We start from the raw sequence: 115,343 nt of genomic DNA, 5'->3' as shown, positions 1-115,343 counted from the left end.
CCTGCGTCAGCATGCTGAATTTTTGGGAAATCATTGGATCGAAGTCATTGAAATCTTCTGACACCGGCTGAAATTCTTCAATGCGAACAATGCCGTCAATACCCATGTTCTGTGTGATTTCTACAGCATTGGTACTCCAAGGAGTAACCATCGCAGCACGGGGTCCTACAAAGTAATGGTTAAGGTTTTGGTCGTCTAGTTTTTTGGCGTTGCCGAATAGCCAGTTGAGTTTAGTAATGTCTTCTTGTGATAAAGAGTTTACGCTTTGAACACCATATATAGTGTTCGATGGGTTCTCAAAGAAATGAATCATTATAAATGTTTGTTTTGAACGTTCTTCAAATTAAAGCACAAAGTTACATATTATTTTGGTGGAAATGATTGAATTTTGATTAAAAAATAGGTGTATATTTCCCCTGTTACGTCGGGTTATAAATTCGTTTAACGGTAAATTGACGTTGGATATAAACGCAAATTTATCTAAGTTTGTGGATCAAATCAAATTCGAGATGAATATTTCATATAATTGGTTAAAACAACATGTTAATATAGATTCAACTCCGGAAGAACTCTCTTTAATCTTGACAAATACAGGATTGGAAGTAGAGGCTTTGGACGTTGTACAGAGTATCCCCGGTGGATTAGATGGCTTGGTGGTTGGTGAAGTGAAAACTTGTGAACAGCATCCTAACGCAGATAAATTGCGCGTAACTACGGTTGATGTCGGTGGGCCGGACTTGTTGCACATTGTGTGTGGCGCTCCAAACTGCCGTACAGGCTTGAAAGTTATTGTTGCGACGGTAGGTACTACGTGTCATCCATTGACAGGGGAGCCTTTTAAAATAACTAAATCCAAAATTCGTGGCGAAGTTTCCGAAGGTATGTTGTGCGGGGAAGATGAAATTGGTTTAGGTACATCCCATGCAGGAATTGTGGAGTTGCCGGCTGAAGTGGCTGTAGGAACTTTGGTGAAAGAACACTTCAATGTTCAGGATGATTACCGTTACGAAATTGGTTTAACACCAAATCGTGCAGACGCAGCTTCGCATTTGGGGGTTGCCAGGGACATTGCTGCACATTTCCGTACGCAAGTTTTAAAGGCAGATGTTTCTGCATTCGAGGCCGGAGAGGCTGAGGGAACGACAGTCGTCGTGGCAGATGCGCAGGCCTGCCCGCGTTACAGCGGTATTAATATTACTGGTGTTCGCGTTGGCGAATCTCCAGATTGGTTGAAAGAGAAATTAAACGTGATCGGTGTACGTCCGATCAATACTATCGTCGACGTAACGAATTATATCCTGCACGACTTAGGGCAGCCACTTCACGCTTTTGATGCCGATAAAATTGCAGGGAATAAAGTTCTTGTTCGCCAGGCGACGGAAGGTGAAAAATTTGTTACGCTTGACGGTGTTGAACGGATCTTATCTGCTGAGGATTTAGTGATCGCGGATACGGAAAAACCGATGTGTATTGCCGGTGTTTTTGGCGGCGCATATTCGGGTGTGAGTGCAGAAACAACGACTATATTTTTGGAGTCTGCATATTTCAATGCTGTTTCTGTACGGAAGACCGCTAAAAGGCATGGCCTAAAGACAGATTCGTCGTTCCGTTTCGAACGCGGTACTGATCCGAATATTACGGTTGAGGCGTTGAAACGTGCGGCATTATTGATTCAGGAAATCGCGGGTGGAACAATTTCATCGACGCTCAAAGATGAGTACCCCGTCGAGATCAAACCGTTTTCGTTCCACGTCAGCTATGCAAACGTGATTCGTTTGATCGGACAGGAGATTCCAACGCAAGAAATTAAATCCATTATTGTTGCACTTGGCATTGAGGTAGCTGCTGAAACGGAAGAGGGCCTTGATGTGCTGGTACCTGCTTATCGTGTTGACGTAACACGTGAAGTGGATGTTGTCGAAGAGGTATTACGGATTTATGGCTATAATAATATTGCGTTGAAGCCGCAAATTAAGGCCTCTTTGAATACGGTTGAAAAGCCGGATAAGGAAGTTGTCTTAAATCAATTGGCCGATCTGCTCATCGCCAATGGATTTCGTGAGATCCTATCTAATTCATTGACGAAGCTAGATTATGTTGATGATAGCGATACAGCGGTTAAGTTGTATAATCCATTGAGTTCGGATTTGGACACGATGCGTCAAAATATGGTTTTTTCGATGTTGAATGCGATTGAATATAACCAGAAGCGCAGAAATTTTGATCTAAAATTCTTTGAGTTCGGTAAGACCTATGCATTGGATAGTGAAGGTTATAAAGAAACACAGCACCTTGTTTTTGCGATGGCAGGCAAAAATGAGCCAGAGCAATGGAATAGCAAGAAAGATGCGGTCAATTTCTATCATCTCAAAGCAGCCGTAGATACCCTTGTCAAACGGCTGAAAATAGAAGGTGTTCAAATGCAAGATACATCGAGTGCGCATTTTGCGTATGGCTTAAACTATATGAAAGGCCAGAAATGTCTGGTTTCTTTTGGTGCGGTAGCCCAGCGCGATTTGAAAAAAGCCGATGTAGAGGGGCAGGTGTTCTTTGCTGACTTTGATTGGGATGTTTTAATGAAAATAATCCGTAAAAATAGTATTCAATATAAGGAAGTTTCTAAATTCCCTGCTGTACGTCGAGATTTGTCACTTTTGATTGATGAGAATGTGAGTTTTGATAAGCTACAATTTGTTGCTCAGAAGACCGAACGCAAGCTTTTAAAGCATGTAAATGTGTTTGATGTGTATAAAGGTGACAAAATTCCGGAAGGGAAAAAGTCTTATGCTCTGAGCTTTATCTTACAGGATGAAGAAAAAACACTCAATGATAAGCAAATTGATGCGATAGTTCAAAAATTAATTGTTAATTTTGAGAAGGAACTAGGCGCGGAAGTGCGTGGTTAATGCGAGATACAACATTAATTGGTAATATTCAATTTATAATATGGCAACATTGTCTTCACAAATGAATCTGATCGTTGAGAAAACGAAAAATTTAATTCAATTGTGCGAAGTCTTGCAAGAAGAAAATGATTTGCTTAAATTAGAGGTACAATCTTTAAAAGTAGCTTTCGATGCGAGCAACGATAAGAGCAAGCAGTTGGAAGAGAAGGTTAAAGCACTGGCAGTGGCCCGTACTTTAGATTCAGAAACGGATAAAGATGCAATTAATGAAAAAATACTTGACACAAAACAAAAAATTAACGATTTTGTGCGGGAAATAGACAAGTGTATTAGTTTGCTGAAGTAGTAAGGATACGTGAAGTCGGATTCATTCAAACGAATACAACGTTAAAAAGCTCAAAGAAATGGGAGAGATTTCCATAAAAATAAATATCGCAGATCGTGTTTACCCGCTTCGTGTGGAGAGCGCGGAAGAGGAAGTAATTCGACATGCTGCGAAATTGATAAATGAAAAAGTAAAGGAATTGCAGGAAAACTATACTGTGCGAGATAAGCAGGATTTGTTGTCCATGTGTGTATTGCAATTTGCGACGCGTATGCTCAATGCCGAGCGACAGTCCCAAAATCACGAAGTGGGTTTGGAAAATTCAGTACAGGAACTTGATCAGTTGTTGACGGATTTCTTTAAAAAATAAATTTACGTTCTTTATATTTAGAGCTTAAACGACGAATTTGCCGCAATTAAATTCGGGTTGTCACTATTTTAAACTTAACGCTTCAATATTACAGGCGCAAAAAGATATAGGCCATTTTGCGAAAGCCATCTGGGTCACAATCTAAGCCTAATTATGTAATCTCGAAGTTTAATAATACATGATACCTGTTTAAATTTAATTGCGGTTTTTTTTTGTCATGAAATCCTCCGGAGCGCATGGAGCTCGTAGTCTATTGGCTACATCGACCTTACGGATTGAAAAGGGCAATTGACGATTTTAGGGGAATTGAAACACAAATTAGGATATAATTAATAAAAACAAACATAAATAATACAATTATACATACATGGACATCGCAATTTATAGCATAATTTCTCTGATTGTTGGTGTTGTTATAGGTCGTTATCTATTGGTTCTGTTGTTTAAAAAACAAGAACAGGAAGCCAAAGATAAGGTAAATAGCATACTGAAAGATGCAGAGCAGGAAGGGGAACTCATCAAAAAGAAACGCCTGTTGGAGGCTAAAGAGAAGTTCCTTCAATTAAAATCTGAACATGAAAAGGAGGTCAACCAACGTAACAATGCCATCAACCAAAAGGAAAATACGTTGAGACAAAAAGAGCAGTCAATTAACCAAAAACTGGAAAACATCAACCGCGATAAGCAAGAGGTGGATACAAAGAAAAAGCAATTGGATAAGTTGGTTGAGTTGAATGAAAAGAAATCCGAAGAAGTAGAGTCATTAAAATTACAACAGATTAAGCAACTGGAGAGCATCGCTGGCGTAACTGCCGACGAAGCAAGAAATCAATTGGTAGATTCTTTACGTGAAGAAGCACGTTCACAAGCAATGATTCAAATCAAGGATATAGTGGATGAGGCAAAACTGACGGCGACTAAAGAGGCTAAAAAGGTTGTAATCCAAACGATCCAACGGACCGCTACTGAATCGGCAATCGAAAATACCGTTTCAATTTTCAATATCGAAAACGACGAAATCAAAGGACGTATTATTGGTCGCGAGGGGCGTAATATTCGTGCGCTGGAAGCTGCAACAGGAGTTGAAATCATCGTAGATGATACCCCCGAAGCCATTATCCTCTCTGGTTTTGATCCGGTACGCCGCGAAATTGCGCGTCTGGCTTTACACCGTTTGGTAACCGACGGTCGTATTCACCCAGCCCGAATTGAAGAAGTGGTCGCAAAAACACGGACACAAATTGAAGATGAGATCGTCGAAATTGGCGAACGTACAGCGATTGATTTGGGAATACATGGTTTGCACCCCGAATTGATCCGTATGGTAGGACGTATGCGTTACCGTTCGTCTTACGGACAGAATCTTTTACAACACTCTCGTGAAGTGGCTAATTTTGCGGCAACAATGGCTGCAGAGCTTGGACTGAATGTTAAGCACGCAAAGCGCGCAGGTTTACTACATGATATCGGTAAAGTGCCTGATGATAATCCTGAGTTGCCACACGCTATTTTGGGGATGCAACTTGCTGAGAAATACAAAGAACATCCTGATGTATGTAATGCCATCGGCGCTCACCACGATGAGATCGAAATGACCGCCTTAATATCTCCGGTTGTTCAGGCCTGTGATGCGATTTCTGGGGCACGTCCGGGTGCACGCCGCGAGGTGGTAGAAAGCTATATTAAGCGGCTGAAAGAGCTGGAAGATCTGGCGCTATCTTACCCTGGTGTTGAAAAAACTTTTGCGATACAAGCTGGACGTGAGCTTCGTGTGATCGTGGAAAGTGAGAGAGTATCTGATGCGCAATCGGAAATATTGGCCGCGGATATTTCCAACCGTATCCAAACGGAAATGACTTATCCGGGACAAATTAAAGTAACTGTTATCCGCGAGACGAGATCGGTGTCTTACGCAAAATAGACCATTCAAGCGCAACACGAATAAAAAAGCTCCAATCAGCAGATTGGAGCTTTTTTATTATCCGAAAAATTCAATTAAATCTGCTACACTATGCAACAAGTAGGCGGGCGACTCCTGTTCGAGTTCGATCCGGCTACCATAGCCATACAGCACTCCGATCGCATCCATTCCCGTCTCACGGGCGCCAATCAGGTCATGTTTACGATCGCCGATCATGATGCAGTGCTGGGGATCGGAAAGCGCACTGTTTTCCATCACATATTGAATGACGCTGGTCTTTGTCGGTCTGGAATCATCCAAAGCACTTCCGCCTGCAAAATCAAAATATTGATCGATTGCAAAATGACTCAATATTTCTCGGGCGAATATTTCAGGTTTCGATGTGGCTAGGTAGACGTGGTAATCTTTTGATTTTAGCTTTTCCAAAAGTTCGGGTATCCGATCGAACAGTATATTCTCATATAATCCTATTGTTGAAAAGCGTTCCCGATATTTGTCGACACAGCTGATCGCTTCGTTTTCCTCAAACCCAAAAGTAAGCATAAAGGAATCTTTAAGCGGCGGGCCGATCAACGGTTTGAGACTGTTGAGGTCTGCTGTCTGGATTCCTTTCGATTCCAGCGCATAAGCAATACATTTGGTGATACCTTCTGCGGGGTCGGTGAGTGTTCCGTCAAGATCGAATAAGATATGTTTGTAAGACTTCATGCTGCAATATTACGGAATAGTATAGGAGTAAGCGAGTCTGTAGGGCACGAAAGTATTTAATGACTTATGGCAGACCTAAAAATAGCGAATATTATTAGGGTACAGGGCCAAGGCATGCGCAATATTTGTTAAATTTGCCGAATGAAACAAAAGAAGAAAGTGCAAGAAGCCGAACCTTTACGCCCCGTAGACAAGTATTTTGCGGAGCTGGATGCTAATTTTCAGGATCCGACCAACCGTCTGATTCAGGCCATCTTTTTACCGTTATTATTTTTTGGTATCATGGGTGCGATCTGGATGATTCCATTTCCGCAATTCGAGTTCCTGGTTAAACTTAATTGGCATACTTTTTTAAACTGGGGCTCTTTCTTCATTGCTATTGTCATTTATTATTATTTAAAGCTGTCGGCAACCTTATCGTATGCGATATTATTCACAATAGGGGCTATGAGCTACTTTATCGTACAATTGGAGCATGTGCAGCGGGATGGTGGCCCAGCGGTCATTTGGGTGTGTCTTGGCATCGCACTAATTTCTATTATAGCCTTATTTCTCGGAAAGGGGAAGGAGAAAAGGGATATAACCGGGCAGCAGTTTCTCCAATTTCTATTGGTTGGACCGATTTGGCTTTGGCATTTTGTATTTAAAAAATTGAAATTAAGATACTAGTTGAACGATCCTGAGGTGCTGATCTTGCGCAATAGGATTAAAACCTAATGCGCCAAAGCCCAAAAAAGCCANNTGGCTTTTTTGGGCTTTGGCGATGTCTGTATCGCATTTATCGCGATGTAGCTGCTGCTGTCCGCAGCTAACTTTTGTAATTAAACCATTTGATAATTTCCTTTAGATTTGCCTTCTTACCATAGATCAGGATGCCTACGCGGTAGATCCGTGCAGCAACCCAGGTGACCAATAGAAAGGTTACTATGAGGAGCGCCAATGAAGTGAGGATCTGCCACAAAGGGACACCGAAAGGTATGCGTACCAGCATGGCAATAGGTGAGGTGAACGGAATAAAGCTCAACCACGTTGCAATTGGACCATTGGGGTCATTGATAATAACGCCGAAAGAAAGGATGTAGGTTAATAACAACGGCATGGTAATGGGCATGGAGAATTGATTGGCTTCGGTTTCATTATCGACAGCAGAACCGGCGGCTGCGAAAATTGCACTGTACAATAGATAACCAGCGATAAAAAATAGAAAGAAGAAAATGATAACTTCGGTAAAGTTGAAGCTTTGTATTGAACTAAGGATAGCAGCTGATCCATTTTGCGCCATTGCTTTTGATACCGTGCTCATGTTACCTCCACCAGGCTGGCTCGCTGCTACTTCCTGCATGTCATGAGGATTGACGAATAAGATCGTTGCAGTAATAAATAGGCCACCCGTAAGCAACAGCCACATGACAAATTGTGTCAGGCCAACCATACCGATCCCGACAATTTTGCCCATCATGAGCTGAAAGGGTTTGACAGAGGAAATAATAACTTCGATGATGCGACTGCTTTTCTCTTCGATAATGCCCCGCATTACCTGCGCTCCATATAGAAATAATGATAGATAGACTAAGATGGCCAAAGCAACGCCCAGCCCCATTGCGATGGCGGTATTGCTGTTCTTTTCTTCACCGTCGGCTGTTATTTCTTTGGCATCAATGGCCACTTTGGGTTTAATCGATTGGATGATAGTTAGGTCGATACCCTTGGCTTTGTACTCCTTTTCGCGGATGATTTCTTCTAGTTGCTCAGTAATAATCTCCTGTGTGACAAAACTGGTCTTTCCGCTCGTAATAAGCTCCGCTTTTTGGCTGGATAAAATGTCTTTGGGAATATAAAGAATCGACTGTTTTGCTTCACTTTTGGCAAGCTGTGCTTTTTGTGCTTGGAGACCTAGTGTGCTAACTGTATAACTTACATTTTTATTACTTTGGAGTTTGCTTGCAAAGTCGCCTTGTTCATCTAAGACAAAGACTTCGGTATGCGAATCTTTAAAGCTCTTTTTGGTGAGATAAAACATGCCTGCATATAGGGCGAAGAAAAACAGTGGCACGGCAAAGGTCATGACAATAAAGGATTTTTTCTTGACTCTAGACAGGTACTCTCTTTGGATAATAAGTAATATTTTATGCATGACTGTTGGCTATAGGTGAGGCTTGTGTAACTTTTTGAATGAAAATATCGGCCATGGAGGGGACGATTTCTATCAGTTGATTGAGCTGTATTTGCGGTATTAAATGCATTAAGACTTCATTGATATGGATATTGTTATTTAGCTGAATTGTAGTGAAGTATGTTTTATCTATCATTTTTGTCTCGATGACTTCAAACTGGGTGTTATGGGATAGAAGAAAATTATCTTCGGTTGTTGTATATTCTAGTTTATAGGTTTGATTACGGTATTCTTTTTTAATGGCTTGTACAGCACCATCCAATATTTTCTTTGATCGGTTGATCAGCGCAATATTATCACAGAGTTCTTCAACGGTTTCCATTCGGTGGGTAGAGAAGATGATGGTTGCACCTTCTTGATTCAAACGGAGAATCTGCTCTTTTATGATATTGGCATTGACAGGGTCGAATCCGGAAAAGGGTTCATCCAGGATGATCAATTGCGGTTGATGAATGACTGTAGCAACAAATTGTACTTTTTGCTGCATTCCCTTACTAAGGTCTTCTATTTTTTTGTCCCACCAGGATGTGATGTCTAAGCGTTCGCACCAATCTTGAATGCGCTGTAGTGCTTCTTTCTTGGAAAGCCCTTTCAGCTGTGCCAAATACAGCATTTGATCGCCAATTTTCATTTTTTTGTATAACCCGCGCTCTTCTGGTAAATAGCCGATTTGAGCAATGTGCTTAGGTCCTAAAATCTCGCCATTAAACAAGATTTCGCCAGAATCGGGGGCTGTAATTTGGTTGATAATACGGATTAGGGACGTTTTTCCGGCACCGTTCGGCCCTAGTAATCCAAAAATTTTCCCCTTGGGAATTTGAATGGAAACATCGTCCAATGCCCGGTGATTGGCGTAATCTTTAGTAACATGATTGATTTCGAGTAACATCTATTGAAGGTTTAATTTTAATTTTTATGTTGAGTTTGTTAAAGCTATTCTATCGCTCAATGACTGCTGTCTATTGATAGGTTAGTATCATTTACCAGTGAATTGTTACAGCACCGCTGAAAAATTTCTTTTGAGTGCTATTTCAATCGTACTGTTGCAACGGCTTCTGGTATTGGTATGATGGCAAATATTCTACCAACGATAGGGCAGCTTCAGCGCTGGCGTACTCATTTTGACAGTTGCTAGAATGGAAAGTTAGAAATAATTGCGCACATTTTGATCCTCATCTTATATAATGGGACATAAAGCTTTTTTATGGAATAGAAGCTGCACAAATCTTGTCAAAGGGATTGATTTAACGTACCTTTGCTCCATGGAAGTGAAAAAAGCCGAATTCGTGTGTAGTAACACGAGAGTTGACAAATTACCAGCACCAACTTTGCCGGAGTATGCTTTTATCGGACGTTCGAATGTCGGTAAATCATCATTGATTAATGCGATGACCAACAAAAAAGGACTTGCCAAAACCTCTCAAAAGCCAGGTAAGACCCAGTTGATCAATCATTTTATCATCGACGACACGTGGTATCTGGTGGATTTGCCAGGATATGGTTTTGCCAAAGCCTCAAAGACAAGTCGTAATGAATGGGAAAAGTTCATCCGCAGATACCTTACTCACCGGGATAATTTGCAATGCGTTTTCGTGTTGGTGGATAGCCGGCTTGAACCACAAAAGATCGACCTGGATTTCTGCTATTGGCTCGGAGAATGCGGGTTGCCTTTTATGTTGGTTTTTACAAAAGCCGACAAGCAATCGGCTGTCAAATCTGATGCTAATGTTGCGAAGTTTAAAAAATCATTGCTACAATGGTTTGAAGAGGTACCACAGATTTTCCTTACCTCGGCGGAAAAGAAAATGGGGCATGAGCCTATTTTGGATACTATTGCTGAAGTTAACAGCCGATTTGTTCGCCCTGAGCTGGATGGAAACGAACAGTTTCAGCCTAGATTTTAAGTTCGGATGAAAAAATATTTGTCTTTAGTTTTATTTGCCCACAGTGTATTCGCATTGCCATTTGCCTTTATAGGTTTTTTTTTAGCTCTGCATACAACGGAGTATGCTTTTTCGTGGAAATTATTAGTGCTGATGCTTGTATGCATGGTAACGGCTCGTAATGCCGCTATGGCATTCAATCGCTATCTGGATAGAGATATTGATGCGATAAATCCAAGGACAGCCATGCGTGATATTCCTGCAGGAAAGATTTCAGCGAGTAATGCATTGGTTTTTACGATTGTAAATAGTCTCATTTTTATCGGCGCGACGTATTTTATCAATTCTCTTTGTTTTATGCTGTCGCCGGTAGCACTTTTTGTGGTACTTTTCTATTCTTATACGAAGCGTATAACACCCTTATGTCACCTTGTTTTGGGGGCTGGACTGGGATTGGCGCCAATAGGCGCCTATATGGTGATTACCGGGCAGTTTGCAACAGTACCCGTGCTTTACGGCTTTGCAGTGTTGACCTGGGTGAGTGGATTTGATATTATATATGCTTTGCAGGATGAAGCGTTTGATCGGGAAAATCAGCTCAATTCTATACCTGTTTGGTTAGGGACGAAAGGTGCCATGCGCGTTTCTGAATGCCTGCACGTATTGTCCTTTATCTTTATTTTAATACCGGCATTTTTGATGCCCGTAGGCTGGATTTATTGTTTAGGGGTGGTCTTTTACGCCGCACTGCTCATCTATCAGCATACCTTGTTTTCTTCAACAGATTTAAGCCGGGTCAACCGTGATTTTATGACCACTAACGGCTATGCCTCGGTAATCTTTGCTCTGTTTTACCTCTTGGATATTTGGCTGATTAAATAAACGTTTTAGCATAAAATAAGAAAGGCTTTAGGAATTCCTAAAGCCTTTCTTATTTTTGCATCTAAACCCATATAGATGAAATGAAGAAAAGTTTCCTTTTTGCCGCTATTTTAGGTGTATCATTAACCTCACGGGCACAAAAGCTGCCGGCCTATGTAATTCAATATAACCAAAGTTTCAATGGAAATGCAGCTGCTAATCAGAATGCCATTCTGGTTTATGCAAACGAGAAAGAGACGTTTGTAAGTTCAGAGAAAGAAATGAAGGGACAGTTGGCGGCACCCTACGAACGTGTTGTAGTGCAGCGTGATGCGGGCAATTCCCTACTTAAAATTGCTAAACTCAAAGACGGATCAATCATCCTGACAAAAGATGCTCTTGCACTTGGAAAACAGCAGTTTAATGCAACCAACGAGACTAAAACCATCTTAGGCTACCCCTGTAAAAAAGTGGAAACGAGTATCAACTCTAATAAAATAGAAGTTTGGTATACCGACAAATTGGGAATAAAGGCTGCGCCTACGGAACTGGGTCAGGATCTTGGTTTGGTACTTGAAGTGATCCGCAACGGGAACACGCGCACCTTTGCAACCAAGGTAGAAAAGGTAAAGGCTCTTCCTGAACAACTGAGGTTAACAGGAAATGAGCAACTTTATGATGAGCTCACCTATAAGGATCTCATCTGGAAGAATCGTTTTGTTCAAATACCGATTTTTAGAAAGGAACGCGTACGTTTCGCTGATGATGTCAGGTCGGATTCTATCTTGCGTTTTGCTCATGGGACAGTTATTGTTAAAAAAGTGAAAATCCCAAAAATAAAGAGCGGTGACAATGTATTTGTACAGCTGGTGGAACAATCCAAAGGTGACGCTTACGATCGCACCGGGTCAGTTTTTATTATCCCGACCAATAAAGCACAGCACTTTTTGGATGGGATGAAAAATGGCATGGGCACACTGCCGAAGTATGAGAATGGAAATGGTAAGACTTATCAAGGTGTTGTGAAAACAGCTTCCTTTGAACCTATTGTGGAATTGATGCGTTTCTTTACACCCTTTGGTGTTAAGCAATTTAACTACCTTCAGTTAAAGGATAAAGTTTGGCAGGACTCGGTGCTGTACCGTCAAGATGTTTCTGAATTAGCAGGCATGCTGAGCGGACAGGAGGTTTATGTGGGTACCTTTATTGGTAATTATGATAAAGAGGGTCATGAAGTGAGTGTTGAGTTGACGATACATCCCGGCTTCGATGCCGCCTCACAGGGCAATCTGAAAAAGGCGATGCCTTTATTTACGACGACCAATGTCATGGAAATGGGAGGGCAGGAGTATGGATCTATGTTTGACAAGGAGAAGGGTTTGAAGGTATCTTTTCATTTGGACCAAGACGCTAAAAATGTGCAATTACGTTACATTACCACAGGGCATGGCGGCTGGGGTAAAGGTGATGAATTTGTGCCTAAGGAAAACCGTATTTTCCTCAACGATTCATTACTCTTCAAATATACACCTTGGCGCAACGACTGCGGGTCTTATCGGTTGTTTAATCCAGCTTCAGGCAATTTTGCTACCGGTCTGTCTTCCTCTGATCTGAGCCGTTCCAATTGGTGTCCTGGTACTGTCACACCGCCCATCTACATCGACTTGGGTGATTTAAAAGCTGGTGACTATACGATGCAGGTACAGATTCCACAAGGAGCTCCTGAAGGAACAAGTTTTAGCAGCTGGAATGTAACGGGTACCTTGCTATTCGATTAATCATTTTTTCATCGCTGTCATGTGCAACCGTATGATGATACATGACAGCGATATTGCCTCATTTTTATTACGTGGGTTAAAGAGGATAAGCGGTCTCGCTTTTAGTTTCCGATAATACAAAGTAGGTCTGTACGGTGTTCACTTGAGGTAATACGGCCAGACGATGTCGCAAAAAAATATGATAGGCATCCATATCTTTGGTGGCAATACGCAACATAAAGTCGTAAGAACCCGCCATTTGGTAGCATTCCATCACCTCGGGAAATTTAGCTACTTCTTTTTCGAATTCATTCAACACTTCAAATGTATGTGCTTTAAGAAAGACCTGAGAAAATGAAATCAGCCCAATACCGATCTTATGACGGTCTAAAATAGCCACCGTTTTCTTAATATAGCCTAAACGCTTGAGCTTTCGAACGCGTTCGTGAACGGCTGCAATAGATTTATTGAGTTCAAAAGATAGCGCTTTGTTGCTTAGTGATGCATCCTGCTGTAGGAGACGTAATAATTTTACATCGATTTCATCTAATTCCATAATCTGAATATTTTCGGTACTGCTGTAAAAATACATTATTGTTCTGTATTATTTACTGTTTTTAATGTTGTTTCACTTAATTTTTATCGAAATTAAAGTTATATATTGAATATTATCTTGTCAATAGTCAATTTTGCAACAGAATAATCATTTATTAAAATGGCTGAACAAGAATTATTAAGCGCGTGTTTGTCGCCTACATTGGACAAGAGATTCAAACATCTGTGGAGATTGGTAGGAAATACGCCTATGCTGGAATTGCAGTATACTTATCGAGGTAAACCAGGGCGAATTTTCGTAAAATGTGAGAACTACAATCTAACGGGCAGCATAAAGGATAGGATGGCGCTGTATATTTTGTATAAAGCGTATATGAACTGTCAGATCCGCCCCAGTGATGTGGTGATTGAAGCGACAAGTGGAAACACCGGGATTGCGTTTTCAGCAATCGGTAAAGCGCTTGGTCATCAAGTAAAGATTATTATGCCAAACTGGCTGAGCAAGGAGCGTACTGATATTATCCGCAGTATGGGAGCCGATATTCAACTGATAAGCAAAGAAGAAGGCGGCTTTTTGGGTAGTATCCATTTAAGTGAGGAACTTGCTTCAAAAGGTGGGGTTTTTCTGCCAAGACAATTCGAAAATCAATATAATGCTGAGGCGCATGAGAAAACCACAGGCTACGAGATTGTGAAGCAGTTAGAAGAGCAAGGCTTGGTGGCGGATGCTTTCGTTGCTGGTGTCGGTACGGGTGGTACGGTCATGGGGGTAGGCCGAAGCTTGAGAAAGGTCAATCCAAATGTCCGCGTTCATCCATTGGAACCTGCAGAAAGTCCGACATTAACCACAGGGCATAAGGTGGGATCGCATCGTATCCAAGGAATTTCCGATGAGTTTATTCCAGCGATTGTGGATTTAAATGAACTTGATGCTGTTGTTTGTGCCAATGATGGCGATGCCATTATCATGGCACAGAAATTATCGCGGCAATTGGGACTGGCTGTTGGAATCTCTTCAGGTGCAAATGTTATCGGAGCGATTAAATTACAGCGTGAACTGGGCGATGACGCGGTTGTAGTGACCCTGCTATGTGATGACAATAAAAAATACCTAAGTACTGATTTAGTGAAAGAGGAGCCTGTAAAAGAAGGATACCTTTCTACGGACATAGATTTTTCAGGTTTTCAACCTATTTGCAGATTGCCAAACCCGGTATTTGGTGCTTAAAAAAAGATTTAGTTTCATATGTTTATAGTTAACTCGGGGAGTCTCTAGCTCCTCGGGTTTCAATGTTGAAAAACCAATTTAATACCTAAGAATAATACAACATGAAAGTCAATTTCAAACTATTTATCCTCTTGTTGTTACTGATTGCGCCGTTTGGTATGTTTGCCCAGTCTGACACAACAAATTCGATGGAAGGAATCGAATTTACGGACGGCAGCATAAGTCCCGACTCCTTATCTTTTGAAGAATCGCCGGATACTGCTTCGGTCAAGGCTGATGTAAATAAGCCGACCACAGTGGCCGCTGCAGCAGCGACCAAGCCTGCAGCCGAAGGGAAAAAGTCGTTGTGGAGTATTTTCATAGCGGGACTAGTAGGCGGTTTTGCGGCGTTATTGATGCCGTGTATTTTTCCGATGCTGCCTTTGACGGTGAGTTACTTTACCAAACAGTCGGGAAGTCGTGCAAATGGCATCAGTAAAGCCCTATTATATGGATTGTTTATTATAGTGATCTATGTGGCTTTGGGGATGCTCATCACGATCTCATTCGGCTCAGATGCCCTCAATGCGCTTTCGACCGACGGTATCTTCAATTTCATCTTCTTTTTGTTATTGGTCGGGTTTGCGGCTTCTTTTTTTGGCGCATTTGAAATTACATTACCAAGTTCGTTTGTCAATAAAATGGATGCAAAATCAGACAAAGGTGGTTTAGTGGGCTTATTCTTTATGGCTTTCAGCTTATCACTGGTCTCATTTTCCTGTACGGGACCGATTATAGGCACACTGCTGGTGGAGGCAGCCTCCAAAGGCGAAAGGCTAGGGCCAGCGATTGGTATGCTGGGATTCTCTATTGCCTTGGCGATTCCGTTTGGTTTGTTCGCCATGTTTCCTTCTATGCTTAAATCTTTACCTAAATCGGGTGGGTGGTTGAACAGTGTAAAAGTGGTACTGGGATTTTTGGAACTCGCTTTAGCGTTGAAATTTTTATCCAATGTCGATTTAGCTTACCACTGGAATTGGTTGGATAGAGAGGTGTTTCTATCGCTTTGGATTGCTATCTTTGCGCTAATGGGCTTATATTTAATTGGTAAGATCAAATTCTCCCATGATAGTGATTTGAAATTCCTATCGGTTCCCCGGACTATTTTGGCTATTGTTGTATTTTCTTTTGTGGTGTATATGGTTCCAGGGTTGTGGGGTGCGCCTTTAAAATCGATTTCTGCTTTTTTACCACCATCGGCAACACAAGACTTTGATTTATCTTCGGGTGTAAGTACTGGGGCTGCGCATTCGGACGGGAAAATTAAAAAATATGCTGAAATCTTCCATGAAAGGGGTACCCCGAAAGGATTTGATCCGTATTACGATTATGAACAGGCATTAGCGACGGCTAAAGAATTAAATAAGCCTGTATTAATTGATTTTACGGGTTGGAACTGTGTTAATTGTCGTAAAATGGAAGCGAATGTTTGGACGGACAAAGCGGTAGCCAAATTGTTGAAGGAAGAGTTTGTTATGGCCGAACTTTTCGTTGACGATAAAACAGCATTGGCTGCAAACGAACAATTTGTTTCGAAATACAGTGGTAAAAAGATTAATACAATCGGTAAGAAGAACAGCGATTTTCAAGCAGCTACATTCGATAGTAATTCGCAACCGCTGTATGTAATTGTCGACCCAACGGGCAAAAAACTGGTGCCTCAAAGTGGAGCCAACTATAATGTAGCGGAGTATAAAGCTTTCCTTCAAAGTGGTTTAGATGCCTTTAAACAAAAAAACTAACCCTCCTCATATTCTAATTTTATCCTCCTTGTTGTCATAGGCAAGGGGGATTTTTTGTTGTTAATATTGACTAAAAAGTGGCTGGTTAGGGGCTATTCGAATGTGAAAATGGGGCGGTTCTGCTGGGTTGCGGTGATGTAAGCTTTGTTCAAAAAAAGAAGCCTTGTCCATTTGCATGGACAAGGCTTCTTTGTATCCAATAGATTATGGAAACTATTAGAAGTCAAATCTGACACGGGCACGAATTCCCCAAGCTGGTGCATCGACGTGATCAAGATAATTCAGCCGTTTTACGTAGTCTACACGCAATATTTTGAAAATGTTGGAGAGACCGATACTGGCTTCCATATACGGTTGTGAGCCGAAGGTGTAAGAGCTTTGTACACCATCCGAATTGTGCTGCCAGGTAAATACCTTTGAACCATAATTAGGGTCGTCAGGATTGTTTTCTTTGCGCAGTCCACCGTATACACCCTTGAAACTAAATACCTCGCGTAATTTAAGCTTTTTGATCAAAGGAATCTTATTTAAAAGAAAACCATTCATGTAGTACTGTACATTTAATGATGCGTTATGGTCACTGACAAACTCAAGGAAGTTCATCAGGTTATACGAATTCAATTGATAGGCATAAGTCTGGTTGGCGCGGTGAATAGTTAAGAAAGGGAATGGAATTTCTTTCCCTGCGATATAATTCCCCTCAGCTGTGACGTCTGCAAATCCAAACTGACTAAAATAGAAGCGCTTAAAGGCGCCAACATTGAAGTTGTGATAATTGTATTCACCTTTAGCCAGGCCTTTGATTCCCGCGGTATAGTTGAATGTAAAGATCGGGTATTGATTGAAAATAGGTGTTCTATAAATCTTTCCTTGATAAAACTCTTCATGAGGGGCATATCTAAAATTAACGGACAATTCTGTTGAATTCAATTCGTTAAATAACCTGCTCTCGTTATTGGCATCAATCATTTGGTAGGTTAAGCTTCCGGCTGGCGTTTGTCTGTTAATATTGAAAGCCGCTCCGACCGCCACGTGATTTAAAAATTCTTTTTTGTACTCTAAACCATAATTTGTCTCATAGATATATCGATCATTATCCCCACGTTTGAAAGACAGTAAAAAGTTGTCTTCCTGAATAAACTCGAGCTTTTGCCCAGGAATCTTAGTGTCTTTTTTATAAGATGCCCTGATGTAGTGCATAGGAAAAGAATAGACAGATTTGTTATTGAACGCATAGGTTCCACTGAAAAAATATTTCCATTTCTGGTCTTTAAATCCGTAAGCAGCATAAGTTTCAGCATAGAAACGCTTGCTCAGCGCTTCCGTGGTACGGCCACCGACACGCAAACGGAAACCTTCTACGGGATTAAAACTATAGAACGTATTCACAGGACCGATTTCAACCGGACCAGCCTGTTTGTAACCGGAAAGTACCAGCGCGGCGATGTCCATGAATGTACGGAATGAAGGAATCTTTTGTAAGGTATCAATGTTATGATAGATGTTCAATTCGTTTTGCGCAAGGGCAAGTGGGCGCTGTGTTTCAAATAAAGTCTTTGTTGCTTTCTTGTTTTCAACATTATAGGCGATTACCGTTGACGGACCATCATAGATACTGTCGGGTTGTTGTATGCCTACTTTATAATTGTTGTAATCCACTGTCCGGCTGCCGCGGATTCCCATACCTTTCTCCGTTAACGAAAAATCGATACCCAGCGTACTTGTTTTTAGGTAGAAGCGGCTTTTGCTATCTTTCTCAAATTTAAGTTGTATCTGAAGATCACGCACGAAATTTAAGTTGATATCATCAGCAACCGTCATGTTGGCGCCCTGAACGGCATAGTTGCCATCCAATGTGACATAGAGTTGGCCTTTGAACAACATATCTGCTTTGTTGCGTGGAAAAAAGCTTAATTCGACTACCCAAGGTTGTACAGTCTTTATGGTATCCGTAATGAAAAACTTATAAAAAGTGGGTGCTGAATTGGCAATCGGACTCAAAAACTGATTAGTAACCAAGGAGATGTTGTTATCATAAATATCGACTTGTTCATAAAGTTTATTGAAGTAAGCTGTCAAACCATCGTTATCAATAAATTTAGGATCAAATTGTGCGCGCTGATCCCCAAGGATATACTGTTTAGTTTTGCTTGGGTCTTTACGATAATAGACCTTTGAGATCTTTTCCTCGATGAAAGCTGGCAAGACATATTTGTTGGCCGTTTTAGCCGAATCGTCTGTTTCGAAAAGAAATTGATAGTTTTTGAAGATCTTTTTATTGACAAATTTTTCCGAAAGATTACTTAATCCTAAGGACATTTTTTCATACTGGTCGTATTGCGCATATTGCTGACCTGCAAGTCTATTTTTTTCCTTATTCTCAATGACTTTTCGGATCAGTGCAACGGCAGGATTATCTTTATTGCTATATTTTTTCTTTTTGGCCTTGACAACAACTTCTTCCAGCATATTGTCCTGCTGATCCATTAAAATTTCTTTTGTTTGCGTTGCATCATTCGTTACAAAAGCGTCTTTGCTGTCATAACCGATATAGCTTGCTCTAATTTTTACATAAGATGTCGGAAAGACGAGTTTAAATTCACCATTGGCGTTGGTCGATGTCGTGGTTCCGGCAGAAGCTGGAGCACCTACTACAGCGACGGTGGCGTAAGGTATAGGGCTCTTGGTCTTTGCGTCTCTAACGATACCCGTAACAGTCTTATTTTGGGCAAGGGCCAAAGATACCGTTAGCACGAGTGTTATCGAAAAAAAGAATTTAGTTATGAAGGTCTTTGCGTCTATGTTAGCTCTCATTATATTGCTATAATCTTGAAAATTCAAAATTGTTTTCTTGTTCCAACTTTATTTTTGACTTTATAGGTATTAAAATCAAAAAATCAGTGAACAAAGGAAATAAAAAATTAAGAATAATTAAAATTTTATTGTAATATAATAGCAGTAACCAGTTGCGTACTTTTTTGATGTAAAATATTGTTTACTAAATGTTTATATCAAATTATTGATTTAGGGTACTAATTTTAATACTAGATTTTGACTTGGCGATGATTTTCCGCCGTCTTATTTATTGACTTTTGTAACGATATAGTCAGTCCTATCAAAAATCTGGGTCAATTTCGAAGGTCATTTCTTGCTTTGAACTGGGGTGAATAAAAGTAATGGAAGCGGCGTGTAAATGTAGTCTATTGGCTTTTCTGCCATATAGATCGTCGCCGACAATAGGCGTGTTTAATCCCTTTGGGTGCACTGCATGCATGCGAAGTTGGTGGGTTCGGCCTGTCAGCGGATAGAATCTAACTCTTGTCTGATTATTTTCGACGGCCATTTTTTCCCATTTTGTCTGTGCCGGTTTGCCGTAGGTATAGCAGACCATTTGTCGGGGCCTATCCTCTAAGTCAACGCGCAGGGGTAGATCGATTAAACCCGAATTCGCTTCGATAATGCCATCGAGCAAAGCAATATATGTTTTCTTGATGGTGTGCTGTATAAATTGATCTTGAATGAATTTATGGGACGCTTTGTTTTTGGCAACAATCAGCAGGCCGGATGTGGACATATCCAAGCGGTGGATAATAATCGGACCTGCTTCAGGATAGCGTTGGAGAACGCGATTGTAGACTGAATCCTTAACATATATGCCAGGTACAGACAGAAATTCTGCGGGTTTATTGATAATGATGATATCTTCATCTTCGTAAATTTGAGGAAGTTCTATCGCCAATGTAGTTTCCTGCTGCATGGGATTAGGGTCTACGACCAAGCCTTCGAGCATATATCCTAAAATTGGTTCACATTTTTTGCGGCAGGCAGGGTAGTAGTTTTTGTGTCTCCGTATTTCGGAGGCAGGGGAACAGCCCCACCAAAATTCGGCTAAGGCGACCGGTGTCATCTTGTTTTCATAGGCATATTGCAAAAGCTTAGGCGCGGCACATTCTCCGGACCCAGCTGGGGGCGTTGTGTTGTCAAAATCTTGGAACACATCTACTACATTTTTGCATTGTCCTTTTGCATTGCGAAAATTATATTGTTCAAAAAGTTGCTTTTGAAGGTTGCCCGAGCGTATTTTTCGCTCTTCTTTAAGCGATGTAATCGTCGATAGCAATTCTTGCAGGTGATCGCTTTCCTGTTTCATGGCGATATGCATTTCATACTGAAAGCGCTGAAGCTGTTGTTTGTCTTTTAAACTCTGGCGCTGCATATCTTCCATGAGTAATGCATAATCTGCATCCGATAAGCTGGACTTTAATAGCGTACGTGTTTCCTTTCGATTCTTCTTTTGCGCCTTCAATTTTAATTTAAGCGCGTCAAGTGACTTCCCCCATTCACTTTTTAACAGGTCGAGGTTACGCTTGGCATTTTCCAGCTCGGCACTTGTTTCGAGGTTTTCAATTTTTCGGTTCAGCGCATTAAGATGTACTTCTTCGTTTAGAAAAAAGCTATTATCTTCGAGCATATCGAAAATTGGCGGTACAAAATGCTGATTTTTATTGCTTCCCGCCAACTTACCGGAAACAGCGGCGAGATAACCAAGTTCTTCGTCCTGGTTTTTAACCACCAAAACGCCAAACATTTTTCCAATGGGAAGTCCCTCTCCAGTGCTATCCAAGCCAAAATTGTGTGTCCATTCGTTCTGCTTTTCAATGTAATGTTGAAGTTCTTGTGCCGCCATTGCGGCAAGAGGGTGTGGCTCATAACAAAACGGAAAGGTAAATCGTGCCGGAAGTTCAATTGTTGAAATATCCTGTTTGAATGTGTGAAAATAAGTGTTGTCTTCCATTTGGTCTGGGGCGTTTCCTCAAAATAAATATGTCGGCAAAAATACAACATTATGTCTTAAATAATTGCTTGATCGTTTTTTTATGTCAACAGGGGATGCGATAATTTGTTCAAATTTGGCGCCTGTATTTTTTGTTTTTATCGCATTGTTTCGGTAAATTTAATCAAGCAATTAAAACATATAGTTAACAAAAAAAAATACAGAATGAAAACTTCAATTGGAATTAAAGATGCCGACTTGAAAAAAGTCGCCAAGTTGCTAAATGTGCTTTTGGCAGATGAACATGTTGTCTATATGAAGACACGTAATGCGCATTGGAATGTGGAGGGCGCGGATTTTCATGCTGCTCATCTATTTTTGGAATCGCAATACGATGAACTTGCTGAAGTAATCGATGAGGTTGCAGAGCGTGTGCGCACACTGGGGCATTATGCCGTTGGCACCTTTGACAAATATTTAAAGTTGACCCGTTTAACGGAGTCTACTTCCGAAAAGACAGATAGCCTTTCCTATTATAAGGAACTGTTAGCTGATCATGAAGCAATTGCGATGTCGATTCGTGCTGATCTTGCGGCAGTTGAACAGACCGCAGACAATGGTACGGAGGACTTTTTGGTTGGTTTGCTGGAAAAGCATGAAAAAATGGCTTGGATGCTGCGTGCACATTTTGTGAAATAGGCTGTAGTTACTTTACTACAATTCGTATAAAAAATCCTGCTAACAAGAAATTGGCGGGATTTTTTTTGTGTTTTGTTGTCGACACAGGATTAATTTTCTATCTTAAAGAGGAATTAAGCCTTCAGAAACTTTTTAATATATTACAACTATGCTTGAAGACGACAACCTAAATCAAACCACACTACATGAGGAGGAAAATGATGGTACTTTGGAGAGTATGCATCATGTGAATAATCCAGTATTGGATCTACCTAAAATTGAGAAAAAATACCTAGAAACCATAGTTGACCATAGTCAGAATGATAAATCTTATTATTTTTCCGACAGCAAAGCGAAGGTAGAAATTAAAATTGTAACTGACGAGATCGTACGGGTACGGCTCGCGCCTGAAGGAACTTTTTTGGAAGACTTCTCTTACGCATTAGCCAAAAAAGATCATCGTGTAAGCATACACCAATGTAAGGAAGAGACAGACCATTATTTAGTCCACACGAACACCATTTCCTGTAAGATCAATAAAAGCGACTTTTTAATTTCTTTTTCAGATCGTTCCGGTAAGCTGTTTAACGCCGATCTGGCACCAATGCATTGGGAGGAAAACCCAGATTTTGGCGGCTACTATGTATATAGTACCAAAGTGGCCTTTGCAAATGAAGCTTTTTATGGTCTAGGTGATAAGGCCACCAAATTGAATCTGAGAGGTAAAAGACTTAAAAACTGGAATTCAGATACTTATGCTTTTGCTTACGATCAGGACCCACTTTATAAAACTATTCCGTTTTATATTGGTTTAAAAGATGGGGAAGCTTACGGAATATTTTTTGACAATACGTTTAAAACATATTTTGATTTTGCTGCCGAAGACCCGGGGAAAACGAGCTTTTGGTCGGAAGGTGGAGAGCTGCAGTACTATTATATCCATGGTCCGCGTATCATTGATGTTATCCGTCGTTACCATACATTGACTGGCACACATTATCTGCCACCATTATGGGCAATCGGCTATCATCAGTGTCGCTGGAGTTACTATCCAGAAGCCAATGTGCGTAAGGTCGCTAAAGAATTTAGAAATCGTCAGATTCCATGTGACGCCATTTATCTTGATATTGACTATATGGAAGGCTATCGCTGTTTTACATGGAATAAACAGTATTTTCCAAATCCAAAAACTATGATTAGTGATTTGGCAAATGATGGGTTTAAAACCGTAGTCATGATCGATCCAGGAATTAAGGTCGATGAGAACTATTGGGTGTTCAGAGAAGGCAAGGAGAACCGGTATTTCTGTCGCCGAGGAGATGATTATTTTATGGAAGGATTTGTTTGGCCAGGACGCTGTCAATTTCCTGATTTTACCAATCCGGAGGTTCGGCAATGGTGGGGTACATTGTATCAGGGTCTTGTGGAAGATGGTGTTGCAGGTTTCTGGAACGATATGAATGAACCGGCTGTATTTGGTCGGGGAACATTTCCAGATGACGTACGCCATCAATACGACGGCCATCGGGGGTCGCATCGTAAAGCACATAATATTTATGGTATGCAGATGGTGCGCGCAACGTATGATGGTTTAAAGAAATTGTATAAAAACAAGCGCCCATTTACCATTACCCGAGCAGCTTATGCTGGTACACAGCGTTATTCTTCGGTTTGGACAGGTGATAATCTGGCTAGTTGGGAACACCTCAAATTAGGAACCTTACAGTTGCAGCGATTGTCAACTTCCGGAATGTCCTTTTGTGGGACGGATATTGGTGGATTCACAGGCGAACCAGACGGAGAATTGTTTACTCGATGGATGCAATTTGGTGTTTTCTCACCGTTTATGCGTGTGCATTCCGCTGGCGATACGCGGGATCGCGAGCCGTGGAGTTTTGGAGAGGACTGGGAGCAGATTAACCGGAAATTTATTGAACTCCGTTACCAGCTGTTGCCGTATATCTATACCTGTTTTTGGGAGCAGACCAAATATGGTTATCCAATACTCCGTCCAATTTCTATGGTTGAGCAACATATACCAACAAACTGGCAGCGTGAAGAAGAATTCTGTTTTGGAGATAAAATATTGGTATCCCCGGTCTTGCAGCCGGGACAAAAGAGTAAAATTGTCTATTTGCCGGAAGGTTGTTGGTACTATTATTTCAACAACGAAATCTATGCCGGAGGTAAAGAACATACAGTCGCTACGCCGATCGACGAAATGCCGATCTTCATTCGTGGGGGATCTGTGATTCCGGAATATCCAGTGATGCAATATACTGGTGAAAAGAAAATTGAAGAGCTGCAGCTCAATGTTTACTTCGCTGATGGTGTGATGCGTTCGTATGTGTATTCAGACCACGGCGACACCTTTGCTTATGAGCAGGATATTTATCTCGAAAAATGCTTTACGGTATCCGGACTCAACGATTCTTTATCGATCAAGCAAACCAGAGATGGTTTGTTTACCGAACGGTACGAAGAATATAAATTACAGTTAATTGGCTTGCCATTCCGTATTAAGAAAGTTAAGACGGATGGAATAGACACAAAAGTACAACAAGATGAAAAGGGGCGATATTGGATTAATGTCGCACGTGAATTTGATAATATATTGATAGAAGGTTAAACATGGCCAATGAAGTAATTCCGCATAGTCTATTTTCTGAATTTGATGTCGCCTTATTCCAGTCGGGTAAGCACTTTAAATTATACGAAAAGTTCGGTTCACATGAACTGGAAGTCAACGGTGAGAAAGGCGTTTATTTTGCGGTTTGGGCTCCAAATGCAAAATCTGTTGCTGTCTCCGGCGACTTTAATTCTTGGAATAAAGAGCGTGATGCGCTTTATGTGCGCTGGGACGGCAGCGGAATATGGGAGGGATTTATTCCTGGCCTAGCTAATGGTGAGGCATACAAGTATGTTATTCAGACCTATTTGGGCGAACAGCTTGAAAAAGGCGATCCATTTGCATTTAAATGGGAAGTTGCACCCAGGACTGCGTCGCTGGTACATTCGACTTGGTACGCGTGGCAAGACAAGCAATGGATGCAGGAGCGCGTCATTAAAAACAGATTGGATCAACCGTGGTCTGTCTACGAAGTACATTTAGGATCTTGGGTGCGCGATCCGGAAAGTCCTGAGACTTTGCTGAATTACCGGGAAATAGCCGTGCAGCTTGTTTCTTATGTCAAGGAGATGAATTTTACGCACGTGGAATTTATGCCACTGATGGAACATCCCTATTATCCTTCCTGGGGATATCAGATCACAGGATATTTCGCGGCAAGCTCGCGTTATGGCTCGGCGCAGGACCTGATGTATTTGATTGAAGAGCTTCATGCAGCAGGTATAGGGGTGTTGTTGGATTGGGTGCCTTCTCATTTTCCGGGTGATGCTCACGGTCTTTATCGATTTGATGGCAGCAGTCTATATGAACACGAAGATCCAAGGAAAGGCTTTCATCCTGACTGGCAATCCTATATCTTCAATTATGGCCGCAATGAGGTAAGGTCTTTTTTGATCAGTAACGCATTTTACTGGCTGGATCGTTTTCATATTGATGGCCTTCGGGTAGATGCTGTTGCGTCTATGTTGTATCTGGATTATAGCCGAAATGCGGGAGAATGGATTCCCAATGAATATGGTGGCAATGAAAATTTAGAAGCGGTACAATTTTTAAAAGAGCTAAACGAGGCGGTATATAGTAATTTTCCACATGTGCAGACAATCGCTGAAGAATCTACTTCTTGGCCTGGGGTGAGCAGGCCTACTTATGCGGATGGCCTAGGTTTTGGTATGAAGTGGATGATGGGGTGGATGCACGACACGTTGGATTATTTTAAGGAGGATCCGATTAATCGTCAATATCATCACGACCGCCTGACTTTCGCAACTGTCTATGCTTTCCACGAAAATTTTATGCTTCCGTTGTCGCATGATGAGGTGGTGTATGGAAAGCATTCGCTGATTTATAAAATGCCCGGGGATGAATGGCAGAAATTTGCCAATCTCCGCACATTGTATCTCTTCATGTATACTTTTTCAGGAACAAAATTATTGTTTATGGGGGGTGAATTTGGACAGACGGCAGAGTGGAACGTTAATAAATCGCTGGATTGGCATCTTTTGGACTATGCTCCGCATCAGGGCATGAAACAATTTGTAGCAGAGCTGAACTCCTTATATAAGGGGCAACCGAGCCTTTATCAAAAAGCTTTTGAAGCATCAGGCTTCGATTGGATAGATGCAGGCGACCGTGAAAATTCAGTCGTGGTCTATTGGCGCAAGGGATTTGATGCGTGGGATGATACAGTCGTTGTGCTGAACCTAACACCCGTTGTTCGCGAGCATTTTCGCATAGGTCTGCCTTATGCTGGAGAATGGGAAGTGGTTTTCAATTCTGACGACTTGATCTATTTCGGCTCAGGAATTCATCAGCCAAATATTCATACTGAACACCTGCATTGGATGAATCAGATACAGTCTGCTCAAGTTCATTTGCCGCCATTAGGTGGTTATGTTCTTCAAAGGAAGAAAGAACTAAAGGGTGTCAATTCGGCGGAAGAAAAGGCTGTTAGCGCTGTTTAGCACAGCGCGCAAAAAATTATGTAATGGAATAAGTGTAGATTTAGATGAGAACTTGGTATTGATTTTCAGGTTCGTTATAATGCGTTGTTACAACTAATAGGAAGGCAGCTTTTTGCCTTTAACACAGATAAAATATGGACTTATTCTAATGAAAGTTTTTCACTTAAGTGTAGAATGTTATCCCGTGGCCAAAGTTGGCGGGCTTGCGGATGTCGTAGGGGCGCTGCCCAAGTATCAGGCCAAACTTGGTTGGGAAGCAGCTGTCGTTATGCCTTGGTATGACCGCCCGTTTGTTCGGGATAACGCTTTTACGGTTGTTCACGAGGGTTCTTTTTATCAAGGATCCAAATTGTTGAACTATGCTGTTTACAAGCAGGCGGAGGATATACTGGGTTTTGAACTCTATTTAATCAAGATTCCAGGCAAACTCGATCGTCAGGAAGTGTATTGCTATGCGGATGAGGGTGAGCAATTTATGGCGTTTCAGCATGCGGTATTAAGCTGGTTTAAGGCAAAAGCTATACGGCCTGATATCGTGCATTGTCATGATCATCATGTCGGCTTAATACCTTTTTTGATGAAATATAGCCATGACTACATTCATCTCGCCGATGTAAAAACTGTGGCTACTGTACATAATGGGCAATACCAAGGTTGGACTCCGTGGAACAAGGCAGTTCTATTACCTGCTTACGATAGCTGGAAATGGGGGCTGTTGGATTGGGATGGTTTAATTAACCCACTTGCCGCGCTGATCAAATGTTGCGATGCGTATACGACAGTATCTGAAGGGTATCTGGAAGAGCTTTATGTAGAAGCAAATGGTTTGCAGCAGCTTTTTTATGATGAGCGGGATAAATCGGTCGGAATTGTCAATGGTATCGACTGGGAGATATGGGATCCTTCGACTGACTATACGCTAATCGCGAATTATGATGCCAAGCAAGCTTTTGCGGGTAAATTGAAAAATAAAGAGGCCTTGGCAACGCAATATAAAATCGATCCAAAGTTGCCATTGCTCGTTTTTATTGGTCGCTTTGCCACTGAAAAGGGTGCTGATTTACTGCCGGATATAATTTTGGAATTAACAGCCAAATATCGAGGTAGATTAGGTATATTTATACTAGGTGCCGGAGATCCTGCGATCCAGTCGCGTGTGAAATTGCTCGTTGATGCTGGCGTAGAAAATTTGGACGTGTTCTTTGGTTATGATGAAAACCTGGCACATTGGCTGTACGCGAGTGCGGACTTTCTTTTAATGCCTTCCCGGGTGGAACCTTGCGGGCTTAACCAGCTCTATGCTATGAAATATGGCACATTGCCGGTTGTGCATCGCGTGGGCGGACTAAGAGATACTGTAATTGATCTTGATAACGACGGTTATGGTGTTGGTTTTGACGGTCTGACAATACCTGTAATTACGGAAGCTATTATTCGTGCTACCACTTTTTACGCAAGCAAAAAGCAGTTTGAAGAGAATCAACGTAAAATGATGCGCTTGGATTTTTCTTGGGATAAATCTGCTGCAAAATATATAAGTCTATATAACCAAATAATGTAATTTGATATGTCACGTCACAATGTAGTAGCTATCGTCTTGGGCGGGGGAAGGGGCTCACGTCTGTATCCATTGACCGATCAGCGGTCTAAACCAGCAGTTCCCATTGCAGGGAAATATCGTTTGGTGGACATTCCCATCTCGAATTGTCTTAATTCGGGTTTCAATAAGATTTTTGTATTGACTCAGTTCAATTCTTCATCGCTCAACTCTCATATTAAAAACACCTATAACTTTAGTATTTTTAGTAAGGGGTTTGTCGATATTTTGGCTGCAGAGCAGACCAATGATGGTGACAAATGGTTTGAAGGGACAGCCGATGCCGTACGTCGCTCGTTCCGCAAGTTGGCGAGCATTGATTATGATTATATATTGATCTTATCCGGCGATCAGTTGTACCAAATGGATTTTGATGCCTTGGTAGACTTCCACGTCGAAAATGAGGGTGATCTGACGATTGCGACCATTCCTGTGAATGGAAAAGACGCGACGGGCTTTGGGATTCTGAAATCGGATGAAAAAAATCACATTACTTCTTTTATCGAAAAACCGAAGACGGAGCAATTGGTGGATTGGAATTCCGAAGTGAGCGATCATTTAAAGCGTGAAGGGAGAGAATACCTGGCGTCCATGGGGATCTATGTTTTTTCTAAGAGCGTGCTCAAGCGTATGCTCGAGGAAAATGAGGGGATGGATTTTGGTAAAGAAATTATTCCGGATGCGATCGAAACCCATAGGGTGCTGAGTTACCAATTTGAGGGCTATTGGACTGATATTGGAACAATAGGGTCTTTCTATGAAGCGAATATTGGTCTGACCGATAATATCCCAGCCTTTAACCTATTTGACAAAAATACGGTTTTCACGCGTCCGCGGATGTTACCACCATCAAAAATCTCCGGAACAACATTAATCAATTCGGTTATTTCCGATGGATGTATTATTCAGGCCGATAAGATCGACCGCTCGGTGGTTGGCGTTCGTTCGCGTATCGGGACAGGATCTGTGGTGCGAGGCACCTATATGATGGGATCCGATTATTATGAGGATCTTGTTGATATGGAGGAGGCCAAGCGGAAAAATGTTCCCGTAGTAGGTGTCGGTGAGCGGTGTTATATCGAAAATGCGATTCTCGATAAGAACTGCCGTATTGGCAATGATGTGCGTATTAACGGCGGCCCGCATCTTTTAAATGCTAACCACGCCACTTATACCATTTGTGATGGGATCGTGGTCGTCAAGAAGAATGCGGTTATTCCAAATGGTACGACGATAGGATTGACGTCCATTTAAATTTTATTGTACAAGGGAGATAATTTAGTTGTATCATTTTATGTTATACTTATACACGTCTCTTAAAAGTAATCACCCGGACACAATTTACCTCTAGTGGAAAATAATGTGACATGGTACTGTCTTTGCTGTTAAGGAACATATAATATCATAAAATAGTATGCGATTTAGACAGATAATCTCCCTTTTTTTTGTGTTGTTCACCCTGGTCAACTGCGATACGTCTTTGATGGTGCAGGGGACTGGCGTATTGCGCGATGCAGCGCGTAAATTTGAGCTTCGAAATGGCAATAGGACGTTGATTTATATTCCGATGCGGCATTTGGGCACACGGGTATACTATGATCATATTCAAAACACCGTCGATTCTCTTCAAAAATCAGGATATGTCGTTTTTTACGAAAGTATAGCCTACCAGGTAGATAGCGCTGCGCAACGTGATCTTTATGACCGCAAGTTCAGAAAGCTGACGGGCAATCGGCTCGGATTGCAGCAATGCATTGAAACACCTGGAGATACTTCAAGAGTACTCCGGGCGCCCATGTACCGTAAGCTGGGGCAGCGAATTATTAGTCAGCCCGATTATTCGTTTTTCCGCGTAGATTATGAGACAGCCGTGAATGCCGATATTCCCAAAAATAAATTGCTTGACGAGTTTGAATACCTGTATGGTACCATCAATCTGGATGCATGTGATTTTAAAACGCCATTGAATGAGCCTTATTCCTGTAAGCCCATGAAGACAGCGTTAAAAAATAAATTTGATAAAGAATTTATCATGAAAAAAAGGGAAGAGAATCTTGCGTCTTTAGTGGCTGATGCTCCGCAGCAAAAGATTTTAATCTTATTTGGAACCTCACATTTTAAAGGCTTTTTGCGTAATTTGCAGGCTCGGGATCCCAAATGGATACAGATCAAATAGTATGTTAGAAAAACTGTTCATTGTACTGCTTATACCGGTAACGATTTATGTCGTGTATTATCTGCTAAATCGTACGGCCAAAAATAGCAAAGCCATCAAACGTGTATTGAGTGACGAAGGTAAGGAAATTCTCGAAAGAGAAGTCGCCTACTACCGCAAATTGTCCACTGCTGACCGAGCGGAATTTGAAGCGCGCTGTTTAAATTTTTTGGATACCGTCAAAGTGGAAGGTGTGGGGGTAGAGATTGAACTGAAAGATTATATGATGATTGCTGCAAGTGCGATTATACCTATATTTTCCTTTAAAAAATGGACTTATCCCAACCTAACGAATATTATGGTTTACCCTTCACAGTTCAATACAGCTTATGAATTTGAAGGGCATGCCGATCGCCATATTATGGGTATGGTCGGGGAAGGCGCCATGAACGGACAGATGATTTTGTCCAAGTCGGCTTTGGAGTATGGATTTAGAAATCCAAATGATGGACAGAATACCGCCATTCACGAATTTGTTCATCTCCTCGATAAAACCGATGGTACAGTGGATGGTATTCCAACACAATTAATGGATAAAGCTTCGGTAATCCCTTTTATGAACTTAATACGAACAGAAATTGAAAATATAAAAGCCAATAAATCGGATATTGATGTGTATGGAATGACAAATCCGGCAGAGTTTTTTGCTGTTGCATCGGAATATTTCTTTGAAAATCCAGAAAAATTTAAACAGCATCATCCGGAGCTTTATGCGGCGCTTTCGGAAATTTTTGAACAAAGCTAATTATTGATAATTGAAATTTTTAGGTGTAAGAAAGGACTGTCCGATGAATTATTCATCGTTTTTAGGAGCTTCGCTAAAGTTTTGTTAACTCTATTTATTAACTATATCTGTTATGCCTAAAACTACACTTTACTCTACGATTACTCTGGTTTGCATCCTCCTCTGTAGTAATCATCAGGGGCTGGCCCAGCAGCGTTTCACTCGAGCGCCAACCTTTACGGAAATGGCCGACCCAACAAAAGATACGTTATCCGATTGGTCAAATGTTGAAGACGGATTACACGCTTCCTTTGTATCTATTGATAAACGTTATCCCAAATCCCTAAATCCCAATTTGACTGCCCAACGCGCAGCAACCGTATACGCCTGGAAAGGCGAGCAGGTGTCAGCTCAGTTTATTCTATGGACTTCAGCTGCTGCACCTCATGTAACTGTTTCTGCAGGTGATTTAAAGTCCACCACTAGTAAATCGATTCCTGGCGATGTGGTACAGACGCGCTTTGTGCGGTATGTCATGACGGACGAATTTGCGAGTGGATGTGGGTACCGTAAACCAGCGGATTTTAAGGCTTCGCTTTCTGCAGATATGTTGGATAACCTCAAAAGTTACGATCTCGAAGCAAAAAAAGTTCGTCCTGTCTGGGTTACTGTCAAAGTGCCCAATGATGTAACGGGGGGAAATTATCATACAACACTCTCGATTCATCAAAATGGTATCGTGAAAGAGCAGCTGCGGCTGACAGTTATCGTTCAAAATCATGTGCTGCCTCCCGCGTCTCAGTGGAGTTACCATCTGGATCAGTGGCAACATCCTTCGGCAGTTGCTCGCGTGAACAAGGTGAAGATGTGGAGCGATGCACATTTTGAGACTTTGAAACCGACGATGATGCAGTTGGCGGCAGCAGGGCAGAAGGTCATTACAGCTACGCTCAACAAAGATCCCTGGAATGTACAAACCTATGATCCCTACGCCGATATGATCATCTGGAAAAAGGGTAAGGATGGATCTTGGTCTTACGACTATTCGGTATTCGACCGTTGGGTCACCTTTATGATGGGTCTGGGGATCAGTAAGGAGATCAACTGTTACTCTTTATTGCCATGGAATAATGAGGTTCATTATTTTGACGAAGGAAAAAACCAATTGGTCAATGTTACAGCAAAGCCAGGAACAGCGGTATTCGAAGCATTATGGTCGTCTTTCTTAAAAGATTTCAGTAAACATCTGCGTGTGAAAGGCTGGTTGAAGATAACCAATATTGCCATGGATGAACGGAGCCGTGAGGAAATGGATGCTGCCGTCGCCTTGTTGGAGAAGGTCACTCCTGAATTTAAAATCGCGTTTGCAGATAACCACAAAAGTTACCAGCGTTATCCCAAAAGTATCGATATCAGCGTTGCTGCTGGCGATCCTTTTGATCAGCAAGATCTCATTGCCAGAAGAAAGAAGGGATATGTAACGACATTCTATGTGTGTTGTTCTGACGAATTTCCAAATCAATTTACATTCTCCGACCCCGCAGAATCTACTTATATGGCTTGGTATGCCCTGGCAGCTGGCTTCGATGGCGCGTTGCGCTGGGCTTTTAATTCATGGGTGCTAGATCCTCTGCGTGATTCCAGGTTTCGCACATGGCCAGCAGGAGATACCTATATTGTCTATCCACAGGGAAGAAGTTCGATCCGCTATGAGCGCATGCTGGAGGGAATACAAGACTACACAAAAGTGAACCTGTTAATCAAAATGTTGGAGGAATCAAATGATCAACTTAATTTAACGAAACTGAATGCGAAAATTGCAAAACTCAATACAGCGAAACGCTATGCGGACTGGAATAAAGACCTCAATGACGCAAAGAATTTTGTGAATGAACTGTCGCAAGAAATCAGACCGAGCGGCAAATAGCCAATATGGGTTATGCCCGAGGAAATTGGCAAACCATTACCCCTATAATATTGTTGTTAACATGTAGCGATTGGGTAAACAGCACAAATCGCTTGATTACATTCTAAAATTATATTATGCGTATGAAAAATGTAGCACATCAGATTGTTGACCTTTTAAAGAATGCGGGAATTAAGCGTATTTATGCCGTAACGGGCGATAGTTTAAATTTTTTCAACGAAGCGGTCCACGCCGATGGAACGATGCAATGGATACATGTAAGACATGAAGAAGCTGGAGCATTTGCCGCAACAGCAGAAGCAGATTTACATGGGATTGCCTGTTGTGCCGGTAGCAGTGGACCGGGGCATGTACATCTGATCAATGGTGTGTATGAAGCCCACAAAACGCGTGTACCGATGCTTGTGATTGCATCAACGTGTGCTACATACGAGTTTGGAACGGATTATTTTCAAGAAACCAATCCAATCAAATTGTTTGATGATTGTTCTTGCTACAATCAAATGATCACCCGGCCTGAGCAGGTGCAGCGCATGGTTCAGAATGCGCTTCAACAAGCCATATCTAAACGTGATGTTGCTGTTATCGGGCTTCCTGGGGACGTCTCTGAAATGGAGGCGGTCGATATGAATACATCGTCGAAAGTATTTTTTACTGAGCCTCAGGTGAGACCTTCGGACATGGAAATCGGTCGTCTTGCACAGTATATCAATCAGGCCGAAAAAGTGACTTTATTTTGCGGTGTAGGTGCAAAAAAAGCACAAAAGCAGATTGTTGAATTATCGCAAAAGATCCAAGCGCCGGTTGGCTATTCTTTTAAAGCAAAGCTGGATATTCAGCGCGATAACCCTAACGAAATTGGTATGACCGGACTGTTAGGTATGGCTTCGGCTTTTCAAAGTATGCATCAATCGGATCTTATTTTACTTCTAGGGACCGACTTTCCTTATAAGGATTTTATACCTACGAATAAAACCATTATTCAGATTGACATTGAAGGTGAAAAGCTAGGACGTCGATCTATAGTAGATTATGGGCTGGTAGGAGATATCGAACATACGTTAAAAGCTGTATTGCCCTTTATAGAGGCGCGAGCCGATACGGAATTTCTAGATAAGCAGTTGGAGTCGTACGCGAAGGTGAAGGAAGATTTAATGACTTACGTAGACGATCGGGGTAGCGAATGTGCTATTCAACCTGAATTTGTTGCCCATGCAATTGATCAGAAGGCCAGTGATGATGCTGTTTTTTTGCTGGATACAGGAATGTGCTGTGTTTGGGGAGCGCGTTATATTAACCAGCGCAAGGACCGTATTATGTTGGGTTCCTTCAATCATGGTTCTATGGCAAATGCCATGCCGATGGCTATTGGAGCAGCATTGACACATCCCGAACGCCAAATTATTGCGTTTTGCGGTGATGGGGGATTGTCTATGTTACTGGGGGATCTCGCAACAATAAAGCAATATAACTTACCTATTAAAATCGTTGTTTTCAACAACCGCTCTCTGGGTATGGTCAAGTTGGAAATGCAGGTGGCAGGTTTGAAAGACCAGGAAACCAATATGGTGAACCCCGACTTTGCTCTGATTGCGCAGGCGATGGGTATCCGCGCATTTACAGTAACGCAGCCCGAAGATGTGGATAGGGTACTTAACGAAGCACTCAACATCACCGATGAGCCAGTTTTGCTGGATATTTATACCAATCCGAATGCGCTTGCCATGCCCCCAAAAATATCATTTAGCCAAATGAAAGGCATGACAGAAAGCATGGCTAAGTTGATGTTATCGGGTAATTTTGAAGAAGTATGGGATACCATTAAGTCGAATTATAAGCATTTAAAGTCGCTTTAGTTATTGCTGAGAAACTGGTCAAGAAACAGACAATGCCCTCGAAAATCAGCTTCGAGGGCATTGTCTGTTAAAGTAGAATTTGGAAGAAATATTATCTTAATATTGACGTTGAACAAACCATAGGCTTTTCAGTAACTCTTCCTTACAGCGTCTGAGTTTTTCAATTTTCGATTCTGGAGAAATTCCAACTTGCTCATTAACAATAATAGCTAAGTCTGTTTCAATCGACAATTTTGTGAGTGAATTACATCCACTATCAAATTTCTTAAAGCTTACATCTTTCATACTAATATTGGTTAAGAATTCCTGAATTTTATCACGTACAATTTACTAATAAAAATTAGCTTTACAATAAGCCTTCGATAATTTTATTGTTACTAAATTGTTTATTTTTAATAGCTTATCGGTAATATTGATAGCCTATTTATTTAATAGATAAACAATGTTTACATTTTTTTGTTTTGTGAATTTTAAAATTCTAAATGTTAGTTATTTAAAACAAAATTTATTTTGAATTGCTTTTTATAGTGTAAATAAAAAATACAATATGAGAATAATCAATTTTGGATTTATACTATTGCTGTGTAGCACTGCTTGCCACCAAGAAAAGAAAAACCAGGAGTCTTCAACGAAGCGGGATACTACTGTATATGATGCTCGACCATTGGAAGGTTCGAACCCTTCTACGGGAAAGAGTACTTATCAATATCTTAAAAATGGCGATACAATTTCATTGGCAGTCGTTATCGACGGGGAGAAGGTACATGGTGATTTAAGCTATGCCTGGAAGGAAAAAGACCGTAACACGGGACATATTGAAGGGGAATTAAAAGGCGATCTATTACTGGCTAATTATACCTTTTCTTCTGAGGGACAGGAATCTGTCCGACAGGTAGCGTTTAAACTCTCCAAGGAGCATGCGCTGGAAGGTTATGGCGCAATGGAGGAAAAAGCTGGAAAAATGTCTTTTGTTGATGTAAACAAGCTAGCATTTGATGAAAAATTCCCGCTAAGAAATGTATCTGGAGATAAATGAGATTAGCTTTGGGATAAAAATTAGTAGGCCGACTAGTAATGCTGTGATGCTGCTTATCATCACAGCAGCTGCGGCTACATCTTTACTCTTTTTTATGGTCGGGTTTTCCTCGTTACAGATAAAGTCTGCTATATTTTCCACCGCGGTGTTTAATAGCTCACAGACGAACACGAAGCCAATGGAAAATAGCACGGCAATCCATTCGTTTACACTGATGTTAAGTATAATGGAGAGAATTAAGGCGATAACAGCCGCTACGCTGTGCACCCTGAAATTGTGTTCATCCTGCCAAGCTGTCTTTATTCCGTTGAAAGCATAGCGAAAACTCTTTAATCTTGCACTAAATGAAAAGTTATCTTTTGCCATTGTTGTCATTTCTATTTGATATAAAGATAATGCTTTATGAGGGGCTAGGATGCACGATTTTTAGTGTTTTTTTACATCAAGCTAATCCTGTTATACTATTCATTTTATCTCGTGTTTTAAATCTAAGTCTACTTTGTCCTCCTTTTCTTTCGAATGCCTCCTAATTTTCATTAAATTGCTGTATGATCTATAATTTTGACAAAACAATTGTTCGTCGTGGTACCGATTCAGTCAAATGGAATCAGCAGAACTATGAAGATTTGATTCCGCTTTGGGTGGCAGATATGGATTTTCCTGCAGCACAACCTATCGTAAATGCACTTTCAGAACGGGTTCAGCATGCCATATATGGTTATGCTTCTGTTCCTTTTGCGTTTTACAGGGCGATTATGAAATGGTCTTTTCAACGGCATAAATTTGCCCTTCTGCAGGAATGGCTGCTCCCTGTGATTGGTGTTGTACCGGCACTTTCGGCTTTAGTTAAAGCATTTACCGCTTCTGGTGACAAGATTCTGGTTCAGGAACCTGTCTATCATTGTTTTTTTTCCGCTATTGAACGTAATGGGGCGGAGGTTGTATCCAATGACTTAAAGTATCATGATGGGCAGTATAGCATCGACTTTGAGGATTTTGAATTGCAGGCAAGCGACCCGAGAGTTAAGGTATTTATCTTATGCAGCCCCCATAATCCCGCAGGACGGGTTTGGACTCGAGCGGAATTAGAACGTTTAGGAGATATCTGCTTGCGGCATCATGTTTTAGTTATTTCAGACGAAATTCATTGTGATTTGGTATTTGATGGCTATACGCATATTCCATTTGGAAGCATCAGCGCTTCCTTTTTGGCAAATTCAATTACGTGCATTGCGCCGAGCAAAACCTTTAACTTGGCAGGCTTACAGGTTGCTACGGTCGTTGCAGCAGATCCTGAGCTCAAGAAGAAGGTCCAGCTGGCTTTTCTTGCGAATGAGATTAGCAGTGTAAGCCCCTTCGCCATAACAGGTTTGATCGCCGCATATGAATCGGGCGGGGAATGGTTGGATCAGGCGTTAGATTATATTCACGCCAATTATTTGTATTTAAAAGATTTTATGACTGAGCATCTTTCGGCTTTGCATGTACTTCCTTTGGAAGGCACCTATCTTGTATGGGTAGATTGTAGTGCTCTGGGCGTTTCAAGTCGAAAATTGGGACAGTTGTTATTGGAAGAAGTGCATGTTCAGGTTAACGTAGGAGCAATGTACGGAAAAGGGAGCGACACCTTTATCCGGCTAAATATTGCCTGTTCAAGGGATGTTTTAACCAGCGGCTTATTGCGGTTAAAAACAGTTTTTTTACCGTTACTGCAAGCTGGAGAATAGTGGATAGTCACCCTGACACGAAAGTAAGCTATTCGCGCGGGTGTTGACGTCATCGTGTCGGTACGAACAAAAAATCCGCTACATTAGACGATGCAGCGGATTTTTTGAGACTTGTTTCAGTGCGTATTAAATACCCATTTCTTTCAGAATGAACTGTGCATTATCAATTTTATCGGCAACCCAAAGGACATAACGTATGTCTACGCCGATGGATCTACTATAGCTTTCGTTCCAAGCGAAATCATTGATTGTTGCGTCATAGGCACGATCAAAATTTACGCCGATCAATTCGCCATTGGCATTCATAATTGGAGATCCTGAATTTCCTCCGGTCGTATCCATATCATATAAAATATTCACAGGGACAGATCCGAGATCTTTTTGCAGGTAAGGTCCAAAATTTTTGTTGAGATAAGCTGTTTTGATTTCTTGTGGATAGTCAAACTCAGGTAAGCCCAGGTTTCCTTTTTGAATGATTCCTTCGATCGTGGTGAACGGTTTCATATAGGTTGCGTCAGCAGGAGAATAACCTTTGATGTGACCATAAGTCAAACGTAAGGTAGAGTTTGCATCCGGAATAAAGTTTTTGGCCTGAAAGATTTCCTTAACAGCGACATAATCGCCCATTAATTTGTTGAGTACTCCTTCGCGTCTTTTCTGCTCAGCCGCGTACTCGACGATATCGTTATGTAGCTTATCCTGGAAATCCAATAATTCGTCGTTAAATTTTAGAAGCGCATCGGCATTGGCCAAGACGGTATTCAGTACATATTGTTGATCGCCAAGTTTGCTATTCTGAATGATTTCAGTCGCAAACTGCTGCGCTTTTTCATTGTTGAATTGCAATTTCTGAATAGAGGCAAGTTGATTTTTGCCCTGAAAGGCAACGGCATCTTCCAACATTTTAGCGAAAATCCGCTTATCGGCCTGTTTATTATAACTTTCGTAAGTTTCGTTGAGAGCCGTTTTTAATTTTTCGATATTGAGATCGAACAATTGTTTGGCCGATTGGGGTGACCTCTCCTTGGCCAAGAAGGCTTTCAACATGTTGATATCGCGAGCGACTTTCAATAGGCTTGTGCTGTTGTAAATGTTGTTGATCCAAAGCTCCTTTAGCGCATCTTGATCACTCAGCTCGTAATAAGCGTCAATTTCAGCAAGGAGGTTTCCATATTTATTTTTTAGTTCGGGCTTACTTAGAATAAATGCCGCCAATGCTTCGTCTTCCTGTTTTTTTGTCGAGAGCAGGTTGATACCTTTTAAACCCTTGAGTTTGCCACGATAGTTCTTTAATACATTGGCATTTCGTTTTATACGAGTGGCCAAGGATAATGCAATATCAGTATTGTCTTTTCCAGCTTCTTCCATTTGTCTATTTTGGAAGTCGTATAGATTGGATACGTAAGGTAAAAGATATTCTTGTTGATATCGGATATATTGTGCTGGGCGGTGCCGGAATGTTTTTCCGGGATAGCCGAGTATAAAAGTAAAATCATTTTCCCGTACGCCATTTGGATTGATCTTAAGGTGTTTTTTGGGCTGGTAAGGAACGTTATCTTTTGAATAAGGAGCAGATTTTCCGTTTTTGTCTACATATGCCCTCAAAAAAGAGTAATCTCCAGTGTGGCGAGGCCATACCCAGTTGTCTGTTTCTCCACCAAATTCGCCGATATTTTGACGGGGAATATAAACTAGACGAACATCCTCGATCGTTTTATAGCGAAACAACACATAACTTTTTCCGATAAACATTTCCGACACTTCGGCTTTAATGGTTGGATCCTCTTTTTCAGCTTGTTTAACCAGTTCCTGTTGTTTACGTTTGATGGTATTGATGCGTTCTACAGGATCGCTGATATTGGCCACAGCATTCAATATTTTGGCTGAAACATCTTCGTAAGAATCGGTGATTCTGATTTTTAATCCTTTAGCTTCAATCTCTTGTTCTTGGTTTTGCGCGACAAAACCATTTTTCAGGTAATTGTTTATTGCTGTACTGGCAAGCTGCACAGCCGAAAAGGCACAGTGGTGATTGGTTATAATCAGTCCACGATTGGAAACAAACGATCCTGTACATCCGCTGACTTGAACAAGGGCATCTACCAGACCGACCTGGCCAGGGTTGTAAATGTCTTTCTCACTGATCTTTAGTCCAGCTTTCTTCAACCCAGCCCTATTTAATTCACTTAATGGAAACATTCCCTCGTCCGGATTCGCCTTGGTATAAGAGCTATTTGCCACGGTTAAGAATAAAGCTAGCGCAATTGTCGTATGATTTATAAACTTCATAGGGTTTTAACTATCAACTGTTGTAAATCTCCAAATTTAAGAAAAGCATTTTGATGAAATCGATTTTTTATGCGAACAAATGTAACAATAGTGGATATATAGGGCTTTTTTGGCAAGGTATTTATTGTATAATGTACGAGCCAAATACTTATGCTGAGTTTAATTATAAAGGATTTGACTATGGTTTACGACAGGATTCGTAGTTTTGTGCTTTAAAGATAGTAAGATGACCTTAATCCAATTGGAATATATTGTAGCTGTTGATACCTACCGAAGTTTTGTTGCAGCTGCCGAAAAATGTTTTGTCACGCAGCCAACATTGAGCATGCAAATTCAAAAACTTGAAGAGTCTTTAGGAGCGAAAATCTTTGATCGCAGTCGACAGCCTGTTATTCCAACAGAAATCGGCGAGAAAATTATTCTTCAGGCTCGACTAGTCTTAACAGAAAGCCGGAAGATCAATGAAATTGTTCAAGATAAAAAAGGAGAAATTGAAGGCACGTTAAAGGTCGGTGTCATTCCAACAATTGCCCCTTATTTACTTCCAAATGTGTTGTCCACATTTATGGAGAAGTATCCGAAACTACAATTGCAGATATGGGAATATACGACAGAACGAATTGTTCATGAATTGAAAGTCGGACTTTTGGATTGTGGTGTGTTGTCAACTCCGTTAAATGACCCTGGGATATTGGAATCGCCTTTGTTTTATGAAAACTTTGTTGCTTATATTTCGACCAATAGTTCCCTATTTTCAAAGAAAATACTTAGTGGTGATGATATTGCTGACGATAAGCTTTGGTTACTTAATGAAGGCCATTGCATGCGCGGTCAAGTACTTAATATTTGTCACCACAAGCACAATCAAGATCTTACAGGAAGATTCGAGTACAATACGGGTAGTGTAGAGACGTTAAAGCGCATGGTGGATGTCAACGACGGAATTACGATATTGCCAGAATTATCGATCTGGGATTATTCTGATGAACAATTGGATCGGATCCGTTATTTCAAATCGCCAGAACCGGTACGGGAAATATCCTTGGTAACGACCCAAAATTACGTCAAAAGACATGCAATCCAGGCCTTAGAAAAAGAAATACTAGCCGTAGTGCCTGATAAATTTAAAACAAAAAAGAAGAAGGAAGTGTTGAGCTTTCAATAAGATAATATGGGAAACCTCAAAGGACGTTTTTTTAGAAAGATAGACCAAATTAACCAATGGCGGATGAAAAAAGTTTCGAACAGAAATTTTATCATTCTATTGGCATTTTTGGTGGGAATTGTTGGCGGTATCATGGCGTCTGTGCTGAAGAGGCTGACTCATTTTATTGCGGCAACTATACAAGATGATATTGATTGGAAGGTAAAGTACTCAGTCTATTTGATTTTTCCATTGATCGGGATCTTGCTTAGTGTATTTTTTGTCCGCAAGTTTTTAAAAGGGAAGAAGATGGAGCACGGTATTACACCGATCATCTATGCCATTAGTCGCAAGGGAAGCCGGTTAGACCCGAGTAATATTTATTCTCAGGTAGTCACCTCTGCCATTACCGTGGGTTTTGGTGGATCTTGTGGTTTGGAGGCTCCAGTTGCTTTGGGTGGGTCTTCTATTGGTTCTAATATAGCCCGCTTTTTTGGTTTACAGTATAAGGAAGTCACCATGTTATTGGCTTGCGGAGCCGCAGCGGGAATTTCAGGGGCGTTCAACAGCCCTTTGGCGGGAATGATTTTTGCGATTGAGATTTTACTGCCTGAATTTTCTATTCCTGTGTTTATTCCTTTATTAATTTCCTCGGCTCTGGCTTCAGTAGTGTCGCGAGTCTTGTACAATGAACCTCTATTTAGTACGTTTAATTCCGATTGGCAGGTTTCGGCGTTACTATTTTATTTGCTGCTGGCGGTACTTATTGGTCTTTATACCATTTATTTTGCGCGTGTTTCCAGAACTGTTGGAAAATGGTTTGCAAACATTAAGAATCCCTATAACAAAGTTTGGGTGAGTGGTATTTCCTTAGGTTTGATGATTTTTATATTTCCCGCATTGTACGGTGAGGGATACATTACCATACAGCAAATTCTCAACGGGCAGTTTAACTCGATTGTTAAAAATAGCTTGTTTTCGAATTATAAGGACATTGGCTTAGTGGTCTTTGGTTATACGATATTGACGTTATTTGGAAAATCCTTTGCTGCATTGTTTACATTGAATGGGGGAGGCAACGGGGGCGTTTTTGGACCAAGTTTGGTAATGGGAGGCCTGTTGGGCTTCGCGTTTTCATACGGGATAAACTTGACTGGAATTGCCGAGTTAAATGTACCAAATTTTGTGGTAGCGGGAATGGCTGGTGCTTTGAGTGGCATTATGCATGCTCCGTTAACCGGTATATTTTTGATTGCAGAGGTGACCGGAGGTTACACATTAATGGTCCCGTTGATGTTGGTATGTTCAATTTCTTATTTGATCAATCGGACCGTATTGAAACACTCCATTTATACAAAAGTATTGGCGGAATCTGGGGATCTGATTTCATATGAGGATAAGGATCGATCGGTACTAAGTATGATGCGAATAAAATATGTATTGGAAACTAATTTTGTCATCCTGCGTCCTGATGAAACACCTAAAAGTAGGCAAACGGACATTATCCATAGTAAGCGTAATATCTTTCCGGTGGTCGATTACGAGGGCAAATTTATTGGGCTTCTTTATAGCGAGTTTCTATTTTCAGCGTTATTGGGCGAAGTAGAGGGGGGAGATACGACCTTTGAAAAATTAGCTCAGAAGCCAAATGATACAGTAGGAATCAATGAAAATATGGAAATTGTGATGGCCAAAATGAATAAGGATGATACCTGGATACTTCCTGTTTTAGGGCCCGAAAACAAATATATGGGCTTCGTTTCCAAATCGAGTGTATTTAATAAGTACCGCGCATTACTGATACGTCAGGGGCATTATTTGGAATAGCTAGAACACGTCATCTTTGGTATAAGCTTTCTCGGGTAGATTTAGACCCGAGAAAGCTTAAAGAATTTCTTACCGACGCAAAGCCATGATCTTGCTGACATATTTCCCGATGATATCAAACTCGAGATTGACTGTGCTACCTACTTCCACATGTTGCAAGTTAGTATGTTCGAGTGTATATGGAATGATTGCGACTGAAAATTGATCGTCTCTTGAATCTACGACTGTCAAGCTGATACCATTTACAGTAATGGATCCCTTTTCTACGGTAATATTTTGTTTGGAGATATCGTATTGAAAGGTAAAAACATAACTACCATTTTCGTCGCGCTTGGCTATGCAACTGGCAATCTGATCAACATGCCCTTGGACGATATGTCCGTCAAATCTTCCACCAGCCAAGGTACAGCGCTCCAGGTTGATCAAGTCTCCCACTTTTAATTGTGCCAAATTTGTCTTTTGCAGCGTTTCGTCAATTGCCGTTACCTGATGAAGATCGTTGTTCAATCCCACCACGGTAAGGCATACCCCATTGTGGCTCACACTTTGGTCTATTTTAAGTTCATTGGAAATAGCGGAACTGACATAAAAATGAAGATTGCTTTTGTCCTGTTCGATATTTTCTATTTTTCCTAGCGTTTCTATAATTCCAGTAAACATGATGCTTTTTTTGATTGATTCAAAGTTACTAAATAATTAAATGAATCATCTATGTTTAGCTCCTACAAAAATGGGCAGTAAAGTTCATGAGAATAACATTAAAAAAATGTGAAAAGATTGTAGTGTACATTTTACACTTACTAATCCTTTTGTGAAGGCTATCCTAAAGCAAATTTATGGGAGTTGAAAAAAAATATAACAAAATTTTTGTTTATATCATTTGAACCATTATCTTTGTAATAGGTTTAGGTTGATTGCCTCTACAAAGAGGTATTTATAAAAGCTTAGCAGGTCGCCCGACCAATGCTAAGCTTTTTTTTAGCACCTATTTTTCATAGTTATTCCACCACATCTTGATTGTAAGTTTTTGCTTTCTTTGTTATGTCGACACTTTGTGCGGATCAGGCATAGCATGTATTCGTGAAGGTTTATTGAATAAAAGTATGGGAATATAACAAATTTACACGCTGGTTAGCTCGTGCTGATTACGTAAATTGATGATGATTACAGCGGTTAAAATAAGCAGTATGCCAAACCACTGAAATCCCGTTACGACTTCCTGCAAAACAAACATGGCAGAGAGTGTTGAAATAGGAATCTCTAGGCTTGAAATTATATTACCCATTGCTATTCCAGTTTGAGGTATGCCTTTGGTAAATAATAAAGGCGGAAGGATGGTGCCAAAGATCGCAATAAGCAGTCCCCAGGGTAATGCTTCAATTTGCATATACCGGACGATATCAATATTCCAAAATACCACGATGAGTAATAGTCCGCCGAGAACTAGGAATTGGCTGCGCACTAGACTTGGTAATTGCTTCTCTATAGAACTTGACGCATAAATCGCTAGTGCATAACTTATCCCGGCTCCGAAACCTAATAGTATTCCTTTGTAGTTAAGGGCAATATCATTTTGCAATATATTTGTAGCAAAGGCTGTTCCGAGTAGGACAATAATAACACCTATTATTTTTCCACGTGATGGGAATTTTTTTAGAAGCAATGCTTCTGCAACTAAACTAATCCAAATAGACTGCATCAGTAGAATAATCCCAATGGATACTGGAACGTATTGAATGGATAGATAATAAAGTGTTGTTGTCAGCCCTAGAGAAATGCCCCAGATCATCAATTTAATTTTCGATGAGAATTTGATGACGCTATATTCTTCTATGTTGCGTTTTGATAAAAGATTCAATGCCAACAAAACGAGAAATCCGAACATAAATTGCAAAAAGGTCAACAAGCTGGTATGTATACCTAAATGATTGGCATATTTTACAATTGTTGCAAGAAGTCCGTAACTGCAAGCACCAGCAGCGACATAGAGTGTTGATTTATAGTCCTTCATTTTGAAAATAGTTTTGAAATAAAGCCAATTGCTGTGATAATGATTTGCTCCAGTAGGCTGTATCATGTCCTCCTTTTGATTCCATATATAAGTGCTCGATATTTTTGCTGGTCAGATGCTTATGAAATGTTCTGTTCATTTCCAGCATTTGTTGGTCTTCGGTTCCACAATCGATAATATAGTGCTGCTCATTTTGCATCATCCTATCTTCATTGCTGTAAATCGGTTCGCTGTCGTTTAGAGCTTTTAAATCTCCCAGTACTTGGTCTACCTGATAGCCTTGATATCCTTTTCCGAAGCGATCGAAATCTATGGCACCGCAGGAGCTTCCGACAATTGAAAAGGTGTGCGGATAAGCTATACCGATGTGTAGCGCTCCATAACCACCCATGCTCCAGCCGAGTATCCCTCGAGCACTTCTATACGGTAAGGTGGGGTAGTGCTGGTCGATGTAGTTGACGAGTTCGGCACCGATAAAAGAGCTGTATTGTGAATGAGGATTTATGGGGCTATCCACGTACCAGGAATTGAAATTTCCATTGGGCAGAACATAAATAGTTTGAAATGTTTTTGCTTTTTGAAGTAAGTCGGGAATATCGTCCTGCAAAGTGCGGTCTGGATTGCCACTATAACCATGAAGAATATAGACCGTTTTATATTGAACTCCATGTTGGATGTCGGGTGTAACGATAATGGTCTCGATATTTTTGTCCATCTTTTCACTATGGACTTTTGTTCTGATTACCTGTTGAGCTGTTAGCGGTAGGATAAGAGCAGAGAGTAGGAGTGTGCATATTATTTTCATGTCCTAATAATTTATCTTTATAGGACAAAATTCTAAAGTTTAAATGTAGAGAACATGTACAAATGTTGATGGAATTATGATTTTAATTCTTTACGGATTCGGCTCAGCTGTGTTGGCGTTACTCCTAGATAAGACGCTATATGGTGTTGTTTCAGTCTTTTAAAAAGCGATTGATTTTTATGAAGCTCTATATATCGCTCTTTGGCAGATTTCCATTTGAGTTCAATTTCAAGTGGTTCTTTTTTTACGACCCAATTCTTTTCGAGATAAGCAATCTGAAAAAGTGCTAGATCATGGTGGGTTGCCATAAGTTCGCGAAACACTTTAGCGGAATACTGGATCAATTGGACATCTTCGAGTGCAACGATACTGAATTTACTTGGTTTTTCTTCGATGATTGCAGCAGTAGAAGCACAAAAGCTGTTTTCCTCGAAAAATAATTTGTAGACGATATTGCCATCAGCATCCGGTCTATAATAGCCTAATAGTCCCTTGCAGACGAAGTAATAGTATTTCGCATATTCTCCAGCGCGTAGGATGAGTTCGTTTTTTTTGAACTGTTTTACATGACAGATCGTTTTCAAAACTTCCGTTGTGTCCAGGCTAAGCGCCGCATAGCTATTCATTTCGAAGAGGAGTTTTTCTATCATCAGGAGCGGCTGTTAGTTTTTAATGCCTGTTAAGCCGATGGACAAAGTTAATGAAATGATCGCATGAATAACACTTTTTAGTGGATTGTATATTTCTTTATCTAAGTCGTTACGGCAGCCGATAAAAAGAGGATATTCCCTTCAAGAGCATCTGTTCATTGGTGAAATCTGTACAAGGTTTTTTTCTGCTGAGGCGAAAAACCAATTTAATACCTTCTTCAATCAAACCCTTATTTTTTTCGCGAAACTCTAGCAAATCAGTGTCCACTGATTCATCTTGGGGCAAGATTAGGCAGGTTCAAAATGGTCAAAATAAATTATGCAAAATTTTTCATCGGTTATCATATTTAGCGCGCATAACAAGATTATTAAATTCGCCTTTTAAAAAAAATCCATGGAAATAGGGGTTTTCATAAGACTCATCTAAACATTGACCGATTGGAATTTGGTATTGTAAAAGAATTGTTAGATTTGAGGACCGAATTGCACGTTAGATCCACGGAGTTCGAAAAAAATTAAGTGAGAAAGATTGGTAATATGACTCATGTTTTAACAAATTATCTGTTATCCATAACAGAACTGTCTGTGGAAGAAATTAGCTTTTCTGTACAGTTTTTCAAGCCGACTTACTTAAGAAAAGGTGATTTTTTTATCCGTGAGGATGAACCCTGCCGTTATATTGGATTTATCGCTAGCGGTGCTGTAAAAGCATACGCTTTAGATCGCGAAGGATCAGAAAATATAACCTGTTTTAAATTTGAAAATGAGTTTGTCACTTCTTTTTCGGAGTTTGTTGCGCAAAAAGAATCTAGAAGGAGTATTAGGGCAATCGAAGACAGTGTAATCTTTAGCATAAACTACGCCGATTACCAATATCTGCTACGCCAAGTGAATAGTTGGCATGGAGTTGTAAAATCTGTGATGGAGCGGGAGTATAGCCAAAAGGAAAGTTATCTGTTAAATTATAACAATAGGTCAGCTTTAGAAAAGTATCGCTATGTGCTATTGAATGAGCCGATGCTGATCCAGCGGACTGCAACGCAGGATCTGGCATCGTATTTAGGTATTACACAGCGATCGCTTACCCGGGCGAAACATCAAATATTACGATTGGGTATCTTATAGGACAAATGTCCTTTAATTCTTCTGATATGCGGTGTAGGTTTGCACAAAAAACTATGTTACGTCAAATTGCTCGCGAAGTATTCCAGCTGTCACTGCTACCACGAAACAGTGTCAATTGCTATGTTATCGAAGGTGTATTGGTCGACTCCGGAATACGGAACTCCTATAGCACTATCCAGAAAGCACTTCAGGAAATCCCCATTTACCAGCATGTACTCACTCATGCTCATCCGGACCACCAAGGCTGTTCGGATCAGGTGTGCGCTGAGTTTGCGATACCCTTATTATGTCATCCCGATGAAGTTTTTAGGACCGAAACGGGCTTGGTCACTAAAGACTATCCCAATCGGCATCATTGGATAGCAAAGCTACAGCAGAAGTATTGGGCAGGTCAGGGGCATGCCGTGAGCCGTACAGTTGTTGAAAATGATACGATTGGAAACTTTAGGATAATAGAGACACCGGGACATTCTACTGGGCATATTTCTTTGTTCCGCGAACATGATGGTGTACTGATCATCGGTGATGCAGCAACAAATATGAGTTTGCTTACGACAAAGTCTGGTTTGCACCTGCCGCCAAATTTATTCACTTCGGATCAACAGCTCAACATTAGATCACTCGAGAAGTTAGCAAAACTGGCCCCATCCATTATCTGTTTTGGACATGGCCCCGTTATGAGAAATACAGATCGGAAGTTTGAGCGGTTCGTCACTGAATGCAGCAGTAAGTTTTAGTTTATTAGGAAAAATCAATTACGAATACCGACGAGCTTAAACAAAGAAAAGCTAATCGTAAGATTAGCTTTTCTTTTGTGATCCCGCTGGGATTCGAACCCAGGACCCATACATTAAAAGTGTATTGCTCTACCAGCTGAGCTACGGAATCTTACTTCTTATTTATGAACTACCGTTCCTTGTTTGAAGTGATGCAAAGATAGGGTTAATCCCTATTTCTCGCAAGTATTTATGTGATAAAAATGCGGTCTAGCTCTTTACGGCTTCATTTTTAGTGATTTATTTTTTGTTTTAGGAGAGGAATTCCCGGTCTTCTTCCGATAATTGGGGCTTTCGTTCGCTGCTCTCTTCGTCAGATTCGTCTATATTGTCCTGTTCATACACCTCTTGTTTCTTCTTTCCGATTTTTAGAACGAATACAAATGCGATTCCGGCAATAAAAAAGGCTAATAGCAGCTTCCATAGTGCGACCTGTGTTTCTCCGAGAAAATTGAGCGGCACCGATTGTGGGTTTTTGACACAGACCACTGTGACGCTCACCGTTATGAAAATTAAAAAGATATTACGCATGTTTCTATAGACTATGTATCATTATTATAACAGCGAATATAGGGAATATCTGTTTTTAATTGATGTCGATCTTTGCACGATTTAAGCGTAGTGAACTTAAGATAACCGAAACTGAACTGAAACTCATGGCAGCGGCAGCAATCATCGGTGACAGTAGAATTACGAACGATGGATACAGCAGACCTGACACCACTGGAATACCGTGCGCGTTATAGAGAAAGGCAAAACCTAAATTTTCCTTATATTATGCAATATTTGTGACTTAGAAGCTTTGCCTTGGCCTTTTAATTCGCCACGCTAGGGAAGATATCCAACCCTGTTGAAAAAAAGACCAGCAGGTATAAACGAAAACTGGTAAACATAACATGAGCTGTACTCATCCGGACCAACTTTGAAGCATAATTTTTCCTACTGGATTGCCGGAAAGCATTTCGCCCATGGAAAGCATAAATATAGGAATAGTAAATAGTATGGAAATCCATAATTTCATACGTAGATCACGATATGTTTGATCTTCTGCCTCATCACTACCATTCGCCATAGTTACTAAGTCAATTTCGCATATGGGACAATTTCCTGGATGCTCCTGTACAATTTCGGGATGCATGGGACAGGTATATTGATGGTTCGTCTGCTCGATCGTTGTGCTATATTTTTCGCAGGACATACCGGAAAGTTTATAGTGGTGTTGCATAGCGTTATCTTTGTCGAATAAAGTTAACGGTTATTTTAGCTGGGAATTTACATTATTATCAGGATCTATTGTAAAATTTTTGCAGGTTAATAGGTATTTTTCGGTAGGCTTCCATCTTGTCAGCAGAACTATTTATCGCCTTAAGGTGGTAGATTGCGATGTCAAAAGAATTTTACTGAATTCACGCTATACTACGCATAATAGGAGGGCTTTCGTGTTGTCGTTGAGATAATCAGTATATGAGATTAAGATAGGAGCATTGCATGTGGATGTTTGATCAAGGTGCTGATGGTTGCTTCATTTTTCAGGATTTCTTCATGAAAAGGAGCAGGAATCATCAGTTTAAATGTTTTTCGAGCAGTTTTTATCATAAAAAGGGCACCGTGTACGATCTGTTTATCGTCAATGATCATAGTATGTTGCTTTGCCACCTGACTGCCTAATTTTTCCTTTTCTATAACTTGTAAAAGTTGCTGCATTGTTTTAAAATATTTAGCCAAAATTACTAAATACTTAGCATTTTTTGCTTTTTTTTCTGGACGTCGTTATTTTAAATTTGGTCCTTGCTTTCTGTTTTTATTGTTTTTTTTATAGCTAATAAACGTTTTAGCAAAAAAAAGTTTGCAAAATTAAGTGCAAACGATTGCGTATTTATGTTGCTAAAATGCTCGCTATTAAAGCGATGTGTTGGCTAAAACTTGCTTAACTTTTTTAGCTTTGTGCAACAAATATCCAATAAAACAATATTATGAGTGGTATAACTACATTAGGTCAATTTATTATTGAAAAACAGGCTGATTTTCCATATGCCAAAGGTGAGCTCTCCCGTCTCTTACGCGATATTGGGATCGCAGCAAAGATTGTAAATAGAGAGGTTAATAAGGCCGGATTAGTTGATATTTTAGGTGACGCCGGACAAGTTAATGTACAAGGAGAAGGACAAAAGAAGCTGGATGTTTATGCGGATGAACAATTTATTAATGCATTGCAAAGTGGGGGAGAGTGTTGTGTGGTTGCGTCTGAGGAACATGAAAATCCAGTGTATATCCAATCTGGGATTTCCAAAAATGCGAAATATATTGTATGTATTGACCCATTGGATGGTTCAAGCAATATTGATGTAAATGTGTCTGTCGGGACAATCTTCTCTATCTACAGGAGGATATCTGACACGGGCGTTTCCTGCAATAGCAATGACATTTTACAGCACGGGACAAAGCAGGTAGCGGCTGGTTATGTGATCTATGGTAGTTCGACGATGTTAGTATACACGACAGGAAAGGGTGTAAATGGCTTCACATTGGATCCTTCGATCGGTGAGTTTTGTTTATCTCATCCAGATATGAAAATTCCTGCTTCAGGTCAGATCTACTCGATTAACGAGGGTAATTATTCTAAATTTCCGAACGGGGTAAAGCAGTATATTAAATATTGCCAAACGGAAGATCGTGCAACGCAGCGGCCATATGCTTCGCGGTATATTGGCTCAATGGTGGCGGATATTCACCGCAATCTCCTTAAGGGAGGAATCTTTCTTTATCCAACAACCTCTGCACATCCTAATGGCAAATTGAGATTGATGTATGAATGCAACCCCATTGCATTCATTATTGAGCAGGCAGGGGGCAAAGCTTCTAATGGCGCTCAGCGTATACTGGATATTGAACCTACAACTTTGCATCAACGATCAGCTGCTTTTTTGGGTAATACCGATATGGTCGAACTACTGGAAGATTTCTTAAAAAAATACATTGATTGAATCTGTAGTAATTCAATGACAGGTAAGATTCTTTAGACCATAAGAATTATTTATCTTTACACTCAGAAAATGGCTTCATTATTGCTGAGCCATTTCTTTTCATGATTTGTCGTATGTTACGTTTTTCAGTGTTTGTTTCGTTTGTTTCAGTAGTGTTTTTTTCTTGTAAAGAGAATCCTCCTACATATGGCGATGTTTTGGCGAAGGGGTTTGAAAATAAATCCTATAAAGATTTTGATACAATTGCGTATGTAAAAATCTTCCATGAAGTGTACAGTAAGGAAAAATCGAAGTTGGTTAATCCAAGCTGGATGAAGGAATTAGCTGATTCTACGGACGGCATGACTTTAATTTCGGAACATCTCTTTGATGGTAGCATTGATACATTGCTGGCGTATTTTGAACGAAGTGAGGAACATGGCATTCGTACTAGTTATTTCCATACTTCAGCCATTAAAGAAACCTTGTTTTCTCTGCGGAAGCTGAAAACTAAAGAGGTTGCGGAGGTCTACCCTTTATTAGCTAAGCTTGATTTATTGAGCACAGATGGACTGGTAGCTTATGTAAGTAGCTTAAAGTATGGTGTTGTCAACCCCAAGCGGCTCTATGGACGATATTTTGTTCCTCAAAAGCGCATGAACTATAGCAAAGTTGTGCACTTGCTGGACAGTGTGAAAATTGGAACTGTATTGACTGATATCCAACCTAAAAACCAATACTACGTTAAGTTTCAGAATCTGTTGCAAAGTGGAAATTTATCTGGTACGCAACGGAGCCAAGTGCTAATGATATTGGAAAAATTACGTTGGATGGGACAGGATTTTCCAGAAAGATATGTCTTTGTTAATATCCCTGAACAGCGTCTGCATATTATGGAAGATGGAAAGACAATCCAATTAATGAATGTATGCGTAGGTGAAACAGAAAATCCCGCCTATTCACGAAAAGGCGAGAACCATGAAACTCCTGTTATGCAGGGCATGTTGGATGCCATGCAAGTTAATCCGGTGTGGAATATTCCAAATAGTATTGTTAAAAAGGAGATATTAGCAAGCGTCCGAAATAATCCAAACTACCTGGCGTCGCGCAACATGGTTGCTTATTACAAAGGTAAACAAGTGGATCCTGCCACTGTCAACTGGAATTCCGATTCTGTCGAGAACTTTCGTTTTAAACAGAATCCAGGTTCGGATAATTCCTTGGGGAATGTGAAATTTTTATTTGAGAATCCATATTCCATTTACCTACACGACACGCCGGCAAAGCAAATGTTCGGGCAAAGTAATCGAGCCGTCAGCCACGGCTGTGTTCGTGTGGAAAAACCCGTGGATTTGGCATCTTACCTCGTCAATAATGAGAAACAGGCCGAAAAAATTGCGAAGGAAATTACCACAGATTCGATTTCGAAGTCTCGTTGGGTCACTCTTAAACGCCAGATGCCAGTTTACATCACCTATTATACGACTTGGTTGGATGATGGAGGGAACATTGTTACATATCCTGATATCTATGGTTATGATCCGCGCTTGAAAGAGGCGTTAAAGAGATATTGGGCTAACTAATAGCAATGGCTTAACACCTCGAGTTAAGCCTTTGCTATTAGTTAGTATTGGGAGTTATAGGCAAGTGCTATCCGAACAAAAGGATAATCTTTGTTCACATTGTTATGGTCTTGATAGTGACCTTCCAATCTGAAGTAGCCGGAGTAAAGGTTTACACCGAAGTTTTTCCAGATACGCATGGAAGCGCTCGTGGATGCGGTATGTAGAAAATGGTGCGACTTATTGCCACTGATGGTTACAAAATAACCACCACGATAGTCTACACCAAATTTAAAGCAATTTAATGTGCTCAATGTGGCTGAAGCGCGAACATCTGCTCCGGGACCATAATCATATGTACGGCTTTCACCAAAATGGAGATAGGGATCTGGTACAGCGGCTAATACCACAGGGCCACCGCCAAGAATGGTTGTTAGCTTGCTACGGCTGCCGATATTGAAGTTGGAAAAGACATTATAATTGATACTCTGTGATCCATAGTAAAAAGCTTCGTTGCGTAGGAAGTCGAAATGTGCAGACACTATGCCACGGTGGCGGCCTGTTAAATTAGATAGAATACGACTACCATATAGCGAGGCATATACATTGACAGCATTAACGATAGAACTATCATCTGATCCAAGTTCTAAGTTGAGGAAGAAGTCATCAAAAGGTTTCTTTTTATCTAAATCATCGTTTGTATAAATCAATTTGATACGTGCGTAGATATCATTTTTCCCTTTATTTAATACATCGTGTTCCTTGGCGTCAAAGCGCCTTAGCCCCAATTCAACTTCGGTGTGAACCAAGGAACTGTCGATAACGGCACCTTTGACCTTATTGCCCCAGCGCCCATCCAGAAGCCGATTAAGCCCATTTATTGGATTGATCAGCATCGCCAGTAGCTCTTTTTTATTGCGCTGTCCTTTGGTCAAACTTGGGCGGGAAAGAATATGATGCGATAGTCTATGGGTCATTTCACCTAAAATTGTTCCACCAAAGCTTGTATTGATGATATCATTGATGGAAGGTGGCTCGGTTTCACCTGCAGTCTCCCAGATATAGCTACCGGCAACGGTGGCAGCTGTTGATTGCAGGAAACTATAATTGTTGGATCGAAACGAATTGAAATAAAACTGCCCATGATAGGGGTGTGCCATTTGGTTTGTTGCGAAAAGATTATCATCCCACGTCCACGCTGAGAGTTTTAAATGGCTGAAAAAATTTTTAAAAGAAATATGCGAAACGGGATCTTTACGGATGAAGTAATTTACGGAGGCTGGAATGGCCTGGATGGAAAACCATTCAATTCCAGCTCTTAAAAAGTTTTTTTTCTGATAATCGAATATACTGTCAGTTTGTTGTGTGTTGAAGATGGGATGGTGTTCCCACAATTGCGGATTGTTATCGTGGAGCACGTTATATTTATCGAAAAGTTTAAATAGAGACAGACGTTCCGAAGGTATTAGCGAGTCGCTATCGGCTAGAATTGCTGCTCTGCTGCTCCCGAGCTGAACAAGCATGAGATAGAAAAATATAATAAGACTATAATGAAAGCTAATCGCGCGTAGTTTGAAAGAGATAAACATACTGTTTTGCAATAAAATTTGTAAAGAATAACAAATATAGCATAAAAGTGTTTGTGCGATTAGTACCTTTGATGCGTTTTATCGTGGTTCAAGTAATTTAGAAATGAACAATACCTTCGACATAGTTAATATAAAATCGATCAATCTTAAGAATGAGCTGTTCGCCGGACTAACAGTTGCAATGACGATGATTCCGGAGTCGCTCTCTTTTGCTATTTTAGCGGGACTGCCACCTTTAACGGGACTTTATGCCGCATTCTTGATGGGGTTGGTTACTTCCATTCTGGGCGGTAGGCCTGGAATGGTATCCGGGGGTGCGGGAGCCACTGTGGTTGTCTTGATGGCGCTTGCAGCAAGCCATGGAATAGATTATCTCTTTGCTGCAGTTGTATTGGCTGGCATTTTTCAATTTTTGGTAGGGCTATTTAGGTGGGGAAAATTTGTGCGCTTAATTCCCCAGCCTGTGATGTATGGCTTTTTGAATGGTTTGGCCATAATCATATTTATGGCTCAAGTGGTGCAATTTAAAGTAAGCTCTGGAAGCGACGCGGTATGGATGTCGGGAACAACGTTGTACATCATGGGCGGACTGACTTTGTTGACGATGCTGATTGTAATTGGATTTCCGCGTATCACAAAGGCCATCCCCGCCTCGTTGGTTGCCATTCTGATGGTATTTGGTGTAGTGTCTCTTTTAGGTATTCCAACAAAGAAAGTCGTTGACATAGCATCCGTCAGTGGAACTTTACCGCGTTTACATGTGCCCATGGTTCCTTGGAATTGGGAAACCTTGCAGCTGATTTTTCCGTATTCATTGGTAATGGCAGGAGTCGGACTGGTGGAATCGCTGTTGACACTGAACATGGTCGATGAAATTACAGCGACAAAAGGAAATGCGAACCGTGAATCTATGGCACAGGGGATAGCGAATGCAATCAATGGATTTTTTGGCGGAATGGGGGGATGTGCCATGGTCGCGCAAACATTGGTCAATTTAAATGCTGGTGCACGTACACGGCTTTCTTCTTTTATAGGAGCAATGACCATCTTACTGATTATTTTAATAGGAGCGCCTTTTATTGAGCAGATACCAATGGCAGCGCTGGTCGGTGTGATGATGATGGTAGCGATTGGAACCTTCCAATGGGTGAGTTTACGTATTGTCAATAAATTTCCCAAATCAGATATTTTCGTGGGGATACTTGTCGCAGCGATTACAGTGATCTTGCATAATTTGGCACTTGCGGTGCTCATCGGTGTAGTCATATCTGCACTTGTATTTGCTTGGGATAATGCAAAGCGTATTCGGGCAAGAAAATATATGGATTCGGAAGGTATTATGCATTATGAAATATATGGGCCACTTTTTTTCGGTTCTACAGCTAATTTTTTGGATAAATTTGACGTTTTAAACGATCCCGAACGTGTTATATTAGATTTTAAGGAAAGCAGGGTAGTGGATATGTCTGCTGTGGATGCACTTAACAAAGTTACCGAGCGCTACGCCGCACAAGGGAAAAGAATAGAACTTTGGCACCTCAGTGAGGACTGCCGTTCTCTATTGAAAAATGCTACTGGTGTTGTGGTGGTTAATATCATGGAAGATCCAACCTATCACGTCATGCCGAGGACTTAGACTGCTGCTTTTTTTTGTAATTCAATAAATAATTCGTTTCCCTGTCGCTGTGGAATGCTATTGGAAGAATCTATTAGCTGCAAAATGTCAAATTCGGATTGGAATAGCTGCTGATATTCCTCTTGATTCCCTCCGAAAGGAGGCCCTTGCTGAGCGAATTCCCTTTTAAACAGCAATCCTATAAGGATACCGTGAGGCTTCAACAGGGTAAGCATTTGCCGTACATAGCTTGTACGTAATGATGGGTGGAGAGCACAAAAAAAGGTCTGTTCAATAATGTAGTCGTATTGGCCCTGATGCTGAAAGAAATCTTGACATATTACCTGAACATCGGGGCTGACTGCGAATTCTTCGCTGACTTTTTCAACCAAGCTTGGTGCAATATCCAATAATGTTATTTGACTGAATCCTTTATCCAGAAGAGCTTTAGCCTCATGCGCATTCCCACAACCAGGAATTAAAATACGCGCATTTTTGGCAATGGATTCTTCAGTGTAGCTAACGATTGCAGGAGAGGCATATCCAATATCCCATCCCGTTTCTTTGTTCTTGTAACGATCGTCCCAATAGTTTCCATCTAACAATGAAGAATTCATATCTTTTTCCTTATAAATGAGCAAGTTAAATAAACATTATGTCAGTATCGAAATAAATCGTTCGATAACCGCGGGTATTTGCGGATGCTGCTCTATTTACTTGCTAAATTAATATTATCTTTGCGTACCGTAAAATAGATAAAGGATAAATGATCGACTTCAAGAGATACATTGTTTTTTATTTCATACTGGTCTTACTTTTTGTATTTCCGGTTCTCTCATTCGGTCAAATCAACTCGGAACAATCTTCGGATTCGAGTGAAAGGTCGCATTTTTTTAACAAAATTAAGTATAGCGAATTGATAATTCCTGCGGGATTAATCTCGTATGGTATTGTTTCCAAAGGAAGTCCTTTTTTTAAAGGAATAGATGAGGATATCAGAAATGGGGTATCGAGAGGTAACAATCCACAGATTAAATTAGACGACTTCAGTCGTTTCGCTGGAACTGCGGGAGTTTTTGCTTTGGATGCTGTCGGGATACCTGCCAAGCATAACCTGAAACAACGCCTATTTACGGCCGCTGTCTCTAATATGATCATGACGGCTACCACGAGGATTATGAAATCTACCATATCTGTTTGGCGACCAGATGGGTCGGCAAATAATTCTTTTCCTTCAGGACATGCGGCAACCGCTTTTGTTGGTGCCGAATTGTTGTGGCAGGAATACAGAGAAGAGTCAATTTGGTACGGTATCGCAGGCTATGCTGCTGCGGCTGGAACGGGGTATCTTCGTATGTACAACGATAAGCACTGGTTCTCAGATATAGCTATGGGAGCGGGTGTAGGGATATTAAGTGCCAAAATCGCCTACTGGCTGTTACCTCTTGTGGACAATAGATTACAAAATCCAAAAAAAAGCTATGTGATATTACCAATCTATACTGGAGGACAATTTTGTCTAAATGCCAGCTTACAATTTTAAACTCCTGTTTTTTTTCATTCGGTCCTTCAGTGGCCCCATGTCCAAGTCAACTTTTGCCCTAACAATGTTTTTAAAGTGATCTGCTTGGATAACCAGTTTTCAATTTTTTACACTTTCCCTTTCCTATCTCTCACATGTAACGTTTATATGCATGTTGATTTAAAATAATCCTTTTTATTTCGTTAATAGGATATTGTTATCTAAATTTAATACATAATCTAATAAACTTTTACTGTTTTTTACAAAAAGAAAAACGTGACAAGTAAATAAACCGAATTTGAACCTATGGGTTCTTTATTATTTTAAACCAATTTATAATTATGATGAGAAATTTTTTTTTCATGGAAAAGCGAGACCCATTAGTCTTTTGGGCCTTTGCCTGCTGTTTAACCAGCCTGGTTCTTATGGGCAAAATCTAGAATGGACCAGCGTTATTTTAGTTCAGGATCTGGTCACAGGGGTAGTTAAAGATGAGAAAGGGCAGGTATTAGCTGGCGCTACCGTGACTGTCAAAGGAACATCCGTTCAAGCATCTTCCAATCGGCAAGGTGTTTTTGCCATTCGCGCGAATCGCGGTGATGTCTTAATTTTGAATTACCAGGGATTTGTGAAGCAAGAGGTAGCCGTCTCCAGCGGCAGCATTCAAGTGACCATGGTATCGAGTGACCACGCTCTTGAAGAGGTTGTGATCATCGGTTATGGTAAGCAGCGGAAAGGGAATATTACCGGTTCGGTCGCTACCGTAAATGCGGAACAGTTAAAAAATATCCCCAGTTCAAATCTTTCCAATTCGCTTCCCGGTAGGGCCGCAGGAGTCAATGTAACGAATACTTCGGGGATGGCAGGAGCGTCGTCGAGCTTACGCATTCGCGGGAGTTTTGCCGAGCCGCTTTATGTAATTGATGGGATAGTTCGGGATAAGGCTGCTTTTGATGTGCTAGAAGCGAACGAAGTTGAACAGATGACTTTTTTAAAAGATGCAGCAACTGCAGCAGTATATGGTACACGGGCAGGTAATGGCGTTGTTGTCGTAACGACTAAAAAAGGTACAGCACAAGCACCAGTTTTTAATGTACAAAGTAATTATACCTTTAATACACCAACCCAAGAGTTGCTTGCTAATTTAACCACTGCAGTGGATGAATTGACCTATCAAAACAGAGTTGCCGAGTTCCGTGGTCTATCTATTCCAAATGGGCAAAAAGAGTTTGATTATTTTAAGGATAAAAATTACAATGTAAATGAGGTGATTTGGCGCAATCCTTTTACGCATAGGCAATCCATCTCTGTCAATGGTGGCGGCGACAAGATAACGTATTATAGTTTGTTAAGCTATCGTAAAGAAAATGGATCATATAAATCGCTTGACCATGAGAAATTTAATCTGCGAAGCAATATCTCTGCACAGATTACAGAGGATTTTAGCATGGATTTTAATATTTCAGCTAATCAAACCAATTCGAAACGCTTTTTTTGGCCATTTAGCACGTCTTCCAATGACGATGATTTTGATGTATCGGATTTCTATCGCGTTACCTTCAACTGGCCAAAGATGTATCCTTTTTATCTGAATGCAGATGGTACCCCTAGCAACACACCAACCGCTTATCCTGTACAGACCCCCATGGGAAGTTGGCAGGCTTGGAACGTTATCGATCAAGTTATCGGGGATCGATATATTGACCGTAAAGTTCGACAGGTCAATCCAATCATGACCTTAAACTTGAAGCTTGATAAGTTGGTACAAGGACTATCGACAAAAGTTGTAGGTAGTTATATTGCTGAAGATTATATGCGCAAGCGCTATATGAGTTTTCAAAAGAACTATACTTTTACATCCCTGAATCCGAATGACAACCGTTTTATACCAGCACCACCTTCGGAAGCCAACATTAATATTTTTACTTTTAGTCAGAGCCAGCCATTTATGGACTACAGCCCACAGCGCTTGTGGCAATATCAGGTGAACTGGTTTTTAAATTACAGTCGCAAGTTTGGTAAACATGCGGTTGATGGGACATTGGTTTATGAACAGTCTAAAAAAGGAGGAACTTATGTCACTTCACGGGCCGAAAACCCGATCACAGCGCTAGATCAGATGTTTATTTATCCTACTGATCGTAATTTTAGGTCGACATCTGCTAATGAAACAATTGATTCACGACGGGGTATCATTGGTCGCGCTAATTACAATTATGCAGATAAGTATATTGCTGAATTTTCTTTCCGCTATGATGGGTCACCATTGTTTCCGACGGATAAGCGGTGGGGTTTTTTTCCATCGGTTTCAGCGGCTTGGCGTGTGTCGGACGAGAATTTTTTTACGGATATAAAAAACACGATATCAGATTTGAAGTTCAGGGCATCGTATGGTACAACGGGTAATGATTTGGATGTGAATGCCGATAGGATCGGTCAATTTGGCTATTTAGAAAAGTATACGACCTCGGGTGGATATATGTTCGGTGACCGCTATTATAACGGTATAGCGTATGGAGCAACGCCAACGCAGAATCTAACCTGGACGACTTCAAAGAGCGTCAATATGGGCTTAGATTTTGGATTTGTCAATAATAAACTGACAGGTAGCCTAGATCTGTTTTCCCGTAAGGAAACCAATATTCTTGGCCGAAGATCACTGAAAGTCCCGGACAATTATGGACGTTTGCTTGCTCCAGAGAATTATGCGGCGAGAAGTTACAAAGGCGGGGAGATTTCTTTGGGCTGGAATGACAGGGTTGGTGAAGTGGCCTATGGGCTCAATGCAAATCTGGGCTATGCGAAGGACCGCTGGGATATTTTTGATGAAGAACCGTCTTATGCATTTGGACAACCGCAGAACTTTCGTTCCAGGATTGGACGGCCGGAAAATAGAATTATAGGCTTAGAAGCGCTGGGTCTAGTGAGGACGCAGGCAGAAGCCGATGAATTGAAGGCAAAGGGATTTAAAACTTACGGAAGAGATCCTTTTCCCGGAATGATCTTATATAAAGATATTCAGGGAGCGAACTACTCAAGTGGGCCAGATGGAAAAATTGATGATAATGACCTACAGTTATTATCGGACAATAATTCTCCGCGGATCAATTATGGATTTGGATTCAATGCGAGCTGGAAAGGTTTTTATGTTTCTACCTTGTTTCAAGGGGTTCTTGCCTATGATCGTATGATCAGTAATCAGGAAGGTGGCGGTATGCGCCAGCACGGTGATACCTTCCGTCCATATTATCCGATTTGGGCTTCAGATGTGTGGACACCTGACAATACTGATGCTAAATATCCCCGTCCAACAGGCTATTCCAGTTGGGCCGAGTCTGGTGCGGCGCCTTCGTCATTCTGGATAAGAAATGGAGCCTATCTACGATTGCGTGATATTAATGTGTCCTACAGATTGCCGAAAAGTATGACCGAGATGATACGCGTAAAAGATATCAATTTGTTTTTTAATGGAACAAATTTGTTTGTTTTCTCACCGATGAAAGAGTTTCATGATCCAGAGCAAAAACTGTATGATTCTTATCCAGTCATGAAAACCTTCACGTTTGGACTTGATGTTAAATTTTAAATGAAAAAAAGATGAAAAAAATATATTATCCTTTAATCGCCTTGGCATTAGGTATGTCCTCTTGCAAAAATGTATTGGACATTGAGGATCTCAACTCGCTGGATGAATCTAAAGTATGGGCTGATCCAAATCTAGTCAATGGTTATCTTGCGAATTTATATCCATTATTTGGCAATTGGAGTTCGGGTGCTGATGGGAATTCTGAACAATTGATTGGTATTTCTTTTCCATTGGATGCGGTAACAGTCAACAATAGCTCTTACAAATCATGGGATTATACGACTATCCGAAAAATCAATACAGCTATACAGAAAGTTACTGAGAGTACTTTTTTAAAAGACGATTTTAAAAAATCGGTAATTGGGCAGGCGTTGTTTATGCGCGCCTTTATGTATTTTAACATGGTGAGGATTCACGGTGGTGTTCCTTACATTATTGTTGCGCAAGATTTAAAGAACGATGATCTTAATGTTCCTCGCAATTCGACAAAAGAATGTTTTGATCTGATAATTAAAGATCTGGATCAGGCTATTTCGCTATTGCCAAAAACCATTGGAAAAGGGGCTGCTGAATATGGCAAAATTGATGGTGATTTCGCTGTAGCTTTTAAGGCAAAGGTGCTGTTATATAAAGCATCTCCCCAGTTTAATCCTTCCAATCCTTATGGAAATTCATATTGGCAGGAAGCCAATATAGCAAATAAATGGGCTTATGATCAGCTTAAAACGGATGGTTATAGTTTGACTTCAGATTATTCCAACATTGCCCTAGTTGAAAAAGGACCAGAGGTTGTATTTGCCGTGATTAATACCTATCCAAATAAGGTTGCCAGTTGGGATAATGGCGTACGGCCAGGTTCTGAAAGTAGGGGGCCAGCGGGGGCTGTTCCATCATGGGAATTTGTAAAAGCTTTTCCAATGAAGGATGGAAAGTTGTACTCAGATCTAGGTGGGAAATATTATAAGACAGAAGATCAATTTTTGCAATCCTATTGGGAAAACCGGGATCCACGTTTTGAAAAATCTATCGTATGGAATGCAAAGGTTTATGAAGTGTCAGGCAAGACTGGCAAACGGCAATACACTTCGGTAGGTATTGCTCCAGCGTTGGACGATTTTGGTGTAAACCCCAAAGCAAAGACACCTTCTTCCAATCTAGACCGGTATAGTGGATTTTTTATCTTAAAAAATTCCAAATTATCATTAAAGCAAACAGAAGTGGAAACGCAGTATGATGTGGACTTTGTTTTAATGCGCTACGCCGAAGTAATATTAAATTATGCTGAAACAGCAAATGAAACAGGAAACTTTGCAACAGCATTAGAATTGGTTACGCAAATAAGAAAAAGGGCGGGAATTGAGCCCGGTGCAGATAATAAATATGGTATAACAGCAACGACAAAGGAGCAATTGCGTGAAGCCATTTTAGCGGAGCGCAATATTGAGTTCTGTTTTGAAGGGCATCGCTTTTGGGATTTGAGAAGACTGCGTAAACTCAATATACTAAACAATACCTCCAAACATGGGGTCGAAGCTATTGCCATACATGCCAATGGAACGGAGATGAATCTGGATGATGCAAATGTATTGGCCAAAGCATATTCGCTGAAAGAAAATCAGTTCAAATACAGTGTGTTACAGGTGCCAAGCACAGGTAATAAAGTGAATTTGGTGCCAGATACCTATTATTTCTTTCCGATAGCACAATCTGTCATTGATAAGAATCCAGCTGTAAAACAGAATAAAGATTGGGGAGGAACATTTAATCCAACTTTGGATTAATTTATTCGCTCATATATAGTATGATGAAAAGCTCCTCCAATGTATTTGCCCTCATAAGAATGGAGCTATTCCGACGTAGGAGTTATGGAGTGGTCAATACCAATAAAACCACCTTCNNGAAGGTGGTTTTATTGGTATTCTTTTTCTCTGAGTTACTTTCCGATGCAAAACTTTGAAAAGATATTATCTAATAAATCGTCAGTAGAGACACTACCTGTAATTTCACCAAGATGATATAAGGCTTGGCGAATATCCATTGCGAGAAAATCGGATGTGACCGGATTGTCTATACCATCTATCACCCTTTCTAGTGAATCTGCTGTTTTTTGTAGCGCTTCCACGTGGCGTATGTTGGTGACCATAACGTCATCTGTATTGAGATTTCCTAATTGTACCCAATTGATGAGTTCATCCTTTAATTCCTCCACACCAGTCTGCTCTTTTGCTGAAATATAAAGCGGATTGAGGCTGTTATAAGCCGCTTTCTGTTCCTCAGAAAGTAGATCAGATTTATTAATAATGGTGACAAATGGAATGTGGAGATCCTCAATATCAGGTAACTGAGCCTGTACTTCTTCAACTTTGTCCTGTGTAGGATCGAAAAGATAAATGATCAATCGTGCCTGTTTCATCTTTTCACGGGTGCGTTCAACTCCTTTTGCTTCAATAACATCTGCCGTCTCACGTATACCTGCTGTGTCAATAAACCGGAATGTGACGCCATGAATATTAATTTCATCTTCAATAGTATCACGCGTAGTCCCTGCAATATCGGAAACAATGGCACGTTCTTCATTTAAGAAAGCATTCAATAGGGTTGATTTTCCAACATTCGGTTTCCCGGCAATGACAACAGGAACACCATTTTTAAGGACGTTACCTTGTTCAAAAGATTGTATTAATTTTTGAACAATGACCTGTATTTTGTTGATCAGATTTTTTAGTTGATCCCTGTTCGCAAATTCCACATCTTCTTCCGAAAAATCAAGCTCTAATTCAATTAGTGATGCAAAGTGAATGAGATCTTCACGAAGGGATTTAAGCTGATTGGAGAAACCGCCCCGCATTTGTTGCATCGCCACTTGATGCGAAGCTGCAGAATTGGATGCAATTAAATCGGCAACTGCTTCTGCTTGTGATAAATCCATGCCACCATTGAGAAATGCACGTAGGGTAAATTCTCCCGGACGGGCAGCACGGCCCCCTTTTTTAATCAGTAAGCTAAGAACTCTTTCGATAATGTATTTGGAGTTATGTGTTGATATTTCCACGGAGTTTTCTCTGGTATAGGAGTTAGGCGCTACAAATAGAGAAACAAGCACTTCATCAATAATTTCTTCACCATCGCGTATGGTTCCAAAGTGAATCGTATGAGACGCCTGTTGAAGAAGATTCTTTCCTTTAAAAATTTCGTTCGTAATTTTTATAGCATGCTGACCCGAAACGCGTATGACGGCAATGGCTCCATTTGTTCCCGAAGATGTCGCTAATGCAACAATGGTATCTTCAGTGATATATCCCGTATTTGACATGGTGCAAAGATACATTAAATTGAACTAATGGATTCTATATTACGCTACAAATTAAATTCAATGTGATCGGTTAAACCTTTGTTCAAACATTAAAGTCATACCTATAGAAACGCTTGTGAAAAAGAATGAAACACAGGCGGAGTGAAATTAATTTTTAAATTTAAATTATACTGTATGAGAAAGATGATATACTTCGCGTTGGCAATAGGAGGACTTGTATTAATGGCTCCACAACAATCTTCCGCTCAGTATCGGGGACATGAACGTGAATGGAGGCAGGGCAAAGAGCGTAGAAAATATGAGGAAAAAAGAGATAAAGAATATAGAAAATATTTAGAAAAACGCGAGAAAGCAGATCGTAAATATCGTAAAGAAGTTGCAAAGTCTTATCGAAAAGGATACCGTCATGGAGCACCGGTCTGGGCAAGTGCCCATCGTTACGATAGCAGGCATCATGTATACTTTAGGGACTATAAAACATTTTACGATCCATATAGAGGGGGGTATGTCTATATGCGGAATGGTCGTTGGAATTTTTCAGCAAATGTACCATCGTTTATGCTGAATGTCAATCTGGGAGCAGCTAATATTCGTGTAGTCAAAGAGGTGCCGATCAGTAGGCATCCCGAAGACTTTTATAATGATTATCGTTGGGATTAATAATAATTTATCTTTTTCAAATAAAAAAGCCTCAATCTACGGAAGATTAGGCTTTTTTATTTGCTTCTATTCTTTGATAAGCTGTTTTTTACTCCTAAGATGCTTTGTGCTATTTCAATGTGTCGTTTGCTGCCTACTCGTCTATTTCCATCTGATAGAGGTTATTGAACGCCTCTTGATGGTGTTCGAGAATCACCTTCCGTTTCATTTTCAAGGTTGGCGTTAACTCCCCATTTTCAATGGTAAATTCATCTGTTAAAATAATTGGTTTCTTAATTTGCTCCCAATTGCCAAAATGCTGGTTCGCACGGCGTACCTCCTGATTGACTTTTTTTACAATTGCCGGGTCAGTCAGAAAATCATCCTTTGTCATGCTTGCAAGTTCAGGAGCATCTGTTTTGGCCCAATCTAATAAATGAGCATAGTTTGGAACAATAAAGGCGGAGGCAAATTTCATTCCGTCACCAATCACCATTGCCTGTTCAATAAATTTAGATTCAACAAGTTTCGTTTCGATCGGCTGAGGAATGACATATTTTCCACCTGAAATTTTAAACATTTCTTTTTTTCGGTCGATGATTTTCAAGAATTTCTCGTCTTCCCACTTCCCAATATCTCCGGTATGCAGCCATCCATCAATGATAGTTTTATCCGTTTCGGCCTTATTCTTATAATATCCCATCATGACGTTAGGACCTTTAACCAGTATTTCGCCGTCTTCAGCTAGTTTTATTTCGACAAAACGCACGGGAAGTCCAACAGTGCCAATACGTATTCCTTTGATGTAGTGATTGACGGAAATTAATGGCGAGGCCTCGGTCATACCATATCCCTCATATAAGGGGATACCAGCAGCCAGGAACGCGCGTGTTAATTTACTATGCAGGGAAGCTGATCCTGAAGCGACAGTGAGCAATTCTCCGCCTAGCGCTTCGTACCATTTATTGAGAACAAGCTGTTTGGCCAGTTTCAATTTGACATTATAACCAAAGCTCCTTTTCTTTGGATTGGGATCATATTCTTCTGCAATTGAAACTGCCCAGTCAAATACCTTTCTCTTCAAGCCGGTGAGATTATGGCCTGTCTTCATTATTTTCTCGTAGACTTTCTCAAGAATACGGGGGACAACGGTCATGATATGAGGTTTTACCTCTCTTAGATTATCACCAATCTTATCAAAGGATTCTGCTATATAGATCGTAAAACCGAGGTACATATAGGTGTATAAAACCATACGCTCGTAGGCGTGACAAGGAGGGAGGAAGGTCAGTCCGCGGTCGTAAGCTTTACAAGGGGTAATTTCTGCTGCGCCGAGTACATTGGAAAAGATATTATTGTGCGACAACATTACGCCTTTTGGTTTTCCGGTGGTTCCGGAAGTGTAAATCAGGGTAGCGAGATTTTCAGGTTTAACCTGGTCACGTAGCGCTGCTAGTTTTTCCAGGGAGCTATCGGAACCTATATCATTAAGTTCTTTCCAGCTACGTGTGTCTTCCTGATCTGCGATACAAAAAATATAATTCAGTGTATAGATAGAGTCGGTTAGATTCATCAGACGGTCATATAGGCTTTTGTTGCTGACGATACACACTCTTATTTCGGCATCATTAAAGATATATTGATAGTCTGTATCTGTAATATTGGGATATATGGCCACCACTACTGCACCAATTTGCTGGATTGCAAAGTCAATCAAATGCCATTCTATACTGCTGCCGGCAATGAGACCAACTTTTTCGTTGGGTTTCACGCCAAGTTCAATCAGCCCTTTGGAGAGGCTGTCTACTTGTTCAAGAAAATCTGCTGTTTTGATATAATTCCACTTGCCGTCCACTTTGTGTGCAAATATGTCAAGATCGGGATATTTACTGACCTGTTGACGTGCAAGATCAAATAATCTAAGTTTTTCTTCCATTTCAAATTGTATTCTTTTAAGCTCCGGCGGAGCACCCTCCCAGTATGAACTTTGTTTTAAGGAAAAAGTTTGCAAACATAAATAATAGTTTCAAGATTATGGAATGATTTTGTAATTAGGTTGTTTTGAAAGGACGAAGGGGGAGCGAGTGATAGTAAAAGTGCTTTTGCGCTTTTCAAAAGTAAGGTGTTTCTTGGAGACTATTTGAGCATAGTTCCTTAAGTAGATGGACTTGATGCCCACCAATTATAAAAAAAGCTAGTCGTTATCGACTAGCTTTTCTTCTTTGTTTTTCTTTGATCAGAAGCCCGAGCTCCCGACCTGTTGCTCCTGCGACGGAAGTATTTTCCTGTGCTCTACGGAAAAGGTATGGCATGACCGCCTTAACCGGTCCATAAGGCATGTATTTGGCAACATTGTAGCCATGTGCAGCTAAATTGAAGCTCAAGTTATCAGACATGCCCAATAATTGTGCAAAGTAAATGCGGTCGATTGATCTGTCGATACCACGCCTGTCAATTTCCTTTGCCAGTAACATGCTGCTATCCTCATTGTGTGTACCGGCCATTAGTCCAAAGTTGTCCAGGTGGTCCAAGATAAATTCAATAGCTTCATTATAATCTCTGTCGGACGCTTCTTTGTTTGGCTGGATAGGATCGGAATAACCTTTTTGTGCGGCGCGAGCACGTTCAATCTCCATGTAGGCACCACGAACGATCTTAGCACCCATGTGAAATCCTCTAACTTTTGCGTATTCGAAGTCAGCTTTCAAAGATGCCAACTTATCACTACGGTACAATTGATAAGTATTATAAACAATAGGTTTTTCCATATTGTATTTTTCCATCATTTCCCGAGCGATATCGTCAATGGCATCTTGAATCCATGAATGTTCAGCATCCACCAAAACTTTTACACCTGCTGCATGACATGCTTTACAGATGCTGTCAGTACGATCCAACATGCGTTGGTATTCTTTTTGTTCTGCCTCTGTTAAAGTTTCTTTGGCGTTGACCTTTTCAAATAACTCAAAACGTCCTAATCCAGTTGGTTTAAATACGGAGAATGGAATATATTTGTTTTTACTGGCCGCGACTACGGTGCGTAATACCTCGTTGCAGCAGGCGTCAAATGCTCTTTCAGTTTCTTCTCCTTCAACGGAATAATCCAGGATCGTCCCCACTCCGTTCTCTCCCAATTCGTTGATGGCTGTTTCGCAACCTTCGATAGTCTCTCCTCCACAAAAATGCTTGAAGATTGTTTTGCGGATGATGCCCTGGATAGGCAATCCAATGTTCAGGGCAAAATTGGTCATTGACGGACCTACTTTTGTTAAGAAGTTATTCGCTATTATTTTGAATAACCAATACGCTCTTTCCAAATCCTTATCGCTTTTACTTTTAAAAGCAATCTCTGTATTATCAAAGGATAATGTCTTGGGCTCAGAATTCTCAATCATAATCTTTATTTGCAATAAGGCAAATGTAGCAATTTAGTAGGCATTAAAACGATGATTATTCTTGCATTACCCAGTTAAACCGCTATTTTTGTGAAATGCAAGAATTTAAAATCGAGGGGGAATATATACAGCTTATACAATTACTTAAAGCTTTAAATTGGGTAGAGCATGGTGCTATGGCCCAGTGGGTTGTGTCGGAAGGGTATGTGAAGTATAACGGGCAGGTTGATTACCGAAAAAGACTCAAATTAAGACCAGGAGATGTTGTTGAATTTGATGGGATGCAAATAAAATTGGTGTAATATTAAACAATATTGGTAAATAGAAAACTTAAACCTTAAAGAATCGTAGAATGGAAGTCATAGAAAGTTTGGGCTATCAGGTATATTTTGATGATACGTTGGCCTCTTTAGAGGCATTTTTAGCTGAGCGCAATTATTCAAAGATCATCGTATTGGTAGATACTAATACCCTGGATAATTGCTTGCCGCTGTTTCAACAAGCTTTACCCAATTTATCGAATTATGATGTGATAGAAGTTGATCCGGGCGAAGAAAATAAAAATATTGATTTCTGTATTGGTGTATGGCATAATATGCTCGATTTCGGAGCTGATAGATCTTCATTGATGATCAATCTTGGCGGTGGTGTGGTGACTGATATGGGAGGATTTGCCGCATCGACTTTTAAAAGGGGAATGGATTTTATTCAAATTCCGACGACTTTACTTTCCCAGGTAGACGCATCAGTAGGAGGTAAAACTGGTATTGATATGGGAAGTGTAAAAAATATTATAGGGACTTTTGCACAGCCCCAGGCTGTATTTATTTCAAGTCAGTTTTTGAAAACTTTAGATCAACGCCAGTTAATCTCAGGTTTTGCTGAAGTGATTAAACATGGACTGATCTTCGATCGGGCTTATTATGAGCGAGTGAAAACATTGGAGATCGATCAAATCGACAATTCTTTGGTCAAACATTCTGTTTCGATCAAAAACCGTGTCATCCTTGAGGATCCGAAAGAAAAAGGGCTGCGTAAAATTTTAAACTTTGGCCATACAATTGGTCATGCTATTGAGGGCTACTCGTTGTTGAACGATGCTTCACCTTTATTACATGGAGAAGCTATTGCTGTGGGAATGATTTGTGAGGGGTATCTATCTCATAAATTGAATGGATTGCCTTTGGGTGAATTAAACGATTTGATTCAAACTTTTAGAAAATATTTCAACGACTACACATTTGATTCATCCATTGATACAGCCTTATTGGATCTGATGCGAAATGATAAGAAAAACCTGTCCAATCAGATCGGTTTTGCATTGCTTGACCAAATAGGCAGTTGTCAATATGATATCTACGTTTCTGAGGATGATATTATAGAAAGCCTTGATTTTTACCGTGAGCTAATCACACCATAATAAAACAGAGAAGCCGTGTATCGGGAGAATGCGCGGCTTTTCTTTACAGCTATTTTTATCGCAATTTCGTTGCGGAAAATAGTAAACCTAAACTTAAATCATCATAATAACCATTTATATCATGAATAGAATTTTCATTTTTCTGTTTCTCCTGTTGGGGATATCAGCTGCTGTTCAGGCTCAAAGGCAAGTATTAATCTTTAGCAAGACAAAGGGATTTAGACACGGAAGCATCGAAAAGGGTGCGCAGGTACTTAAGCAGTTACTTGATAAAGAAAAGATAAAATCTGATCATTCGGAGGATGCTGCTCTGTTTACAGATCAAGGATTGAAAAAATATGACGCTGTTATCTTTCTGAGTACAACTGGCGATATTCTCGATAATGCGCAACAGGAAGCTTTTGTGCGGTATATCCAATCAGGAAAAGGATTTGTGGGCATTCATGCCGCGACGGATACTGAGTTTGATTGGCCATGGTATAACGGCCTTGTAGGTGCCTATTTTGCGTCTCATCCTGCCGTACAAAAAGCCAAAATTGATGTGCTGGACAGAAAACATCCGGCCACCAAGCACCTCGATCCGATTTGGTGGCACAAAGATGAATGGTATAATTTCAAGGATGTGAAGAACGGATTGCATGTGTTGATGAATTTGGATGAAAAAAGCTACCAAGGTGGAAAAATGGGTGATCAACATCCAATCTCCTGGACCCAGAGCTACGATGGAGGGAAAGTCTTCTATACTGGGCTTGGACATACCGATGAGTCCTATGACGAACCTGAGTTCCAAAAACATTTAATTGGAGGAATTATATCTGTTCTTCCCAAGAAAAAGTAGCTTATTTTATAGTTGGCGTTTTCTTAACTAGGGCTTGGTACATGCTTCTATGTGTCGATGGCACAATGAAAAATCCCAAATGGTCATTCCATTTGGGATTTTTTATCGCGAATGTTGAAATCAGAAGGGTATTGATTTTGCCATTTGCTTGGGTTTAATAGTTCAGTTTATATTTTGCGCCGATACTAAACCAACGACCGGGCATTGGAACGGCGGCAGCTTCTATATAGCTCTTGTCAAATATATTTTGAACATCCACAAAGATGTTTAAGTCTTGGAGTTGGTACGATCCTCTTACGTCAGCAATGAAATAAGATTTGTAACTTATACGTTCATTAAAACGGTTGGAACTGGTTAACATCCAATTTTTGTGGTTTATGGTAAAGTTGGCAATAACTTGATGCTTTAAGCTTTCAATAGCATATTTGGATAGTATCCCGTCTGCTAATGTCACGCTAGGATGAAGATAATTGTAGCTGAGGGTGGTGAAATAGCGTGTCGTAGCGCCAGGGTCATTGAAATTGTATCGGAATGATGCATTCACTCCATCGATTTTGTTTTTTCCAATATTCGTTGGTTTCCAAGGAATAATTGTTCCAGTTCCGGCATTGGCATCGTCTTTTTGCCAGTCAATGAAATCGTCTATTTTGCGGTGGAAATAACCCGCTTGGGCAACAATTCGATTGGATAGGTATTTGATCCCCCCCTCAATCTGATAGGCATTTTCGGAGGTAAGGTTTGGATTTCCGATGTTGGCCGTTTGATTATTGTAAAGATCGGTAAAAGAAGGAATACGTTGGCTTGAGCCCGCATTAACGATAATCTTCCAATGTTCAGTAATATCGTAACCTAAATCAAGACCTGGAAATACCTGCCATCCAAATTTCGAGTTGTAATTGATATAGGCTCCGGCATTGATCATCAGTTTTTCGATCACTTCCGTTTTGAATTCTAGATAGCCACCGTAATTCTCGCGGTCATGACGCCCAATACTGGTGCTATTAATGCGTTCAAATCTACCTTCAAGCCCTATGCCGAAAGTTCCATAATGCTGCTCCAACGCGGCATTAATTTCTGCACCAAAAACATTGCTATAGTGTTTGGCTCTTCCTTTTGTCGTTTCCCTTCCTAGATACCAATATTCGTCTTCATTATAACGATTGCTGAGACGTGGACTGAGAGAAAACGTCGATGTTAATTGATGCTTGGACTGTAGGGAAGCGAAAGCTGTCTTAACCTGTTCATAAGCTTCCTTGTCACTCGGTGCAGCATAGTAACCATTGGCTCCAAATTGATTGTTGATATAGCCAACATTGGCTTTTATCATATTGGCTGTATTCGGTTGATAGGTCCCGTCATAATAGAGTTTATTATTGTTAGAGGCTGTATTATAACGTTGTCCATTCGAATCTTCATGGCCAAAATATAAACCGTGGCTTGTTTGCTTTATTAAGAACTGTGAGCCAAGCTGAACACCTTTACCATAATACTTGCCTGCACTTGTCTGCTCATTGTCTTTGAAGGATGAACCACTATATACCTGAGCGCTAATTTGATTCGATTCAATTTTCTTTGTTACGATGTTAATGGCGCCGGTTAGCGCATTAATGCCGAAAATTCGTGAAGCCGGCCCCCGAATGATTTCGATACGCTCGATGGCCTCCAAAGGAACCGGAAGATTCATGTTATGATGGGCACTCTGCGGATCGGTGATTTTAACACCATTAACTAGAATCGCCGTTTGTTCAAAAGAGCCGCCATCAATACTAATATCTGCCTGCGAGCCAAATGGTCCACGTTGGCGAATATCAACGCCTGGGATATTGCTAAGCAACTCGTTGATTGATCGATTTGGTAGTCTCTGTATATCTTCCTGCGTCAATATTTGGATATTTTTGCTTTGTTTTGAAAAAGGGATCTGTAAGCGATTTTGATTAATGATGACTTCGCTCAGAGCGGTTGTGTCTTTAATCTGAGCAGTCGCAGCTCCAATACTCAGCACTAATGCAAGGTTTGTTAACGTAATATTCTTATTCAACATGCTTTCCTAGATTTTACGCTGCAAAAGTAGCTTAGTTGACGACAACATAAGTGGTCCGGTATGAATAATGTAATTAGTCCAGTTATAAGGTATATTTTACATCCACTCTTCACGGCCAATCGGCTTTCTACCTATGATATCAATTTGATCTTGTTTGCTATTGATTTTTATTTTCTCAATGTTGTTTAAATTTGGTTGCCCAGATTCAAGCCAAGCAGAATACCAATAGGAAGAAATACGTAAGATCGTTTTTCGCATCCTTCTTTCGACCATTCCGTTCATGGCATCGTGATACGCGTTCGCATAGCGATCCGAATACGTCCATACCAGTTGATTGTTTCGCTCAATAAATGTTTTTTTTTGAGAATCTTTAAACTGGCGATTGAGCTTGGCTTCGATATTCAATACAGAATCGACGAGACGATTGCTTTCGCGAACCATAAGCCATGCTTCTGCTAAAGGATCGTGGATATAGATTGCTTTCCCTACGCGAAGATTATATCTTTCTGAAAACATTTCTGGCAAGCGACTTTCCCAAAATGCATGTATTCCAATTTGGTTAGTGAATTGTCCATTGTAATTTTTAGTTGTATGTAAAGGAACATGCGCATCAGCAATATAGTGCCCGAGTTCTGCAGAGTGTTTGATGATCAGATTATAATTTTTTGTCTGAAAAGCTTTCACTAGCTTTTGATAGGTTAAATTAATTTGCCAGGGAACAATACCATTTTTTAGCAACTGTTTTTCCTGATATTTTTCTTTCGCTTTTGACCAATGAATGGGTATGGAATCATTTTTTCCATCTTCTTCATAATCTTCTATATCTATAAAATGCCGGGGACCTTCAGCACTATCGGTGTAGCAGCGTTTATCTGGGTCAACAGCTTTCTCGGTAATTAGTTCGATATTGTCTTTATAGAATTTCGCCATCTTCGCTGGCAAGGCGAATACGGCATAATGGTTAATTTTTTTATGTGCAAAAAATCCCCACGAGGTAAAAATCGGTATCACAATTAGTGGAAGAATCGTATACAACAGAAATTTCATGGTTTATTGAACTGGCTATTAAATAATTGTTGATATTAAATATACAGAAAGGAAGGTTAAAAAAAGATTAATAGGCTTTTTTATTGATGTTAATTTATATTTTCTTAACCTAACTAAACAATAAAATAATATTGATAATCGTTAAAATTGATTAATTTGCCGAAACAAATACAGTCGTTATGAAGATATTGTATGCCGTACAAGGGACAGGAAATGGACATCTTAGCCGTGCGATGGATATTGTTCCCTGTTTGAGAGCGTTAGGAGAAGTTGATGTTTTGGTTAGTGGAATTCAAGCAGATCTATCATTACCTTTTGACGTGAAATACCGTTTTCATGGGCTGAGTTTTATCTTTGGTAAGTCTGGTGGGGTCGATTTGTGGAAGACTTTCATGAGTTCGACTATTCGTAAATTTACAAATGAAATTAAGAGCTTGCCCATTGAAAACTATGATTTGGTGATCAACGATTTTGAACCTATCTCGGCTTGGGCCTGTCATTCAAAAGATTTAGAATGCATTGGATTGAGTCATCAGATTGCTGCCTTAGATCCGTCGAGTCCCAAACCAGAAGACAGTGATATGCTGGGTAAGTTCATCATGAAAAACTATGCACCCTCCACACATTCTTACGGTTTCCATTTCAAGCGGTACGCCAAGAATATTTATCAACCGGTTATCCGTAATGCTGTTCGTGAATTGAATGTGACAGATCAGGGACATTATACGGTTTACCTCCCGGCATATGACGATGCGCATCTTTTAAAGCATTTAATGAAGTTTCCGGAGGTGAAGTGGGATGTTTTTAGTAAACATAATTCGAAGGCATTTGACATGAAAAATGTAACGATAAGACCGATCAATAACCAATCTTTTATTGATAGTATGGCATCTTCTTCTGGAGTTTTATGTGGGGCAGGTTTTGAAACACCGGCAGAAGCGTTATATTTGAAAAAGAAACTGTTAGTTATCCCGATGAAAAACCAATATGAGCAGCATTTGAATGCAGCGTCATTGGAAGAGATGGGGGTGCCTGTAATTTCGAGCTTAAAACAGAAAAACATGCTGGCGATAGAAGCCTGGCTCAACAGTAAATCTAGGGTTGAAGTTGATTACCCTAATATCACGCAGGAAATTATAAATGAAATCGTGCAGAAGCACCGTTAAACAAACATGAAGTATATTGCATTAGCCCTATTATCCTTGACAACAGTCACAGGATTTGCCCAACAAAAAAAAACGAACACGACGGCGAAGAAGAAGGTCGTCGCAACTAAATCAAGTGCAACAAATCAACTGAAAACGAAGGCCGATTCTGTGTCTTATGCGTTTGGTGCCGATATCGGAAATTCACTAAAATCTATTGAGATTGATTACTTGAAGTCAGATGTTATTGCAAAAGCAATTTCGGATGTCTTGAAAGGGGAGAAATCGCTATTGGAAGAAGGCCAAGGAAGAGCTGTTATCCAACAGGCGATCATGGACGTTCGTGCTAAAAAAGAGGCTGCTAGCCGTGCTGAAGAAGATAAATTTTTTGCAGAAAATGCTAAGGTTGCTGGGATGAAATCTACAGCCGAAGGAATTCAATATCTTGTTCTCAATGAGGCAGAAGGTCCAAAGCCAAAAAGTGACGATGAGGTAACCGTGCATTATAAAGGTACCTTACTCAATGGAAAGCAATTTGATAACTCATACGACCGTAAGGAGCCATTGAAACTATCCTTGGGTCAGGTGATCAAAGGGTGGCAGATTGGAATCCCGTTAATGTCCAAAGGTGCAAAGTATAAATTTTTTATACCTAGTAGATTAGCCTATGGCGAACGGGCGACAGGTGAAATTCCTGCAAACAGCACATTGGTGTTTGAGGTAGAATTGCTTGATATCGGTGCAGATGGAACAACGTAAATTAGGAAATACAAGCTTAGTCGTTTCGCAAATAGGTTTGGGCTGCATGTCTTTAAAAAGCAATCAGTCCAAGCAATCCAAAGATATTATCCAAAAAGCTTACGAGAACGGGATCACCTTCTTTGATACCGCTGATCTCTACGATAAAGGCCTAAACGAGATGATCGTCGGGGAGAGTGTGCAAAGCTTTCGCAAGCATATTGTTTTGGCGTCGAAAGTTGGTAACCTTTGGCGTGCAGATGGATCCGGCTGGGATTGGAAGGCTTCGAAGGACTATATTATCAAGGCTGTGGATGGTTCGTTGTCACGTTTAAAAACGGATTACATCGACCTCTATCAGTTACATGGTGGTACGATAGAAGATCCGATAGAGGAGATTGTTGAAGCGTTTGAGCTGTTGAAGCAACAGGGGAAAATCCGTGCTTACGGTCTTTCATCAATTCGCCCAAATGTTATCAAGGCATTTTTGTCCAAATCTGACATTGCTTCAGTAATGATGCAATACAGTCTATTGGATAGAAGACCAGAAGAAGAAATCAGTGGCATGTTGAAAGAACAGGGTGTAAGTATCGTCGTACGCGGTGTATTAGCCAAAGGCGTTCTCATCAACAAGCCAATAGAACCTTTTCTTCAGTATAGTTCGGGAGAGGTGGCCCATATTGTGCGAAACTTGGCAAATCTTTCCAAACGTATCGGAAAAGACAATATGGTTGTTGCACTTTCTTATGTGCTTTCTAACGCGGCTGTTGCTACAGCACTCGTTGGTGTGAGTACCAAATTGCAATTGGATGAATTGATCAGAGCAAAAGCGCAGATGATGAAATTAAGTGATTTGGATAAGCAGGTTCTATTGGAAGGTGTCCGGTCGTTATATTATACCGAACACCGGTAAGCTTTACTATTTATTGAAAAATAGTCTTAATATTTTAGCGAGGTCTTCTTTTGTATCTACGGCGACAGTTTCATGCGTTGTAATTGCCGTTTGAATGGCGTAGCCATTTTCTAACCAGCGTAGCTGTTCCAGAGCCTCTGCTTCTTCTAGCATAGAAATAGGAAGTTGTGTCAGGGCTTTTAATGTATCTACCTGGTAAGCATATATTCCGATATGTTTATAGAATGTTTGCCTTTGTAACCATTGGTCTTTTTCCACAGCTCTTAAAAAAGGAATGGTCTGCCTACTAAAGAAGATGGCTTCTCCTTTGGTGTTTCGGACAACTTTAGGGATGTTTACATTAAATAGTTCCTCCTCCGCAGTAATTTCCTTGATTAGGGTCGCTATCTGCGTAGTGGTATCTTCAAAACAATTTGCTAAAAGATCAATTTGTGCGGGGTCTATAAAGGGTTCGTCACCCTGTATATTGATGGCAACATCATAACCTTCTATATTGGTGATGACTTCAGCACAACGATCTGTTCCCGATTGATGGTGCTCTTCGGTCATGACAACTTCGCCACCAAAAGAAAGTACAGTTTCGGCGATGCGCTGGTCGTCAGTTGCTACAACAACATCGTTTAATTTTGTTGATTTTTTAACCTGTTCGTAGACCCGCTGAATCATCGTTTTTCCTTCGATGTCGATCAGCGGTTTTCCAGGGAATCTGCTCGATGCATATCGGGCAGGAATAATACCTAAAAATTTCATTTTTTACTATTTATCGTTGGCTGAGGAAATGCGAGTTTATCAAAAAGCCTGTAAAATTAAGTGTCTTACAGGCTTTTTGATATCGCAATTATTCGAATAATCCGTATAATTCGGCTTCGATTTTTTGAATGATATTGCCGAGGTCCTCTGGGTTTGTGGTGAAATCTAGGTTGTCCTTGTCCAGAATCATAACCTTACCTTCTTTGTAATTATTGATCCATTTATCATATTTATCGTTCAGCTTCGACAAATAATCCAAGCGAATTGCGGATTCATAGTCACGGCCCCTTTTTTGGATATTATTAACCAAAGTAGGAACGGATGCTTTGAGGTAAATCAATAAATCTGGCGGTTTGATATAATGGATAATGCTTTGAAAAATATTACTATAATTTTCAAAGTCACGCGCGCTCATCAGGCCCATATCATACAAGTTTTCGGCAAAAATATACGCATCTTCATAGATGGTACGATCTTGAATCATATCGATGCCTGTTTCCTGTAATTTTACAATATGTCTAAAGCGACTGTTTAGGAAAAAAATCTGAAGATTGAATGCCCAGCGTTTCATGTCTGAATAAAAATCTTCCAGATAAGGGTTGTTGTCTACAGCTTCAAACTGAGGTTCAAATTTGAAGTGGCTGGCCAACAACTCTGTTAATGTCGTTTTTCCGGCACCTATATTTCCAACGATAGCTATATGCATATTATTTCTAGCTTAATAAAATCTTTTAATACCAATTATCTCACGAACCTCTTTCAGCGTTTTTCGCGCAGATTCGCTAGCCTTTTCAGCGCCCATTTTCGCAACTTTTGCAATGTAAGCATCATCATTTGAAATATCTTCAATTCGTAAACGCACGTCATTAGTCGCCAATACCATATCTTCAGCCAATTGTTTCTTAAAATCGCCATAACGAATTTCACATTTATTATAGAGATCGTCAAAATGTTGCAGTGTATCAGGGGTGGATACGACTTTCATCAAATCGAAGAGATTTTGAATGGCTTCGGGTTTTGGTTGATTCATTTCAGTTGGTCCAGAATCGGACACTGCACGCATTACTTTTTTGCGGATTACCGTTTCACTATCCGAGAGATAAATACAATCTGCTTCGCCGTTTGACTTACCCATTTTCCCTTGACCTGCTAGCCCAGGAACTTTAACCAATTTATCTGAATAAGAAAAGGCGAATGCTTCCTTGAAATAATCTACGTTATACAAGCGATTGAAGCGATTGCCGAAAGTTCGTGTCATTTCAAGATGTTGTTCCTGATCTTTACCTACAGGAACCTTTGTGCCATGATGGATTAATATATCACAGGCCATCAGGACCGGATAGGTCAATAATCCTGCGTTGACATTATCAGGATTGCTTCTGACTTTGTCTTTAAACGCAGTGGCACGTTCAAGTTCGCCAAGATAGGCGTTCACGTTCATGTATAGATAGAGTTCCGCAACTTCTGGAACGTCTGATTGAACGTAAATTGTCGATTTTTCTGGGTCTATTCCTGCTGCTAAGTATTCGACAATAACTTGGCGAACCGTCCCTTGAAGCCCCTGTGGGGTGGGGTGGGTCGTCAGTGAATGTAAGTCTGCAATGAAAAAAAAGCAATTATATTCGTTTTGCATTTTCACAAAATTGCTCAATGCGCCGTAGTAGTTTCCTAAATGTAATTTTCCGGTACTTCTGATACCGCTAACAACTGTTTCCATATTCCTGCGAATTTACGCATAAATTTGACAAAGTCGAATTAAATTCCGTTGCTGATTTCCCTTTTTGGGAGTGGCTTTATTTTTTAATTTTTTTAGCTTCATTCCAATAAACGTCCATTTCTTCTAAACTCATTTCCTGCAACTGTTGATTATTTGCAGCTGCTTTTTGCTCCAAATAGCTAAATCGCTCAATGAATTTTTTGTTGGTTCGTTCGAGTGCATTTTCGGGGTTTATGCCCATATGCCGTGCATAATTTATCAATGAGAATAAGAGGTCGCCAAATTCACCTTCCGCTTTTTCCTGATCGATTGGAGCCGTAGCCTCTAGATTAAATTCAGCTTTAAATTCAGCAAGCTCTTCCTCTACTTTTTCCCAGACTTGTCTCTTGTCTTCCCAATCAAACCCGACACCGCGAACCTTATCTTGGATACGATAAGCTTTGACCAGAGCGGGTAATCCTTTTGGGACGCCAGATAGAACGGACTTGTTACCTTCTTTGAGTTTAATAGTCTCCCAATTGGATTTAACTTGGTCTTCTGTGTCCGCATTGGTATCGGCGTAGATGTGGGGATGACGTGTAATCAATTTATCACAGATTGCATTGAGCACATCTACAATATCGAACTGTCCCTCTTCCTCCGCAATGCGCGCATAGAACACGAGATGCATCAATACATCGCCAAGTTCTTTCTTTATTTCGGGGTAATCTTTTTCTAAGATGGCGTCTGTCAATTCATACATTTCCTCCATTGTCAGATGCCGAAGAGATTCCATGGTCTGTTTTTTATCCCATGGACATTCTGTTCTTAAGGTATATAAGACGTCGAGTAATCGTTGAAATGCTAATTGGGGAGTATGCTGATAAGCGGGTGCCTCTAGATTTGCCATATATTATTGTGTTTGGTAGCACAAAAATAGAAATATGATTTCGAATAAACTATTTCAAATTGTGGAAAACAAAACCCTTTTGTCAATCGTTTTATAATAAAAAATAGAATTTGGATCGGATTTAGAATAATCAACTATGGAAAGAATGCATGGGTACTCATCTGCAAGTGTTGCGTTGGAAAAGTTAAACAACTTGGGCTATACAATTGACTACAATATTGAATTTGACGATTTGCTGGCTAACGCGGATCAATACAGGATTGATTACCTATTTCGCTATGAAGGTGAGTCAGATCCCGGCGATGAATCATCGGTATATGGAATTAGCAAAAATTCGGGACAGAAAGGTGTTTTTGTTGCCGGTAATTTGTCTTTGATTGAAGGTAAGAAGCGCGATATTTTATTGCAATTGGAGCTCAACGAACGGGAAGTTTAGCAGGATGCAAAAAAATGGATTTGAGGAAACTGAACGGCTCAAGCAACTGAAGAGTTGGGCTTTGCAACGTGATAGTAAACATGCGGATGCTGAATATCATGATCTTGCTTCAGATCGCTGGTTGATGCCTGGTACAATTGTCGTTTTGCTTAGCGTCAGAGAGTCCGATTTTCCATCTGTCTATAATAACGATCAGGATGCTGATATGCGTAGCTCCCCTAACTGGCTTCTAAATCAGTCAAATAACGATATTTGGGTGGATATGCACCAAACTGCTTTGAATAATATTCACTATCCAGATAAAATTCTTTAGTCAGGAAAATTTTTTCAACCGACCAATCTAGAGAGCGGAAACTTAATTATGTTATCCACTTTCTGGATTTTTTATGGAATTGTAAACCTTTTCTAAATTTTTATTTTATGATGTTATACATTGGTATTTTTGCTGTGATCGTTGTGGTTTGCGTATTCATTTCTCTTATGATGATGAAGAAGCAAAAAGAGACGGCCAAAAAGTATGAAGGAGAATCTGGAATTTCCTTGGCGCCAGCAGTAAAGGATGAATTGTTATATGATGAATTTAACGAATTAAGAAAACGAATGAATGGCGCTCCCATCGATGCCTTTACGCAATGTGCGTATATTGCAACGGTGGGGGATAAAGTTGCTTCGGCTGCAGCGACTGCAGCGAAGACTGTTGCCTGGGCAGCTGTGGGGGTAAAGGCTCGTTATAGCGAACGGGATAATGCTTCTTATTTGGTGCTCAGCAATGATGAGTTACATTATGTGTTTTTTGATGATGGCGAAGCAAGGGACCATTTGGTTTTCGATCAGGCAACTTTACTCGATGCGAGACCAGCGCAGATCAGCAATTCCGAAAAAGTGACACGTATGGGATCTGTTATGGGATTAAATCCAAAGAAAATGCATCTTGAAGTTAATGGAAATGGACTTGATATTATATATTATGGTACTGTGCAGCGTATGCCACATGGTATTATCTCTCCTGGTGCCGGCATGTTTGAAACACAGGCCAAACTTCAATTAATGGGGCGTTTCTTCTTGGATAGATTTTATAAAAAATATCCGCAGCTACAAAATTGATGAGATGAGAAATGTCATCTTAGTTTCGTTTTAAATAAAGTAAATGGTCTTTGCCTACTTAGTCACTTTTGCTTTTTGTAAATTGTATTGATCATAAAATTTATATCATATGAAAATTTTAGCAGATAAAGTAGCTTTAGTAACAGGGGCTGGTTCGGGGATCGGACTGGCTGTTGCATTGGCTTATGCCAAGGAAGGTGCAAAAGTCGTTGTCTCGGATATCAACGAGCGAGCGGGGCATGAAACCGTAAAACACGTCGAATCTCTAGGTGGAGAGGCTGCATTTTTTAAAGCAGATAGTTCGTCCCCGGCTGATAATGAAGCGTTGGTTGGTTTTGCGGTCAAAACATTTGGTCGACTTGATATCGCATGTAACAATGCTGGGATCGGAGGAGAAGCTGCACTGACAGGAGACTATAGTTTAGATGGTTGGAAAAAAGTGATTGATATAAATTTCAATGGGGTATTTTATGGCTGTAAGTATCAAATAGAAGCGATGGAAAAGAATGGCGGTGGTGTAATCGTTAATATGGCTTCCATCCATGGTACTGTTGCGGCTCCTCTATCGAGTGCCTATACTTCAGCAAAACATGCAGTGGTGGGTTTGACAAAAAATATCGGTGCAGAATATGGGCAAAAAAATATCCGTTGCAATGCAGTCGGACCAGGTTATATCGATACCCCTTTATTAGCTCAACTGGATAAAGAACATATTAATGCTTTAATCAGTAAGCACCCCATTGGGCGTTTGGGAAAAGCAGAAGAAGTGGCTGAATTGGTTCTTTTTCTAAGTTCGGATAAATCGTCCTTTATGACCGGAGGCTATTATTTAGTTGACGGTGGTTACACGGTTGTTTAATTGCGATTAAAAAACAAAAGGTCTCGAAATTTTTATCGAGACCTTTTGTCTATATTTCCTGTTTATTGTCTGGGGTCTGAACATTGGTTTTTACATCCATGGGTAAATTTCTTTGGCGAGTAGGATTGATTTTGTTACCCATATTACTATTTCTTTTTAGCAACAGATATGTATTTTCAAAGATTGCGAGCAATATCCAGATCGAGAATCCTTGGGTCAAGCGGATTCTTGTTTTTGGTTTGAATAAAGTGAAGTTTGATATCCTTGATTTGGATCATAACGAAAGTTTCTATACTATTTAAAAGTCAAAATTTATTCAGGTTCTCGAAATACTGGCGGCACCAAGTAGCAAACCATTTTGGATATGTATCTTTGTACAATGGCTTATTTTACTTTTTATCTGGTTTACCAATTAGGCTATGGGAATGTCTCATGTATGTTGTCCAGTGATTGATCTTATTTTCTGCTATAAAAAATGCACCGGTCGTCGTTCTATAGATTTTATTTAGTATTTTAACTGAAAGAAGCATAAAAATAGAATTAAAAGCCTCTCATTATGAAAAAGATCTTTTTTACTACTGTCGTTTTTTTTATTGTATCATGTGTTTTTGCTCAAGCACCTCAGGTAAAGGTTGAAGCCGGCATACTGGAAGGGATTACCTTGTCAAGCGGGGTGCAGTCTTTTCGAGGGATTCCATTTACGAAGCCACCTGTTGGTGATCTAAGATGGAAAGAACCGCAAGCAGTGGTGCCTTGGAATGGTATTCGTAAAGCAGATCATTTTGGCAGCTCCCCTATGCAAAAGCCCATCTATGGAGATATGAGATTTCGTTCGCCCGGAATGAGTGAAGATTGTCTCTATCTGAATGTGTGGCGTCCAAAGGCAGCCGACGAGGGCAAACTTCCTGTATTGGTTTATTTTTATGGTGGAGGTTTCAATGCCGGTGATGGATCGGAAAATCGTTACGATGGGGAAAGTTTTGCAAAAGAAGGACTTATCGTTGTTACAGTGAATTATCGTCTTGGTATTTTTGGCTTCTTTGCACATCCAGCATTAACCAAAGAATCTCCTCAACATGCATCAGGAAACTATGGACTTTTGGACCAGCATGCTGCCTTGTTGTGGGTAAAAAAAAATATTGCTGCATTTGGTGGAGATCCTGATGCGGTCACCATTGGAGGGGAGTCGGCGGGTAGTATGTCCGTCTCCGCACAGATGGCCAGTCCGTTATCCAAAGGATTGTTTAAGCGTGCTATTGGTCAAAGTGGAAGTGTCTTTAACTTGAGATACGGCACTATATCTCTTTCTGAGCAAGAACAGCAGGGGATTACATTTGCAGATCGTGTAAATGCCAAAGAGCTTGATAAACTGCGTGAGATACCTGCATCTGAACTTCTTGATAAAGCCAGTGAGCCTGGGGCATTCGCTACCCGGTTGATCGTTGATGGGTATTTCTTGCCGAAATCTCCGCTCGCGATTTTTGAAGCTGGCGAACAGTCTAAAGTGCCTCTACTCGCAGGCTGGACTTCGACAGAAGCGCCATATACAGCGTATATGGGTAAATCTTACCCCTCTCCAGAGAATTATGAAAAGTTGGTCAGAACGCAATATGGAGCTAAAGCCGACGAAGTTCTGAAACTATATCCCGGAAAAACCGAGATGGAAGTAATTCGATCGTCTACAGCATTGGCCAGTGATAATTTTATAGTCTATAGTACATGGAAATGGCTCGATCTGCAACGGAAAAATAGTGGTCAGCCCGTATTTGTCTATATATTTAGTAAACCACGGCCGGCGATGCAACCAGCATATAGCGATGTACAGACTGGGCTTGCGGGGGGAATTAGTAAAAAATCTGAAAAACAGCCTAAAGAGAAAATGCCAGAACCACTACCTGGCGCTTTCCATGCCAGTGATATCGAATATTTATTAGGCAATCTTAAAAGTAACGATGTTTTTGCCTGGACAGATGATGATTATAGGGTATCGAGACTGGGGCAGAATTATTTTTTCAATTTCATTAAGACAGGTGATCCAAATGGGAAGGAGCTTTCTCTATGGCCGAAAACACTAGGCAAAGATAAGCGCATGAACATTCTTAATTTAAATGTCGATGCGAAAGCATCTCCTGAGGAGTTTCGGGACAGATATCTTTTTCTTGATAAGCTATTTATGGATCAAGCACAGAAGGATCGAGAAAATCTGTAATGTGTCTTTTTAATTTTATGAGGAGGGTAAAACTATTTCTTGGTAAGATCTGTTATCAAAATGACTGGTAGAAAGCAGCCCCATCGATCATGGCCTGTGCGGTGTTTCCTAACAATATTTTGAAGATTACTAACGCGGAGCAAGTTTGCTATATGGAAATAAATCCTGATGTAATTATAATAGGTGGTGGTTTAGCTGGGCTCACAAGTGCATTGCATTTGTCCAAACAGGGACTGAAGGTAACATTAATCGAAAAACATGAGTACCCACATCATAGAGTTTGCGGGGAATACCTCTCCAATGAGATTTTACCCTATTTGGACTGGCTTAAGGTTGATGTGAATACTTTGCGCGCCACACATCTTGAAGAATTACAATATACGACACAACATGGGCAATCCGATAAGATCAGATTACCATTGGGTGGCATTGGTGTAAGTCGCTATTCCTTGGATGAGTTGCTCTATAAAAAGGCAAAAGATAATGGCTGTTCAATCGTGATTGCTACGGTCACCGGAATTTCCTTTAGCGATGATATATTTGCTGTTTCGTTTCAGGGGCAGAAGTTAAGCGCAAAGATTGTATTGGGGGCTTATGGCAAACGAAGTAATATCGATCAATTGTTGTCACGGGATTTCATGAAGAGACCCTCCATTTGGATGGCTGTAAAGGCTCATTATTCGGGAGATTTTCCCGACAACCTCATCGCCTTACACAACTTTGAAGGTGGCTACTGTGGCATTTCCAAAGTTGAAGATAACAAGATAAATGTCTGTTATTTGGCCGATGTAAAAACTTTTAAGAAATATAAGAACATCGAAGCGTATCAAAAGTACGTCATATCTAAAAATAGGTATCTAAAGTGTTTTTTTGAAAAGAGCACGATGCTTTTTGATAAACCGATTACGATCAGTCAATTTTCTTTTGATAAAAAATATGCGGTGGAAAACCACATCCTCATGGTCGGTGATACGGCTGGTCTTATTCATCCATTCTGTGGAAATGGAATGGCTATGGCGATACACGGCGCAAAGTTAGCTTCGGAACTTATTTTGGATTACTGTAGCCGTAAAATTGAATCCCGTCAACAATTGGAAGTAATGTATGTCACTCGCTGGAAACAAGCTTTTGGAAGGCGATTATGGTTCGGGCGGATGCTGTCTAGTATATTACGTTATGAATTTGGCGCGGCAATACTGATGAAGATCGGGGTCCTTTTTCCAAAAATTTTGATTTGGGTTATCAAACAAACTCATGGAAATGCAAACACAATAAAATGTCTATAAACACGAAACATAGAACAGGGGAGACTGAGATCATGGATGATTTCTTGCTTGCAGGTGAGGAACTTCGTGTCACATTGGATCGTATTTCAAAGATCAACCAGTTTTTGGGTGGAAATAGCATCACCTTGGATGGAGTCAAGAAACTTCTTTCTGGTGTAGAGAAGAGCAAGCCAATTTCAATTATTGATATCGGATGCGGGAATGGAGACATGCTTCGCATGCTGAGTGATTATGGTTATAAAAATAATATCAATCTGAATCTATTGGGTGTAGATGCAAATCAATATACGGTAAATTATGCGCGGTCGCTGTCAAAAGATTACAGTAATATATCCTATTTGTGTGCAGATATATTCGACACAGATTTTGAAAATAACAGTTATGATATTGTGCTGTGTACGCTGACCATTCATCATTTTGACAATGAAAGAATTATTGAATTGATAGACAGACTCATCAAGATTTCAAATTTGGGAATCGTCGTCAACGACCTGCATAGGAGCAAAGTAGCCTATCGTCTTTTTCAAGCTGTAGGTACCTTTTTTAGGTTAAATAAAATGACAAAAGTGGATGGACTTATCTCCATACTACGCGGATTTAAAAAATATGAGTTAGAGCAATTCTCAGAAACATTGCAATTAAAAAGTTATACCATCCAATGGAAATGGGCTTTTCGTTACCAGTGGATAATTTCCAATATATGAGTGTCAAGATAATTACTGTTGCCAAGCAACTGCCTAAATATTCCTGTACTACCGATGAGGTTCTTCAGTTATTGGATATTTGGCTTAAAGGACAGGAGCTCCGTTTTGTAAAAAAGATAAAAAAACTTTTTGAAGGCTCTGCTGTGGAGAGGCGTTATGCTATCATGGATCCCATCGAAGTTTTTAAAGTGACATCCTTTGAAGAAAAGAATAATATTTATTGCCGTGAAGCAATCGAATTAGGGGAGAAAGTGCTGCGTAAAGCACTTAAGAAAGCAGCTTGGGACCCGCAGTCATTAGACTATATTATAACGGTGAGTTGTACGGGAATTATGATACCATCATTAGACGGATATTTAATTAACAAGATGAAGCTCCGGCAGGATATTGTCAGGCTGCCGGTTACAGAAATGGGATGTGTTGCTGGGGTTTCAGGGGTTATCTACGCTAAGAATTTCTTACAGGCGAATCCGGGTAAACGTGCTGCGGTAATTGCCGTAGAGGCCCCAACAGCTACTTTTCAGCTGGAGGATTTCTCCATGTCAAATATGGTCAGTGCGGCTATATTTGGAGATGGTGCTGCCTGTAGTCTGCTTTCATCGCATGAAGAGGATTGCGGACCAGAAATTCTTGACCAGCAGATGTATCATTTTTATCATACAGAAGATATCATGGGTTTTAAGCTGACCAACAGTGGTATGCAGATGATATTGGATGTTGATGTGCCGAATGTGATCGCGTCACATTTTGCAGATGTGCTACATCCATTTTTGAAAAAGAATGGTTTGGAAATCAAAGATATCAATCACATGATTTTTCATCCCGGAGGTAAGAAGATTGTGGCGACGATTGAGCAGATTTTTGCTGAGTTTGGTAAAGATATCAAAGACACTAAGGCAGTGCTTGCGCAATATGGCAATATGTCGAGTGCTACCGTGCTGTATGTTCTTGAACGCATCATGAAGCATCAACCAAAGACTGGAGAATTTGGTTTAATGCTAAGTTTTGGCCCTGGATTTTCAGCTCAGCGCGTATTGTTAAAATGGTGACCTAATTAGATCTCATCAATGGATTTGAATAATATAGTGGCAAAGTTGCCCTACAGAGAACCTTTTTTGTTTGTTGATGAATTAATTCATGTTGATGAGGAAGGTATTACAGGTGCCTATACTTTTAATGAAAACCTGGATTTTTATAGAGGCCATTTTTATGGCAAACCTGTTACTCCGGGAGTTATTTTGATCGAAACGATGGCACAGATAGGTTTAGCCTGTCTGGGAATTTTTTTGCTGGATAAAGAGTTTACGGCTAATGCTGCTATAGCGTTGACCTCAACGGATATAGAATTTTTAAAGCCTGTATATCCGAAGGAGAGAGTTACCGTGTCTTCAAAAAAGATATATTTCAGGTTTGGTAAACTAAAATGTGAGGTCGTTATGAAAAATGAAAGCGGCCAGGAGGTTTGTAAAGGACTATTGGCAGGTATGATTACGGAGGAGCTATGAAGAGAGTCGTCATTACAGGAATGGGGGTTGTAGCACCGAATGGGGTAGGCCTACCATCTTTTACGCAAGCGATAAAAGATGGGGTCTCGGGTATTCGACATGATGTACAACTCGAGAAATTACAGTTTTCCTGCCAGATAGCAGGAACTCCTGAAATAACGGATGATTTTAAAAGGCGCTATTTCACTGAACTCGAGCTTAGAGGTTTTAACAGTACGGGGATATTATATGGAGTCATTGCAGGTATGGAAGCTTGGGCAAATGCGGGGTTACCGATAGCGACTGAATCTGCTCCAGATTGGGACAGTGGAACCATTTTTGGATCCGGGAGCTCTGGTATTGATAAGTTTCGTGAGAGCATCTATAAAATTGACGATTTGCAGACCCGCAGATTAGGTAGTACAGTTGTGGCCCAGACGATGAGCAGTGGTGTCAGCGCATATTTGGGCGGTAAATTGGGACTTGGAAACCAAGTAACAACAAATTCATCTGCTTGTGCAACTGGGACCGAAGCAATTTTAATGGCCTATGACCGTATTCGATCCGGCAAGGCAAAGCGGATGCTAGCAGGAAGCACTGGAGATAGCGGCCCTTATATTTGGGGTGGTTTTGATGCGTTGCGTGTGTGTAGTTCGCACTATAATGACCGTCCGCATGAGGGGTCTCGTCCGATGAGTGCGACAGCCGGAGGGTTTGTTCCCGGCAGCGGAGCAGGAGCTTTGCTATTGGAAGATTTGGAAAGTGCCTTAGCCCGAAAGACGACGATATATGGTGAGTTGTTGGGTGGTGAGGTAAATTCCGGAGGGCAGCGGGGGACAGGTAGTATGACCGCTCCGAATGCTGATGCTGTTCGTCGGTGTATTATAGAAGCCTTGAAGAATTCAGGTGTTTCCGCTTTAGAAATCGATGCTATAAATGGCCATTTAACAGCAACTACCAAAGATGCTTTTGAAATAGAAAACTGGACTGAGGCTCTTGGACGTAGGGGGAAGGATTTTCCTTTTATAAACTCATTAAAAGGTATGACTGGACATTGTCTTAGTGCAGCTGGCAGTATAGAAAGCGTAGCTACAATATTGCAGCTATATCACGGTTTTATATTTGGAAACAGTAATTGTGTTGACCTACATCCTGAAATTGCTGCACTGATAGATCAATCAAACGTCCCTTTGCATACAATGAGTGTTGCACCTCAAATTATTGCCAAGGCAAGTTTTGGATTTGGGGATGTGAATGCTTGCTTAATATTTAAAAAATTTGATAACTTGCCATATGAATAGAGAAGAACTGATCAATGCTTTAAAACCTATTATTGCACCTTACACGACAAACGAAGAAGCATTTGGAAAGCTTTCCGAAGAAACTGATTTTATTCACGATTTACAAATCAATTCCGCTAATCTGGTTGATATTGTACTGGATATCGAAGAGCAATTCGACATAGTTATTGAGAATGCTGATATGGAACGTATGCTTAATGTAAGGGCGGCAATCGATATTATCGAAACCAAGCTTAATGAAAAATGATTGGTAATGATATTGTCGATCTAGTTCAGTCCAGAAAAGACAGCAATTGGAGACGTCGGGGGTTTGTTACTAAGATATTTAATGAAAATGAGCAACTGTTAATAGCCAATAGTCACGATCCGGAGATTGTTGTGTGGCTTTTGTGGAGCATGAAAGAAGCTGCTTACAAAATATGGAACAGAGAGACGAGAAACAGAAAATATGCACCCAATAAATTAATTTGTTCGATCGTTAAAAAGTCTTGCGATAGCGCTGTGGGAGAGGTTGTCTTTGAAGGAAGTCATTATTACACCAATACCATTGTTAATCCTGATTTTATACATACTATAGCAGTTAAGGTATTCGATCATTTGGATCATGTGGTGGAACTCGAAAGATGTCAAGTTGTTAAAGATCCACTTGGTTTACCTGGCATTGCTACGGAGGGACGAAGGGAACTGTTGCCAGTTTCCATAAGTAATCACGGTCGTTTTGAGAAAATAGTTGGGGTACTATAAACCAGTATATAAAAGCCAATCTGCGAAAATTCGCTAATAACTTATTGTACTTGAATCGATTCTTCCCGCAGCATTTGCTTGAACCTGGGATCTCGTATGTAACGACTAAAATCGTGGCTTGACATTCCTGTAAAATCCGTCATCGAAAAGATCGTATAGTTTTTCTTAAGCGCGTTAAAGCTATCCTCTTTATACCCCAGATCCGTTGGGGTAAGCTTGTTGGATAGAAATCCAAAAAATTTCTTTAGCATTTTATCAGTGCCATTAATCGTGATATGTATTTTCTTTACTTGGGTGCTCAGATCCACAAATTTTTTTGTGTTAGTTGTTGTGTCAGTATATTGAAATTCGGAAAGGCCTATTGCTGGCGCAAGCATGATGCAGGTAATCCTGTTTTTGTTTTCCAGCAATGGCTTTGCCCGCTCGATATCAATATTGTGAATATCTTTCGCTTGCGCAGAAAATGAAGTATTGTATTCTGGATTTGAAATTGCGCTCATGACCACGGAGGCCCCCCGACTGTGCGAGATAATATAAACATCTTTATCCGCCATGTTGTTAAGTATGCGTCTTAAACCGAATTCACCGGCCATCTGGCTAAAAGAAGCCGCGGAAAACCAATTTTTTGCTGATCGAAAAGGGGAGGTCGATCGCAAACCATCCCAATAAAATCGAATGATTTCATCGTTTTTGGGATTGGTGACGATATGATCTGCAATATATTTATATTGTTTTACAACAGATTCTTCATCCGCATTGAAGCCATGAACTAAAATAAAAACTCGTTTTTTAGGTGCAATACGTTTCGAAAGACGAAGCATATTACCTCGTTCAAAAGCAAGTAATTGTTCGCGGTCACCTCTGTCGGTGGCAATTTTCATCAGGGAATATGGATCCCTAGCGGCTTTATTCGAAGGGATGCCATAGTTTTTCTTCCAGTTGTCGGGATAAAAATTACCATTTTGATCCACAAATGAATACCATAAATTAGGATCTGCTCCGGTATTGGGAGAAGCCGAATCAGGAAGATTATGGATGAGGCCACACGAGGTGAACAAGCCGATGATGATAATGACGTAGAAAAAATATCTTGTATTCATATGATGTATTTCCTTCTGTACCTGAAATTTATTTTAACTAGGATCCAATGGCTACCAAATTGGATATATATTCACAAATTCATCTCTTGTAAGATAGTGATTATTTTGGATAGCGAAAAGTTAGAATGTATATGGAAGGCGAAATTTTTCAAGACGATGCATAATATAAAAGACCTCCATAAAATACTTTTTTTAGCTTATCCATATACTACTCCACCAGTGGCAAAACGCTCTAATTTAGGTTATAAGATAAATTAGAGCGCCGAATTGATCTAGATGTAATTTAGATTTTTTCTTTCAGTTTTAAATGCTTGATAAAAAGATTTATTTTTTTTGAGACCTTGTAAAAATCTCTTTAACACCACCTTTTGTTAAAATAAAGGTATTATAGTTACCTGTTTTATCCCGAATAAATTCGATAGTTCTATCGTTGTCGTCCCCTCTGAAGAATTTTGTTTTAGACTCTGGAATGAGTTCTATGTCTTTGTCATTGTAGAAAAGTTTGCCGTCGATTTTCAATAACTTGATTTTACCATATTGACCGATATACTTGTCGTATATTGCCGTGTCTATTTTGACGCGATGATGCTTGTATGGGAGCTCTACCTGTTTGTCGAAAGCAATTGCCGAAAGTCCATAACCTATGATATGAGACAAGGAGCCATTATTGGAAAGCACTGTGACAAATAGTTTGTCCTGTGTAAATCGATTAAAGGAAGTCATTGTTCCAAAAAATCCGCCATCATGCGCAATTAGATCATGTCCGTGATTATAAAACGGATTGATAATAAACCCATAGCCCCAATTTTCGGAACTATAGGGGGTGAACATTTTTTTCTTCATTGCGGCAGATAATACAGTTGTTCCGTACAAGGCTTTGTCCCAGAGGGCTAAATCCTCGACAGTTGAATAAACACCGTCGTGGCCCAAGTTGATGTTCCAGTTGATATAAGGATTATGAATCAGCCTCTGTTGGCTCTGACAATATACTTTTGCTTTTTTTGCGACGATGGATTCATTGTTACTAATCCCCGTATTCTTCATCCCCACTTTATCAAAGATATTCTTCTCTAAGAAAGCTTCATAACGCTCACCTGAAACCTTTTCAATAATTTTAGCTAATAAATAATAACCAATATTGCTGTAGGAGCTTTTCGTACCCGGTGAAAATTCGAAAGGAATTTTCTTAATTGCAGTATAAGCAGAATCGCTGCTCATACTGCTCAATGCGATTTCCTTGAAACCCATGGCTAGTCCTGAAGTATGTGATAACAGCATGTGAATGCTGACGCTATCAGCTTTTGGATAATCCGGAAGAAATTTACTGAGTTTATCATTTAGGGATAATCGTCCGCTGTCTATCAATTGGAGAATAGCAGTTGCTGTAAATTGTTTTGTGACCGATGCTAATTGGAATTTCGTATCTATTGTATTTCTAACGTTCCATTCATAATCTGCGAGACCATAGGCTTTTTTTAGCAAAATAGTGTTGTTTTTCCTAACGAGCACGGTTCCACTAAAGTTATTTATTTCGACCTGTGCTCGCATATATTTTGCAAGTTTCGTTGGTGTATTTTCTTGTCCATATAGAAGAACTGGGCACAAGATGAGTAGAATTAATAGCTTCATAAAGTATTGTATAAGTAATTATGAAGCAATGTTACTATTTAATGAACTGGCATGATTGTATTTTTGTAAAGCTGCTAAATAAAAATCCATTTTATCTGGCCTCGTTCAAGATTCGATATCTTGGAAAAGAAAACTTTTGGCGTAAAGCCTGTCAATTTTTTAAAATCTCTAATCATATGGGATTGGTCGAAGTAATCCAGATTATATGACAGACCAATTTTTTTCCCGTCTTCCAATTGACTTTGAATAGCTGTGCGGAATCTAATTATTTTTTTAAATTGGGAGGGTGTTTTACAGATATGCTGATCAAAATGCTTGTTTATTGTCATTCTTGAACGTCCTGTTTTTAATGAGAATTCGGCCATGGATTGATTTAGGTTCGCTTTATTTAACATTTCGGAAATCACGTTTTCTAGCAATGCATTTTCAAAAAAAACTAATTTCGAGAGCCAATAAGCTTCTAAGGCCTTTATTCTTTCGCAATGGTCATCTATCGAAAGAATGGAGCTCATCGCATCTTTATAATCCGTATAGGGATTAAAATCGGGAAACGTTCCATGGCTATAATATCTTAGATCCTCTGGTATGAAAGCATTTATCCCAAGGGGTTTAAAGTAGGTGGTGATTTCGTTTATTTTTCCTTCATAACAGATGAGAACGGGGTCATTAAAGTTACATACGAGGTTAGTTTCTATCGGGTTAGATGGACAGTGTTTGGTCACCAATTTATTTCCATTTATCGCAGTTTGGGTTTGCTGACTTATGGTAACAATCGTGTAAATACTAGGAAATGTAAAATATACTGTAGATTTTTCCTCTGCAGTTTTTTCAAGTATATAAAAGCATTCGATATGTCTTTTGAGAAGCACATGATCAGGTTTATAGATTTTTATTGTCATTTTTATAATAATATCAAAAGTGATAAAATCTAAATGTTATTGACTTGGCATAGATGAATTTGGTTTGACTTTTTACTTGGTATCCTGCTTAGCGTTTCAGGATTGACCCCAAGGTAGGATGCACTATGAAAAGTGAAATGCGGCTATATGAAAAAGGCAATTGGTTCAGAAAGTAAAGGTAGCGCCCGTTGGCGTCTAATAGTAAAAAAGAGCTTTCGCGACGGAACTTTTTGATATATAGTTTTGTATCGAGCGCTTCCCGCTCGGACGCAACCAATGTAAGTAGTTGACTCTGGTTACTATAAAAAAAGTCTAGTGAACGATCAGGCATGGTCATTTCTTTTTCAGATAACGATTAATCATGGGGCGAAAATCTATTTTGGAAGAATTCTGAATATGCTCTGTTAATACTGATATCGGAAATTCATCCAATGTTTTGAAATTAATGCAGCCTTTTTGGAACTTTGCTTTGGGCAACTTTGATTTTAGTTCTGCCATTAATTGTGGGTTAGTATACATCACCAAGGAATGGAATGAAATATAATTCTTTGCAAGCGTTAGCCCATATTTAAATACCCCTTGTTCGTTGAAGCTGATTGCATTGGGATTTGACATGAATTTTTCGAAGCTCTCGGAAACAGCGCTGTCATTTTCTGCTATTGTTTTTCGGAATTGACCAATTATTTGTTGCTCACTGTCTGAGAGTGTACCGATATACTGATCTATTTCCATTAATTTTTTGTCGTCCATAAGGCCTGTAATTGTGTTCTAAAAATATTCAATTTTCTTTGATTTAGATGCAGATATCCTTAAAAAGATTCGATGGGTGATCACAAATAGTGTCTTCAATGAAATTATTTTTGATTTTACCCCGTATGACCTGCAATTTGTTTATAACTTAATGTGATTAATCAAATTATAAAGTTCGTATTTCTTGGGACAAGAATGCGTGTATTACAAATTGTAACAATTATTAAAATTACAAACAAAATTATGAGAAAATTTATCATGATGATTTCAATCGGAACCAGTTGGATTAATGAGTTGTCAGAAACCAATTCAACTGGAATCTGCGGGATCGTTGAAAGCAAAAGCGAAAGCTGATTTAAACAGTGTCGGTAATACTTATTATGTTGACCCAAGCAGATAATGGACTGAAGTTTAACAATAATTGTTTATTTCCGTCGAGCACATTTACGGCGTTAAATTGGGGAACGACAGTTCGTAGCAATAATTTCTATGAGGATCCTGTATTTGTTAATCCTATAGGCAGAAACGGGCTTGACGCTGCAAAAGGGTATGACGTTGGTGCAGGTTGTCATGTCGTCAATGCAGGTGTTTTTATCAATAATAATGGTGGACAAGATTTCGCTGGCAGTACGTTGCCTTCTGGCAATCCGGATGTTGGGGCATTTCAGCATGCTTTTATTGCTAACGCGGGGAGTTCTCTTGCATATGCCTATGTCCGTAATGGCACTTAATTGCTGAAGTAGCATTTGAAAATTAGTCCCGAGCGGAATATGCAAACGCAGATCTAGCCTATTCGTCACACTACAGCCAGTTTTTTTATGTAAAAAGGAATATCGCTTACAGAAGGAATATTATTTCGTAAATTCATCCTATGGAGCAAACAATAATGATTTGAATTGCTTCTTATTACTAGAAAGGAATGTATGAAAAGCACGAAACGAAATAAAGGTTTTCTATTCAAACAATATGACGAGCCGTTTCTAACGCCTTTTGATAAATTATTTGATATTTTCAAAGAACTGATTACCCATACTTCAGGTGATTTCGATGAAGCCATTGATTGGTTAAGGCAATTGGATAAAGAGTTTAAACTCACGACGCCAGATTATACTATAGACGACTTCATTGCTGATTTGAAGGATAAAGGATATATCAAAGAAAGGCTAGAATCTACCGGTGAGGGTGGGCTGGATATTACATCAAAGCTGGAAAAGGCGCTGAGGCAGCATGCCTTGGACCAAATTTTTGGAAAAATGCGAAAAGGAAGGTCGGGCAATCATAAAACCAATCACCAAGGACGCAGTGACGAAAATATGGGCGATTTCAGGAACTATCAGTATGGAGATGGCCTGGATAAAATAGTTCTGACCGAGAGCTTAAAAAACGCACAGATCAATCACGGTGTAGGTGAGTTTGCTCTAGCGGAAAATGATCTGGTTGTTGAGGATAGCCAGTTTAAGTCACAGATGAGCACGGTGTTGATGATTGATATCAGCCACAGCATGATTTTATATGGAGAGGATCGGATTACACCTGCGAAGAAAGTCGCAATGGCTTTATCGGAGCTGATCCTAACACGTTATCCGAAAGACTCACTTGACGTCATCGTGTTCGGTAACGACGCCTGGCCTATTGCGATAAAAGACCTTCCTTACCTGCAGGTTGGACCATTTCATACCAACACGGTCGCTGGATTAAAATTAGCGATGGATTTGCTACGGCGGAAACGCCATGCGAATAAGCAGATATTTATGATAACCGATGGAAAACCGAGCTGTTTAAATATGCCGGACGGTACTTATTATAAAAATCCTATGGGGCTCGATCCGTTTATCACCAGTAAATGCTATAGTATGGCGGCGCAAGCTCGAAAGCTGGGAATACCTATTACCACTTTTATGATTGCCTCAGATCCTTATCTGCAGCAATTCGTCGACGAATTTACAGCTTCAAATCAAGGGAAAGCTTATTATACAGGACTTGGAAATCTAGGTGAAATGATTTTTGAGGATTATGAAGAAAACCGTAAAAAAAGAATACGATAAGAATATATGGATTACACGAAGATTACAACATTTGGTGCATTAAAAACTTCGGGTTATAAACCTAAAACAATAAAAGAAGAATTGCGTCAGAATCTGATTACAAAAATAAGGAAAGGTGAAACAGTGTTCACCGGCGTGCATGGTTATGAAGATACAGTTATTCCAGAACTTGAAAGAGCTATTCTTTCCAAGCACAATATTAATTTTCTAGGTCTCCGTGGTCAGGCAAAAACACGTCTAGCTAGACTTATGGTCAATCTGCTGGACGAATATGTTCCGGTGGTACAGGGGTCAGAGATTAATGATGATCCGTACAATCCGATATCACGTTATGCCCTAGAGCTATTAAAGGAGAAAGGCGATGAAACGCCGATCGGCTGGCTTCATAGAAATGATCGTTTTGCTGAAAAACTTGCCACTCCTGATGTAACTGTAGCCGACTTGATCGGTGATGTGGATCCGATCAAAGCAGCAAATTTAAAATTGAGCTATGCAGACGATCGTGTGATTCACTTTGGCATGATTCCAAGAGCAAATCGCTCCATATTTGTCATTAATGAACTGCCTGATCTTCAGGCGAGAATTCAGGTGGCACTTTTCAATATCTTACAAGAGGGAGATATTCAGATTCGTGGTTTTAAGCTGCGCTTACCCTTAGATGTGCAGTTTATATTTACTGCGAACCCGGAAGATTATACCAATAGAGGAAGTATAGTGACACCTCTAAAAGATCGTATAGGATCACAGATATTGACACATTATCCGGCATCAGTTGAGATAGCAAAGGCAATTACTGCGCAGGAGGCCAATCTAGAAGCGGCTCAGAAGGATCAGATATATGTTCCTGAGTTGGCACGGGAATTAATTGAGCAGATAAGCTTTGAAGCCCGAAATAGTGAATATGTTGATGAAAAAAGTGGTGTGAGCGCTCGTATGAGCATAACAGCTTTTCAAAACCTATTGAGTACCGCCGAATTGCGCATGCTTAAAAACGGGTCGCAAGCAACCGCAGTGAGATTGGGTGATTTTATGGGTATTATACCTGCAATAACTGGCAAGGTTGAGCTTGTTTATGAGGGCGAGCAGGAAGGAGCCGATATTGTGGCATTGCAACTGATTGAAAATGCTATAAAAAGCATCTTTCCCGTCTTATTCCCAAAAATTGAGAAGCTGGAAAGAGAGAGCGATCGTTATCCTTATGATGATATTGTGCGTTGGTTTGCAGAATCGGAGGGTATTGAATTATCTGAAGAGCTCAGTGATTTGGAGTATTTTAAGGTTCTGGATGACGTAGTACCTATTAAAGCTTTGATTCAGCAATATCAGCCAGAAACGAAATCTGAAGACATCCATTTTTTAACCGAATTTGTGTTATGGGGGCTCACTTTAAACAATAAACTAAGTAAATATAGGATTGGAATGGGACTGCAGTTTCAGGATAACTTTCAAGGATATCTAAGAAACAATTTGTAAGTATTATCATAATGCTATTTAATTTCTCAAGATAGACTACAGATTCAGGCATAGGAAGTGTCAGCTGTTGAGTATATTTGATCAATCGAAAATAGTTGGGTTAATTAAAAAATGTGGAACGACTATGTCGTTCCACATCATGTTTTTCATTGTAGTATTGTAGGATCTTTACAGTATTTTTATTGAATCGATTATGAATTAAAATGTTGAGACATGGATCGTTATCCAGTTCAGCAGTTACCTCTATCGAATCAATTCTACTTATTTGACAAATGTAACTCAGATTAGATGCAGAAAGAATATGAAAATCATCCTTTTTTATGTGAAAATGGGAATATTTAATTTGTATGTAAAAACTAAACCCTAACCCTTTTTTATCAGGATCTCTTTTAACAAATATCGCGTTCCCTATCAGTTTACGAATTAATGCACTTGTATTGGGTTCAAAAGCGACCGTGTTATTAACATGAAATACTATGTTTTTAGAATCTCTATAAACTAATTATGGAAATCTTAGTATTGTGTCAGACATACAGTGAGGCATTAGAGAACGCTGGATGAACAGAATTTGGACGAATATGGTTTTACTACTATAAAATAGAGTTGATTTCTTCTTTAAACTTTAGTACCTTTAACTTGGCCTAGTCAGATCTCAAAATGGTTCATAATGATTGGCATGTCCGAAAAAAATGAGAAAAATGGTCTTTATAGTTTTATTTATCGTGGCGGCAGTCGGAGCCGGTGTAGCCTATTATTTATTCACCAATGGTAACGTTAAAGTAGATATGGGATTGAAATCATCCACTATCCATGAATTTAAAGTCAACGGACTGGACGGCTCAACCATAAACTTTGCGAAATATAAAGGTAAAAAGATTCTTATTGTGAACACCGCTTCCAAATGTGGATTTACTCCGCAGTACGAGGGGCTTGAACGTCTATATAATAAATTCAATGATAAGCTAGTTATTATAGGCTTTCCTTCAAATGATTTTTTAGATCAAGAACCAGGTAAGGACGCTGAAATAGCAGCATTTTGTCAACGAAATTACGGTGTAACTTTTCCGATGGCAGCAAAGATTGATGTGAAAGGGAAGCGACAGGCGCCTATCTATCAGTGGTTGACGAATAAAAGGCTGAACGGTGTAGAAAGTTCAGCAGTCTTATGGAACTTTCAGAAGTATTTAATTGATGAAAATGGCAAGCTCATAAAGCATTTTTCACCAAAAACTGACCCAGAGGATAAGGAAATTATATCTCTACTCGATTAAAAAGGGACTCTCATTCAATTTGGGAACTCAATCAAAAGATCCTGTGAATTAAAATGTATACCATATATTGTAGCTCATAACATAGCAGTTTTAATTATCTCTACGATTTTCTGCTATAATCCTAGATTTATGGAACTCTATTGCGTGGAACATGTTCTATGGCTCTAAACAGGGGTTAATATAAGATGAACTGCCTTTTTAGTGGTATTAGCTACTATTTTGTTTTTTAAAAAACAAAGCAATCATTATTCGCAAGAACAAAATTTATATTCGTGCATCCCTCTCGAGAAATAACTTAATATCTTTGTAAGAGAACACGAAGGAATAATCGACGACTAAAAGAGCAATATTTGCTAGTGGTCATAGCAAGTGTTAAAAATGGGAAAAATCATAGTAAAATTTTGGTTGGTCAATGTGCTGATAAGTATTCTGCTATTTATCTTATATCGACTCGTTATTGAAGAAAAAAATACGGTTGATACTGGATTTCTGAATACTATTATTGTTATAATGGACATTATTGTCAATCTTGTTTTTTCAGTGGTCTACCTTTTCGCCATAGTATCGTGTTCTTTACTGTTTTTTCTAAATCGTATAGAAAAAGTAAGGAATAGTAAAACATTATGCTTTTTGGTTTTCTCAGGAATACCAGCTATATGCTTCGTAATATTAATTGTTCATATATTGGTGCAAGTCTGCTACTATAATATGGCAATTGAACCTTTAAAAACGCTTCTCTTGTTCGCGTTTATTTACCTGGCCTGTACCATTTTAGAATTTGTTGTCTTTAGAAAAGTAATCGAAAAAGTGAAATGACTTACTATTTAAATAATGGTCATAAACAATCCATATGCCCATGAAATATATTGGAATAATACTGTTGCAAGCTTTAATTTTTTTATTGGGTTGCCACGCTAAGTTATATGGAGATGTTGGTAAAGGCGCAAGCTTATATTGCTTTACATGGTGATGTATATCGCTGTTCCATATCCGGAGGATAAGATAATAAAGAGGAAGGATTTCAAATCCTTTACCAATTATGACTATGGCAAAAAGGAGCATATCGTCAGACAGCATGAGATAGGATTGTTTAACAAGTATATGAAAAATGAACAATAACAAAAAGTCGATTTATAGTGCTCTTATTGCAAATCTTCTGATCGCACTCACCAAATTTCTAGCAGGATCTTTTACAAACAGTTCTTCCATGATTTCGGAAGGTATCCATTCAACAGTCGATACTGCAAATCAGATACTGATATTATATGGACTAAAACGTAGTAAAAAGGCACCGGATCAGTCGCACCCCTTTGGCTATGGAAAGGAGCTTTACTTTTGGTCTTTTGTCGTTTCTATTCTGATATTCGGTTTGGGGGGAGCGTTGTCTATTTATCAGGGTGTTCTTCATATACGGAATCCGCAAATGATGAAGGATCCTTTTTGGAATTACGTTGTTTTAATCCTATCGCTTATTTTTGAGGGGACTTCCTTTATCATTGCGATGAAAGCATTTAACAAGACCCGGAATGGCATGGGCTGGTGGAAAGCTATGATTAAAAGTAAAGACCCTTCAAGTTTTCTTGTCCTCTTTGAGGATGGGGCAGCTGTGGCGGGGCTTATTACCGTCATGATTCTGATGGCCTTAAGTCATGCACTGCAGATTCCTGAATTAGACGGATTGGCATCCATAATTGTCGGTTTACTATTGGTTTTCGTTTCCTTTATCCTTGCTAGGGAAAGCAGAAGTTTACTCATGGGCGAAGGCATTGCTTCTGAAACAAGAACTGAAATTGCCAGACTGGTGGAACAAGATGTTTGTGTGATAAAAACAAAAAACATTTTATCTACTTACCAGTCACCCGAGGACGTTGTATTGATGCTTATTATCGATTTTAAGGATCACTTGGATACTGAAGATATTAATGAGGCGATAAATCGGATTCGTACAACCATAAAAACCAAATTTAAATTTATACATTATGTAATTATACAGCCCGAATAAATAGGATTGGATGTACCCTTTATATCTTATGTAAAGTATATTGCAAACTGGTTTTACTTTGCCTAGGCATATTGGCGCAGTAGAATCACTAGAACGAGCTTTATACGCCTGATTGCTCCTAGGCACGGACTGCATAATTTTGCCTGGACCAATTAAACGATCCCTCTGTTTTTTTCGAGTTTATATTTTTGCGATTTCTCCATTAACTCATACTCTCTTTTTGCATTTATAAGAGTCGTTTCACCTGCTTGTTGAGATGACAAAAGAATCCGCCTAAATAGCTTTTACGCTTACAATCTGGAAGGTCATATTGCTTAGATCGAATAGTAACTGATCAGCTACGAATTCTAAGTGATTGGCGACAGATATTTAATCATCATTTCAGTCATTGAATGTGTCTCTATTTTTATAGTCGTATTCAATATTATGCCAAGAAAGCATATTATGGTTTAACAAATAAAGTTAAAAACAATGAAAAAATTAATGATGAGTAAGCAGGGTTTGGTCACGCTAAAATTTGCTAGATCGGCTAGGACATTTGCAATAGCAGTCGAAAGAAATTCAAAATTGAAAATATCTAGTTATCATATCGCCAAAAATATGGTTGATGTTACATAGTAAACCACGGAAGCAAATACGGTATCGTCACTTTAGACTTCGTAAATAACTTTTCTTCAACTAGGGGTTGTGCGATCTTTTTTAGTAATGCACGATTTGTTTGAAATCAAATAACATTTTATTCAATCTTTTACGACAAATAAAAGCGGTGCTTAGGCCCGTTATTTAAAATACAAATTATCATGTATAAATATTATATATTTTTTTTAGTTCTATTCCTTTCTAGGTTATCGTTTGCGCAGCGGATTCACGCCGTTTACGAATACATACCATCTGCAATGGCTACTTTTAAGGAAAATGTTTATTATGATGGAACGGTGAAGATCGCTGTTCGGGATTCGACTCCACAGCAGATTCAAGTACTTGATAAGGATGTGGACGATGAAGTAGCGCCTTCATATTCTATCACAATTGGTTCCGGCAAGAAGTTTAATAGGGTCGTAATGCATCAAAATAATGCCAACCAACAGTTGGAAACCCGTTCCATTCAAGGGGTCAATTATCTAGTGACTGACAAATTTCCGTTATTAGAATGGAACACAGCGTATGGCGATGTTGATACTTTGGGTAAATATGTATGCCACAAGGCGACAGCATCTTATCGGGGAACGACCCTGGTAGCTTATTATACAAATGCCATTCCTGTACCTGTAGGGCCATCGAAGTTTGGCGGTCTACCAGGAATAATTGTTATGCTCTATAATGAAAGCGCTAATCCAAACTACTGGTATCTAAAGGAGGTCAACTACCCTTATAGTGGACGTATCCCAATTGATGATAAGTATATACATTCCTTGAGCAAATTGAGTCTTGAAGAGTTTGTTAAGAAAGAAGACCAATTTAACGAAGAGCATATGCGTATGCTATATAGTAAAATGCCAATGATGGAGGGGGTTAGTGTAGAGAAGCAAAAAGTTAGAGGCGGTGTAGAACAAGTTTATGAATGGGAACATCAATAAGCAGATAGCGACCTTATTTAGTATTCTATTATTCGCTATAGCAACTCGTGGTCAGGTCGCTATCCATGGAAGGATTTGGGCTGCAGGAAAAGCTGTGGGAGGAGTCCGTATTGAACTACGGGGTGATGGCGATAACAAAATGTTGGCATATACGTTCAGCGACGGGCAGGGAAAATATAATTTGCAAACTGTGCGGAGTGGACCATTCTCTTTACTGTTCACTGCACTCAGCTTTAAGCCCGTCTCGCTACCTATCGTGGCATTGCGGGCAGATACGTTGATCGATGTTCAGTTATCGGCTGGAGGTGTGGAGCGATTGCAAGAAGTAATAGTCCATTCCAAACGTCCTTACCGTCTAGGGAAAGATACCATTGAGCTTGCAGTCAAATCGTTTCTGCAGGGGGACGAACGTACCGTAGAGGATTTACTTAAGAAGATTCCGGGTATTCAGGTCGGGACCGACGGCAGCATCAAAATAGGAGATAAGGAGGTGCAAAAAGTAATGGTTGAGGGGGACGATTTTTTTGAAAAAGGCTACCGTTTGCTAACGCAGAGCATGTCTGTTAGGCCCCTAAAAAAAATTCAGATTTTGCAGCGATATTCTCATAATAAACAACTTAAAGGTATTGAAAATTCGGACAAGATCGCACTAAATTTGGAATTGGAAGAGGATAGTAAGGCACAGTGGATGGCGTCTTTAGATGCTCAGATCGTTCCGATTGGACCCAAATATCATCAGGCTAGTGCCAATTTGATGAACTTCGGAAAAAAAAAAAGTATTATTTATTGGGAACTACCAATAACAATGGATTTGATGCCGTCAGCAGTATTAATCACCTGATTCAATCTGGATCGCCTCATGAACCAGGCCAGATCGGTGTGGGAATAACAACACCCACCTTGATAGACAATACTCCAAATATTCCTGGATTTGATCACAAGCGGACCAATTTCAATAATGATAAATTGCTCTCGTTAAATACCATTTTAAATCCTACAGCGCAGCTAAAGATTAAATGGCTCGGTTTTGCAAATCCTACCAAAAAAATATTTTATCGAAATACGGTGCAAGACTATCATCTACAGGATAATCAATTTACCAATACCGAAGATCACCAGTTTAAGAGAAAAATCGATAATTATTTCACAAAACTGGAGCTCCAATTTGAGCCTCACAAGGATGCAATATTGACCTATACAGGTACCCTCGGTTCCCTTGGTAAAATTGATCTCGGTACATTAGTATTCAATGGTGTCCAAAGTGAGGAAAGGACCAAAAGCAATGGTTACGTCACCAACCAAAATATAAGTTATAGTCACAAATTTTCTAATCGTGACGTACTAGTTAGCTCATTACGCTGGATTAAGCAGCAGACGCCAATAGATTATAATATTAATAAATTTTATTATGAAGACCTCTTTGGAGTTAAAGACATCTATGCGGTGCAACAGCACATTGCGAATAATTTAATGTACATAGGTGCCACCACTCATTATGTAAGCCGTAGAAGTAATGGCGATTTTTTTCAACTAGCCTTCAATATGGATTATCAACAACAGCAGCTCAACACCGAATTGAAATTGCTGTCTAATCCAACAGGTTTAGGTGATTCAGTATCCTCTCCTTCGGGATTTTCTAATGCAATGGATTTTAACGTTTTTCAGACTAACATTAATACCAAATATACTTTTAAACGAGGTCTATGGGAATTAACGCCACGTTTGGAGGTTGGTATGGTACAAAACATATTGATAGATTTTGGAAAATCAAAAAGTAAAAATAACGTAGTGCTTTCTCCTGGATTGTCGGGTAAATGGGGGCTTCATGAAAAAGGGCGATTGGAAGCAGACTTTTATTTTCAGCAACAGAATGCTACAAGCACTCAACTAGTTCCCAATTACTATACAACAGGTGTACGTAATTTTATCCGGGGAATGGATAATCTTGCTGCTCTAAGTAGTTCAGGTGCATCGCTAACATATACTTATGGTAGTCTGACAGATCGTTTTTTTGCCAATTTCTCTGCCGGACATCAAATTTTGTTTGATTATGTGGGTATATCAAGCAGACTAGATCCGAATTTCAGCCTTGTTCAACAGGTGTTACTTAAGGATAAAAAAAGCAGCTATTTTAAGGGCGACTTTAATTATTATCTGAGAGCTGTACATGGAAATTTTCGGTTAGATCTGGGAATGAATGCTACAGATTATGCAAACCTTGTAGAAGGAGTGGGCAGCCGTCGAATCCGTGCAGCAAGTTATGATTATGGACTATCGTTTAGAAGCGCGTGGAATTCTAAATTGAATATCTATATGGGGTATACCCTTCAGCACGTTAACTATCGAACAGAAGGTAAACTTATACTAAATAATAGCCGGGGGTTCCTGAATGTATTTTTCAGCATGTCGAAAAATATTCAGTGCAATTTAAAAAATGAATCTTATCGCTTCGGAAGTTTAATGGGGAAGAGATCCAAGATCTATTGTTTTTCGGATTTCACTTTATCGTATGAGATGAAAAAGCACAGAACGAGATTTAACATTATAGCAAAAAACATTTTTAATACGAAGTTTTTTAGAAATGTTGAGCTGACTGATATGTACAATTCTAGCACTGAATACAGACTATTGCCAGGATACATCAGTTTTGGCTTAGACCTTAGCTTTTAAAATTTACATTTGGTATTTTAGAGGAATTGAGAAATGCGCCATTTGATTTTTACAATCAACAGATTATCAAAATCAAATGGCATATTTTTTTATAATTAAGAGCTGCATGAAAGCGTAGAACATCCTGCGATATTGTCGTAGATGGGCGGACGCTTGACAGAAAACTCTGGAAATATTTCTTGATATGGTTTTTCTAAAGCTTGTGTTAGTTTTAATAACATTGCTGTGTTTCCATTACTGATTTCTTCAATACATTGGTAAAGTAAATAGTTTCTTAGTATGAACTTCGGATTTGTTGTTCTCATTAATTCTAGTGACTCTGCTTTTGAAATTGAATTTAAACGCAAACGGTATTGGTACTGGTCAATGAAATCTTTTAGTTTTTTGAGCTTTTCTTCATTCAGAGCAGTGTATGTAATGGGACTGAAATGATCTTTAACATCAGTATCTGCTTTTATTTGTTCCAATTGATTAAAGAATAAGGTGTGATCCATTTCAAGGTCTTGCATCAAGCTTTGCCAGTTTGAGAAAAATAATTCGTCTTCTTTTATGAACTCATTAAATCCAAATTTTTTGCAAAGCATTTTGTTATTGGCCTCTGAAAAATATACACCAAAATTGCTCAATGAATTTTCAAGAAATTTTTCATCATTGATGACCGGGTGGAGCGCATTTGCTAATTTCCATAGATTCCACTGTCCGATCTGTGCTTGTCTACCGAATGCATATCGTCTTCCCGGCAGATCTGTGGTGTTTGGTGTAAAATTTAAATTATATTCTTCCATCATTGCATAAGGACCATAATCGATGGTCAATCCCAAAATTGACATGTTATCTGTATTCATTACGCCATGTACAAAACCAACTCTCAACCATTCTACTATTAGATCTGCTGTTGCTCGACAGACAGTTTCAAAAAAATCTTTATATTTACATGGGTTAGAGGGGACTATGGTGGGGAAGTAATTATCAATAGTAAAATCAAGCAGATCTTGTAATAATTTGTGTTCTCCTTGAGCAAATAGAAATTCAAAATGGCCAAACCGAAGGAACGTGTCTGCAGTTCTTGCCACTACCGCACCTTTTTCGTATTGTGGATTGCCGTTATACATAATATCCCGTATTACATCTTCACCAGTGAGGGAAAGGCTCAATGCCCTCGTAGTGGGAATGCCCAAGTGATGCATAGCTTCACTCATGAGGTACTCGCGTACAGAGGATCTTAATACTGCCCTTCCGTCTGCACGTCTTGAGTAGGGCGTCTCACCAGCACCTTTCCATTGTATTTCCGTTTTTTTACCCTCACAATTAATGATTTCTCCAGCGAAAATTGCCCGTCCGTCACCGAGCTGACCCGCCCAATTACCAAATTGGTGCCCTGCGTAAGCTGTCGCATACGTCTGAATATTTTTGGGTAGTTGGGAGCCTACAAGAAAGTTAACATCGTTTTCTTCAAATTTTCCAAGGCCTATTTCCGTCGAAAGAGCCTCATTAAAAGCAATTCGTTCGGGTTGTTCAAATCCTGCTGTTTCAGTTGTTGCAAATAATACTTTTGGCGTAGCTCTCGGTAACGGGCTATTGGAAAAATCTCCAGGAAATATTTTAAGGAAAGGTTGTGTGATCTGTTCAATATTCATACATCAAAGATATTAATTATTAAAGAAAAGCCCTTTATATTAAAATGGCTCTACATTTTAAATAGTAATAGAAAGTGAATTAGTAGTTAATGCTATTGACAGTTCTAGCATTTACTACTGCTTTGTTTTTTGATAACATAAAAGCAGAGACAATTACGAAACTATTCTTTCGGTTTGAATGTTATCTTTCCATAAGAAACCATAGGAAAATTTAGCGAATTATGAGTCTACAAGTTGATAGTGTCGTCAAAGAGATAGAAAATTATGAAGGTAATTTTCATAAAGACGTGATAGAAGGTTTAAATACTTATCCCAAGAAATTATATTCAAAATATTTTTATGATCCTATCGGCGACCGGCTTTTTCAGGACATTATGCAAATGCCGGAATATTACCTAACAGACTGTGAACTCGAGATTTTTAGCAAAAGAACATTGGAGATGGCTGAGCTCATCTCCGCTGACTATTCTGCTTTCGACCTCATTGAACTGGGAGCTGGTGATGCGCTTAAATCGAGTCATTTATTAAGACATCTTAGCAAAAGTGATATCGATTATTCCTACATGCCAATAGATATATCAGGCAATATCCTTACGGTATTGTGTGAAAAATTATCCGAAGAAATTCCAAACTTAGATACTGTTCCTTTGAAAGGCGAATATTTTGAGATGCTGAATGAGGCAATGAAAATATCCGAACGTCGAAAAGTAGTTTTATTTTTAGGGGGAAATATTGGCAACATGGATATGGAAGAAGCACAACTGTTTTGTGCTGAAATTCGTCGTAGATTGAGTCCCGGAGATTTATTTATTATAGGTTTTGACTTAAAAAAAAATCCTCACACCATCCTCTCTGCATACAATGATAAATCTGGAATCACTTCGGCATTCAATATTAATTTACTTAACCGAATAAACAGGGAGCTGGGCGCAAACTTCGATACACAATATTTTCAGCATTACCAAACTTATGATCCTATCTCTGGAGCTTGTAGAAGCTTTTTGGTCAGTCTAGCAAACCAATATGTACACATTAAAGGAGATTCGATTTTTTTTAAGGAAAATGAATTGATTGACATGGAGATTTCACAGAAATATTCGCTTGAGGAAATTCAACGTCTTTCTTCTTTGGCCGGATTTGAACTGTTGGTAAATTTAAATGATAACAAAGGTTGGTTTGTGGATTCCATTTGGAGGGTAGCGTAATTATAATCGTTTATGAAAAATATAAATTTAGCAGTTAGCGTATTGCCAGAAAAAGAAGTGTTATATGCAAAATATCTTACTGTAAGAGGCTATTCTGAGGAACTTTGCCGGCCTTTGGAAATTGAGGACTATGTCGTTCAGCCAATGGCTGATGTTAGTCCTCCAAAATGGCATCTTGGGCATACTACATGGTTTTTTGAAACCTTTATATTGATTCCCCACTTACCGAATTATCAAGTCTTTGATGACGAATACAACTTCGTTTTCAACAGCTATTACGAAACAATAGGTTCCCGTGTGATTCGAACGGACCGAGGTAATCTCAGTAGGCCATCAGTAGGAGACATCTATAATTACCGCCGATACGTTGACAAGCATATGATCGAATTTTTGGATGGGGGATTTTTGACACAAAATCTTGTTGGTATCTTTGTCTTGGGTTTGAATCACGAACAGCAACACCAAGAATTGCTGCTCACGGATATAAAATATATATTAGGGCATAATCCTCTTTTTCCTCCCTATAGCAAAGAAATTACGTCACCCGAATGCAAGAATTACGACAGAGAGTATGTTAGATTTGAGGCTGGAATTTATGAAATTGGATTCGAGGGACAAGGTTTCTGTTTTGATAACGAACTGGGACGGCATAAAGTCTACCTAGATGATTTCGAAATTGAGAATACCTTGGTCACAAATCAGCAGTTTCTTGATTTCATACAAGCTGGGGGATATTTAGACTTTCAATTTTGGCATGCAGAAGGATGGGATTGGGTTAAAAAGCATCAAGCAAAAGCGCCTTTGTATTGGCATATGATTGATGGGAAGTGGATGAATTATACCCTGAAGGGATTGACGGATATCGACTTAGAGGCCGCGGTTTGCCATATTAATTTCTATGAAGCTGCTGCGTATGCGTCTTGGAGAGGTATGCGACTTCCGACAGAGGCGGAATGGGAAGTCGCAGCCGACCACATTAGTTGGGGAGAACGTTGGGAATGGACAAGTTCGGCTTATCTTCCTTATCCAAAATTTAAAAAAGAGGCGGGTGCAGTAGGTGAATATAATGGCAAATTTATGATTAATCAAATGGTGTTAAGGGGCGCTTCAATAGCTACACCAAAAGGCCATAGCCGCAAGACTTACAGAAATTTTTTTCAAACCGCACATCAGTGGCAGTTCACAGGAATTAGATTAGCCAGATAATATGGTCGAGATCGACTCAGTTTCTAAATCATTTAACGGTAAGGCGGCCGTTGATCACATATCAATAGAAGTGAGAGATGGTGAATTTCTTGTTATTTTGGGTACCAGTGGTTGTGGTAAAACCACTACTTTAAAAATGATTAATAGGCTGATTGAACCTGATAAGGGTAAGATTTTTATCCGAGGTAAAGATATATCCAAAAGGAGGCCGGAAGATTTGCGTAGAGAAATTGGTTTCGTAATGCAGCATGCTGGCCTTTTCCCCCATTATACCATAGCCAAAAACATTGCTGTGGTTCCAGAACTGCTGAACTGGAAAAAAAATAAAATTAAGGATCGTACAGTTGAGCTTCTAAGCAAATTAAATTTAGGAGAAGATCTGTTAAAGCTCTACCCACATGAATTGAGCGGAGGCCAACAACAGCGCGTAGGTATAGCAAGGGCGTTAATAGCCAATTCCCCTATATTGTTGATGGATGAACCCTTCTCGGCACTGGATAACATGACTAGAAGTGGCATCCATGCCGAATTCAAATTGTTGGAAGAGATCCGAAGCAAAACTATTGTCTTGGTTACACATGATGTGCCTGAAGCTTTTGAACTTGGACATCGTATCTGTTTGATGGATGAGGGAAAGATTGTACAGATTGGAACACCTAAAGAGCTACTATATAGTCCAGCAAATGAATTTGTGTTTGATTTTTTTTTAGAAAATCGCTTACTGTTGGAGTATAAAGTAACGATGCTACATGAATTAAAAGGAATTATAGCGTTGGATCATTTCATCGATAACTATGGTTTTTCTGAAAACACAGACCTATGGCGTGTTTTACAGGTGTTAAGTGCACGTGTGGATGCCATACTAGACTATGAATGTATGATAGTTGCATTCAACACGTATAGAAAACAGCAGGTGGTATGACGGATCAAACTCTTTGGCAATTCGCACTTGAGCAGCAGGAGAAGTTAGTGATACAGATCTGGCAGCATTTAGAACTTACATTTTTAGCTCTGACATTTGCCATTCTTATTGGAGTACCTTTGGGAATATTGATTTCGAGGAAAAAGAAATTTGCTGCTATTGTTTTAGCTTTTGCAGGGATTTTACAAACTCTTCCTAGTATTGCATTGCTGGGGTTTCTTATTCCAATCCTAGGTATTGGTCCTATTCCAGCTATTGTTGCACTTATTATATATGCACTTTTACCCATTATTAGAAATACTTATACTGGAATCACTAGCGTAGACCATATTATCTTGGAATCAGCCAAAGCTATAGGTATGACCGATTGGCAAATACTATTCAAAGTTCAACTTCCCCTGGGTATACCGGTGATTGTCGCCGGAGTTCGGACAGCCGCAGTGATCAATGTAGGCGTCGCAACCTTAGCATCATTCGTTGGGGCCGGCGGATTGGGTGAATTTATCTTTGGTGGTATATCACTCAATAACTCCAATATGATCTTAGCGGGAGCTATTCCCGCTGCATTACTTGCGATACTTTTAGATAAAGGTATCGGATTGCTACAAAATTCAATCGCTAATTTCAGATTTTTTCTAATCTTTATTTTGCCCAGCTTTCTTCTTATTCTTGCTATCCTCTATATAAGAACAAACAGTGTTAATCGGCAGATAAAAGCTGGTTTTACACCCGAATTTATGGGGCGCCAGGATGGTTACTTAGGCCTCCGTAGTGTTTATGGTCTAAAAATAAAACCGCTTATCATTAGCGATGCGATTATGTACAAAGCCGCTTTTGAAAAGGATATCGATCTTATTAGTGGATATTCCACTGACGGTCGCGTCAAAGCTTATGATCTGCTTGCATTGAAAGATGACAGGAATATTTTTCCGCCCTACTTTGCCGCACCGATTGTCAAGGTAGCGACGCTCAAGAAATTTCCACAATTGGAAGAGACAATAAATCTATTGGCAGAGAAGTTCACTGATTCGGTGATGATTAGCCTTAATTATAGGGCTGATTTCCTAAAACAGACGCCTGAAAATATTGCCAAGGACTTTTTAGTGCAAAACAAACTCTATAGACCATCACGCCGAGGTCAGGCTGGTACCATCAGGATAGGTTCTAAAATTTTTGGGGAACAATACATTTTGTCGGCCATTTATAAAATTCTCCTTGAAGGGTATACTGATTATAAAGTGGAGACAAAGACAGGACTTGGCGGAACCAAAATTTGCTTTGATGCTTTGATACACGATGCCGTAGACTTTTATGTGGAGTATACGGGGACAGGGCTTTTGGTATTACTGCAACCGGAGCAACAAATTATATCCAATGTGTCCAAAGATCCTGCTGGCACCTATAACTATGTAAAGGGTGAATTTGAGAAGAGATTTGGCATTACTTGGCTAAAACCTCTTGGTTTTAATAATGCATACGCTCTAATGATGCGGCGTTCTCAAGCTGAACAAAATCATATCCAAAGTATTAGCGACTTAAAAAAATACGAATAACCGAAAAAGTAATTCCAACATTTACTTCAAAATGTAAATAATTGAAACTATCAATGCTCTGACATTGTTTCAAGAACATCGCAATATAGCTTATTGTGGTATAAATTAAACTACATAGCTATGAAAATTTTATTATGGAGAGGATTGATCAACAAATCCTGGGAGCATTGCACCGTTGACAACAAACACGTTACCTATAAAAAGACTCGCGCTTAATGTCAGGCCACTTTGAGTTAGTGGCTTAACATCGTTATAATTTGATGATAATGGAGTCGAATTGCTTTCAATTGATAGGATGTGATGAATTTAAATTATATTTCTACGTGTTCGAACTATTTGCTTGTTAAGCTTGTTGATAAGTTAAATGAAAAATATTATTATGTTATCTAATTATAAAAACATCATCCAGATCTCTTTATGGGGCATATTTTTGATAAGCTTTGTTTTTACAGGTTGCCGGGACCGCAATACTAAAAATCAGCCGGCAGGGAAAGAAGTCTCTAAAATGAAGGAGCAGGCTGAGAATACAGATTTTACACTTGCGTTCCTTAATGCCCTCTTCTATGAGGAGGATTTTGAGTCCTCTTTAAAATCCCAATTGCAACTCAGTCAAAGGCAGATTGCTGATTTAAAGGTAGCAGCGAGTACAGCTGTGGAAAAACTTAGCGAGGAGGATGAACCTTCCAGTAAATCATTTAAAGAGTCTATAAACCAGGCCACGACTCAAATTGTCAAAATACTCGGTAATCAAAAGGCTGCTCAATTCTTTCATTTTATAACTGCACGTTATAATGATGGAGAAAATACGCTACCAATTGAGCCAAATCATATTCCTGAAGACACGCGTATTATTGTAAATGGACCAGCTTTTCGAATGGATGTATTTCAGCAGGGCAAGCTAGTTAAGACCTACAGTATTGCTATTGGATATCCCGAGTTCCCGTTGCCTACTGGTGTACGTAAAGCGACCAACATCATATTTAATCCTACATGGACACCTCCGGATGAGCCTTGGGTGAAAGGTAAGGTTAGTCCGGGCGAGAAAGTCCCTGCTGGAAGTAAACTAAACCCTCTTGGGCCCATTAAAATTCCCATTGGTATGCCGTCTTTGATTCATGGCGGAAAAGATGTATCCAAATTGGGAGCGTTTGCTTCTCATGGTTGTGTTGGTCTTACGGACGGTCAGGTGCAGGATTTTACAAAATTTTTGTCCTTAGTAGCAGGAAATCCGATTTCGGCAGAGGCAATCGCTAATTACGAAAAAAAGGATACAAAAACTGAAACTGTAAAATTAAAGCAACCTGTATTAGTAGAACTTCGATATGAAACCATTGTTGCTCAGGATGGAGGTTTGCATATCTTTCGGGATGTTTATGAGCGAGGTACAAATACCATTGAAAATGCGACCCGTGTTCTTGATAAATATAATATCAAGCTAGAGAAGCTCAGTGAGCAAGAGCGCACTAGCTTAATGAAAGGTTTGGAAGATATGAATCAGGATGCGCGTGGTAATAAAATTGCCGGCGTTGACAATCCGGAATCATCCTCAACAGGCGATAGTGCAAAAGAACGAGCCGCTGATAAAGAAAGCCGAAAAGACAAAGGCCAAGTAACGAAAAAGGTAGTTGGCCAGAAAGAAATCGTTGTTAGAATTGCAGCATTGAAAGGTAAAGGATATCCACTTCCTGTAGACATTAATTCAGGGAAATAAATAAGTTCTAATTGCTTATTAGCACCCCCATGAAACTTTATGCTACAAGTATCATGGGGGTGTTTACATACCTTTTTATTTAATTTTGACGAGTTCCACACGTCTGTTTTTAGACCTGTTGTCTTCTGAGTCGTTAGCGACCAAAGGACGGTCTGCACCGTAGCCCTTAGCTGATAATCGGGATTTATCAATTTTCTGAGCAATGAGTGCATCCATCACAGCTTTTGCACGATCACTAGAAAGCTTTTTGTTGTGAGCGCTATCGCCAATATTGTCCGTGTGCCCTTCGATTGCGATTTTTAATGAGGGATCATTTTTTAGCGCTTCGGCAATCTGAATGACCAAATCGATTCCTGACGTGGTAATACTTGATTTATCCGTATCGAATGTGATATAAACGATCGATTTACCTGTTTCAGAGAGATCTTTTGTGATTTCATCTGCTGTAATTTTTTTTATCGTTTGTTTGAAATCATTCTCTTGAAGAATATTAAGTTTGGCTCCAGCATTGTTGCACGTATATTGAATAAATATATTACCTTGATTTTTGGTTCTAATAACATAAACTCTGATTTGTTCATCAACATATCCGATGTCACCTTCATCACCTTTGTGTGGATCCTGCTTATTGTATCGATCATACTCTTCCCTTGTAATGGTGCCATCAAAAACTTTTACAGCGCCGATAGACGCTAAATAATCCTCCATGCTTTTTTCAAAATAGCGTTGTGAAAATTGAGTACCTTGCTCATTTGTTATATTTGCTTTATAGAGTCTACCTTCGAATGGTTTCATAACTCCGTTGATGGCAAAATAGCAAACATCAAAGTCTTTTTTAATGGGCTGGTTCATCTCTTTGTAACCTTTTGGCGGAGTAAAAAATGGGAACACGCCGATATCACTCTCTGAGTACGGGATACTTGCAAGATCAAAGCTTGTTGTTGTGTCAATTTTTGTAGGCGCTTCTTCAATCGTTCTTTCCTGTGGAGTTGGCGGCGGGGTATTATCTTTTACCTGTTGGGTGCATGAGGCAACTGCCCATGCAGATGTCAATAAAAGTATTGTGCTTTTCATATTTTCTTTATTTTAGCTGTGGCAAATTTTATGCCTAAAACGTTGACATATTTGTCAATTGGATTGAAATGCGGAGCAATTCTTTTTCTTTTACGCAGCTCCTATTGAAGTCTTTAGGAAGCTGCAGGAGTAAAGTTGTTGAAGCATTTTAGTATAAATTCCTATTATTATGGAATCCGTTTAAGCTCGTTTCTTGTTCATGGTTTTCACTCTCTCTTTTCTCAAACAGTAAAAATAAATAGCAATAAAAATCATCACGTAGAGGTTTGACTGTTGCTAAAGTAAATGGAGACAAGGTAATTTATATTAAAAGATTTGGCTATCGTGATTTCGCCAATAAATTGGCTGAAAATTTCTATTTTTAGATCCTCAACCTTATATAGTATAGTTAAGTCAACAAAGATAACCCGCACACAAAAACTAATGGATAAAAGCACAAAAATTATTATCTTTATTTTCTGTATCTTCAAACTGACACTTCATATCATTGCAGATATACATTCAGGATTTCAGGGAGATGAGCTACTGCATATAGCAACCGGAAACCACCAAATATGGTATGGCAATACGTACATGACTTTCCAGCTTTGC

General features: G+C 39.8%; 98 protein-coding genes, 1 tRNA gene and 1 pseudogene (2 of these 100 only partly in view). 64 read left to right on the top strand and 36 right to left on the bottom strand.

What is annotated here, in order from left to right:
• Positions 1-313, bottom strand: the 5' end (the start) of a protein-coding gene (gene purL, locus B3139_RS06370; protein WP_293880941.1) for a phosphoribosylformylglycinamidine synthase. Its footprint begins 3,419 nt before the window's first position; 313 of the gene's 3,732 nt are visible here — the first part of the coding sequence; its start codon is at positions 311-313; the stop codon falls past the left edge of the window.
• A gap of 196 nt (positions 314-509) precedes the next feature.
• On the opposite strand from purL, the gene pheT reads away from it, so the two are divergent.
• From pheT to rny, 4 genes are all read left to right on the top strand, one after another.
• Positions 510-2,906: a phenylalanine--tRNA ligase subunit beta gene (gene pheT / locus B3139_RS06365; protein WP_293880939.1), complete on the top strand. Its 2,397-nt coding sequence runs from the start codon at positions 510-512 to the stop codon at positions 2,904-2,906.
• 40 nt (positions 2,907-2,946) lie between these two features.
• Entirely contained in the window at positions 2,947-3,252 is a 306-nt protein-coding gene (locus tag B3139_RS06360; protein ID WP_209575649.1) for a hypothetical protein, read from the top strand.
• Positions 3,253-3,310: 58 nt separating this feature from the next.
• Positions 3,311-3,601: a cell division protein ZapA gene (locus B3139_RS06355; protein WP_046675831.1), complete on the top strand. Its 291-nt coding sequence runs from the start codon at positions 3,311-3,313 to the stop codon at positions 3,599-3,601.
• Between the two features lie 367 nt (positions 3,602-3,968).
• Positions 3,969-5,522 (top strand): ribonuclease Y, encoded by a 1,554-nt coding sequence (gene rny, locus B3139_RS06350; protein ID WP_293880924.1) that lies wholly within the window; start codon positions 3,969-3,971, stop codon positions 5,520-5,522.
• Positions 5,523-5,579: 57 nt separating this feature from the next.
• Here the strand turns inward: rny and B3139_RS06345 are convergent, their stop codons facing one another.
• A complete protein-coding gene (locus B3139_RS06345) occupies positions 5,580-6,230 on the bottom strand; it encodes an HAD-IA family hydrolase (protein WP_293880922.1) in 651 nt (216 codons plus the stop codon).
• A 141-nt stretch (positions 6,231-6,371) separates the two neighbouring features.
• Here B3139_RS06345 and B3139_RS06340 point away from each other — a divergent pair, with 141 nt between their 5' ends.
• Complete coding sequence (locus tag B3139_RS06340) at positions 6,372-6,899, top strand: Mpo1-like protein (protein ID WP_209575643.1); 528 nt, start codon at positions 6,372-6,374, stop codon at positions 6,897-6,899.
• 139 nt (positions 6,900-7,038) lie between these two features.
• Here the strand turns inward: B3139_RS06340 and B3139_RS06335 are convergent, their stop codons facing one another.
• Positions 7,039-8,364: an ABC transporter permease gene (locus B3139_RS06335; protein WP_293880919.1), complete on the bottom strand. Its 1,326-nt coding sequence runs from the start codon at positions 8,362-8,364 to the stop codon at positions 7,039-7,041.
• Positions 8,357-9,292, bottom strand: a complete 936-nt coding sequence (locus B3139_RS06330; protein ID WP_293880917.1) for an ABC transporter ATP-binding protein — start codon at positions 9,290-9,292, stop codon at positions 8,357-8,359. Before B3139_RS06330 ends, B3139_RS06335 begins: the two co-directional genes overlap by 8 nt.
• Before the next feature lie 373 nt (positions 9,293-9,665).
• On the opposite strand from B3139_RS06330, the gene yihA reads away from it, so the two are divergent.
• From yihA to B3139_RS06315, 3 genes are all read left to right on the top strand, one after another.
• Positions 9,666-10,307 (top strand): ribosome biogenesis GTP-binding protein YihA/YsxC, encoded by a 642-nt coding sequence (gene yihA, locus B3139_RS06325; RefSeq protein WP_209575637.1) that lies wholly within the window; start codon positions 9,666-9,668, stop codon positions 10,305-10,307.
• Between the two features lie 6 nt (positions 10,308-10,313).
• Positions 10,314-11,168 (top strand): UbiA-like polyprenyltransferase, encoded by an 855-nt coding sequence (locus B3139_RS06320; protein WP_293880914.1) that lies wholly within the window; start codon positions 10,314-10,316, stop codon positions 11,166-11,168.
• Positions 11,169-11,248: 80 nt separating this feature from the next.
• Positions 11,249-12,925: a PNGase F N-terminal domain-containing protein gene (locus B3139_RS06315; protein WP_293880912.1), complete on the top strand. Its 1,677-nt coding sequence runs from the start codon at positions 11,249-11,251 to the stop codon at positions 12,923-12,925.
• Between the two features lie 76 nt (positions 12,926-13,001).
• On the opposite strand, the gene B3139_RS06310 is transcribed toward B3139_RS06315, so the two are convergent.
• On the bottom strand, positions 13,002-13,460 hold the full coding sequence (locus B3139_RS06310) for an Lrp/AsnC family transcriptional regulator (RefSeq protein WP_370877880.1): 459 nt from the start codon (positions 13,458-13,460) through the stop codon (positions 13,002-13,004).
• Between the two features lie 159 nt (positions 13,461-13,619).
• Between B3139_RS06310 and B3139_RS06305 the strand changes: the two genes are divergently transcribed.
• Both B3139_RS06305 and B3139_RS06300 read left to right on the top strand, forming a co-directional pair.
• Positions 13,620-14,687, top strand: a complete 1,068-nt coding sequence (locus tag B3139_RS06305; protein ID WP_293880910.1) for a PLP-dependent cysteine synthase family protein — start codon at positions 13,620-13,622, stop codon at positions 14,685-14,687.
• A gap of 101 nt (positions 14,688-14,788) precedes the next feature.
• The gene (locus tag B3139_RS06300) at positions 14,789-16,468 is read left to right on the top strand and encodes a protein-disulfide reductase DsbD family protein (protein ID WP_293880908.1); all 1,680 of its coding nucleotides are present in this window, start codon (positions 14,789-14,791) and stop codon (positions 16,466-16,468) included.
• A 216-nt stretch (positions 16,469-16,684) separates the two neighbouring features.
• Here the strand turns inward: B3139_RS06300 and B3139_RS06295 are convergent, their stop codons facing one another.
• The gene (locus B3139_RS06295) at positions 16,685-19,282 is read right to left on the bottom strand and encodes a DUF5686 family protein (protein ID WP_293880906.1); all 2,598 of its coding nucleotides are present in this window, start codon (positions 19,280-19,282) and stop codon (positions 16,685-16,687) included.
• 301 nt (positions 19,283-19,583) lie between these two features.
• Positions 19,584-21,263 carry an RluA family pseudouridine synthase gene (locus B3139_RS06290; protein ID WP_293880904.1) on the bottom strand — a complete coding sequence of 560 codons (1,680 nt, stop codon included), beginning with the start codon at positions 21,261-21,263 and terminating at the stop codon, positions 19,584-19,586.
• Between the two features lie 204 nt (positions 21,264-21,467).
• Here B3139_RS06290 and B3139_RS06285 point away from each other — a divergent pair, with 204 nt between their 5' ends.
• The 9 genes from B3139_RS06285 to B3139_RS06245 all read left to right on the top strand — a co-directional run bounded on the left by B3139_RS06285 (position 21,468) and on the right by B3139_RS06245 (position 34,829).
• Positions 21,468-21,941 carry a Dps family protein gene (locus B3139_RS06285; protein ID WP_209575624.1) on the top strand — a complete coding sequence of 158 codons (474 nt, stop codon included), beginning with the start codon at positions 21,468-21,470 and terminating at the stop codon, positions 21,939-21,941.
• Positions 21,942-22,089: 148 nt separating this feature from the next.
• Positions 22,090-24,549 (top strand): glycoside hydrolase family 31 protein, encoded by a 2,460-nt coding sequence (locus tag B3139_RS06280; protein ID WP_293880902.1) that lies wholly within the window; start codon positions 22,090-22,092, stop codon positions 24,547-24,549.
• Between the two features lie 2 nt (positions 24,550-24,551).
• Positions 24,552-26,510, top strand: a complete 1,959-nt coding sequence (gene glgB, locus B3139_RS06275) for a 1,4-alpha-glucan branching protein GlgB (protein ID WP_293880900.1) — start codon at positions 24,552-24,554, stop codon at positions 26,508-26,510.
• A gap of 148 nt (positions 26,511-26,658) precedes the next feature.
• The gene (locus tag B3139_RS06270; RefSeq protein WP_293880898.1) at positions 26,659-28,071 is read left to right on the top strand and encodes a glycogen synthase; all 1,413 of its coding nucleotides are present in this window, start codon (positions 26,659-26,661) and stop codon (positions 28,069-28,071) included.
• A 6-nt stretch (positions 28,072-28,077) separates the two neighbouring features.
• Positions 28,078-29,361: a glucose-1-phosphate adenylyltransferase gene (locus B3139_RS06265; RefSeq protein ID WP_209575616.1), complete on the top strand. Its 1,284-nt coding sequence runs from the start codon at positions 28,078-28,080 to the stop codon at positions 29,359-29,361.
• A 160-nt stretch (positions 29,362-29,521) separates the two neighbouring features.
• On the top strand, positions 29,522-30,283 hold the full coding sequence (locus B3139_RS06260) for a hypothetical protein (protein ID WP_293880896.1): 762 nt from the start codon (positions 29,522-29,524) through the stop codon (positions 30,281-30,283).
• Position 30,284: 1 nt separating this feature from the next.
• Positions 30,285-31,067, top strand: a complete 783-nt coding sequence (locus B3139_RS06255; protein WP_293880894.1) for a zinc-dependent peptidase — start codon at positions 30,285-30,287, stop codon at positions 31,065-31,067.
• A 112-nt stretch (positions 31,068-31,179) separates the two neighbouring features.
• A complete protein-coding gene (locus B3139_RS06250) occupies positions 31,180-32,973 on the top strand; it encodes a DUF4091 domain-containing protein (protein WP_293880892.1) in 1,794 nt (597 codons plus the stop codon).
• Positions 32,974-33,095: 122 nt separating this feature from the next.
• Entirely contained in the window at positions 33,096-34,829 is a 1,734-nt protein-coding gene (locus tag B3139_RS06245; RefSeq protein ID WP_293880890.1) for a thiamine pyrophosphate-dependent enzyme, read from the top strand.
• Between the two features lie 96 nt (positions 34,830-34,925).
• Here the strand turns inward: B3139_RS06245 and B3139_RS06240 are convergent, their stop codons facing one another.
• A complete protein-coding gene (locus B3139_RS06240) occupies positions 34,926-35,114 on the bottom strand; it encodes a hypothetical protein (RefSeq protein WP_209575606.1) in 189 nt (62 codons plus the stop codon).
• Between the two features lie 262 nt (positions 35,115-35,376).
• Here B3139_RS06240 and B3139_RS06235 point away from each other — a divergent pair, with 262 nt between their 5' ends.
• Positions 35,377-35,865 carry a hypothetical protein gene (locus B3139_RS06235; protein ID WP_293880888.1) on the top strand — a complete coding sequence of 163 codons (489 nt, stop codon included), beginning with the start codon at positions 35,377-35,379 and terminating at the stop codon, positions 35,863-35,865.
• On the opposite strand, the gene B3139_RS06230 is transcribed toward B3139_RS06235, so the two are convergent.
• Positions 35,839-36,231, bottom strand: a complete 393-nt coding sequence (locus B3139_RS06230) for a diacylglycerol kinase family protein (RefSeq protein WP_293880886.1) — start codon at positions 36,229-36,231, stop codon at positions 35,839-35,841. The genes B3139_RS06235 and B3139_RS06230 overlap by 27 nt on opposite strands.
• A gap of 182 nt (positions 36,232-36,413) precedes the next feature.
• Here B3139_RS06230 and B3139_RS06225 point away from each other — a divergent pair, with 182 nt between their 5' ends.
• The gene (locus B3139_RS06225) at positions 36,414-37,592 is read left to right on the top strand and encodes a MalY/PatB family protein (protein ID WP_293880884.1); all 1,179 of its coding nucleotides are present in this window, start codon (positions 36,414-36,416) and stop codon (positions 37,590-37,592) included.
• Between the two features lie 126 nt (positions 37,593-37,718).
• Here the strand turns inward: B3139_RS06225 and B3139_RS06220 are convergent, their stop codons facing one another.
• Positions 37,719-39,881, bottom strand: coding sequence for a S46 family peptidase (locus tag B3139_RS06220; protein ID WP_293880883.1), 2,163 nt, complete (start codon positions 39,879-39,881; stop codon positions 37,719-37,721).
• Between the two features lie 226 nt (positions 39,882-40,107).
• Here B3139_RS06220 and B3139_RS06215 point away from each other — a divergent pair, with 226 nt between their 5' ends.
• Both B3139_RS06215 and B3139_RS06210 read left to right on the top strand, forming a co-directional pair.
• On the top strand, positions 40,108-41,046 hold the full coding sequence (locus B3139_RS06215) for a hydrogen peroxide-inducible genes activator (RefSeq protein ID WP_293880881.1): 939 nt from the start codon (positions 40,108-40,110) through the stop codon (positions 41,044-41,046).
• Positions 41,047-41,052: 6 nt separating this feature from the next.
• On the top strand, positions 41,053-42,852 hold the full coding sequence (locus B3139_RS06210) for a chloride channel protein (protein WP_293880879.1): 1,800 nt from the start codon (positions 41,053-41,055) through the stop codon (positions 42,850-42,852).
• Positions 42,853-42,921: 69 nt separating this feature from the next.
• Here the strand turns inward: B3139_RS06210 and B3139_RS06205 are convergent, their stop codons facing one another.
• The 4 genes from B3139_RS06205 to B3139_RS06190 form a co-directional block, all read right to left on the bottom strand.
• Entirely contained in the window at positions 42,922-43,512 is a 591-nt protein-coding gene (locus B3139_RS06205; protein ID WP_293880877.1) for a riboflavin synthase, read from the bottom strand.
• Between the two features lie 460 nt (positions 43,513-43,972).
• On the bottom strand, positions 43,973-44,863 hold the full coding sequence (locus B3139_RS06200) for an EamA family transporter (protein WP_293880875.1): 891 nt from the start codon (positions 44,861-44,863) through the stop codon (positions 43,973-43,975).
• The gene (locus tag B3139_RS06195) at positions 44,850-45,668 is read right to left on the bottom strand and encodes an alpha/beta hydrolase (RefSeq protein ID WP_293880873.1); all 819 of its coding nucleotides are present in this window, start codon (positions 45,666-45,668) and stop codon (positions 44,850-44,852) included. Before B3139_RS06195 ends, B3139_RS06200 begins: the two co-directional genes overlap by 14 nt.
• A 74-nt stretch (positions 45,669-45,742) precedes the next feature.
• Positions 45,743-46,318, bottom strand: coding sequence for a Crp/Fnr family transcriptional regulator (locus B3139_RS06190; RefSeq protein WP_293880871.1), 576 nt, complete (start codon positions 46,316-46,318; stop codon positions 45,743-45,745).
• 537 nt (positions 46,319-46,855) lie between these two features.
• Between B3139_RS06190 and B3139_RS06185 the strand changes: the two genes are divergently transcribed.
• Positions 46,856-47,443 carry a Crp/Fnr family transcriptional regulator gene (locus B3139_RS06185; RefSeq protein ID WP_293880869.1) on the top strand — a complete coding sequence of 196 codons (588 nt, stop codon included), beginning with the start codon at positions 46,856-46,858 and terminating at the stop codon, positions 47,441-47,443.
• 53 nt (positions 47,444-47,496) lie between these two features.
• Positions 47,497-48,180 (top strand): MBL fold metallo-hydrolase, encoded by a 684-nt coding sequence (locus B3139_RS06180; protein WP_293880867.1) that lies wholly within the window; start codon positions 47,497-47,499, stop codon positions 48,178-48,180.
• Between the two features lie 78 nt (positions 48,181-48,258).
• Here the strand turns inward: B3139_RS06180 and B3139_RS06175 are convergent.
• The 5 genes and pseudogenes from B3139_RS06175 to B3139_RS06155 all read right to left on the bottom strand — a co-directional run bounded on the left by B3139_RS06175 (position 48,259) and on the right by B3139_RS06155 (position 49,923).
• Positions 48,259-48,331 (bottom strand) — tRNA-Lys (locus B3139_RS06175).
• A gap of 140 nt (positions 48,332-48,471) precedes the next feature.
• Entirely contained in the window at positions 48,472-48,750 is a 279-nt protein-coding gene (locus B3139_RS06170) for a LapA family protein (protein ID WP_293880865.1), read from the bottom strand.
• 55 nt (positions 48,751-48,805) lie between these two features.
• Positions 48,806-48,991, bottom strand: a pseudogene (locus B3139_RS21535) (hypothetical protein); the annotation flags it as partial.
• A 135-nt stretch (positions 48,992-49,126) separates the two neighbouring features.
• A complete protein-coding gene (locus tag B3139_RS06160; protein WP_293880861.1) occupies positions 49,127-49,444 on the bottom strand; it encodes a heavy metal-binding domain-containing protein in 318 nt (105 codons plus the stop codon).
• A gap of 245 nt (positions 49,445-49,689) precedes the next feature.
• Positions 49,690-49,923 (bottom strand): hypothetical protein, encoded by a 234-nt coding sequence (locus B3139_RS06155; RefSeq protein ID WP_293880859.1) that lies wholly within the window; start codon positions 49,921-49,923, stop codon positions 49,690-49,692.
• A gap of 269 nt (positions 49,924-50,192) precedes the next feature.
• On the opposite strand from B3139_RS06155, the gene fbp reads away from it, so the two are divergent.
• Positions 50,193-51,203: a class 1 fructose-bisphosphatase gene (gene fbp, locus B3139_RS06150; protein ID WP_209575568.1), complete on the top strand. Its 1,011-nt coding sequence runs from the start codon at positions 50,193-50,195 to the stop codon at positions 51,201-51,203.
• A 113-nt stretch (positions 51,204-51,316) separates the two neighbouring features.
• Entirely contained in the window at positions 51,317-52,765 is a 1,449-nt protein-coding gene (locus B3139_RS06145) for a L,D-transpeptidase family protein (RefSeq protein WP_293880855.1), read from the top strand.
• A gap of 41 nt (positions 52,766-52,806) precedes the next feature.
• Here the strand turns inward: B3139_RS06145 and B3139_RS06140 are convergent, their stop codons facing one another.
• Complete coding sequence (locus B3139_RS06140) at positions 52,807-54,333, bottom strand: DUF3943 domain-containing protein (protein WP_293880853.1); 1,527 nt, start codon at positions 54,331-54,333, stop codon at positions 52,807-52,809.
• A gap of 103 nt (positions 54,334-54,436) precedes the next feature.
• Here B3139_RS06140 and B3139_RS06135 point away from each other — a divergent pair, with 103 nt between their 5' ends.
• Complete coding sequence (locus B3139_RS06135) at positions 54,437-55,969, top strand: SulP family inorganic anion transporter (protein ID WP_293880851.1); 1,533 nt, start codon at positions 54,437-54,439, stop codon at positions 55,967-55,969.
• On the opposite strand, the gene B3139_RS06130 is transcribed toward B3139_RS06135, so the two are convergent.
• Positions 55,966-56,565: a methyltransferase domain-containing protein gene (locus tag B3139_RS06130; RefSeq protein ID WP_293880849.1), complete on the bottom strand. Its 600-nt coding sequence runs from the start codon at positions 56,563-56,565 to the stop codon at positions 55,966-55,968. The genes B3139_RS06135 and B3139_RS06130 overlap by 4 nt on opposite strands.
• Positions 56,566-56,864: 299 nt before the next feature.
• Here B3139_RS06130 and B3139_RS06125 point away from each other — a divergent pair, with 299 nt between their 5' ends.
• From B3139_RS06125 to B3139_RS06115, 3 genes are all read left to right on the top strand, one after another.
• Positions 56,865-57,491, top strand: coding sequence for a phosphatase PAP2 family protein (locus B3139_RS06125; protein ID WP_293880847.1), 627 nt, complete (start codon positions 56,865-56,867; stop codon positions 57,489-57,491).
• Between the two features lie 277 nt (positions 57,492-57,768).
• Complete coding sequence (locus tag B3139_RS06120) at positions 57,769-61,056, top strand: SusC/RagA family TonB-linked outer membrane protein (protein WP_293880845.1); 3,288 nt, start codon at positions 57,769-57,771, stop codon at positions 61,054-61,056.
• Between the two features lie 11 nt (positions 61,057-61,067).
• Complete coding sequence (locus B3139_RS06115; RefSeq protein ID WP_293880843.1) at positions 61,068-62,837, top strand: RagB/SusD family nutrient uptake outer membrane protein; 1,770 nt, start codon at positions 61,068-61,070, stop codon at positions 62,835-62,837.
• Positions 62,838-62,989: 152 nt separating this feature from the next.
• Here B3139_RS06115 and mnmE read toward each other — a convergent pair whose 3' ends face one another.
• Complete coding sequence (gene mnmE, locus B3139_RS06110) at positions 62,990-64,369, bottom strand: tRNA uridine-5-carboxymethylaminomethyl(34) synthesis GTPase MnmE (RefSeq protein ID WP_293880841.1); 1,380 nt, start codon at positions 64,367-64,369, stop codon at positions 62,990-62,992.
• Positions 64,370-64,543: 174 nt separating this feature from the next.
• On the opposite strand from mnmE, the gene B3139_RS06105 reads away from it, so the two are divergent.
• A complete protein-coding gene (locus B3139_RS06105) occupies positions 64,544-65,029 on the top strand; it encodes a hypothetical protein (protein ID WP_293880839.1) in 486 nt (161 codons plus the stop codon).
• A 133-nt stretch (positions 65,030-65,162) separates the two neighbouring features.
• On the opposite strand, the gene B3139_RS06100 is transcribed toward B3139_RS06105, so the two are convergent.
• Positions 65,163-66,944: an AMP-dependent synthetase/ligase gene (locus B3139_RS06100; protein ID WP_293880837.1), complete on the bottom strand. Its 1,782-nt coding sequence runs from the start codon at positions 66,942-66,944 to the stop codon at positions 65,163-65,165.
• A 265-nt stretch (positions 66,945-67,209) separates the two neighbouring features.
• Positions 67,210-68,403 (bottom strand): proline dehydrogenase family protein, encoded by a 1,194-nt coding sequence (locus B3139_RS06095; RefSeq protein WP_293880835.1) that lies wholly within the window; start codon positions 68,401-68,403, stop codon positions 67,210-67,212.
• A gap of 95 nt (positions 68,404-68,498) precedes the next feature.
• On the opposite strand from B3139_RS06095, the gene B3139_RS06090 reads away from it, so the two are divergent.
• The 3 genes from B3139_RS06090 (at position 68,499) to B3139_RS06080 (ending at position 70,661) form a co-directional block, all read left to right on the top strand.
• Entirely contained in the window at positions 68,499-68,705 is a 207-nt protein-coding gene (locus B3139_RS06090; protein ID WP_293880833.1) for an RNA-binding S4 domain-containing protein, read from the top strand.
• A 50-nt stretch (positions 68,706-68,755) separates the two neighbouring features.
• Positions 68,756-69,823: a 3-dehydroquinate synthase gene (gene aroB / locus B3139_RS06085; protein WP_293880831.1), complete on the top strand. Its 1,068-nt coding sequence runs from the start codon at positions 68,756-68,758 to the stop codon at positions 69,821-69,823.
• 121 nt (positions 69,824-69,944) lie between these two features.
• The gene (locus B3139_RS06080; RefSeq protein ID WP_293880829.1) at positions 69,945-70,661 is read left to right on the top strand and encodes a ThuA domain-containing protein; all 717 of its coding nucleotides are present in this window, start codon (positions 69,945-69,947) and stop codon (positions 70,659-70,661) included.
• Positions 70,662-70,815: 154 nt separating this feature from the next.
• Here the strand turns inward: B3139_RS06080 and B3139_RS06075 are convergent, their stop codons facing one another.
• Both B3139_RS06075 and B3139_RS06070 read right to left on the bottom strand, forming a co-directional pair.
• A complete protein-coding gene (locus B3139_RS06075; protein ID WP_293880827.1) occupies positions 70,816-72,702 on the bottom strand; it encodes a TonB-dependent receptor plug domain-containing protein in 1,887 nt (628 codons plus the stop codon).
• A gap of 96 nt (positions 72,703-72,798) precedes the next feature.
• Positions 72,799-73,749, bottom strand: a complete 951-nt coding sequence (locus tag B3139_RS06070; RefSeq protein WP_293880825.1) for a zinc dependent phospholipase C family protein — start codon at positions 73,747-73,749, stop codon at positions 72,799-72,801.
• Positions 73,750-73,928: 179 nt separating this feature from the next.
• Here B3139_RS06070 and B3139_RS06065 point away from each other — a divergent pair, with 179 nt between their 5' ends.
• From B3139_RS06065 to B3139_RS06055, 3 genes are read left to right on the top strand one after another with little or no spacing between them, the layout of a single operon-like run.
• Positions 73,929-74,915 (top strand): glycosyltransferase family protein, encoded by a 987-nt coding sequence (locus B3139_RS06065; RefSeq protein WP_293880823.1) that lies wholly within the window; start codon positions 73,929-73,931, stop codon positions 74,913-74,915.
• Positions 74,916-74,921: 6 nt separating this feature from the next.
• Positions 74,922-75,653 (top strand): FKBP-type peptidyl-prolyl cis-trans isomerase, encoded by a 732-nt coding sequence (locus B3139_RS06060; RefSeq protein WP_293880821.1) that lies wholly within the window; start codon positions 74,922-74,924, stop codon positions 75,651-75,653.
• A complete protein-coding gene (locus B3139_RS06055) occupies positions 75,640-76,545 on the top strand; it encodes an aldo/keto reductase (protein ID WP_293880819.1) in 906 nt (301 codons plus the stop codon). The genes B3139_RS06060 and B3139_RS06055 overlap by 14 nt, the downstream gene beginning before the upstream one ends.
• 6 nt (positions 76,546-76,551) lie before the next feature.
• On the opposite strand, the gene kdsB is transcribed toward B3139_RS06055, so the two are convergent.
• The 4 genes from kdsB to mazG form a co-directional block, all read right to left on the bottom strand.
• Positions 76,552-77,295, bottom strand: coding sequence for a 3-deoxy-manno-octulosonate cytidylyltransferase (gene kdsB / locus B3139_RS06050; protein WP_293880817.1), 744 nt, complete (start codon positions 77,293-77,295; stop codon positions 76,552-76,554).
• 88 nt (positions 77,296-77,383) lie between these two features.
• The gene (locus tag B3139_RS06045) at positions 77,384-78,001 is read right to left on the bottom strand and encodes a deoxynucleoside kinase (RefSeq protein WP_293880815.1); all 618 of its coding nucleotides are present in this window, start codon (positions 77,999-78,001) and stop codon (positions 77,384-77,386) included.
• 12 nt (positions 78,002-78,013) lie between these two features.
• A complete protein-coding gene (trpS, locus tag B3139_RS06040; RefSeq protein ID WP_293880813.1) occupies positions 78,014-79,012 on the bottom strand; it encodes a tryptophan--tRNA ligase in 999 nt (332 codons plus the stop codon).
• Between the two features lie 76 nt (positions 79,013-79,088).
• Positions 79,089-79,901 (bottom strand): nucleoside triphosphate pyrophosphohydrolase, encoded by an 813-nt coding sequence (gene mazG, locus B3139_RS06035; RefSeq protein WP_293880811.1) that lies wholly within the window; start codon positions 79,899-79,901, stop codon positions 79,089-79,091.
• Positions 79,902-80,037: 136 nt separating this feature from the next.
• Between mazG and B3139_RS06030 the strand changes: the two genes are divergently transcribed.
• The 12 genes from B3139_RS06030 to B3139_RS05975 all read left to right on the top strand — a co-directional run bounded on the left by B3139_RS06030 (position 80,038) and on the right by B3139_RS05975 (position 90,028).
• On the top strand, positions 80,038-80,337 hold the full coding sequence (locus B3139_RS06030) for a hypothetical protein (RefSeq protein ID WP_293880809.1): 300 nt from the start codon (positions 80,038-80,040) through the stop codon (positions 80,335-80,337).
• Between the two features lie 4 nt (positions 80,338-80,341).
• Complete coding sequence (locus B3139_RS06025) at positions 80,342-80,650, top strand: hypothetical protein (protein ID WP_293880807.1); 309 nt, start codon at positions 80,342-80,344, stop codon at positions 80,648-80,650.
• 107 nt (positions 80,651-80,757) lie between these two features.
• Complete coding sequence (locus B3139_RS06020) at positions 80,758-81,441, top strand: hypothetical protein (RefSeq protein ID WP_293880805.1); 684 nt, start codon at positions 80,758-80,760, stop codon at positions 81,439-81,441.
• A gap of 109 nt (positions 81,442-81,550) precedes the next feature.
• A complete protein-coding gene (locus B3139_RS06015) occupies positions 81,551-82,300 on the top strand; it encodes an SDR family NAD(P)-dependent oxidoreductase (RefSeq protein ID WP_293880803.1) in 750 nt (249 codons plus the stop codon).
• A gap of 556 nt (positions 82,301-82,856) precedes the next feature.
• Complete coding sequence (locus tag B3139_RS06010) at positions 82,857-84,509, top strand: carboxylesterase/lipase family protein (RefSeq protein WP_293880801.1); 1,653 nt, start codon at positions 82,857-82,859, stop codon at positions 84,507-84,509.
• 152 nt (positions 84,510-84,661) lie between these two features.
• Complete coding sequence (locus tag B3139_RS06005; RefSeq protein WP_293880799.1) at positions 84,662-85,795, top strand: NAD(P)/FAD-dependent oxidoreductase; 1,134 nt, start codon at positions 84,662-84,664, stop codon at positions 85,793-85,795.
• The gene (locus B3139_RS06000; protein ID WP_293880797.1) at positions 85,786-86,499 is read left to right on the top strand and encodes a methyltransferase domain-containing protein; all 714 of its coding nucleotides are present in this window, start codon (positions 85,786-85,788) and stop codon (positions 86,497-86,499) included. The genes B3139_RS06005 and B3139_RS06000 overlap by 10 nt, the downstream gene beginning before the upstream one ends.
• Positions 86,496-87,548 (top strand): type III polyketide synthase, encoded by a 1,053-nt coding sequence (locus tag B3139_RS05995; protein WP_293880795.1) that lies wholly within the window; start codon positions 86,496-86,498, stop codon positions 87,546-87,548. Before B3139_RS06000 ends, B3139_RS05995 begins: the two co-directional genes overlap by 4 nt.
• Positions 87,549-87,566: 18 nt before the next feature.
• Positions 87,567-88,004, top strand: coding sequence for a 3-hydroxyacyl-ACP dehydratase FabZ family protein (locus tag B3139_RS05990; protein ID WP_293880793.1), 438 nt, complete (start codon positions 87,567-87,569; stop codon positions 88,002-88,004).
• Positions 88,001-89,284, top strand: a complete 1,284-nt coding sequence (locus B3139_RS05985) for a beta-ketoacyl-[acyl-carrier-protein] synthase family protein (protein ID WP_293880791.1) — start codon at positions 88,001-88,003, stop codon at positions 89,282-89,284. Before B3139_RS05990 ends, B3139_RS05985 begins: the two co-directional genes overlap by 4 nt.
• The gene (locus tag B3139_RS05980; RefSeq protein WP_293880789.1) at positions 89,277-89,531 is read left to right on the top strand and encodes an acyl carrier protein; all 255 of its coding nucleotides are present in this window, start codon (positions 89,277-89,279) and stop codon (positions 89,529-89,531) included. The genes B3139_RS05985 and B3139_RS05980 overlap by 8 nt, the downstream gene beginning before the upstream one ends.
• Positions 89,528-90,028, top strand: coding sequence for a 4'-phosphopantetheinyl transferase family protein (locus tag B3139_RS05975; protein ID WP_293880787.1), 501 nt, complete (start codon positions 89,528-89,530; stop codon positions 90,026-90,028). Before B3139_RS05980 ends, B3139_RS05975 begins: the two co-directional genes overlap by 4 nt.
• 41 nt (positions 90,029-90,069) lie before the next feature.
• Here the strand turns inward: B3139_RS05975 and B3139_RS05970 are convergent, their stop codons facing one another.
• The 4 genes from B3139_RS05970 to B3139_RS05955 all read right to left on the bottom strand — a co-directional run bounded on the left by B3139_RS05970 (position 90,070) and on the right by B3139_RS05955 (position 94,406).
• On the bottom strand, positions 90,070-91,128 hold the full coding sequence (locus tag B3139_RS05970; protein WP_293880785.1) for an alpha/beta hydrolase: 1,059 nt from the start codon (positions 91,126-91,128) through the stop codon (positions 90,070-90,072).
• 324 nt (positions 91,129-91,452) lie between these two features.
• Positions 91,453-92,757: a serine hydrolase domain-containing protein gene (locus tag B3139_RS05965; protein ID WP_293880783.1), complete on the bottom strand. Its 1,305-nt coding sequence runs from the start codon at positions 92,755-92,757 to the stop codon at positions 91,453-91,455.
• Positions 92,758-92,831: 74 nt separating this feature from the next.
• A complete protein-coding gene (locus tag B3139_RS05960; protein WP_293880781.1) occupies positions 92,832-93,656 on the bottom strand; it encodes a helix-turn-helix domain-containing protein in 825 nt (274 codons plus the stop codon).
• 333 nt (positions 93,657-93,989) lie between these two features.
• Complete coding sequence (locus B3139_RS05955) at positions 93,990-94,406, bottom strand: hypothetical protein (RefSeq protein ID WP_293880779.1); 417 nt, start codon at positions 94,404-94,406, stop codon at positions 93,990-93,992.
• A 362-nt stretch (positions 94,407-94,768) separates the two neighbouring features.
• Between B3139_RS05955 and B3139_RS05950 the strand changes: the two genes are divergently transcribed.
• The 8 genes from B3139_RS05950 (at position 94,769) to B3139_RS05915 (ending at position 105,444) form a co-directional block, all read left to right on the top strand.
• A complete protein-coding gene (locus tag B3139_RS05950; RefSeq protein ID WP_293880777.1) occupies positions 94,769-95,137 on the top strand; it encodes a hypothetical protein in 369 nt (122 codons plus the stop codon).
• Between the two features lie 192 nt (positions 95,138-95,329).
• Complete coding sequence (locus B3139_RS05945) at positions 95,330-96,451, top strand: vWA domain-containing protein (RefSeq protein WP_293880775.1); 1,122 nt, start codon at positions 95,330-95,332, stop codon at positions 96,449-96,451.
• A gap of 6 nt (positions 96,452-96,457) precedes the next feature.
• Positions 96,458-97,924, top strand: coding sequence for a sigma 54-interacting transcriptional regulator (locus tag B3139_RS05940; RefSeq protein ID WP_293880773.1), 1,467 nt, complete (start codon positions 96,458-96,460; stop codon positions 97,922-97,924).
• Between the two features lie 698 nt (positions 97,925-98,622).
• Positions 98,623-99,195: a glutathione peroxidase gene (locus tag B3139_RS05935; RefSeq protein WP_293880771.1), complete on the top strand. Its 573-nt coding sequence runs from the start codon at positions 98,623-98,625 to the stop codon at positions 99,193-99,195.
• Positions 99,196-100,303: 1,108 nt separating this feature from the next.
• Positions 100,304-101,197: a cation diffusion facilitator family transporter gene (locus B3139_RS05930; protein ID WP_293880769.1), complete on the top strand. Its 894-nt coding sequence runs from the start codon at positions 100,304-100,306 to the stop codon at positions 101,195-101,197.
• 800 nt (positions 101,198-101,997) lie between these two features.
• Positions 101,998-102,774, top strand: a complete 777-nt coding sequence (locus tag B3139_RS05925) for a GLPGLI family protein (protein WP_293880767.1) — start codon at positions 101,998-102,000, stop codon at positions 102,772-102,774.
• Positions 102,755-103,615, top strand: a complete 861-nt coding sequence (locus B3139_RS05920) for a carboxypeptidase-like regulatory domain-containing protein (RefSeq protein ID WP_293880765.1) — start codon at positions 102,755-102,757, stop codon at positions 103,613-103,615. Before B3139_RS05925 ends, B3139_RS05920 begins: the two co-directional genes overlap by 20 nt.
• Positions 103,561-105,444, top strand: coding sequence for a hypothetical protein (locus B3139_RS05915; RefSeq protein ID WP_293880763.1), 1,884 nt, complete (start codon positions 103,561-103,563; stop codon positions 105,442-105,444). Before B3139_RS05920 ends, B3139_RS05915 begins: the two co-directional genes overlap by 55 nt.
• Positions 105,445-105,539: 95 nt before the next feature.
• Here the strand turns inward: B3139_RS05915 and B3139_RS05910 are convergent, their stop codons facing one another.
• Entirely contained in the window at positions 105,540-107,081 is a 1,542-nt protein-coding gene (locus B3139_RS05910; RefSeq protein WP_293880761.1) for a protein adenylyltransferase SelO, read from the bottom strand.
• 221 nt (positions 107,082-107,302) lie between these two features.
• Here B3139_RS05910 and B3139_RS05905 point away from each other — a divergent pair, with 221 nt between their 5' ends.
• The 5 genes from B3139_RS05905 (at position 107,303) to B3139_RS05885 (ending at position 113,678) form a co-directional block, all read left to right on the top strand.
• The gene (locus B3139_RS05905) at positions 107,303-108,286 is read left to right on the top strand and encodes an L-histidine N(alpha)-methyltransferase (RefSeq protein ID WP_293880759.1); all 984 of its coding nucleotides are present in this window, start codon (positions 107,303-107,305) and stop codon (positions 108,284-108,286) included.
• A gap of 12 nt (positions 108,287-108,298) precedes the next feature.
• Entirely contained in the window at positions 108,299-109,492 is a 1,194-nt protein-coding gene (egtB, locus tag B3139_RS05900; RefSeq protein WP_293880757.1) for an ergothioneine biosynthesis protein EgtB, read from the top strand.
• Between the two features lies 1 nt (position 109,493).
• Positions 109,494-110,414, top strand: coding sequence for an ABC transporter ATP-binding protein (locus tag B3139_RS05895; RefSeq protein WP_293880755.1), 921 nt, complete (start codon positions 109,494-109,496; stop codon positions 110,412-110,414).
• The gene (locus tag B3139_RS05890) at positions 110,411-111,967 is read left to right on the top strand and encodes an ABC transporter permease/substrate-binding protein (RefSeq protein WP_293880753.1); all 1,557 of its coding nucleotides are present in this window, start codon (positions 110,411-110,413) and stop codon (positions 111,965-111,967) included. The genes B3139_RS05895 and B3139_RS05890 overlap by 4 nt, the downstream gene beginning before the upstream one ends.
• A gap of 379 nt (positions 111,968-112,346) precedes the next feature.
• Positions 112,347-113,678 (top strand): L,D-transpeptidase, encoded by a 1,332-nt coding sequence (locus tag B3139_RS05885; RefSeq protein ID WP_293880751.1) that lies wholly within the window; start codon positions 112,347-112,349, stop codon positions 113,676-113,678.
• 75 nt (positions 113,679-113,753) lie between these two features.
• Here the strand turns inward: B3139_RS05885 and B3139_RS05880 are convergent, their stop codons facing one another.
• Positions 113,754-114,752 carry an OmpA family protein gene (locus B3139_RS05880; protein WP_293880749.1) on the bottom strand — a complete coding sequence of 333 codons (999 nt, stop codon included), beginning with the start codon at positions 114,750-114,752 and terminating at the stop codon, positions 113,754-113,756.
• Between the two features lie 554 nt (positions 114,753-115,306).
• On the opposite strand from B3139_RS05880, the gene B3139_RS05875 reads away from it, so the two are divergent.
• Positions 115,307-115,343, top strand: the 5' portion of a protein-coding gene (locus B3139_RS05875; RefSeq protein WP_293880747.1) for a hypothetical protein. It continues 872 nt past the right edge of the window; 37 of the gene's 909 nt are visible here — the first part of the coding sequence; its start codon is at positions 115,307-115,309; its stop codon lies beyond the right edge, outside the window.

This window comes from Sphingobacterium sp. UBA1498 (assembly GCF_002325125.1).
Lineage (GTDB): Bacteria > Bacteroidota > Bacteroidia > Sphingobacteriales > Sphingobacteriaceae > Sphingobacterium.
The sequence above is the reverse complement of the archived record's forward strand: the minus strand, read 5'-3'. Positions and strand labels throughout refer to the sequence as shown.

Coding starts and splice junctions, on each gene's coding strand:
- pheT (WP_293880939.1), top strand. CDS start 510: ATGAATATTTCATATAATTGGTTAAAACAACATGTTAATATAGATTCA.
- B3139_RS06360 (WP_209575649.1), top strand. CDS start 2,947: ATGGCAACATTGTCTTCACAAATGAATCTGATCGTTGAGAAAACGAAA.
- B3139_RS06355 (WP_046675831.1), top strand. CDS start 3,311: ATGGGAGAGATTTCCATAAAAATAAATATCGCAGATCGTGTTTACCCG.
- rny (WP_293880924.1), top strand. CDS start 3,969: ATGGACATCGCAATTTATAGCATAATTTCTCTGATTGTTGGTGTTGTT.
- B3139_RS06345 (WP_293880922.1), bottom strand. CDS start 6,230: ATGAAGTCTTACAAACATATCTTATTCGATCTTGACGGAACACTCACC.
- B3139_RS06340 (WP_209575643.1), top strand. CDS start 6,372: ATGAAACAAAAGAAGAAAGTGCAAGAAGCCGAACCTTTACGCCCCGTA.
- B3139_RS06335 (WP_293880919.1), bottom strand. CDS start 8,364: ATGCATAAAATATTACTTATTATCCAAAGAGAGTACCTGTCTAGAGTC.
- B3139_RS06330 (WP_293880917.1), bottom strand. CDS start 9,292: ATGTTACTCGAAATCAATCATGTTACTAAAGATTACGCCAATCACCGG.
- yihA (WP_209575637.1), top strand. CDS start 9,666: ATGGAAGTGAAAAAAGCCGAATTCGTGTGTAGTAACACGAGAGTTGAC.
- B3139_RS06320 (WP_293880914.1), top strand. CDS start 10,314: ATGAAAAAATATTTGTCTTTAGTTTTATTTGCCCACAGTGTATTCGCA.
- B3139_RS06315 (WP_293880912.1), top strand. CDS start 11,249: ATGAAGAAAAGTTTCCTTTTTGCCGCTATTTTAGGTGTATCATTAACC.
- B3139_RS06310 (WP_370877880.1), bottom strand. CDS start 13,460: ATGGAATTAGATGAAATCGATGTAAAATTATTACGTCTCCTACAGCAG.
- B3139_RS06305 (WP_293880910.1), top strand. CDS start 13,620: ATGGCTGAACAAGAATTATTAAGCGCGTGTTTGTCGCCTACATTGGAC.
- B3139_RS06300 (WP_293880908.1), top strand. CDS start 14,789: ATGAAAGTCAATTTCAAACTATTTATCCTCTTGTTGTTACTGATTGCG.
- B3139_RS06295 (WP_293880906.1), bottom strand. CDS start 19,282: ATGAGAGCTAACATAGACGCAAAGACCTTCATAACTAAATTCTTTTTT.
- B3139_RS06290 (WP_293880904.1), bottom strand. CDS start 21,263: ATGGAAGACAACACTTATTTTCACACATTCAAACAGGATATTTCAACA.
- B3139_RS06285 (WP_209575624.1), top strand. CDS start 21,468: ATGAAAACTTCAATTGGAATTAAAGATGCCGACTTGAAAAAAGTCGCC.
- B3139_RS06280 (WP_293880902.1), top strand. CDS start 22,090: ATGCTTGAAGACGACAACCTAAATCAAACCACACTACATGAGGAGGAA.
- glgB (WP_293880900.1), top strand. CDS start 24,552: ATGGCCAATGAAGTAATTCCGCATAGTCTATTTTCTGAATTTGATGTC.
- B3139_RS06270 (WP_293880898.1), top strand. CDS start 26,659: ATGAAAGTTTTTCACTTAAGTGTAGAATGTTATCCCGTGGCCAAAGTT.
- B3139_RS06265 (WP_209575616.1), top strand. CDS start 28,078: ATGTCACGTCACAATGTAGTAGCTATCGTCTTGGGCGGGGGAAGGGGC.
- B3139_RS06260 (WP_293880896.1), top strand. CDS start 29,522: ATGCGATTTAGACAGATAATCTCCCTTTTTTTTGTGTTGTTCACCCTG.
- B3139_RS06255 (WP_293880894.1), top strand. CDS start 30,285: ATGTTAGAAAAACTGTTCATTGTACTGCTTATACCGGTAACGATTTAT.
- B3139_RS06250 (WP_293880892.1), top strand. CDS start 31,180: ATGCCTAAAACTACACTTTACTCTACGATTACTCTGGTTTGCATCCTC.
- B3139_RS06245 (WP_293880890.1), top strand. CDS start 33,096: ATGAAAAATGTAGCACATCAGATTGTTGACCTTTTAAAGAATGCGGGA.
- B3139_RS06240 (WP_209575606.1), bottom strand. CDS start 35,114: ATGAAAGATGTAAGCTTTAAGAAATTTGATAGTGGATGTAATTCACTC.
- B3139_RS06235 (WP_293880888.1), top strand. CDS start 35,377: ATGAGAATAATCAATTTTGGATTTATACTATTGCTGTGTAGCACTGCT.
- B3139_RS06230 (WP_293880886.1), bottom strand. CDS start 36,231: ATGGCAAAAGATAACTTTTCATTTAGTGCAAGATTAAAGAGTTTTCGC.
- B3139_RS06225 (WP_293880884.1), top strand. CDS start 36,414: ATGATCTATAATTTTGACAAAACAATTGTTCGTCGTGGTACCGATTCA.
- B3139_RS06220 (WP_293880883.1), bottom strand. CDS start 39,881: ATGAAGTTTATAAATCATACGACAATTGCGCTAGCTTTATTCTTAACC.
- B3139_RS06215 (WP_293880881.1), top strand. CDS start 40,108: ATGACCTTAATCCAATTGGAATATATTGTAGCTGTTGATACCTACCGA.
- B3139_RS06210 (WP_293880879.1), top strand. CDS start 41,053: ATGGGAAACCTCAAAGGACGTTTTTTTAGAAAGATAGACCAAATTAAC.
- B3139_RS06205 (WP_293880877.1), bottom strand. CDS start 43,512: ATGTTTACTGGAATTATAGAAACGCTAGGAAAAATAGAAAATATCGAA.
- B3139_RS06200 (WP_293880875.1), bottom strand. CDS start 44,863: ATGAAGGACTATAAATCAACACTCTATGTCGCTGCTGGTGCTTGCAGT.
- B3139_RS06195 (WP_293880873.1), bottom strand. CDS start 45,668: ATGAAAATAATATGCACACTCCTACTCTCTGCTCTTATCCTACCGCTA.
- B3139_RS06190 (WP_293880871.1), bottom strand. CDS start 46,318: ATGATAGAAAAACTCCTCTTCGAAATGAATAGCTATGCGGCGCTTAGC.
- B3139_RS06185 (WP_293880869.1), top strand. CDS start 46,856: ATGACTCATGTTTTAACAAATTATCTGTTATCCATAACAGAACTGTCT.
- B3139_RS06180 (WP_293880867.1), top strand. CDS start 47,497: ATGTTACGTCAAATTGCTCGCGAAGTATTCCAGCTGTCACTGCTACCA.
- B3139_RS06170 (WP_293880865.1), bottom strand. CDS start 48,750: ATGCGTAATATCTTTTTAATTTTCATAACGGTGAGCGTCACAGTGGTC.
- B3139_RS06160 (WP_293880861.1), bottom strand. CDS start 49,444: ATGCAACACCACTATAAACTTTCCGGTATGTCCTGCGAAAAATATAGC.
- B3139_RS06155 (WP_293880859.1), bottom strand. CDS start 49,923: ATGCAGCAACTTTTACAAGTTATAGAAAAGGAAAAATTAGGCAGTCAG.
- fbp (WP_209575568.1), top strand. CDS start 50,193: ATGAGTGGTATAACTACATTAGGTCAATTTATTATTGAAAAACAGGCT.
- B3139_RS06145 (WP_293880855.1), top strand. CDS start 51,317: ATGTTACGTTTTTCAGTGTTTGTTTCGTTTGTTTCAGTAGTGTTTTTT.
- B3139_RS06140 (WP_293880853.1), bottom strand. CDS start 54,333: ATGTTTATCTCTTTCAAACTACGCGCGATTAGCTTTCATTATAGTCTT.
- B3139_RS06135 (WP_293880851.1), top strand. CDS start 54,437: ATGAACAATACCTTCGACATAGTTAATATAAAATCGATCAATCTTAAG.
- B3139_RS06130 (WP_293880849.1), bottom strand. CDS start 56,565: ATGAATTCTTCATTGTTAGATGGAAACTATTGGGACGATCGTTACAAG.
- B3139_RS06115 (WP_293880843.1), top strand. CDS start 61,068: ATGAAAAAAATATATTATCCTTTAATCGCCTTGGCATTAGGTATGTCC.
- mnmE (WP_293880841.1), bottom strand. CDS start 64,369: ATGTCAAATACGGGATATATCACTGAAGATACCATTGTTGCATTAGCG.
- B3139_RS06105 (WP_293880839.1), top strand. CDS start 64,544: ATGAGAAAGATGATATACTTCGCGTTGGCAATAGGAGGACTTGTATTA.
- B3139_RS06100 (WP_293880837.1), bottom strand. CDS start 66,944: ATGGAAGAAAAACTTAGATTATTTGATCTTGCACGTCAACAGGTCAGT.
- B3139_RS06095 (WP_293880835.1), bottom strand. CDS start 68,403: ATGATTGAGAATTCTGAGCCCAAGACATTATCCTTTGATAATACAGAG.
- B3139_RS06090 (WP_293880833.1), top strand. CDS start 68,499: ATGCAAGAATTTAAAATCGAGGGGGAATATATACAGCTTATACAATTA.
- aroB (WP_293880831.1), top strand. CDS start 68,756: ATGGAAGTCATAGAAAGTTTGGGCTATCAGGTATATTTTGATGATACG.
- B3139_RS06080 (WP_293880829.1), top strand. CDS start 69,945: ATGAATAGAATTTTCATTTTTCTGTTTCTCCTGTTGGGGATATCAGCT.
- B3139_RS06075 (WP_293880827.1), bottom strand. CDS start 72,702: ATGTTGAATAAGAATATTACGTTAACAAACCTTGCATTAGTGCTGAGT.
- B3139_RS06070 (WP_293880825.1), bottom strand. CDS start 73,749: ATGAAATTTCTGTTGTATACGATTCTTCCACTAATTGTGATACCGATT.
- B3139_RS06065 (WP_293880823.1), top strand. CDS start 73,929: ATGAAGATATTGTATGCCGTACAAGGGACAGGAAATGGACATCTTAGC.
- B3139_RS06060 (WP_293880821.1), top strand. CDS start 74,922: ATGAAGTATATTGCATTAGCCCTATTATCCTTGACAACAGTCACAGGA.
- B3139_RS06055 (WP_293880819.1), top strand. CDS start 75,640: ATGGAACAACGTAAATTAGGAAATACAAGCTTAGTCGTTTCGCAAATA.
- kdsB (WP_293880817.1), bottom strand. CDS start 77,295: ATGAAATTTTTAGGTATTATTCCTGCCCGATATGCATCGAGCAGATTC.
- B3139_RS06045 (WP_293880815.1), bottom strand. CDS start 78,001: ATGCATATAGCTATCGTTGGAAATATAGGTGCCGGAAAAACGACATTA.
- trpS (WP_293880813.1), bottom strand. CDS start 79,012: ATGGAAACAGTTGTTAGCGGTATCAGAAGTACCGGAAAATTACATTTA.
- mazG (WP_293880811.1), bottom strand. CDS start 79,901: ATGGCAAATCTAGAGGCACCCGCTTATCAGCATACTCCCCAATTAGCA.
- B3139_RS06030 (WP_293880809.1), top strand. CDS start 80,038: ATGGAAAGAATGCATGGGTACTCATCTGCAAGTGTTGCGTTGGAAAAG.
- B3139_RS06025 (WP_293880807.1), top strand. CDS start 80,342: ATGCAAAAAAATGGATTTGAGGAAACTGAACGGCTCAAGCAACTGAAG.
- B3139_RS06020 (WP_293880805.1), top strand. CDS start 80,758: ATGATGTTATACATTGGTATTTTTGCTGTGATCGTTGTGGTTTGCGTA.
- B3139_RS06015 (WP_293880803.1), top strand. CDS start 81,551: ATGAAAATTTTAGCAGATAAAGTAGCTTTAGTAACAGGGGCTGGTTCG.
- B3139_RS06010 (WP_293880801.1), top strand. CDS start 82,857: ATGAAAAAGATCTTTTTTACTACTGTCGTTTTTTTTATTGTATCATGT.
- B3139_RS06005 (WP_293880799.1), top strand. CDS start 84,662: ATGGAAATAAATCCTGATGTAATTATAATAGGTGGTGGTTTAGCTGGG.
- B3139_RS06000 (WP_293880797.1), top strand. CDS start 85,786: ATGTCTATAAACACGAAACATAGAACAGGGGAGACTGAGATCATGGAT.
- B3139_RS05995 (WP_293880795.1), top strand. CDS start 86,496: ATGAGTGTCAAGATAATTACTGTTGCCAAGCAACTGCCTAAATATTCC.
- B3139_RS05990 (WP_293880793.1), top strand. CDS start 87,567: ATGGATTTGAATAATATAGTGGCAAAGTTGCCCTACAGAGAACCTTTT.
- B3139_RS05985 (WP_293880791.1), top strand. CDS start 88,001: ATGAAGAGAGTCGTCATTACAGGAATGGGGGTTGTAGCACCGAATGGG.
- B3139_RS05980 (WP_293880789.1), top strand. CDS start 89,277: ATGAATAGAGAAGAACTGATCAATGCTTTAAAACCTATTATTGCACCT.
- B3139_RS05975 (WP_293880787.1), top strand. CDS start 89,528: ATGATTGGTAATGATATTGTCGATCTAGTTCAGTCCAGAAAAGACAGC.
- B3139_RS05970 (WP_293880785.1), bottom strand. CDS start 91,128: ATGAATACAAGATATTTTTTCTACGTCATTATCATCATCGGCTTGTTC.
- B3139_RS05965 (WP_293880783.1), bottom strand. CDS start 92,757: ATGAAGCTATTAATTCTACTCATCTTGTGCCCAGTTCTTCTATATGGA.
- B3139_RS05960 (WP_293880781.1), bottom strand. CDS start 93,656: ATGACAATAAAAATCTATAAACCTGATCATGTGCTTCTCAAAAGACAT.
- B3139_RS05955 (WP_293880779.1), bottom strand. CDS start 94,406: ATGGACGACAAAAAATTAATGGAAATAGATCAGTATATCGGTACACTC.
- B3139_RS05945 (WP_293880775.1), top strand. CDS start 95,330: ATGAAAAGCACGAAACGAAATAAAGGTTTTCTATTCAAACAATATGAC.
- B3139_RS05940 (WP_293880773.1), top strand. CDS start 96,458: ATGGATTACACGAAGATTACAACATTTGGTGCATTAAAAACTTCGGGT.
- B3139_RS05935 (WP_293880771.1), top strand. CDS start 98,623: ATGGTCTTTATAGTTTTATTTATCGTGGCGGCAGTCGGAGCCGGTGTA.
- B3139_RS05930 (WP_293880769.1), top strand. CDS start 100,304: ATGAACAATAACAAAAAGTCGATTTATAGTGCTCTTATTGCAAATCTT.
- B3139_RS05925 (WP_293880767.1), top strand. CDS start 101,998: ATGTATAAATATTATATATTTTTTTTAGTTCTATTCCTTTCTAGGTTA.
- B3139_RS05920 (WP_293880765.1), top strand. CDS start 102,755: ATGAATGGGAACATCAATAAGCAGATAGCGACCTTATTTAGTATTCTA.
- B3139_RS05910 (WP_293880761.1), bottom strand. CDS start 107,081: ATGAATATTGAACAGATCACACAACCTTTCCTTAAAATATTTCCTGGA.
- B3139_RS05905 (WP_293880759.1), top strand. CDS start 107,303: ATGAGTCTACAAGTTGATAGTGTCGTCAAAGAGATAGAAAATTATGAA.
- egtB (WP_293880757.1), top strand. CDS start 108,299: ATGAAAAATATAAATTTAGCAGTTAGCGTATTGCCAGAAAAAGAAGTG.
- B3139_RS05895 (WP_293880755.1), top strand. CDS start 109,494: ATGGTCGAGATCGACTCAGTTTCTAAATCATTTAACGGTAAGGCGGCC.
- B3139_RS05890 (WP_293880753.1), top strand. CDS start 110,411: ATGACGGATCAAACTCTTTGGCAATTCGCACTTGAGCAGCAGGAGAAG.
- B3139_RS05885 (WP_293880751.1), top strand. CDS start 112,347: ATGTTATCTAATTATAAAAACATCATCCAGATCTCTTTATGGGGCATA.
- B3139_RS05880 (WP_293880749.1), bottom strand. CDS start 114,752: ATGAAAAGCACAATACTTTTATTGACATCTGCATGGGCAGTTGCCTCA.